This is a genomic window from Roseovarius sp. MMSF_3298 (genome assembly GCF_030733705.1).
Classification (GTDB): domain Bacteria; phylum Pseudomonadota; class Alphaproteobacteria; order Rhodobacterales; family Rhodobacteraceae; genus Roseovarius; species Roseovarius confluentis.
In genome coordinates, this window is sequence record NZ_JASHIN010000002.1 from 220,392 (window position 1) to 335,734 (window position 115,343).

Annotated in this window: 101 protein-coding genes and 1 riboswitch (2 of these 102 cut by a window edge); of the genes, 54 read left to right on the forward strand and 47 right to left on the reverse strand. The window is 63.8% G+C overall.

Annotation, left to right across the window (positions count from 1 at the left end):
- The 6 genes from RBB18_RS03140 to RBB18_RS03165 form a co-directional block, all read left to right on the forward strand.
- Positions 1–1,783: the 3' portion of a xanthine dehydrogenase family protein molybdopterin-binding subunit gene (locus RBB18_RS03140; protein WP_306110574.1), read on the forward strand. It extends 581 nt beyond the left edge of the window; 1,783 of the gene's 2,364 nt are visible here — the last part of the coding sequence; the start codon falls outside the window, past its left edge; its stop codon occupies positions 1,781–1,783.
- An 11-nt stretch (positions 1,784–1,794) separates the two neighbouring features.
- On the forward strand, positions 1,795–2,583 hold the full coding sequence (locus tag RBB18_RS03145) for a xanthine dehydrogenase family protein subunit M (protein ID WP_306110573.1): 789 nt from the start codon (positions 1,795–1,797) through the stop codon (positions 2,581–2,583).
- Positions 2,584–2,789: 206 nt separating this feature from the next.
- Positions 2,790–4,424, forward strand: a complete 1,635-nt coding sequence (locus tag RBB18_RS03150; RefSeq protein ID WP_306110572.1) for a hypothetical protein — start codon at positions 2,790–2,792, stop codon at positions 4,422–4,424.
- 306 nt (positions 4,425–4,730) lie between these two features.
- On the forward strand, positions 4,731–5,315 hold the full coding sequence (locus tag RBB18_RS03155; protein ID WP_103761466.1) for an HNH endonuclease: 585 nt from the start codon (positions 4,731–4,733) through the stop codon (positions 5,313–5,315).
- A 73-nt stretch (positions 5,316–5,388) separates the two neighbouring features.
- Positions 5,389–6,147: a nitrilase-related carbon-nitrogen hydrolase gene (locus tag RBB18_RS03160; protein ID WP_306110571.1), complete on the forward strand. Its 759-nt coding sequence runs from the start codon at positions 5,389–5,391 to the stop codon at positions 6,145–6,147.
- Between the two features lie 9 nt (positions 6,148–6,156).
- Complete coding sequence (locus RBB18_RS03165) at positions 6,157–7,308, forward strand: Xaa-Pro peptidase family protein (protein ID WP_306110570.1); 1,152 nt, start codon at positions 6,157–6,159, stop codon at positions 7,306–7,308.
- A 32-nt stretch (positions 7,309–7,340) separates the two neighbouring features.
- Here the strand turns inward: RBB18_RS03165 and RBB18_RS03170 are convergent, their stop codons facing one another.
- On the reverse strand, positions 7,341–8,618 hold the full coding sequence (locus RBB18_RS03170) for a DEAD/DEAH box helicase (protein WP_274592009.1): 1,278 nt from the start codon (positions 8,616–8,618) through the stop codon (positions 7,341–7,343).
- Positions 8,619–9,073: 455 nt separating this feature from the next.
- Here RBB18_RS03170 and RBB18_RS03175 point away from each other — a divergent pair, with 455 nt between their 5' ends.
- Entirely contained in the window at positions 9,074–9,562 is a 489-nt protein-coding gene (locus RBB18_RS03175; protein ID WP_306110569.1) for a hypothetical protein, read from the forward strand.
- A gap of 139 nt (positions 9,563–9,701) precedes the next feature.
- Here RBB18_RS03175 and RBB18_RS03180 read toward each other — a convergent pair whose 3' ends face one another.
- The 4 genes from RBB18_RS03180 to bcp all read right to left on the reverse strand — a co-directional run bounded on the left by RBB18_RS03180 (position 9,702) and on the right by bcp (position 13,077).
- Positions 9,702–10,244, reverse strand: coding sequence for a polymer-forming cytoskeletal protein (locus RBB18_RS03180; RefSeq protein WP_103761463.1), 543 nt, complete (start codon positions 10,242–10,244; stop codon positions 9,702–9,704).
- Positions 10,234–11,556 (reverse strand): M23 family metallopeptidase, encoded by a 1,323-nt coding sequence (locus RBB18_RS03185; RefSeq protein WP_274592007.1) that lies wholly within the window; start codon positions 11,554–11,556, stop codon positions 10,234–10,236. The genes RBB18_RS03180 and RBB18_RS03185 overlap by 11 nt, the downstream gene beginning before the upstream one ends.
- A gap of 238 nt (positions 11,557–11,794) precedes the next feature.
- A complete protein-coding gene (locus RBB18_RS03190) occupies positions 11,795–12,595 on the reverse strand; it encodes a ferritin-like domain-containing protein (protein ID WP_306110608.1) in 801 nt (266 codons plus the stop codon).
- A gap of 20 nt (positions 12,596–12,615) precedes the next feature.
- Positions 12,616–13,077 carry a thioredoxin-dependent thiol peroxidase gene (gene bcp, locus RBB18_RS03195; protein ID WP_103761461.1) on the reverse strand — a complete coding sequence of 154 codons (462 nt, stop codon included), beginning with the start codon at positions 13,075–13,077 and terminating at the stop codon, positions 12,616–12,618.
- 106 nt (positions 13,078–13,183) lie between these two features.
- Between bcp and RBB18_RS03200 the strand changes: the two genes are divergently transcribed.
- The 9 genes from RBB18_RS03200 (at position 13,184) to RBB18_RS03240 (ending at position 25,733) form a co-directional block, all read left to right on the forward strand.
- Positions 13,184–16,576, forward strand: a complete 3,393-nt coding sequence (locus RBB18_RS03200) for a DUF3971 domain-containing protein (RefSeq protein WP_306110568.1) — start codon at positions 13,184–13,186, stop codon at positions 16,574–16,576.
- Positions 16,573–17,640, forward strand: coding sequence for a tRNA preQ1(34) S-adenosylmethionine ribosyltransferase-isomerase QueA (queA, locus tag RBB18_RS03205; RefSeq protein WP_306110567.1), 1,068 nt, complete (start codon positions 16,573–16,575; stop codon positions 17,638–17,640). The genes RBB18_RS03200 and queA overlap by 4 nt, the downstream gene beginning before the upstream one ends.
- Positions 17,637–17,927, forward strand: coding sequence for a hypothetical protein (locus RBB18_RS03210; protein WP_103761458.1), 291 nt, complete (start codon positions 17,637–17,639; stop codon positions 17,925–17,927). Before queA ends, RBB18_RS03210 begins: the two co-directional genes overlap by 4 nt.
- A 185-nt stretch (positions 17,928–18,112) precedes the next feature.
- Positions 18,113–19,378 (forward strand): MFS transporter, encoded by a 1,266-nt coding sequence (locus RBB18_RS03215; protein ID WP_306110566.1) that lies wholly within the window; start codon positions 18,113–18,115, stop codon positions 19,376–19,378.
- 133 nt (positions 19,379–19,511) lie between these two features.
- Positions 19,512–20,099, forward strand: coding sequence for a DUF924 family protein (locus RBB18_RS03220; protein ID WP_103761456.1), 588 nt, complete (start codon positions 19,512–19,514; stop codon positions 20,097–20,099).
- A 149-nt stretch (positions 20,100–20,248) separates the two neighbouring features.
- Positions 20,249–21,643: a dihydrolipoyl dehydrogenase gene (lpdA, locus tag RBB18_RS03225; RefSeq protein ID WP_306110565.1), complete on the forward strand. Its 1,395-nt coding sequence runs from the start codon at positions 20,249–20,251 to the stop codon at positions 21,641–21,643.
- Positions 21,644–21,817: 174 nt separating this feature from the next.
- A complete protein-coding gene (locus RBB18_RS03230; protein ID WP_274592001.1) occupies positions 21,818–22,375 on the forward strand; it encodes a bifunctional 2-polyprenyl-6-hydroxyphenol methylase/3-demethylubiquinol 3-O-methyltransferase UbiG in 558 nt (185 codons plus the stop codon).
- A gap of 122 nt (positions 22,376–22,497) precedes the next feature.
- The gene (gene uvrA / locus RBB18_RS03235) at positions 22,498–25,368 is read left to right on the forward strand and encodes an excinuclease ABC subunit UvrA (protein WP_306110564.1); all 2,871 of its coding nucleotides are present in this window, start codon (positions 22,498–22,500) and stop codon (positions 25,366–25,368) included.
- On the forward strand, positions 25,365–25,733 hold the full coding sequence (locus RBB18_RS03240) for a hypothetical protein (protein WP_306110563.1): 369 nt from the start codon (positions 25,365–25,367) through the stop codon (positions 25,731–25,733). Before uvrA ends, RBB18_RS03240 begins: the two co-directional genes overlap by 4 nt.
- Before the next feature lie 33 nt (positions 25,734–25,766).
- On the opposite strand, the gene RBB18_RS03245 is transcribed toward RBB18_RS03240, so the two are convergent.
- The 8 genes from RBB18_RS03245 to RBB18_RS03280 all read right to left on the reverse strand — a co-directional run bounded on the left by RBB18_RS03245 (position 25,767) and on the right by RBB18_RS03280 (position 34,160).
- Positions 25,767–26,111, reverse strand: a complete 345-nt coding sequence (locus RBB18_RS03245) for an excinuclease ABC subunit A (protein ID WP_103761451.1) — start codon at positions 26,109–26,111, stop codon at positions 25,767–25,769.
- A 191-nt stretch (positions 26,112–26,302) separates the two neighbouring features.
- Entirely contained in the window at positions 26,303–27,178 is an 876-nt protein-coding gene (gene mmsB / locus RBB18_RS03250) for a 3-hydroxyisobutyrate dehydrogenase (RefSeq protein WP_306110562.1), read from the reverse strand.
- Between the two features lie 16 nt (positions 27,179–27,194).
- The gene (locus tag RBB18_RS03255) at positions 27,195–28,232 is read right to left on the reverse strand and encodes an enoyl-CoA hydratase/isomerase family protein (RefSeq protein ID WP_306110561.1); all 1,038 of its coding nucleotides are present in this window, start codon (positions 28,230–28,232) and stop codon (positions 27,195–27,197) included.
- Entirely contained in the window at positions 28,229–29,371 is a 1,143-nt protein-coding gene (locus tag RBB18_RS03260; protein ID WP_103761448.1) for an acyl-CoA dehydrogenase family protein, read from the reverse strand. The genes RBB18_RS03255 and RBB18_RS03260 overlap by 4 nt, the downstream gene beginning before the upstream one ends.
- A gap of 231 nt (positions 29,372–29,602) precedes the next feature.
- A complete protein-coding gene (locus tag RBB18_RS03265; RefSeq protein ID WP_103761447.1) occupies positions 29,603–30,172 on the reverse strand; it encodes a L,D-transpeptidase in 570 nt (189 codons plus the stop codon).
- Positions 30,173–30,312: 140 nt separating this feature from the next.
- On the reverse strand, positions 30,313–31,446 hold the full coding sequence (locus tag RBB18_RS03270) for a carboxylate-amine ligase (protein WP_306110560.1): 1,134 nt from the start codon (positions 31,444–31,446) through the stop codon (positions 30,313–30,315).
- An 86-nt stretch (positions 31,447–31,532) separates the two neighbouring features.
- On the reverse strand, positions 31,533–32,597 hold the full coding sequence (locus tag RBB18_RS03275) for a nitronate monooxygenase family protein (protein ID WP_306110559.1): 1,065 nt from the start codon (positions 32,595–32,597) through the stop codon (positions 31,533–31,535).
- 63 nt (positions 32,598–32,660) lie between these two features.
- The gene (locus tag RBB18_RS03280) at positions 32,661–34,160 is read right to left on the reverse strand and encodes a CoA-acylating methylmalonate-semialdehyde dehydrogenase (RefSeq protein WP_306110558.1); all 1,500 of its coding nucleotides are present in this window, start codon (positions 34,158–34,160) and stop codon (positions 32,661–32,663) included.
- A 119-nt stretch (positions 34,161–34,279) separates the two neighbouring features.
- On the opposite strand from RBB18_RS03280, the gene RBB18_RS03285 reads away from it, so the two are divergent.
- The 3 genes from RBB18_RS03285 (at position 34,280) to coaD (ending at position 36,326) form a co-directional block, all read left to right on the forward strand.
- Positions 34,280–35,176, forward strand: a complete 897-nt coding sequence (locus RBB18_RS03285) for a LysR family transcriptional regulator (protein WP_306110557.1) — start codon at positions 34,280–34,282, stop codon at positions 35,174–35,176.
- 61 nt (positions 35,177–35,237) lie between these two features.
- Entirely contained in the window at positions 35,238–35,675 is a 438-nt protein-coding gene (locus RBB18_RS03290; RefSeq protein ID WP_103761442.1) for a CBS domain-containing protein, read from the forward strand.
- 156 nt (positions 35,676–35,831) lie between these two features.
- Entirely contained in the window at positions 35,832–36,326 is a 495-nt protein-coding gene (gene coaD / locus RBB18_RS03295; RefSeq protein WP_103761876.1) for a pantetheine-phosphate adenylyltransferase, read from the forward strand.
- 10 nt (positions 36,327–36,336) lie between these two features.
- Here coaD and RBB18_RS03300 read toward each other — a convergent pair whose 3' ends face one another.
- The 5 genes from RBB18_RS03300 to gap form a co-directional block, all read right to left on the reverse strand.
- Positions 36,337–36,480 (reverse strand): glyceraldehyde-3-phosphate dehydrogenase, encoded by a 144-nt coding sequence (locus tag RBB18_RS03300; RefSeq protein ID WP_103761441.1) that lies wholly within the window; start codon positions 36,478–36,480, stop codon positions 36,337–36,339.
- Positions 36,481–36,561: 81 nt separating this feature from the next.
- Positions 36,562–37,086, reverse strand: coding sequence for a helix-turn-helix transcriptional regulator (locus RBB18_RS03305; RefSeq protein WP_306110556.1), 525 nt, complete (start codon positions 37,084–37,086; stop codon positions 36,562–36,564).
- Positions 37,083–37,622 carry a cytochrome b/b6 domain-containing protein gene (locus tag RBB18_RS03310; protein WP_274591992.1) on the reverse strand — a complete coding sequence of 180 codons (540 nt, stop codon included), beginning with the start codon at positions 37,620–37,622 and terminating at the stop codon, positions 37,083–37,085. The genes RBB18_RS03305 and RBB18_RS03310 overlap by 4 nt, the downstream gene beginning before the upstream one ends.
- Before the next feature lie 54 nt (positions 37,623–37,676).
- Complete coding sequence (locus RBB18_RS03315; protein WP_274591991.1) at positions 37,677–37,928, reverse strand: PepSY domain-containing protein; 252 nt, start codon at positions 37,926–37,928, stop codon at positions 37,677–37,679.
- A gap of 207 nt (positions 37,929–38,135) precedes the next feature.
- On the reverse strand, positions 38,136–39,137 hold the full coding sequence (gap, locus tag RBB18_RS03320) for a type I glyceraldehyde-3-phosphate dehydrogenase (protein ID WP_103761437.1): 1,002 nt from the start codon (positions 39,135–39,137) through the stop codon (positions 38,136–38,138).
- Between the two features lie 168 nt (positions 39,138–39,305).
- Between gap and RBB18_RS03325 the strand changes: the two genes are divergently transcribed.
- Complete coding sequence (locus RBB18_RS03325) at positions 39,306–40,277, forward strand: DUF808 domain-containing protein (RefSeq protein ID WP_306110555.1); 972 nt, start codon at positions 39,306–39,308, stop codon at positions 40,275–40,277.
- A gap of 72 nt (positions 40,278–40,349) precedes the next feature.
- Here RBB18_RS03325 and RBB18_RS03330 read toward each other — a convergent pair whose 3' ends face one another.
- Both RBB18_RS03330 and tkt read right to left on the reverse strand, forming a co-directional pair.
- Positions 40,350–41,552, reverse strand: a complete 1,203-nt coding sequence (locus tag RBB18_RS03330) for a PQQ-dependent sugar dehydrogenase (protein WP_103761435.1) — start codon at positions 41,550–41,552, stop codon at positions 40,350–40,352.
- Positions 41,553–41,631: 79 nt separating this feature from the next.
- Entirely contained in the window at positions 41,632–43,647 is a 2,016-nt protein-coding gene (gene tkt / locus RBB18_RS03335; RefSeq protein WP_103761434.1) for a transketolase, read from the reverse strand.
- 141 nt (positions 43,648–43,788) lie between these two features.
- Here tkt and RBB18_RS03340 point away from each other — a divergent pair, with 141 nt between their 5' ends.
- The gene (locus RBB18_RS03340; protein ID WP_371931580.1) at positions 43,789–44,394 is read left to right on the forward strand and encodes a hypothetical protein; all 606 of its coding nucleotides are present in this window, start codon (positions 43,789–43,791) and stop codon (positions 44,392–44,394) included.
- Positions 44,394–44,777, forward strand: coding sequence for a cell division protein ZapA (locus tag RBB18_RS03345; protein WP_103761433.1), 384 nt, complete (start codon positions 44,394–44,396; stop codon positions 44,775–44,777). The genes RBB18_RS03340 and RBB18_RS03345 overlap by 1 nt, the downstream gene beginning before the upstream one ends.
- Before the next feature lie 124 nt (positions 44,778–44,901).
- On the opposite strand, the gene sucD is transcribed toward RBB18_RS03345, so the two are convergent.
- From sucD to RBB18_RS03370, 5 genes are all read right to left on the reverse strand, one after another.
- Complete coding sequence (gene sucD / locus RBB18_RS03350; protein ID WP_103761432.1) at positions 44,902–45,783, reverse strand: succinate--CoA ligase subunit alpha; 882 nt, start codon at positions 45,781–45,783, stop codon at positions 44,902–44,904.
- Entirely contained in the window at positions 45,783–46,973 is a 1,191-nt protein-coding gene (locus RBB18_RS03355; RefSeq protein WP_103761874.1) for a malate--CoA ligase subunit beta, read from the reverse strand. The genes sucD and RBB18_RS03355 overlap by 1 nt, the downstream gene beginning before the upstream one ends.
- 258 nt (positions 46,974–47,231) lie before the next feature.
- Positions 47,232–47,459 (reverse strand): N-(5'-phosphoribosyl)anthranilate isomerase, encoded by a 228-nt coding sequence (locus tag RBB18_RS03360; RefSeq protein WP_103761431.1) that lies wholly within the window; start codon positions 47,457–47,459, stop codon positions 47,232–47,234.
- A 41-nt stretch (positions 47,460–47,500) separates the two neighbouring features.
- Positions 47,501–48,478, reverse strand: a complete 978-nt coding sequence (locus tag RBB18_RS03365; protein ID WP_306110554.1) for a D-glycerate dehydrogenase — start codon at positions 48,476–48,478, stop codon at positions 47,501–47,503.
- Positions 48,479–48,557: 79 nt separating this feature from the next.
- Positions 48,558–49,772: an alanine--glyoxylate aminotransferase family protein gene (locus RBB18_RS03370; protein WP_103761873.1), complete on the reverse strand. Its 1,215-nt coding sequence runs from the start codon at positions 49,770–49,772 to the stop codon at positions 48,558–48,560.
- A 270-nt stretch (positions 49,773–50,042) separates the two neighbouring features.
- On the opposite strand from RBB18_RS03370, the gene RBB18_RS03375 reads away from it, so the two are divergent.
- Together RBB18_RS03375 and RBB18_RS03380 are read left to right on the forward strand one after the other, a co-directional pair.
- Positions 50,043–50,708 (forward strand): response regulator transcription factor, encoded by a 666-nt coding sequence (locus tag RBB18_RS03375; RefSeq protein ID WP_245890369.1) that lies wholly within the window; start codon positions 50,043–50,045, stop codon positions 50,706–50,708.
- A gap of 321 nt (positions 50,709–51,029) precedes the next feature.
- Positions 51,030–52,781, forward strand: coding sequence for an alpha-amylase family glycosyl hydrolase (locus tag RBB18_RS03380; RefSeq protein ID WP_306110553.1), 1,752 nt, complete (start codon positions 51,030–51,032; stop codon positions 52,779–52,781).
- A gap of 109 nt (positions 52,782–52,890) precedes the next feature.
- Here the strand turns inward: RBB18_RS03380 and RBB18_RS03385 are convergent, their stop codons facing one another.
- Positions 52,891–54,111, reverse strand: coding sequence for a glycosyl transferase (locus RBB18_RS03385; protein ID WP_103761427.1), 1,221 nt, complete (start codon positions 54,109–54,111; stop codon positions 52,891–52,893).
- Between the two features lie 4 nt (positions 54,112–54,115).
- Positions 54,116–54,913 carry a mannosyl-3-phosphoglycerate phosphatase gene (locus RBB18_RS03390; RefSeq protein ID WP_306110552.1) on the reverse strand — a complete coding sequence of 266 codons (798 nt, stop codon included), beginning with the start codon at positions 54,911–54,913 and terminating at the stop codon, positions 54,116–54,118.
- A gap of 169 nt (positions 54,914–55,082) precedes the next feature.
- Between RBB18_RS03390 and RBB18_RS03395 the strand changes: the two genes are divergently transcribed.
- A complete protein-coding gene (locus tag RBB18_RS03395) occupies positions 55,083–56,720 on the forward strand; it encodes an FAD/NAD(P)-binding protein (protein ID WP_306110551.1) in 1,638 nt (545 codons plus the stop codon).
- Between the two features lie 148 nt (positions 56,721–56,868).
- The gene (locus tag RBB18_RS03400) at positions 56,869–57,210 is read left to right on the forward strand and encodes a hypothetical protein (RefSeq protein ID WP_103761424.1); all 342 of its coding nucleotides are present in this window, start codon (positions 56,869–56,871) and stop codon (positions 57,208–57,210) included.
- A 150-nt stretch (positions 57,211–57,360) separates the two neighbouring features.
- Here the strand turns inward: RBB18_RS03400 and RBB18_RS03405 are convergent, their stop codons facing one another.
- Both RBB18_RS03405 and RBB18_RS03410 read right to left on the reverse strand, forming a co-directional pair.
- Positions 57,361–58,875 carry a catalase gene (locus tag RBB18_RS03405; RefSeq protein WP_306110550.1) on the reverse strand — a complete coding sequence of 505 codons (1,515 nt, stop codon included), beginning with the start codon at positions 58,873–58,875 and terminating at the stop codon, positions 57,361–57,363.
- A gap of 45 nt (positions 58,876–58,920) precedes the next feature.
- The gene (locus RBB18_RS03410; RefSeq protein ID WP_306110549.1) at positions 58,921–60,294 is read right to left on the reverse strand and encodes an NAD-dependent succinate-semialdehyde dehydrogenase; all 1,374 of its coding nucleotides are present in this window, start codon (positions 60,292–60,294) and stop codon (positions 58,921–58,923) included.
- A gap of 171 nt (positions 60,295–60,465) precedes the next feature.
- Between RBB18_RS03410 and RBB18_RS03415 the strand changes: the two genes are divergently transcribed.
- Positions 60,466–61,695 carry a putative DNA modification/repair radical SAM protein gene (locus tag RBB18_RS03415; protein ID WP_306110548.1) on the forward strand — a complete coding sequence of 410 codons (1,230 nt, stop codon included), beginning with the start codon at positions 60,466–60,468 and terminating at the stop codon, positions 61,693–61,695.
- Positions 61,695–63,146 carry a UdgX family uracil-DNA binding protein gene (locus RBB18_RS03420; protein ID WP_371931581.1) on the forward strand — a complete coding sequence of 484 codons (1,452 nt, stop codon included), beginning with the start codon at positions 61,695–61,697 and terminating at the stop codon, positions 63,144–63,146. Before RBB18_RS03415 ends, RBB18_RS03420 begins: the two co-directional genes overlap by 1 nt.
- 134 nt (positions 63,147–63,280) lie before the next feature.
- On the opposite strand, the gene RBB18_RS03425 is transcribed toward RBB18_RS03420, so the two are convergent.
- The 3 genes from RBB18_RS03425 to RBB18_RS03435 form a co-directional block, all read right to left on the reverse strand.
- Positions 63,281–64,123, reverse strand: a complete 843-nt coding sequence (locus RBB18_RS03425; protein ID WP_306110547.1) for a 3-keto-5-aminohexanoate cleavage protein — start codon at positions 64,121–64,123, stop codon at positions 63,281–63,283.
- A gap of 114 nt (positions 64,124–64,237) precedes the next feature.
- Positions 64,238–64,600, reverse strand: a complete 363-nt coding sequence (locus tag RBB18_RS03430; protein WP_170067100.1) for a cupin domain-containing protein — start codon at positions 64,598–64,600, stop codon at positions 64,238–64,240.
- A gap of 265 nt (positions 64,601–64,865) precedes the next feature.
- Positions 64,866–65,729 carry a MurR/RpiR family transcriptional regulator gene (locus RBB18_RS03435; RefSeq protein ID WP_103761872.1) on the reverse strand — a complete coding sequence of 288 codons (864 nt, stop codon included), beginning with the start codon at positions 65,727–65,729 and terminating at the stop codon, positions 64,866–64,868.
- A gap of 94 nt (positions 65,730–65,823) precedes the next feature.
- Between RBB18_RS03435 and RBB18_RS03440 the strand changes: the two genes are divergently transcribed.
- The 11 genes from RBB18_RS03440 to RBB18_RS03490 all read left to right on the forward strand — a co-directional run bounded on the left by RBB18_RS03440 (position 65,824) and on the right by RBB18_RS03490 (position 77,634).
- On the forward strand, positions 65,824–66,606 hold the full coding sequence (locus tag RBB18_RS03440; RefSeq protein WP_306110546.1) for an N-formylglutamate amidohydrolase: 783 nt from the start codon (positions 65,824–65,826) through the stop codon (positions 66,604–66,606).
- A complete protein-coding gene (locus RBB18_RS03445; RefSeq protein ID WP_306110545.1) occupies positions 66,603–67,181 on the forward strand; it encodes a TRAP transporter small permease subunit in 579 nt (192 codons plus the stop codon). Before RBB18_RS03440 ends, RBB18_RS03445 begins: the two co-directional genes overlap by 4 nt.
- Positions 67,181–68,506 carry a TRAP transporter large permease subunit gene (locus tag RBB18_RS03450; protein WP_274591974.1) on the forward strand — a complete coding sequence of 442 codons (1,326 nt, stop codon included), beginning with the start codon at positions 67,181–67,183 and terminating at the stop codon, positions 68,504–68,506. Before RBB18_RS03445 ends, RBB18_RS03450 begins: the two co-directional genes overlap by 1 nt.
- A gap of 59 nt (positions 68,507–68,565) precedes the next feature.
- Positions 68,566–69,603, forward strand: coding sequence for a TRAP transporter substrate-binding protein (locus RBB18_RS03455; RefSeq protein WP_274591973.1), 1,038 nt, complete (start codon positions 68,566–68,568; stop codon positions 69,601–69,603).
- Between the two features lie 63 nt (positions 69,604–69,666).
- Positions 69,667–71,031, forward strand: a complete 1,365-nt coding sequence (locus tag RBB18_RS03460) for a glutamine synthetase family protein (protein ID WP_306110544.1) — start codon at positions 69,667–69,669, stop codon at positions 71,029–71,031.
- A 2-nt stretch (positions 71,032–71,033) separates the two neighbouring features.
- Positions 71,034–72,413 (forward strand): aldehyde dehydrogenase family protein, encoded by a 1,380-nt coding sequence (locus RBB18_RS03465; protein ID WP_306110543.1) that lies wholly within the window; start codon positions 71,034–71,036, stop codon positions 72,411–72,413.
- Position 72,414: 1 nt separating this feature from the next.
- Positions 72,415–73,560: an iron-containing alcohol dehydrogenase gene (locus RBB18_RS03470; RefSeq protein ID WP_306110542.1), complete on the forward strand. Its 1,146-nt coding sequence runs from the start codon at positions 72,415–72,417 to the stop codon at positions 73,558–73,560.
- 150 nt (positions 73,561–73,710) lie between these two features.
- A complete protein-coding gene (locus RBB18_RS03475) occupies positions 73,711–74,775 on the forward strand; it encodes an extracellular solute-binding protein (protein WP_103761410.1) in 1,065 nt (354 codons plus the stop codon).
- A gap of 58 nt (positions 74,776–74,833) precedes the next feature.
- A complete protein-coding gene (locus RBB18_RS03480; RefSeq protein ID WP_103761409.1) occupies positions 74,834–75,925 on the forward strand; it encodes an ABC transporter ATP-binding protein in 1,092 nt (363 codons plus the stop codon).
- Positions 75,925–76,782, forward strand: a complete 858-nt coding sequence (locus tag RBB18_RS03485) for an ABC transporter permease (protein ID WP_306110541.1) — start codon at positions 75,925–75,927, stop codon at positions 76,780–76,782. Before RBB18_RS03480 ends, RBB18_RS03485 begins: the two co-directional genes overlap by 1 nt.
- A 3-nt stretch (positions 76,783–76,785) precedes the next feature.
- Entirely contained in the window at positions 76,786–77,634 is an 849-nt protein-coding gene (locus RBB18_RS03490) for an ABC transporter permease (protein ID WP_103761407.1), read from the forward strand.
- 5 nt (positions 77,635–77,639) lie between these two features.
- On the opposite strand, the gene RBB18_RS03495 is transcribed toward RBB18_RS03490, so the two are convergent.
- Positions 77,640–79,643 (reverse strand): DEAD/DEAH box helicase, encoded by a 2,004-nt coding sequence (locus RBB18_RS03495; RefSeq protein ID WP_306110540.1) that lies wholly within the window; start codon positions 79,641–79,643, stop codon positions 77,640–77,642.
- Between the two features lie 480 nt (positions 79,644–80,123).
- Here RBB18_RS03495 and RBB18_RS03500 point away from each other — a divergent pair, with 480 nt between their 5' ends.
- On the forward strand, positions 80,124–81,209 hold the full coding sequence (locus tag RBB18_RS03500; RefSeq protein ID WP_306110539.1) for a GSCFA domain-containing protein: 1,086 nt from the start codon (positions 80,124–80,126) through the stop codon (positions 81,207–81,209).
- Entirely contained in the window at positions 81,206–82,003 is a 798-nt protein-coding gene (locus tag RBB18_RS03505; protein ID WP_306110538.1) for a hypothetical protein, read from the forward strand. The genes RBB18_RS03500 and RBB18_RS03505 overlap by 4 nt, the downstream gene beginning before the upstream one ends.
- A 175-nt stretch (positions 82,004–82,178) precedes the next feature.
- Here RBB18_RS03505 and RBB18_RS03510 read toward each other — a convergent pair whose 3' ends face one another.
- On the reverse strand, positions 82,179–82,559 hold the full coding sequence (locus RBB18_RS03510) for a hypothetical protein (RefSeq protein WP_103761403.1): 381 nt from the start codon (positions 82,557–82,559) through the stop codon (positions 82,179–82,181).
- A gap of 854 nt (positions 82,560–83,413) precedes the next feature.
- Here RBB18_RS03510 and RBB18_RS03515 point away from each other — a divergent pair.
- Both RBB18_RS03515 and RBB18_RS03520 read left to right on the forward strand, forming a co-directional pair.
- A complete protein-coding gene (locus tag RBB18_RS03515) occupies positions 83,414–87,406 on the forward strand; it encodes a Hint domain-containing protein (protein ID WP_306110537.1) in 3,993 nt (1,330 codons plus the stop codon).
- 115 nt (positions 87,407–87,521) lie between these two features.
- Positions 87,522–87,662, forward strand: a complete 141-nt coding sequence (locus tag RBB18_RS03520; RefSeq protein WP_306110536.1) for a hypothetical protein — start codon at positions 87,522–87,524, stop codon at positions 87,660–87,662.
- A 110-nt stretch (positions 87,663–87,772) separates the two neighbouring features.
- Here RBB18_RS03520 and RBB18_RS03525 read toward each other — a convergent pair whose 3' ends face one another.
- Positions 87,773–88,372, reverse strand: coding sequence for an NTP transferase domain-containing protein (locus RBB18_RS03525; protein ID WP_306110535.1), 600 nt, complete (start codon positions 88,370–88,372; stop codon positions 87,773–87,775).
- A 31-nt stretch (positions 88,373–88,403) separates the two neighbouring features.
- On the reverse strand, positions 88,404–90,821 hold the full coding sequence (locus tag RBB18_RS03530) for an FAD-dependent oxidoreductase (RefSeq protein ID WP_306110534.1): 2,418 nt from the start codon (positions 90,819–90,821) through the stop codon (positions 88,404–88,406).
- Positions 90,822–91,101: 280 nt separating this feature from the next.
- On the opposite strand from RBB18_RS03530, the gene RBB18_RS03535 reads away from it, so the two are divergent.
- Positions 91,102–93,534 (forward strand): FAD-dependent oxidoreductase, encoded by a 2,433-nt coding sequence (locus RBB18_RS03535; protein WP_306110533.1) that lies wholly within the window; start codon positions 91,102–91,104, stop codon positions 93,532–93,534.
- 249 nt (positions 93,535–93,783) lie between these two features.
- On the opposite strand, the gene RBB18_RS03540 is transcribed toward RBB18_RS03535, so the two are convergent.
- The 4 genes from RBB18_RS03540 to RBB18_RS03555 all read right to left on the reverse strand — a co-directional run bounded on the left by RBB18_RS03540 (position 93,784) and on the right by RBB18_RS03555 (position 98,472).
- The gene (locus RBB18_RS03540) at positions 93,784–94,908 is read right to left on the reverse strand and encodes a mandelate racemase/muconate lactonizing enzyme family protein (RefSeq protein WP_306110532.1); all 1,125 of its coding nucleotides are present in this window, start codon (positions 94,906–94,908) and stop codon (positions 93,784–93,786) included.
- Between the two features lie 137 nt (positions 94,909–95,045).
- Positions 95,046–96,068: a betaine--homocysteine S-methyltransferase gene (gene bmt / locus RBB18_RS03545; protein WP_103761398.1), complete on the reverse strand. Its 1,023-nt coding sequence runs from the start codon at positions 96,066–96,068 to the stop codon at positions 95,046–95,048.
- A 32-nt stretch (positions 96,069–96,100) separates the two neighbouring features.
- On the reverse strand, positions 96,101–98,014 hold the full coding sequence (locus RBB18_RS03550; RefSeq protein ID WP_306110531.1) for a phosphatidylglycerol lysyltransferase domain-containing protein: 1,914 nt from the start codon (positions 98,012–98,014) through the stop codon (positions 96,101–96,103).
- 143 nt (positions 98,015–98,157) lie between these two features.
- The gene (locus tag RBB18_RS03555; RefSeq protein WP_103761396.1) at positions 98,158–98,472 is read right to left on the reverse strand and encodes a DUF1476 domain-containing protein; all 315 of its coding nucleotides are present in this window, start codon (positions 98,470–98,472) and stop codon (positions 98,158–98,160) included.
- A gap of 159 nt (positions 98,473–98,631) precedes the next feature.
- Here RBB18_RS03555 and purC point away from each other — a divergent pair, with 159 nt between their 5' ends.
- From purC to RBB18_RS03590, 7 genes are all read left to right on the forward strand, one after another.
- Positions 98,632–99,393, forward strand: a complete 762-nt coding sequence (gene purC, locus RBB18_RS03560) for a phosphoribosylaminoimidazolesuccinocarboxamide synthase (RefSeq protein ID WP_103761395.1) — start codon at positions 98,632–98,634, stop codon at positions 99,391–99,393.
- 13 nt (positions 99,394–99,406) lie between these two features.
- Positions 99,407–99,646: a phosphoribosylformylglycinamidine synthase subunit PurS gene (gene purS / locus RBB18_RS03565; RefSeq protein WP_274591959.1), complete on the forward strand. Its 240-nt coding sequence runs from the start codon at positions 99,407–99,409 to the stop codon at positions 99,644–99,646.
- A complete protein-coding gene (gene purQ, locus RBB18_RS03570; protein WP_274591958.1) occupies positions 99,646–100,314 on the forward strand; it encodes a phosphoribosylformylglycinamidine synthase subunit PurQ in 669 nt (222 codons plus the stop codon). Before purS ends, purQ begins: the two co-directional genes overlap by 1 nt.
- Positions 100,315–100,393: 79 nt before the next feature.
- The gene (locus tag RBB18_RS03575) at positions 100,394–102,169 is read left to right on the forward strand and encodes an ATP-binding protein (RefSeq protein WP_306110530.1); all 1,776 of its coding nucleotides are present in this window, start codon (positions 100,394–100,396) and stop codon (positions 102,167–102,169) included.
- A gap of 6 nt (positions 102,170–102,175) precedes the next feature.
- Complete coding sequence (locus RBB18_RS03580) at positions 102,176–103,510, forward strand: sigma-54 dependent transcriptional regulator (RefSeq protein WP_103761391.1); 1,335 nt, start codon at positions 102,176–102,178, stop codon at positions 103,508–103,510.
- Between the two features lie 59 nt (positions 103,511–103,569).
- The gene (locus RBB18_RS03585) at positions 103,570–104,325 is read left to right on the forward strand and encodes an SDR family NAD(P)-dependent oxidoreductase (RefSeq protein ID WP_306110529.1); all 756 of its coding nucleotides are present in this window, start codon (positions 103,570–103,572) and stop codon (positions 104,323–104,325) included.
- 472 nt (positions 104,326–104,797) lie between these two features.
- A complete protein-coding gene (locus tag RBB18_RS03590; RefSeq protein WP_306110528.1) occupies positions 104,798–107,497 on the forward strand; it encodes a ribonuclease E/G in 2,700 nt (899 codons plus the stop codon).
- 176 nt (positions 107,498–107,673) lie between these two features.
- Here the strand turns inward: RBB18_RS03590 and thiC are convergent, their stop codons facing one another.
- The 3 genes from thiC to RBB18_RS03605 form a co-directional block, all read right to left on the reverse strand.
- Positions 107,674–109,473 (reverse strand): phosphomethylpyrimidine synthase ThiC, encoded by a 1,800-nt coding sequence (gene thiC, locus RBB18_RS03595; protein ID WP_306110527.1) that lies wholly within the window; start codon positions 109,471–109,473, stop codon positions 107,674–107,676.
- 107 nt (positions 109,474–109,580) lie between these two features.
- A riboswitch (TPP riboswitch) is annotated at positions 109,581–109,701 on the reverse strand.
- Between the two features lie 62 nt (positions 109,702–109,763).
- A complete protein-coding gene (locus tag RBB18_RS03600; protein WP_274591954.1) occupies positions 109,764–110,129 on the reverse strand; it encodes a phasin family protein in 366 nt (121 codons plus the stop codon).
- A gap of 196 nt (positions 110,130–110,325) precedes the next feature.
- Positions 110,326–110,553 (reverse strand): sulfurtransferase TusA family protein, encoded by a 228-nt coding sequence (locus RBB18_RS03605; RefSeq protein ID WP_103761386.1) that lies wholly within the window; start codon positions 110,551–110,553, stop codon positions 110,326–110,328.
- A 104-nt stretch (positions 110,554–110,657) separates the two neighbouring features.
- On the opposite strand from RBB18_RS03605, the gene RBB18_RS03610 reads away from it, so the two are divergent.
- The 3 genes from RBB18_RS03610 (at position 110,658) to RBB18_RS03620 (ending at position 114,101) form a co-directional block, all read left to right on the forward strand.
- Positions 110,658–111,410 carry a cytochrome c biogenesis CcdA family protein gene (locus tag RBB18_RS03610; protein ID WP_103761385.1) on the forward strand — a complete coding sequence of 251 codons (753 nt, stop codon included), beginning with the start codon at positions 110,658–110,660 and terminating at the stop codon, positions 111,408–111,410.
- 64 nt (positions 111,411–111,474) lie between these two features.
- Positions 111,475–112,740, forward strand: a complete 1,266-nt coding sequence (locus RBB18_RS03615) for a hypothetical protein (RefSeq protein WP_274591953.1) — start codon at positions 111,475–111,477, stop codon at positions 112,738–112,740.
- A complete protein-coding gene (locus RBB18_RS03620; protein ID WP_103761383.1) occupies positions 112,737–114,101 on the forward strand; it encodes a cytochrome P450 in 1,365 nt (454 codons plus the stop codon). The genes RBB18_RS03615 and RBB18_RS03620 overlap by 4 nt, the downstream gene beginning before the upstream one ends.
- 60 nt (positions 114,102–114,161) lie before the next feature.
- Here the strand turns inward: RBB18_RS03620 and RBB18_RS03625 are convergent, their stop codons facing one another.
- From RBB18_RS03625 to fumC, 4 genes are all read right to left on the reverse strand, one after another.
- Positions 114,162–114,392: an N-(5'-phosphoribosyl)anthranilate isomerase gene (locus RBB18_RS03625; RefSeq protein ID WP_306110526.1), complete on the reverse strand. Its 231-nt coding sequence runs from the start codon at positions 114,390–114,392 to the stop codon at positions 114,162–114,164.
- Between the two features lie 145 nt (positions 114,393–114,537).
- On the reverse strand, positions 114,538–114,756 hold the full coding sequence (locus tag RBB18_RS03630) for a ribbon-helix-helix domain-containing protein (RefSeq protein WP_103761381.1): 219 nt from the start codon (positions 114,754–114,756) through the stop codon (positions 114,538–114,540).
- Complete coding sequence (locus RBB18_RS03635) at positions 114,753–114,932, reverse strand: DUF4169 family protein (RefSeq protein ID WP_103761380.1); 180 nt, start codon at positions 114,930–114,932, stop codon at positions 114,753–114,755. The genes RBB18_RS03630 and RBB18_RS03635 overlap by 4 nt, the downstream gene beginning before the upstream one ends.
- Positions 114,929–115,343: the 3' portion of a class II fumarate hydratase gene (fumC, locus tag RBB18_RS03640; protein ID WP_306110525.1), read on the reverse strand. It continues 983 nt past the right edge of the window; only the last 415 of its 1,398 coding nucleotides appear in the window; the start codon falls outside the window, past its right edge — the gene reads right to left on this strand; it ends in the stop codon at positions 114,929–114,931. Before fumC ends, RBB18_RS03635 begins: the two co-directional genes overlap by 4 nt.

The window sequence follows — 115,343 nt, forward strand, 5'->3', positions numbered from 1 at the left end:
CAACCGGCTGGTCCCGAACGCGATGGAGCCGCGCGTGGCGGTGGGCGATTACAGCCGTGGCACCGATGACAGCACGCTTTACACCACGTCGCAGAACCCGCACGTGATCCGCCTGCTGATGGGCGCGTTCGTGCTGGGTATTCCCGAGCACAAGCTGCGGGTCGTGGCGCCGGATGTGGGCGGCGGGTTCGGCTCGAAGATCTATCACTACGCCGAGGAAGCCTTCTGCACCTTCGCCGCGAAGAAGCTGAACCGGCCGGTGAAGTGGACCTGCTCGCGATCCGAGGCGTTCATCAGTGACGCCCATGGCCGGGACCACGTGACCAAGATCGAACTGGCACTGGACGCCGACAACAACTTTACAGCCGTGCGCACGGAAACCTATGCCAACATGGGGGCGTATTTGTCGACCTTCGCGCCGTCGATCCCGACTTGGCTGCACGGCACGCTGATGGCGGGCAACTACAAGACGCCCAATATCTATGTGAACGTGAAGGCGGTCTTTACCAACACCGTGCCTGTCGATGCCTATCGCGGCGCAGGTCGGCCCGAGGCGACGTATCAGCTGGAGCGTGTCATCGACAAGGCGGCGCGGGAGCTGGGCGTGGACCCGATCGAGTTGCGGCGGCAGAACTTTGTCACCGAGTTCCCCTATGCGACGCCTGTGGCCGTGGAATATGACACTGGCGATTACAACGCCTGCATGGACAAGCTGCTGGAAATGATCGACATGTCCGGCTTTGACAAGCGGCTGGCGGACAGCAAGGCCAAGGGCAAGCTGCGCGGGCTTGGCGTGAACTGCTATATCGAGGCCTGCGGCATCGCGCCGTCGAACCTGGTGGGGCAGTTGGGCGCGCGTGCGGGTCTCTATGAATCGGCCACCGTGCGGGTGAACGCCACCGGCGGGATCACCGTCATGACCGGCAGCCACAGCCATGGGCAGGGGCATGAAACCTCGTTCGCCCAAGTTGTCGCGGACATGATCGGGATCGACGAGTCGATGATCGAGATCGAACATGGCGACACCGCGAATACGCCGATGGGCATGGGCACCTACGGCTCGCGGTCCATCGCCGTGGGCGGCAGTGCCATGGTCAAGGCGACGGAAAAGATCATCGCCAAGGCCCGCAAGATCGCGGCGCACCTGATGGAGGCCTCTGAGGCCGATATCGAGCTGAAGGACGGCCAATTCAGCGTCGCGGGCACGGACAAATCCGTGGCCTGGGGCGACGTGACGCTGGCGGCCTACGTGCCGCACAATTACCCGCTGGAAGAGATCGAGCCCGGACTGGAGGAGACCGCGTTCTACGACCCGGCGAACTTCACCTACCCGTCGGGCGCCTATGCCTGCGAGGTGGAGGTCGACCCCGAGACCGGCAAGGTCACCATCGAGAGCTTTGCCGCTGCCGACGATTTCGGCAATGTCATCAACCCGATGATCGTTTCGGGGCAAGTGCATGGCGGGCTGGCGCAAGGGATCGGGCAGGCGCTGCTGGAGCAGACCTCCTACGATGCCGACGGCCAGCTGCTGAGCGCGTCCTACATGGATTACGCAATGCCGCGCGCCGATGACGTGCCGTTCTACGATGTCGACCATTCCTGCCAGACGCCCTGCACGCACAACCCGCTGGGTGTGAAGGGCTGTGGCGAGGCCGGGGCGATCGGCAGCCCGCCTTCGGTGGTCAATGCCGTGGTGGATGCGCTGCAACGCGCGGGTCATGACGTGACGCATATCGACATGCCGCTGACGCCCTCGCGCGTCTGGCAGGCGATGCAAGGGTAAGGAGAGAGACAATGTACGCATTCGAAATCGAACGCCCGAGCACCGTGGCAGATGCGGTCGCCCTGCTGAAGCAGAGCGACGAGAACCAGGCGCTGGGGGGCGGGCAGACCCTGATCCCCACGCTGAAGCAACGGCTGGCCGCGCCCGAGGTGCTGGTCTGCCTGAGCGGGATCGACGAGATCAAGGGTGTCTGCACCGATGATGACGGCCGCATCTGCATCGGCGGGGGCACGACCCACGGCGAGGTTGCGGCGGGATCGGGCGCGTATCCGGCGTTGGTCTGGATGGCCGAGAATATCGGCGACCCGGCGGTGCGCAATCGCGGCACGATCGGCGGGAGCCTCGCCAACAACGACCCGTCGGCGTGCTATCCGGCGGCGGTGCTGGCCTCGGGCGCGACGGTGGTGACCAACGAGCGCGAGATCGCGGCCGATGATTTCTTCGACGGCATGTTCGCGACCGCGCTGAACGAGGGCGAGATCATCACCGAGGTCAAGTTCCCGGTGCCGGAGAAAGCCAACTATCAGAAGTTCGAACAACCCGCGTCGCGCTTTGCGCTGGTGGGTGTCTTCGTGGCGAAGTTCGCCGATGGCGTGCGCGTGGCCGTCACCGGCGCGTCGGAAGAAGGCGTGTTCCGCTGGACAGAGGCAGAGGAGGCGCTGAACGGCAACTTCTCGGCCTCCGCGCTGGACGGGCTGTCGGTGTCGGCGGACGGGATGATTTCGGACCTGCACGGCTCGGGTGCCTATCGCGCGCATCTGGTCGCGGTGATGACCCGCCGGGCGGTCGAGGCGGCCTGAGCGCCTTTTAGATCTGGCGCAATGCTATAGCAGCCCGACCTGCCCTTGGCTGGTCGGGCTTTTTTCGGCGTGCCATGTTGGTAAGACGCCGCCGTTCGAGAACAGGCGTTTCGTGCGTTCGACCGCAACTGCTCACGCAAGAGATGTGCGACACGGAGATGTTCCGAAGTTGTGATAATCTCGGGTCTTCAATTGGGAGACTCATCATGTCGGATTATTTTGATTTAGGCGCCTATTCGCGCCCCGTGACATCGGTTCCCGTTGCCCAGACCTGGTTTGATCGTGGCCTTGTCTGGTTGTTTGCCTATAACCACGAGGAAGCCATTGTCTGCTTTGAGAAGGCGATCGAGGCGGACCCGGAGTGCGCGCTGGCGCATTGGGGCATCGCCTATTGCATCGGGCCCAACTACAATAAGGCTTGGGAGGTCTTCACGCCCGAGGAAAAGGCGCCCGCGCTGGAGCGCGCCCACGCCGCGCTGAAGGCGGGGTTGGCGCTAAGGGATGCAAGGCCGCTGGAACGTGCGCTGCTAGAGGCGCTGGCGTCGCGCTATCCGACCGACCCTGAGATTGAGGATTACCAGCCGTTCAACGACGGGTTCGCCGAGGCGATGCGCCCGGTCTACGATGCGCACAAAGACGACCTCGATGTGGCGTGCTTCTTCGCGGAAGCGCTGATGAACCGCACGCCCTGGCAGCTTTGGGATTTCCAGAGCGGCGTGCCCAACCCCGAGGGCTCGACCGTCGAGGCGATGGCGGTGCTGGAGCGCGCCTTTGCCGAGACGCCCGGCGCGTGGGACCATCCGGGCCTATTGCACATGTACATTCACCTGATGGAGATGTCGCCGCATCCCGAAAAGGCGCTGCGCCATGGGGACCGGCTGACCGATCTCGTGCCCGATGCGGGGCACCTCGTGCATATGGGCACCCATATCGACGTGCTATGCGGCGACTACCAGAACGTGCTGACGCGCAACCTTGCCGCGGCAGAGGTGGACGAGCGGTTCAAGGACTATGCGGGGGCGGCGAATTTCTACGCGCTGTACCGCATCCACAACCTGCATTTTGCCGCCTACGGCGCGATGTTCCTGGGCCAGAAGGCGGCAGCGGTGATTGCGGCGGCGCGCCTGCGTGGCGAGGTGCCGGACGAGGTGGTCAGGTCATACCCTGATATTTTCGAGACCTTCGTGGCCGCCGCCCCGCATGTCTATATCCGTTTCGGAATGTGGGAAGAGATCCTGGAGCTGGAACAGCCCGAGGATACAGAGCTATACGTGACCACGAACGCGCTGATTTACTACGCCAAGGCAGTGGCCCTGGCCAATCTGGGTCGACATGCGGAGGCCGAGCAAACGATGGCGGACTTCACGGCGGCCTATGCGCTGGTGCCCGACACGCGGATGCTTTTCAACAACACCGCGCGCGATGTGCTGGCCGTGGGCGAGGCGATGATGCAGGGCGAGGTTGCATTCAAATCCGGCCGGCGGGAAGAGGGGCTGGAGCACCTGCGCCGTGCGGTCGCGCTGGATGATGGACTGGAATATGAAGAGCCGTGGTCGTGGCCACAGCCGACGCGGCACGCGCTGGGCGCGCTTCTGATGGAAGCGGGCAAACTCGAGGAGGCCGAGGCGATTTATCGGGCCGATCTGGGGCTTGATGGACAATTGCCGCGTCCGAGCCAGCACCCGCGCAATGTCTGGGCGTTGCACGGGCTTCACGAATGCCTGCACCGCCGAGGTGAGATGGTGGAAGTGTCGCATGTGAAGCTGCTGCTGGACCAAGCGGTCGCACGAGCGGATATTCCAATTCGCGCAAGTTGTCTGTGCCGCAAGGCCGCGGCCTAACAGGCAGGGGCGAAACATCCTCGGCACATACCCTACGCGCCGCGCGGGGGCTGTGTTGATGCCCTGCCAACCCGGCTGAATGCGTTCGGGCTGTTGGCAGGGCCTACACAGTTCCTTGGCTTATCGTACCCTTGTGGATAAGTGTCACATCCCCGTCACGGAATCGCGCTACCCAAATCGCAAGATGTACCGCCAAATCCAGCACTTGCCAGAGGCGTAACACGATATATAGTGAACTCAATCAAGGGGTGGCTGTCACGCCCCGTACCACAGCATGAGGCGATACGAGCGGGGGTAAGTTAGGCCATGGACGCAGACTTCAGGACGGAATTCGTAAGGGCGCCCTCGGCGCTGAAACATCATCCGGCACTGGTTCTGAACGCCGACTATCGCCCGCTGTCCTATTACCCCTTGTCGCTCTGGCCCTGGCAGGACGCCGTGAAGGCCGTGTTCCTTGACCGGGTCGACATCGTGGCCGAGTACGAAGACACGGTGCGAAGTCCCTCGACCGAGATCAGGATACCCTCGGTCATCGTTCTCAAAGATTATGTCAAACCTCAAAAGCGCGTGGCCTTCACGCGCTTTAATTTGTTTCTGCGGGACGAATTCCAGTGTCAGTACTGCGGAGCGAAGGGGGATCTGACATTCGACCACGTGGTGCCGCGCGCCAAGGGCGGGATCACGTCCTGGGAAAACGTCGTGGCGGCGTGTTCGCCCTGCAACCTGCGCAAGGGCTCCAGAAGCCTGCGGCGCTCGGGGCTGAACCTGCGCAAGCCGCCGCGCGCACCGGCGGCGGAACAGCTGCGCAACCTCGGTCGCAAGTTCCCGCCCAACCACCTGCATGAAAGCTGGATCGACTTCCTTTACTGGGATGCCGAGCTGGAAGCCTAGGGCGCTCTTCTAAAAGATTGACCTGAAACCGATCTGCGTGTTGGCTTTGCCGGACGATACCGGGGAGGGGCACATGCGTCTTGGGATTTATCAATGCGATGCGGGCGGTCTGTCGACAAGTGCGCGGCTGCGCGCGCTGGAGTTGCGGCTGGCGGAGCGCGAGGTCGACCTGATGGTCTGTCCGGAGCTGTTCCTGTCGGGCTACATGGGGGCCGATCACGCCGCGCTGGCCGAACCTGCGACGGGTCCGTTCTTTCAGGATGTGGCAGAGATGGCGAAGCGGCACGAGACGGCCGTGTGTTATGGCTATCCGGAAGTGGCGGATGGTGTCATCTACAACGCCGCGCGGCTGGTCGGTGCCGATGGCGCGGCGCTGGCCAACCACCGCAAGCGGTTGCCGTCGCCGGGCAGTTTCGAGGAAGAGACATTTGCCAACGGGGACAGCCTCACGCTGGTCGATCACGGCGGAATGCGGATCGCGATCATCATCTGCTACGAGGTCGAACTGCCCGAAAGCCTGCGCAAGGCGGCGCAGCACGGCGCCGAACTGGCGCTGGTGCCGACGGCGCTGGTCGATCAATGGGGCGTGGTGGCCGAGAAACTGGTGCCGACGCGGGCCTTCGAGAACGGGCTGTGGCTGGCCTATGCCAACCACGCGGGCGAGGAGGGCGGCGCGCGCTACCTCGGCGGCAGCCGGATCGTTGCGCCGGACGGCGTGGAGGAAGCCGTGGCCGGGGCCGAGGAGACCGTGATTGCCGCCAATGTCGACCCGGAGCGTGTGATGACGGCGCGCAACCGGCTGCCTTATCTGCGCGATGCAGTCAAATTGTGAAGCGCTGACGTGACAGGGCCTGCATTCGACGACGGCGAGTTGGCGGGTCGCGTGGCACGGTCCTGTGCGGTTCTGAAAGCGCAGGGGCTGGACGGGCTGCTGATCTCGGTGCCCGAGAGCATCTACTGGCTGACCGGCCTCGATCATTGGGGGTTCTTTGCGGCACATGTCCTGGTACTGAACGCGGATGGCGAAATGGCGCTCGTCTGCCGCGCCATGGAGGGGATCACGGTCGCCAACCAGGTGCGGAACGCGCGGTTCTATGGCCATGCGGACAACGAGGAATTGTCGGACCACGTGCTGCGGGCGATGGGCGATCTGGGTCTCAAGGGCGGGCGCGTCGGGATCGAGAAACGCAGCCTGTTCCTGACGCCGCGCCACGCGGGACGGATTATGCAGGGCGATGCGGACTGGAGCGACGGCTCGGGCCTGATTGACGACCTGCGGCTGGTGAAATCGCCCGTCGAGATGGCCTATACCCGCAAGGCGGCGCGGGCGGCGGACCTTGGCACGCTGGCCGCGATCGAGGCGGTCACGGATGGCGCAAGCGATTACGAGGTGGCGGCGGAATACCACCGCGCGGCGATCCTGGCCGAAAGCGAGTATCCCGGTTTCGGGCCGTTCTTTCGGCCCACGTCTCGGCTGGGCGAAGAGCACACGACGTGGCGCGGCGATGTTTTTCGCACGGGCGACGCGGTTTTCATGGAGACCTGCGGAGCCTATCGCAAGTACCAGGCGCCGATGGGACGGTTGGTCTATGTCGGCGCGGCGCCGGAAGGCGTGGAGCGGTCCGTCGAGTTGGCCATTGATGGCATGAAGGCGATCTGTGCCGCGCTGAAGCCGGGCGGCGTGGCGGGCGACGCCTATGCCGCGTGGCGCGAGGTGGCGGCGGTCGCGGGGCTGGCCGACTATAACCGACACCATTGCGGCTATCTGGTTGGGATCGGCTTTCCGCCAAGCTGGACCGGCGGGTCGATGGTGACCAGCCTCTTTCCCGGCTCCGAGCGCAGGCTGGAGGCGGGCATGGTCTTTCATGCCCACTCCTGGTTCACCAATACGGACGTCGTGGACTACTTCATATCCAACACGGTGATGCTGACAGAGGCGGGCGCCGAGGTTCTGACCGACCAGACGCCGGAGACGTTGATCGTGAGGGGCTAGGCCGGGGTTGCCCCCGGCCCATGCTATGCGCCTCAGGCCGCGCGGTTGCGGCGGCGCTGGCGGCGGGGTTTTTGCGCCGAAGAGGGGGCCTGACCTTGGCCGCCACCCTGGGCGGGCTTGCCGCCACGACGACGGTTGGACCCGTTGCCGCGTTTCTTTGGGCCGCGGCCCGGCTCGAAAGCAGGCGCTGTGCCGCTGGCGACGGGAACGGTGATCTTCATCACCTTCTCGATGTCGCGCAACAGGTCCGCTTCTTCGGGCGCGCAGAGCGAAATGGCCTCGCCTTCGCGGCCCGCCCGCGCTGTGCGGCCGATGCGGTGGACGTAATTGTCGGCCACTTCGGGCAGGTCGTAGTTGACCACGTAGGCGACGCCCGGAATGTCGATGCCGCGTGCGGCCACGTCGGTCGCCACGAGGATGTTGGTGGTGCCGTCGCGGAACGCCTTGAGCGCGCGGTCGCGCTGGCCCTGGCTCTTGTTGCCGTGGATCGAGGCGGCGTTGAAGCCGTCGGACACCAGCCCCTTCATCAGCCGTTCCGCGCCGTGCTTGGTACGCGAGAAGACGAGGGTCAGGGCGTGCGGGTCGTCGGCCAGGAGTTCACGCAGCTTGGCGGACTTGTCGTTCTTGGCCACGTGGTGCACCGACTGGGTGATCTTGTCGGCGGCCTTGCCCGGGGGCGAGACCTGCACCCGGCGGGGGTTGGTCAGGTAGGCGGCGGAGATCTCCTCCATCTGCTTGGGCATGGTGGCCGAGAACAGCATGGTCTGGCGCGGGCTGCCGAGATGCGGCGCGATCTTGCGCAGGGCGTGGATGAAGCCCATGTCGAGCATCTGGTCGGCCTCGTCCAGCACGAGGTGACGCGCGGTGGACAGGTCGAGCGCGCGGCGCTCCATCAGGTCGATAAGGCGGCCCGGCGTGGCGACGAGGATGTCGGTGCCGCGCGACAGAAGGCTGATCTGCTTGCCGATGGACTGACCGCCGACGACGGTGACGACGCGCAGCTTGGTGCCTTTCGTGAGACCGCGCAGCGACTCGGCGATCTGGTTCACCAGCTCGCGCGTCGGGGCGAGGATGAGGGCCTTGACGGTCTTCTCGGCCGGTTTGCCGGGCGCATCGAGCAGGTGCTGGATGAGCGGCAGGCCGAACGCCAGCGTCTTGCCGGTGCCGGTCTGGGCGAGGCCCATGACGTCGTGGCCTTCGAGGGCCAGGGGAATGGCCTTGTTCTGGATGGGCGTCGGCTCTGTCAGGCCGGCGGTCTTCAGGGCGGTGTTGAGTTCGGGCGCGAGGCCCAGCATGTCGAAATCGTACAAGTCGTATCCTTTGCGGGCCACGCGGCGTCGTGCCGGTGACCAAGAGACATGGCCCGCACGGGATGCGCGGGCGCAAGGGTTGCGCGGACACTTTAAGAAGGAGCGGGCGGATCCCGCGCCATCTGGCGCCGCATCAGAAACCCTGCGTGATGGGGGAACTGGAAAATCAGGCTGGTTGCTGGTTCGGGCGGTTCACCCGGCTCACGCGCAATCGCAGCGATGAGCGACAGATGGGGGATCGGGGGCTAAGTGTCAAGCAATACCTAAAGCGTTTCGCCTTTACCCTGATCCATCAGCGAAAGGCGAAACGCTTTAGAATTTTCGGAATTGCAGCAGTGGGTGATGCGTGGCGGGCGCGGCGAAGTCGGGTGCGAGCCCGTTTCCACCCCCTACACGGCCAGTTTCGTCGTCTACAGTCTTCGTTTGTGATATGAACTGGTCCAAGGATGGTATGAATGCGGAAAACAAAATTCGTTCTTGCTTTCTTCGTGGCCATGCTTGCGCAGCAAGCTGATAGTTTTGGAAAGCGATCAGAACGAGATCAGGCAAGAGAACAGCACGTCTCTCAAGACGGCGCAATGTACGCCACATTCAAAACTCCGACGGGCCAAAGCATCGCATCGAATAATCGGATTTCAGGGAAGTGGTACCATGCGATAAGTTGCCCTGCTTGGTCCGGTCGCTACATCTACCACATACGCCAATACCCTGGCGGGGCACTTCAGGGGTTTTCGGTTGGGATAAGCTTTGGGGCGAAGGGACGCTCGAGCGAGATAATCGCAGGGAAAGCATTGGATGGAAAGTTTGAGTTCATGGAGCGTGCGGATGCGACCTTCATTGCGGTTTACAATGGTATGGTCGGGGAAGACGGCGCGAAACTGTCAGGCACCTATATCAACTCAAGATCAGGGGTACCATGCCACTTTGTAATGAAACGGTTCTAAGGGCGGAAGAACTTTCATTTCATTAGAGGCAAGGATCAATCAGATATCCGCTTCGTCCCGCGTAGCAGACATTGAGTGGCCAATGAAAAAGGCGCCGCGGGATGCCCCCGGGCGCCTTTCTATTGGGTGCGCATCGCGATCAGCTCTTGGCCGGTTCGTTCGCGGGGGCAGGCGCCGGCGAGGCCGCTTGCTGGGCCGGGGCGGCTTGTTTCTTTCCGCCGGCGTTGAGCGGGTCGTCCTGGCGTTGCACCGAACCCTCGAAATGGGCGCCGGATTCGATGGCGATGGTTTTGTGGATGATGTCGCCTTCGACGCGGGCGGTCGAGGTCAGGCGCACTTTCAGGCCACGCACACGGCCGACGATGCGGCCATTGATCACGACGTCATCGGCGATGATTTCGCCCTTGATCGTGGCGCTTTCGCCGATGGTCAGCAGGTGAGCGCGAATGTCGCCCTCGACAGTGCCTTCGACTTGAACGTCGCCGGTGGTCTTGAGGTTGCCGGTGACGTGAAGATCGGGCGACAGGACCGAGGCGGGGGGCTTGGCCTTGGGGGCCGCGGCCTTGAACTCGCCACTGCTGGGTTTCTCGGTGGTGTCCTTGCGCGGCTCGGCCGGCGCGGCGGGTTTGGCCGCAGAATCCGGCTTTGGCGCGGGGTCGTTGATTTTGCTCTTAGAAAACATCTCTTGCAGCCTTGATGTAGATCATGGGGTTGACGGCCTTGCCGCCGACACGGACCTCGTAGTGTAGATGGGTGCCGGTGGAACGTCCAGTGCTCCCCATATCACCAATTCGATCCCCGCGCGAGACCCTTTGGCCCTTCCGCACGTGCAGCTTGGACATGTGGGCGTAGCGCGTCTCGATTCCGAACTCGTGCTGGATCTTCACAAGGCGGCCATATCCCGACTGCCAGCCGGCGTGAACGACCACGCCATCGGCGGTGGAAAAGATCGGAGTACCATGCGGCGCGGCGAAATCAGTGCCGGAATGCATCCGGCCCCAGCGCATGCCGAAGCCAGACGTGAAGCGGAAGGACGACCTGACCGGCATCGCGAAGGGCGCCTTCTGGGCGGCGATGCGATACAGGTTCAGCTTGTCCATGCCCTGAAGGATGCCGTTCGCGCGGCGGGTATCAGCCGAAGGGTCTTCGCCCCGGGTCGAGAAGTTGAGCGGCATCAGGGGGCCGCCCTGGCCGGAATATCCCGAGCGCACGGTGTCCAGGAGCCGATCGGGGTTCATGCCGGCGGCGGTGAACATCTTGTCCAGCGGCTCGACCGAAATCGTCATAGCCTCTTCCAGTTGGCGGAAAATCTGGTCGTTCTGGTCCTGCATCAGCTGGATCTGGGTGGCCATCTCGTCGGCCCGCAACAGCGCATCCTGCGCGTCGGCGGTGACCTGGTCGCGCTCTTGCGCGGTGGCGGCAAGCTGGGACGACAGGAACTCTACCATCGGGTCCTCGCCCGCGCTGCCCGATTGGCCGGGCAGGGGCGTGTCGCCGGAATTGTCGATTGCTTCGGCAAGCTGTGCGGCCTCGTTGCGGGCGCTGTCACGGTCTTTCATGGTGCGGCGCAGGGTCGACTGGATCACCTCGATCCCGGTCTCAAGCTCGCGCCGGCGGGTTTCGGAGGTCAGGAGTTCGGTCTGCATCACCGAAATCTGTTCCAGCGCCGAGTTGAAGCGGTTCTGGGCCGCCAGCGCCTCGTCGGCGCGCTTGTCGCGTTCGTCTTCCAGCGCGTTCAGCCGGGCCTCGTAGGTGCGCTGGTCGCGCTTGGCCTGCTCGCGGAAATTGCCCGATCCGATCGAGTCCATCACCAAAACGGCGGTGGCGATGATCGCCCAGGCCACGATGGCCGAAGCGCCGGTGAAGGCGATAAGCTGTGTCGCGGGCCGCAGCCGGATGAAGCGGGTGTCTGTGTCGGACCGCAGGAAAACGCGGCGTTCCGGAAAGTGTTTTTCCAGGATGTGGTTCAGCTTGATCAAAAATCGTCTGCGCAAGATTGAGTCCGTCCCTTTCAACCTCTCCCAATGTCGATGCTCAAACCTGTGCCGCGTTCTGGGGTGCGACAGTGTCCATTCTAGGCCGGATGGTCCGGTGGCATCGTCCGGGGTTGGGTACACAGGCCTTCACTATTGGGCAAGGATTTTGACCGCCCATCGCGGGCCGATCGGCGATTTGGCCCGGAACTGGCAGAAAATTGCCGATTCTTAAGGGCTTGATGGCATGAATGCGCTATCAAGCCCCGGTTTTGCGCTCTGCCAAGGGCCAGTAAAAGTCGGGGGGAAGGCCCGCTTCGGCGCGTTTTTCCTCGTTGAAGGGCGGCTTCAGGCCCCCGTGGAAATAGCGGCGGACAAGGTCGTGGAAGGCGTCCTTGGGGTCCATTTCGTGTCGGCCGCAGAGGAAGTGAAACCACTTGGAGCCATAGGCGACGTGCCCCACTTCCTCGGCGTAGATCACCTTCAGCGCCTCGACCGTCCGGTCCTCGCCGGCGGTCTCGAACAGGTCAATCATGCCCGGCGTCACGTCGAGACCGCGCGCCTCGAGCACCATGGGCACGACGGCGAGGCGGCCCATGAAATCCTCTGCAGTATCCTCGGCGGCGCGCCACATGCCGGCATGGGCGTCGAGTGCGCCGTAGTGGCTGCCCTTCGCCTCCAGGCAGTCACATACCAGGTTGAAATGCTTGGATTCCTCGTCAGCCGATTTGACCCAGTCGTCGTAGAACCCGAGCGGCATCTTCGTGTCGGTGAAGCGCGCGACGATGTCCCAGTGCAGGTCGACGGCATTGAGTTCGATATGGGCCACCGCGTGAAGAATCGCCAGCCGGCCAGGCGCGGTGCCCGGGCGGCGGCGCGGCACGTCGCGCGGGTCCAGCAGGCGGGGCAAGTCGGGACGCGCGGGCCTTGGCGGCGGCGTGGCGTGACCCACCGGCAAATCCTGTCCGGCCGCGCGGGCGGCGAACCAGGTTTCAGCATGGCGTCGCGACAGCGCGGTCTTTTCGCGCCCGTCGGCGGTGGACAGCACCTCGACGGCCATTGCGGCAAGGCTTTGGGATGTCAAAGCGCGCGCACCGCGTCCAGCACCTCCTCGGCGTGGCCGTCGACCTTCACCTTGGGCCAGATCCGGGCGATCATGCCGTCCTGGTCGATCAGCACGGTCGTGCGCTCGATCCCCATGAAGGTCTTGCCGTACATCTTTTTTTCCTTCCAGACGCCGTAATCCTCGCACACATGCGTATCAGCGTCAGACAGAAGGGGAATGCCCAGCTCATGCTTGTCGCGGAACTTGTCGTGCTTGGCCACGGTATCCTTGGAAATGCCGAAGATCTTTGCGCCGACCGCGTCGAACTCTTCAACGAGGCCGGTGAAGGCAATGGCCTCCTTGGTGCAGCCGGGCGTGTCGTCCTTGGGGTAGAAATACAGGACCACCGGCGCCGGGCGCTGATCGGACAGGGTGACAAGGTCGCCGCCGTCGCGCGGCAGGGCAAAATCGGGGGCCGGTTGACCGGTCTCGAGCATGCGGATTCTCCAATGAGTAAAAAGTGAGTTTCAAATTAACGCGTGAGCGGCAAGAATAAAGACGTGGGAGCAGGCAAAAGCGCGGTCAACGCGCGGCAACGGGAAAATGAGCGACGCAACGCAGAAGAAACCACGTGGCAAACGCCTCAAACGGTTCGGTCTCTGGAGTGCCGGACTGATCCTTGTGCTGTGCCTTGGCCTGAGCGTTGCGGTCATGGCGATGATCGGCACGCGGGTGTCGGCGCCGGAATGGGTGCGCGAGCGCGTGACGCGCGAAGTCAACGCGGCCGTCGATGGCATATCGCTGCATTTCGGCGACATGGCCGTGGTGGTCGAGGAAGGCTGGGTGCCGCGCCTGTCGTTGCAGGATGTGATGGTGCGCGACGAGACCGGCCTGCCCATTGCCAGCCTGTCGGACGTGCAGGGCACGGTCGATCTGCAGGCCCTACTGCAGGGCCAGTTGCAGCCGAGTGCCGTGCATCTGTCGGGGGCGCAGCTTACCTTTCGCCGCGATGACAGTGGCGAAGTGGGCATGACGCTAGGTGATGCCGCTGCGGCTGAACGGGAACCGGTGACCGTGGCCGGACTGGCCGAACGGCTGGACGACGTCCTGAACCGCCCGGCCTTTCACAAGCTGGCGCGGATCGAGGCCACGAACGTCTCGCTGCGCTACGAGGACGAGCGCACCGAGCGGGCCTGGACCGCCGATGGCGGCCGGCTGGATGTCACGCGCGAAGGCGACGACATCCGCCTGCGTGGGGATTTCGCCCTGATCGGCGCACGGGATTACGCCACCACGCTGGCGTTGAACTATACCGGCCGACTGGGCAACGCCGAGTCCGAGGTCGGCCTGAGTTTCGAGGACATGCCGGCACGAGACGTGGCGGGGCAGTCGCCCGCACTGGCCTGGCTCGACGCGATAGACGCGCCGATTTCCGGCGCGTTGCGGGCGTCGGTGGACGCGGAGGGCAAGCTTGGCCCGCTCAGCGCCACGCTGCAGATCGGCGCGGGCGCGGTGAAGCCGAACGCCGCGACCGCGCCCATCGCGTTTTCTTCGGTGCGCAGTTACTTCACCTATGATCCGGCCGAGCACAGGATCCGGTTCAACGAACTGTCCATCGACAGCAAGTGGGTCAAGACCAGCGCCACGGGCCATGCCTACCTGGTTGGCATGGAAAACGGCTGGCCCAGCGAAATCCTGCTGCAGGTCGGTCTGGACGAGGTGGAGGCCAACCCGATGGACCTGTACGCCGAGGCGATCTCGCTGAATGCCGCGCGGATGGACATGCGCCTGCAACTGGATCCGTTCGTGCTGACGCTTGGTGAACTGAGTCTCAGCGATCAGGACGGTGTTCTGCGTTTCAATGGCGAGGCGCGGGCCGAGCCCGACGGCTGGGATGTGACGCTGGACGGTCACATGGACCGGATCGACCCGGACCGCCTGATGCAGCTTTGGCCCGAGCGGCTGGAGGAAAAGACCCGCGATTGGATCACCAAGAACGTCCGCGCGGCTGAACTGAAGAACATTCAGCTTGCCCTGCGCTCGCTGCCCAAGCGCAGCCCGGATTTTTTCCTGGGTTTCGATTTCGAGAAGTTCAGCACTCAGTTCATCAAGAATTTCCCGGTGATCGAGAACGCGCATGGGCACGCGTCGCTGTTGGACAACCGTTTCGTGGTGTCGGCACTGGGGGGATATGTGACTGCGCCACAGGGCGGCCGGGTCGATATCACCGGTACCAGTTTCGACATCCCCGACGTGACGGTGAAACGGACGCCCGCGCAGGTCAATCTGCGCACGCGGAGCACGATCACCGCCGCCTTGTCGCTGCTGGACGAGCCGCCGCTGGAGTTCCTGACCAAGGCGGGGCGCGAGGTCACATTGGCCGACGGTATGGCGGAGCTGCAGGGTGTGCTCGACCTGCGCCTGCTGGACAAGCTGACGGTCGAGGACGTGGAGTTCGACATCGCCGGCACGCTGCGGGACGTGCGCAGCGAGGTGCTGGTGCCCGGGCGGGTGCTGTCCGCGTCGGCGCTGGACGTGGCGCTGGCCGACGACATGCTGAGTGTCGCGGGCGCGGGGCGCATCGGGCAGGTGCCGTTCGACGGTCGATTCGAGACCGACATCAGCCCGGGCGCGAACACCAGCACCGTGCGCGGCTGGATCGAACTGTCGGAGCGGTTCGCCGAGGAGTTCGGCATCGGCCTGCCACCGGGCAGTGTGACGGGGGCGGGCCGGGCCGATATGGAGATTGACTTTGAAAAGGGCGCGCCAGGGGTGTTCCGGTTAAGCTCGACGCTGGCCGGGGTCGGATTGCGCGTGCCGCAGCTTGACTGGGCGGTATCGCAGGGCGGCACTGGTCGGCTGGAGGCATCGGGGCGGCTGGGGGAGCCGCCCTCTATCGACCGGCTGGAGATTTCGGCCGCGGGGCTGAACGCCCGAGGTGCCGTCACCTTGCGCGACAGCGGACAGCTTGACCGGGCCTCGTTTTCGCAGGTTCAGGTCGGGAACTGGCTGAGCGCCCCGGTGGAACTGGTCGGGCGCGGGGCGGGCGTGACCCCGGCGGTGCGCGTGCTGGGCGGCTCCGTGGACCTGCGCCAGACTTCGCTGGGCGGCGATGGCGGCGGCGGACAGCAGCGGGCGCGGCGCGGCGGTCCGGTGTCGCTGGCGCTGGACCGGTTGCAGATTTCGGACGGGATCGCTCTGACGGATTTCCGCGCCGAGCTGGACATGTCGCGCGGCGCGGATGGCAGTTTCACCGGCAGGGTCAATGGCCTGGCGCAGATCACCGGGCGGGTCATCCCGCAAGGTGGGCGCAGCGCCTTTCGTATCCAGGCCGAAGATGCGGCAGGCGTGCTGGTATCGGCGGGGCTGGTCAAGGGTGCCCGCAACGGCAAGCTGGACGTCACGCTGGTGCCGGGCAAGGGGCCGGGCATCTACGAGGGCAAGCTGACGGCCAAGGGCGCGATGCGCCTCAAGGACGCCCCGTCGATGGCGGCCCTGCTGAACGCGCTGACGGTGGTGGGCTTGCTTGAGCAGCTGGGCGGAGACGGCATCCATTTCGAGCTGCTCGAAGCGCGGTTCCAGCTTTCGCCCGATCGCGTCACCCTGTATTCGAGCAGCGCGGTGGGCGCGGCAATGGGCATCACGATGGACGGGTATTACTTCTTGGAAAGCGGGCAGATGGACATGCAGGGCGTGATTTCCCCGGTCTACGTGGTGAATGCCGTGGGCGGGCTCTTTACCCGGCGGGGCGAGGGGCTGTTCGGCTTCAACTACACGCTCAAGGGGCCGGCCCGCAGCCCGCGGGTCAGCGTGAACCCGCTGTCGGCCTTCACGCCGGGCATGTTCCGCGAGTTGTTCCGCCGTCCCGCACCGAGCCTGCCGCAATCGACGCGGCCCGCGCAGGGCGGTCCGGTGAACGAAGGCAGGCCACAGTCGCAAGCACCGCAGAGCAACTCGCGCGTGCGCGACTTCGACAATCGCGAAAACGGCCGATGAAGCTGTCGGATTTCGATTTCGACCTGCCCGAGGCGCTGATTGCGACCCGGCCCGCAAGGCCGAGACCGTCGGCGCGGTTGCTGGTGGCGCAGGGGGACAGGATCACCGATGCGCGGGTCTATGACCTCGGTCAGTACCTTCGGCCCGGCGACCGGTTGATCCTGAACAACACCAAGGTGATCCCGGCGCGGCTGTCCGGAGTGCGGCGGCGCGAGAGTGCCCAGGGAAACACCGAGGCGCGGATCGAGGTGACGCTGCTGGACGCCACGCCCGAGGGTGACTGGCAGGCCATGATCAAGCCGCTCAAGAAGCTGCGGATCGGCGAGACCGTGCGGTTCGACGCGGGGTTGGAGGCGACGCTGCTGGACAAGGACGACGGGCAGGGCGTGCTGCGCTTCAACCTGTTCGGCGACGATTTCGACGTGGCACTGAACGCGGCGGGCGCGATGCCGTTGCCGCCCTACATCGCCAGCAAACGCGCCGCCGATGACCGCGACCGGGACGATTATCAGACCGTCTTCGCCAAGGAGACCGGCGCGGTGGCGGCCCCCACCGCAAGCCTGCATTTCGACGATGACCTTCTGGCCGGGCTGGCAGCGCAAGGTGTGGCGTTCACCGAAGTCACCCTGCATGTCGGCGCGGGAACCTTTTTGCCGGTCAAGGTCGAGGATGTGACGACGCACCGCATGCATGCCGAGTGGGGCGAGGTCAGCGAGGCCGCTGCCGCCGAAATTGCCGCCACCAGAGCGGAGGGCGGGCGGGTCATTCCCGTCGGTACCACGGCACTGCGCCTGATCGAGAGCGCCGCCCGCAATGGGACGATCGCGCCCTGGCGGGGCGAGACCGATATATTCATCTATCCCGGTTTCGAGTTTCAGGTCACCGATGCGCTGATGACAAATTTCCACCTGCCCAAAAGCACGCTGATGATGCTGGTCAGCGCCCTGATGGGGCCGGGCCGGATTAAGGATATATACACTCACGCGATCCAGAATGAGTATCGATTCTTCTCCTACGGGGATTCGTCTCTGCTGGTGCCGCAGGACGGGAGGAGGACAGAATGAAACTCAACAAGGTGCCGGGATTCGTCAGCCGCGTCATGTGGGTGGGGTTGATTACCAGCGCGGCGCTGTTGATCCTGAACTACGTGATCGCGGGGCTTGTCTGTGCATCCATCGTCTTTGCCGCCAACCTTGCTCTCAAGCGCGAGCCGGTCAAGCTATGGGTGTTTCGCGTGCTTACAGGCATGTCGAAGGAAGAGCTGGAGCGCGCGACATTGGCCGACGCTCAGGCCGGAGGATCCGCCTCGGACCGTGGCACGCGCGACCCCGACGACCCGCCCGCCAGCTGAAAACCCGGCCGGGACGCGCCGCCGCGCGGGGTTTCGCGCAGGGGCGTCGTCGGTCGGCGCGGGCGCTGTTGAAACCTCCGGAAAACACTGGCAAGGCCTGCATCAGCGACGGATCGAGTCGCGATTGAGGCAGACCCGTTGTGTAACGCCCCGCTAGACGGGCACAAAGTTATTGGAGCATCCGCATGTTTTCCGTTCTTTCCAGCGCCTGGGCCCTGCTCCTGGGCATGATGCTCTTGCAGGTCGGCAACGGCATGCAAGGCACGCTTCTGGGTGTGCGCGGCCAGATGGAAGGCTTTTCCACGCTGGAAATGTCGCTGGTGATGTCGGGCTATTTCCTGGGCTTCCTGTTCGGGTCGCGCAAGGCGCCGGACATGATCCGGCGGGTGGGGCACGTGCGGGTCTTTGCGGCTCTGGCCTCGATGATTTCGGCTGTGATGATCCTTTATCCGGCCTTCGCCAACCCCTGGGCCTGGGGCGTGGGGCGCGTTCTGATCGGCTTTTGCTTTTCCGGCGTGTACGTGACGGCGGAAAGCTGGCTGAACAACGCTGCCACGAACGACAATCGCGGCAAGGCGCTGTCGCTGTACATGATCGTGCAGATGGTGGGCATCGTCAGCGCACAGGCGCTGATGCTGACCGCGGATCCCGGCGGCTTTGTTTTGTTCATCATCCCGTCGGTACTGATCTCATTGTCCTTCGCGCCCATTCTGCTGTCGATCAGCCCGACGCCGGCCTTCGACACCACCAAGCCCATGACCCTGCGCGAGATCATGAAGATCTCTCCGCTGGGCTGTGTCGGCATGTTCCTTTTGGGCGGGGTCTTTGCCGCGCAGTTCGGCATGGCGGCGGTCTACGGCGCCGAAGCCGGGCTGACCGTGGGGCAGATCTCGACCTTCGTCGCGACGTTTTACGTGGGTGCAATGCTGGTGCAGTACCCGCTGGGCTGGTTGTCGGACAGGATGGACCGGCGGCTGCTGATCCTGATCGCGGCGGCGATTGCGGCGCTTGGCGCGGTGATCGGCATGGCGCTGGGCAGCGTGTTCTGGCTCTTGCTGGTGGCGGCCTTCCTCGTGGGCGGGATGTCGAATCCGCTCTATTCGTTGCTCATTGCCTACACCAACGACTTTCTCGGCTTCGACGACATGGCGGCCGCAGCAGGGGGCATGGTGTTCATCAACGGGCTGGGCGCGGTGTTCGGACCCATCATCACCGGGTGGATCATGGGGGTGATTGGTCCCAGCGGGTATTTCCTGCACATCGCGACCCTGTGCACGATGATGGCGGCCTATGCGGCCTACCGTATGACGCAGCGGGCCGCACCCTCGGCGGACGACACCGAAAGCTATACCGCCGTCATGCCGAGCGCATCACCCATGGCGGTGACCTATGCGCAGGAAGTTGCCATGGAGGCGGCGGAGGAAAACGACGTGGATGGACAGGCCGCGTGAGACTGCACATATGCACGGCACAGGCAGGCGAATGTCACGAAAGGTTGCCATTGTTGCAATTCTTTACTGTCCCTGGGGCCGGGGATGTCGTTAACCTGTTACATATGCGTGCTGCCCACTACGGGAGGATAGGATGACAGCGCCCGAAGATATATTGAGTTTCTGGCTCGACGAGGTCGGGCCGAAGGGCTGGTACGAGGCGTCCGACAAACTAGACAAGAGCGTGCGGGACAGGTTTCTCGATGCCTATCACCGCGCCTGCGACGGCACCAACGGGCTGTGGCTGACCTATCCCAACGGGACGTTGGCCTATATCATCCTGATGGACCAGTTCCCGCGCAACATGTTCCGCGATGACGCGCAGGCCTTTGCGACCGACAAGTTCGGGCTGGCCGCGGCCAAGGCGGCGATCAACAAGGGCTGGGACACGCGTATCGACGAACCGGCGCGGCAGTTCTTCTATCTTCCGTTGATGCATTCGGAAAACCTGTGCGATCAGGATCGTTGCGTGCGCCTGATCTGCGAGCGGATGCCCGAAGGCGGCGACGACAACCTGTTGCATGCGCGCGCGCATCGCGAAGTGATCCGCAGGTTCGGCCGCTTCCCGCACCGAAACGAGGCGCTGGGCCGCACGAGTTCGGACGCCGAGAAGGCCTTCATGAAAAAGGGCGGTTACGGCAGCGTGGTGCGCGAGTTGCAGGACGCTGACGCCGCCGCCTGACGTTCCATACGCGATACCCTGGAAAACATGGACAAACCGCGCTGGCCCGTGGCATCTTGTTGCGGGCAGGCTCTGCCGCGTTGTGGTGGGCCGCAAGATAGTTTAATATCAAACTATATTTTGAAACGGACCGGGAAACGGAGCATCGCATGGCCGCGCAATCCTTTGACATGATCGTAATCGGGGCAGGGCCGGGCGGCTATGTGGCCGCAATCCGCGGCGCGCAGCTGGGCCTGAAGGTGGCCGTGGTCGAGCGCGAGCACCTGGGCGGGATATGCCTGAACTGGGGCTGCATTCCGACCAAGGCGATGCTGCGCTCGTCCGAGGTGTTTCACCTGATGCACCGGGCCAAGGAATTCGGGTTAAAGGCCGAGAAGATCGATTACGATCTTGATGCGGTGGTCAAGCGGTCGCGCGACGTGGCCAAGCAGCTGACCTCGGGCGTGGGCCACCTGATGAAGAAGAACAAGATCACGACGATCATGGGCGAGGCCAGGCTGACGGGTAAGGACAAGGTTTCGGTCAAGACCGAGAAAGGCAGCGAGGAGCTGATCGCCAAGACCATCGTTCTGGCCACCGGTGCGCGGGCGCGTGAACTGCCCGGGCTGGAGGCCGATGGCGACCTCGTGTGGACCTACAAGCACGCGCTGAAGCCGCCCCGGATGCCCAAGAAGCTGCTGGTCATCGGCTCGGGCGCGATCGGGATCGAGTTCGCCAGCTTCTACAACACGCTGGGTGCCGAGACGACCGTGGTCGAGGTGATGGACCGCATCCTGCCGGTCGAAGATGCCGAGATCGCGAAATTCGCGAAAAAGGCGTTCGAAAAGCAGGGCATGAAGATCATGGAGAAATCCACGGTCAAGCAGCTGGACCGCGCCAAGGGCAAGGTCACCGCCCACGTGGAGAAAGGTGGCAAGACCGAGAAGCTGGAGTTCGACACGGTGATTTCCGCCGTGGGGATCGTCGGCAATACCGAGAACCTCGGGCTGGAAGAACTGGGGATCAAGGTGGACCGCACGCACGTGGTGGTGGACGAATACTGCCGCACCGGCGTCGAGGGGGTCTATGCCATCGGCGATCTGGCCGGGGCGCCCTGGCTGGCGCACAAGGCGAGCCACGAGGGCGTGATGGTGGCCGAACTGGCCGCGGGCGGGCACCCGCACCCGGTGCGCCCCGACAGCATTGCGGGCTGTACGTATTGCCACCCGCAGGTGGCCAGCGTGGGCCTGACCGAGGCCAAGGCCAAGGATGCGGGCTACGACGTGAAGATCGGCAACTTCCCATTCATCGGCAACGGCAAGGCCATTGCCCTGGGCGAGGCCGAGGGCATGATCAAGACCATCTTCGACGCCAAGACCGGCGAGCTTTTGGGCGCGCACATGGTCGGCGCGGAAGTCACCGAGCTGATCCAGGGATATGTCGTGGGCCGTCAACTTGAGACCACGGAAGAAGACCTGATGCACACGGTCTTCCCGCACCCGACGCTGAGCGAGATGATGCACGAAAGCGTGCTGGACGCTTACGGGCGGGCGGTGCATTACTGAAACGAGCGCCTGCGGCGCGCTGGTTTGGATCGCGTTCGGGCCACGCAGGCCAGTGGGGGACCAGTCCCCCACACCCCCTGGGATATTTCCGGCCAGAGGAAGCAGTGCAGGGCTTTCCGCATCGGATCGCATCTGAGATGGTGCGCTTGACGGTGACGTTGAAAGTGTAGCGGAATGGCGAGCCTCAATCGTATCGTGATGTATCAAAGTTCCCGGAAATGGTTCGAGGATATGAACCTTTCCGAGATGGAGGCGGCCGAGGTGTCGGGCAAACATGGCCGGCGTTATGAGTTCAAGAGCTATGAACGCTTCCGCTTTCCGGCCTATGACATCTGCAAGGGGCCCTATGCCGACGAGGCGGGCACCGTGCGGCAGTTCGACATCGTGCTGGCCAACCAGGTATGGGAGCATCTGGACCGGCCCTATGCCGCGACGCGCAACGTGTTGGAGATGCTGCGGCCCGGCGGGTATTTCTGGGTCGCGGTGCCGTTTTTCATCCCCTATCACGGCGATCCGGTGGATTGCTCGCGCTGGACGGCGCGGGGGCTGAAGAACCTGTTGATCGAGGCCGGGTTCCCGGAGGACAAGATCCGGTCCGAGCAATGGGGCAACCGGCTGGCCGGACTGCGGAACCTGGGCGAGGATTGGCCGCCGGAATATGACCCGGAGCGCGACAATCTGGACAATGATCCGGCCTTTCCGATCTGTTCCTGGGCGCTGGCGCAAAAATAAACTGTGGATAAAGCAGGCGCTGCTGACAGCGGGTGACCCGTGTTCGCGCTATGTTCCGTTTTTCCCCTTGGAAGAATTGGCGGCGTAAACTATCTGTCAAGGGGTGAGACACCGGGGGCAGTATGGCCGAGTTGAAGAACATCGAAGTACGGGGCGCGCGCGAGCATAACCTCAAGAACATCGACGTGGACATTCCGCGCAACGAACTTGTGGTGATCACCGGCCTGTCGGGGTCGGGCAAGTCGAGCCTGGCCTTTGACACGATCTATGCCGAGGGGCAGCGGCGCTATGTCGAAAGCCTGTCGGCCTATGCGCGGCAGTTCCTGGACATGATGGAAAAGCCGGACGTGGACCATATCGGCGGTCTTTCCCCGGCGATTTCGATTGAACAAAAGACGACGTCCAAGAATCCCCGCTCGACCGTCGGCACGGTCACGGAGATCTATGACTACCTGCGGCTGCTGTTTGCACGGGTCGGCACGCCCTATTCGCCGGCCACCGGCAAGCCGATCGAGGCGCAGCAGGTGCAGGACATGGTTGACCGCGTGCTGGCGATGGAGGAGGGCACACGCGCCTTCCTGCTGGCGCCGATCGTGCGGGACCGCAAGGGCGAGTATCGCAAGGAATTCCTTGAGCTTCGCAAGCAGGGCTTTCAGCGGGTGAAGGTGGACGGCACGTTCTACGACCTCGACGAGCCGCCGACGCTGGACAAGAAGTTCCGCCATGACATCGACGTGGTGGTCGACCGGATCGTGGTGAAGGAAGGGATCGGCACGCGGCTGGCGGACAGTTTCCGCACGGCGCTGGACCTGGCCGACGGGATCGCGATTTTCGAGACGGCGCCGAAGGAAGACGAGCCGGAGCGGACGACGTTTTCCGAGAACTTCGCCTGCCCGGTCAGTGGCTTCACCATCCCCGAGATCGAGCCGCGGCTGTTTTCGTTCAACGCGCCGTTCGGGGCCTGTCCGGACTGCGACGGGTTGGGCATGGAGCTGTTTTTTGACGAGCAACTGGTGGTGCCGGACGCGGCGCTGAAATTATATGACGGGGCGCTGGCCCCGTGGCGGAAGGGCAAGTCGCCCTATTTCCTGCAGACCATCGAGGCCATCGCGCGGCATTACGAGTTCGACGCGAACACGCCTTGGCGCGACCTGCCAGCGCATGTGAAACAGGTGTTCCTGCACGGCTCGGGCGACGAGGAAATCCAGTTCCGCTATGACGAGGGCGGGCGCGTGTACCAGGTGTCGCGCGTGTTCGAGGGCGTGATCCCCAACATGGAGCGGCGCTATCGCGAGACCGACAGCAGCTGGATCCGGGAAGAGTTCGAGCGCTACCAGAACAATCGTCCTTGTGGCACCTGCGGCGGCTATCGCCTGCGGGAAGAGGCGCTGGCGGTGAAGATCGGCAAGCCCGACGACCTGCGCCATATCGGGCAGGTGGTGCAGATGTCGATCCGCGAGGCGTTCGACTGGTGCGAGACAGTGCCCGAGGCGTTGACCGCGCAGAAGAACGAGATCGCGCGGGCGATCCTGAAGGAGATTCGCGAGCGGCTGGGGTTCCTGAATAACGTGGGGTTGGAATACCTGACGCTGAGCCGCAATGCCGGCACGCTGTCGGGCGGGGAAAGCCAGCGGATCCGGCTGGCCAGCCAGATCGGCAGCGGTCTCACCGGCGTGCTGTACGTGCTGGATGAACCCTCGATCGGGCTGCACCAACGCGATAATGGACGGTTGCTGCAAACGCTTCAGAACCTGCGCGACCAGGGCAATACGGTGATCGTCGTGGAACATGACGAAGAGGCCATTCGGACCGCCGACTACGTCTTCGACATCGGCCCCGGGGCGGGCGTGCATGGCGGCGACGTGGTCAGCCACGGCAAGCCCGAGGCGGTGGCGGCGGATAAGAATTCGATCACCGGGCAATACCTGTCGGGTGCGCGCGAAATCGCCGTTCCGGCCGAGCGGCGGAAGGGCAATGGAAAGCAGGTCAAGATCGTCAAGGCGACGGGCAACAACCTGAAGGGCGTGGATGCCGAGTTTCCGCTGGGCAAGTTCGTCTGCGTGACCGGGGTGTCGGGTGGGGGCAAGTCCACCCTGACCATCGAGACGCTGTTCAAGACGGCCTCGATGCGGCTGAACGGGGCGCGGCAGACGCCCGCGCCGTGCGAAACGATCAAGGGGCTGGAGCATCTGGACAAGGTTATCGACATCGACCAGAGGCCCATCGGGCGCACGCCGCGCTCGAACCCGGCCACCTATACCGGGGCGTTCACGCCGATCCGCGACTGGTTCGCCGGTCTGCCCGAGGCCAAGGCGCGCGGCTACAAGCCGGGGCGGTTTTCCTTCAACGTCAAGGGCGGGCGCTGCGAGGCGTGCCAGGGTGACGGTGTGATCAAGATCGAGATGCACTTTCTGCCGGACGTCTACGTCACCTGCGAGACATGCAATGGTGCGCGCTACAATCGCGAGACTCTGGAAATCCAATGGAAAGGCAAAAGCATAGCGGACGTTCTTGATATGACGGTCGAGGACGCGCAGGAGTTCTTCAAGGCGGTGCCGTCGATCCGCGAGAAGATGGATGCGCTGATGCGCGTGGGCCTAGGCTACATCAAGGTGGGCCAGCAGGCGACGACGTTGTCAGGCGGCGAGGCGCAACGCGTGAAGCTTTCAAAGGAACTGGCCAAGCGGTCCACGGGCCGGACGCTTTATATCCTCGACGAGCCGACCACGGGGTTGCATTTCGAGGACGTGAAGAAACTCTTGGAAGTCCTTCATGAACTTGTAGAAAGCGGCAATACGGTCGTGGTGATCGAGCACAACCTGGACGTGGTGAAAACCGCTGACTGGATCGTCGATATCGGCCCCGAAGGCGGCGATGGCGGCGGCGAGATCGTGGCCGTGGGCACGCCCGAGGATGTGGCCGAGGTCGAGCGCAGCCATACCGGACGTTACCTCAAGGACATGTTGGCCGCCCGCAAGGTCGCCGCTGAATGAGGCTTGCCGCTGGTGTCCTGCTTGGGCTGATGCTGCCCTGCGGGGCATGGGCGCAAACCGGACCGGAGTGTGGATTTGCAGAAGAGCCGTGTTTCTGCGGTGGGCTTTTTGCCGTGCTGGAGGTTGGCGACGGCGATGCCGCATTCGAGGCCGACTTGCGGGCCCGGGCCAGCGAAATGCGGGCGCGTGTACAGGCATTTCACGGGGAAACGGCTGGAAATATGCTTTTCGACGGCTGGGTGGCAGCGTGGCGCGACCTGCCTCAGGGCACTGATGGGCAGGTTCTGCTGGCGGAGGGGCTGGCGCGGTCCGAAGGGTATGTCACCGGCGTGAGCCGGCGACCGAGCGTGTCGGTCAGCCCGTAAAAACAAGTCTTCTGAAGGGCTTGATCAACGGTCCTAATTCAGAATACGGGCCGCTGCGCCGATAAGGTCAAGCACTTCCCGGGTGTCTCGGTCGACGCGAAGCACCTGGTCGCCGACCCGGTAATACGTACCGTAGGGGTCCAGCCCGTAGCGGCCCGGATCGCGGATGACGATATAGTCACCGCGGATCACGTCCCCCCGGCGATAACCGTCATAGTAATCGCGGTCCCGGTCATATCCGGAATGCTTCTTAGCCTGGCCCGGCGGCACGCAAGGCACGGCCTTTTTCGCAAGACCGGGAGGGCAGTTGGACTTGGCCGCCACGGGACCGGCCAAAGACACGGCGACGACGGATGCGGTCAGGATGGGTTTCCACATTGGCGTTCTCCTTTTGCTTAGGCTGATAACACATGTGCAGAGGGAGCGTTCCTCACGATCATGTGCGCTGGCGGTTTCGTGCCGGTTGGGCCAGAGCGTAGGCGCCGGGCCGGCGAAAGGGGCGCTGCCGTCGCACCGAAACGAGGTTTCGGCGCTCCCCCGGGATATTTTTGGCCAGAGGAAGAGGCGGCTTAGCCTTCGTGCCCGCGTTTCTCGAACCGGGGCAGCATCGCGCTGAAATCGCGGCCATTGCCGTCTTCGTCCTCGACGAAACGGCGATAGAGGTCGCGGGCGGCCTGGCCGATCGGCGTGTCGGCATCGGCGGTCTCGGCGGCCTGTATGGCCAGCGTCAGGTCCTTCAGCATCAGTTCGGCGGCGAAGCCGGGCTTGTAGTCGTTGTCGGATGGCGATTGCGGACCGATGCCAGGGGCCGGGCAATAGGTGTTCATCGACCACGACGAGCCCGAGGAGGTCGAGACCACGTCGAACATCGCCTGCCGGTCAAGGCCCAGCTTGTCGGCCAGCGCGAAGGCCTCGCAGGTGACGATCATCGTGGCGCCCAAAATCATGTTGTTGCAGATCTTGGCGGCCTGTCCGTTGCCCGAGGGGCCGCAATGCACGGCTTTCTGGCCCATGATGTCGAAGAGCGGCTTGGCGGTGGCAAAGGCGCTCTCGTCTCCGCCCACCATGAAGGTCAGCGTGCCGCCCTGCGCCCCGCCGATCCCGCCCGAGACCGGCGCGTCGAGCGCCCCGAGGCCCGCCGCGTTGGCCTGCTCGGCCACGGCGCGGGCGCTGTCAACGTCGACTGTCGAGCAATCAAGCAGGACCGCGCCGGGTTTCATGGCCGGGATCACCTGGTCGGCGACGGCGCGCAGGATCTGGCCATTGGGCAGCATAGTGATGACCACGTCCGCGTCGCTCGCGGCGTCGGTGGCGGAGGTGGCGACGGACACGCCTTCGGCAGTTGTGCCCGCTGTATCAAAGCCCGCCACGTCATGGCCGGCGGCGGCGAGGTTCGCGGCCATCGGCGCGCCCATGTTGCCCAGCCCGATAAATCCGATCTTCATGTCAGTCCCCCCTGTTTCAGGCGTTGAATGTCATCTTGTGCTCGCCCAAAGGCAAGAGCATCTGCGTGGCCGCCATCGTGGGCGGTTTTTCCAGGTCATGCTGCCAGTTAGGGCTGCGGTCCTTGTCGATCACGGCGGCGCGGATGCCTTCCAGAAAATCGCCTTGTTCCATGGCGCGGAAGGTGAAGCGGTACTCCAATTCCAGCGCGCGGCGGATATCGGCTGCGGGCCCGCGCAAGCGGTGCAGGATTTCCACGGCGCACGCCATGGAGAGGGGCGAGTTGCGGCCCATGGCCTTGAGCGCGTCGGCGGCAAACGCGCTTTCGGACGCCTTGAGCGCATTGACGATGGATTGCAGGTCTTCGCCGGCGAAATGGGCGTCGATATCCGCTTGAAGCTCGCGCATCGCGCCTTGCGGGGGCGTCTCGCTGGCGGTGTCGATCTGGGCCGGATCGCCGGTTTCTTCCAACCGCTCGATGAGGGCAGGCCACGCGTCCTGCGGGATGAAGGTGTCGGCGAACCCTGCATAAATCGCGTCGGCAGGTCCCATGCGGGAGGTGGTCAGGCCAAGATACTCACCAAGCCGGCCCGGCGCGTTTGCCAGGATCAGCGAGCCGCCGACGTCGGGCACGAGGCCGATGCCGCATTCCGGCATGGCGATCTGGCTGCTGTCGCAGACGATCCGGTGCGACCCGTGGCAGGAAATGCCGACGCCGCCACCCATGGTGAAGCCCTGCATGAAGGCGACATAGGGCTTGGGATATTCGGCAACCTTGGCGTTCAGACGGTATTCGTCGCGCCAGAAGGTCTGCCCATAGGCGAAATCACCCGCGCGTCCGGTGTCGTAAAGCTGCTGGATGTCGCCGCCCGCGCAGAAGGCCTTGTCGCCCTCCGCGTCGATGATCACAAGCGCGACGTCGTCATCGGTGGCCCAATCGTCCAGCGCCGCCTCGATGGCCAGGCACATGTCGTAGGACATGGCGTTGAGCGCCTTGGGGCGGGTGAGGGTGATGCGGCCCGCGCGGCCTGTTTTATGGATGGAGATGTCGGTCATTGTTCCGCCAGCATGTGCCGCGCCACGATCAGGCGCATGATCTCGTTGGTGCCTTCGAGGATCTCGTGCACGCGCAGGTCGCGGACCAGTTTCTCGATGCCGTAATCGGCGAGGTAGCCGTAGCCGCCGTGCAGTTGCAGGCACTGGTTCACGATGCGGCTGCCGGCCTCGGTGACGAATTTCTTGGCCATCGCGCAGTATTTCGTCGCGTCGGGCGCCTTGGTGTCCAGCTTCCACGCGGCCTGGCGCAGGAAGACGCGGGCGGCTTGCAACTCGATCTCCAGGTCGGCGAGGCGGAATTGCAGGGCCTGGAACTGGTCGATGCTTTGCCCGAAGGCCTTGCGCTCGCGCATGTAGGCCTTGGTCATGTCGAGCGCCTGTTGTGCAGCCCCCAATGAGCAGGCGGAAATGTTGAGGCGGCCGCCGTCAAGCCCGGCCATGGCATAGCTGAACCCTTTGCCTTCTTCGCCCACGAGGTTCTCGGCTGGGATGGTGCAATCGTCAAACTGCACCTGAGCCGTGGGTTGGCTGCGCCAGCCCATCTTGTCTTCCAGCCCGCCGAAAGAGAGGCCGGGCGTGCCGTCCTCGACATAGACGGTGGAGATGCCCCTGGGCCCATCCTCGCCGGTGCGGACCATGCAGACATAGGCATCAGAATAGCCGCCGCCGGAGATGAACGCCTTGGTGCCGTTGAGCGTGTAGCCATCGTTGGTGCGTGCGGCGCGGGTTTTCAGCGCGGCGGCGTCCGAGCCGGAGCCGGGTTCGGTCAGGCAGTAGGAGAGCACCGTCTTCATCGGGATCACGTCGGGCAGGACGCGGGCCTTGAAGGCGTCGCTGGCGAAATTGTCGATCATCCGGGCGCACATGTTGTGGATCGACAGGAAGGCGGCGACTGAGGGACAGGCCATGCTGAGCGCCTCGAACACCAGCGTCGCGTCGAGGCGGGAGAGGCCCGCGCCGCCGGACTCTTCGCTGACGTAAAGCCCGCCGAAGCCCAGCTCGCCCACCTGCGGCCACAGCTCTTTCGGGATGGTGCCCTGCGTCTCCCAGTCGCGGGCATGAGGCGCGATGGCGTCCTGTCCGAAGGCATGGGCCATGTCGAAAATGGCGGTCTGTTCCTCGCTGAGCGCGAAATCCATCGCGGGGTCCTCCTCGTCGTACCCGGTTGGGTAATTGAACGTGTGTTTAATTAACCTTTTCGCAGCGGCGTCGCAAGCCGCGATGACGGCCCGCACTCAGCTTGAAGAACCAGCGCCACCGATACAAGTGCGGATGCCCGAGGGATGTGCCGGGCAGTCCGCACCGCGAAAAAGAAAAAGGCGCCGCACCTTGGGTGCAGCGCCTTTGCGATTAATCATCGGAGGGCCGGATCAGAGCACCAGCACCTTCGTGCCGACGGCTGTCTTGGCGAACAGCTCGGCAATATGCTCGTTGTACAGGCCGATGCAGCCCGAGGACGACCGGCGGCCGATCTTGCGCGTATCATGCGTGCCGTGGATCAGGTAAGCGGGCCAGGCAAGGTACATTGCGTGCGTGCCCAAAGGGTTGCCCGGTCCGGCATCCATGAAATCGGGCAGGCTTGGGTCGCGCTCCTTCATGCTCTCGGTCGGCGTCCAGGTGGGCCCGACTTTCTTGCGCACGATCTCGGTATAGCCGCGGCGGGTCAGTTCGTCGGTCATCGGCACGGAGGACGGGTAGAGCGAGTAAACGCCATCCGAGTTCCAGTGGTGCACGGCACGGCTGTTGATGTCGCAGACGATACGGCCCGCGCCGAGGCTGTCGAAATAGTCGTTCCAGTCGCGGGTGGTGAAAGACGACGCGTTGCGCTTGACCGAAGACGACAAAGGCGAATTGTCCTGCGCCAGCAGCAGGGACGGGGTGGCAAGGGTGGCGGCGGCGCCCAGAAGCGTGGCGCGGCGCGTGAAGCGTGTCTTTGACATTGGATTGCTCCGTGTACGAGAATTTTCGTTCTATTTAACTGGATCGACAGAAAGGTTAAGGGAAAACCCGCGCGATTTTGCCGCCTCACGCAGGTTTGAAGAGGCGGGCCGGCGATAAGGCGCCGATCCGTGCATTCGGGTCACAGGTCGGCGTGAAATTCTTCGACAAGGTGGCTGACGACGGCGCGAAGGGCGGCGTCCCGTTCGGCGCCGCCGTCCTTTGCCGTGTCGAAGGCCCGGCGCTGGCGAGTCGAGGAGGTGCCGGTGCGCATCACCTCGCGCATGGTCTCGGCCTCCGTAATGCAGGCGAAATAGCGGGCGTCTTCCTCGATCAGTTCCAGCAGTTCCTCGGCCAGTTCCGCGACGGGCACGATCGCGCCGCGGCCGAAATCTATCAACCCTTCGCGCGTGCCGTAGCGTTGCGCGCGCCAGCGGTTTTCGTTCACCAGGAAAGGGTCATAGATGCGCCAGCGCTGGTTGCGCGTGGCCAGCCGCCACAGCATCCGCGTGATGCATTGCGTCAGCGCGGCCAGCATCAGCGTGTGTTCTAGCCGGGGTTGCACGTCGCAGATCCGGGACTCGATGGTGGGAAACTTTGACGACGGGCGCAGATCCCACCAGATCTTGCTGGCATCCTCGATCACGCCCAGATCGGTCAGCGACCCGACCGAGCGTTCGAATTCGGCGAAACTTTCCATGCGCGGGGGCAGGCCGGTGCGCGGCAGGTTGTCGAAGACCGTCAGGCGGTAGCTGTCCAGCCCGGTGTCATGTCCCTGCCAGAAGGGCGACGAGGTGGACAGCGCCAGCATGTGCGGCAGGAAATAGGTCAACTGGTTCATCAGGTCGACGCGGCGGTCGGGGTCCTCGATGCCGACATGGACGTGCATTCCGCAGATCAGCATCCGTTGAACGACGCCCGCGAGGTCGTTGCTCAGCGTGTTGTAGCGGTCCTTGTCGGTGTGCGGCTGGTTGCGCCAGTCGGAAAACGGGTGGCAGGAGGCGGCGATAGGCACCAGATTGTGCGTGGCGGCGTGTTTCGACACGGTACTGCGCAGGCGCTTGAGGTCCTCGCGCGCCTCGGAGACGTCCTTGCAGACCTTGGTGCCGATCTCGATCTGGCATTTCAGGAATTCGGGCGCGACCTGATCCTGCAATTCCTCGGCGCAGGCATCCATCATCTCGGACGGCGCCTCTGCCAGGTCGAGGCTGTCACGGTCCACCAGCAGGTATTCTTCCTCGATGCCGATGGTGAAATCGGGGCCGTCTGGGGTCATGGCTGCCCTCCCTGTGGGATAATACCAGCAGGAATTGGGCCGGTTTGGCAAGCTTTTGCTGCGCGCCGGTGCGGTGTCGGGCCCTGTCAGGCGTTCATCGCCTCCTTGGCCGAGGCAACCAGTGCCTTCAGCCTCGCCCCGGCATCGCCCGACGGCGCCAAGGCCGCGCTTTGACCGTAAAGGGAAAACTGATGTGCCGGGCCGTCCGCCTCCAGCAGCGGGCGGCTGTAATGGTACATCAGCGGGAAGGGCGCGGCGTCCACCTGCGCCATCGCGTCGATCCATTTCGTGCGGTGCGCCCGCGCCGGGCGGCCAGAGCCCGCCCGCGTGACCCGCGTGCTTGCGTCATTTCCCATGTCCACCGCCTCGGGGTGATAGGGCTTTCTGGTGGCCTCGTCCGCCGTGATGAAGGCGGTGCCGATCTGCACGCCCGACGCGCCGAGGGCAAAGGCGGCGGCAATGCCGCGCCCGTCCGCGATGCCGCCGGCCGCGATCACGGGCATGTCCACTGCGTCCACGACCTGCGGCAGCAGTGAGAAAAGTCCCACCTGCGCGTCGTTCTCCAGTTCGAGGAACAGGCCCCGGTGCCCGCCCGATTCCCAGCCTTGCGCGATGATCGCATCCACGCCCCGGTCGGCCAGCCAGCGGGCCTCGGCCACGGTGGTGGCCGAACACAGGATCTTGCAGCCCTTGTCCTTCAGCGCCCTTAGGGCCTCGTCCTCGGGCAGACCGAAGTGAAAGCTGACCACCGCCGGAGGCCGCGCCAACAGGCAGTCCAGCTGCGCTGCGCCGAAGGGCTGGAACGACGGGGTCGGCAAGCCGTCCGGCAGGGTCGCCCCGGTCGCCTCGTAATGCGGGTGCATGGCTTCGATCAGTGCAACGTGATGGTCCTCGGTGATCTCTTCCGGTTCGTGGCAGAAGAAATTCAGGTTCACCGACCGGTTCGTGGCGCCCGCCAACGCCTCCATATCCTCGGTCAGCTTTTCCGGTGACAGCGTCGCACAGCCGTGCGAGCCCAGCCCGCCCGCGTTCGACACCGCCGCCACCATGGCCGGGGTGGTGGTGCCCGCCATCGGGGCCTGGATGATGGGATGCTCTATCCCCAGAAGCTCGCAAAGCCGCGTGTCGGGCCACATCGGTCTATCCTCCATGAACGAAACCGGGCCGCAACGGTGTCCCGCGCGGCCCGGTCATCATCGCCCAAGGCAGATGGATCAGTCCATCGCCTTGAAGTTGAACTCGCCGCCTTCCTTGATGCCGCTCGGCCAGCGGGCCGTGACGGTCTTGGTGCGGGTGTAGAACTTGAAAGCGTCCGGGCCGTGCTGGTTGAGATCGCCAAAGGCCGACTTCTTCCAGCCGCCGAAGGTGTGATAGGCGAGCGGCACCGGGATGGGCACGTTGACGCCCACCATGCCGATGTTGATCCGGTTGGCGAAGTCACGCGCGGCGTCGCCGTCGCGGGTGAAGATCGCCGTGCCGTTGCCCATTTCATGGTCCATGGCAAGGCCAAGGGCCTCGTCGTAGGAGCCGGCGCGGACGGTCGACAGGACCGGGCCGAAAATCTCTTGCCGGTAGATGTCCATGTCCGGCGTTACCTTGTCGAACAGGTGCGGGCCGACGAAGAACCCGTCCTCGTAGCCTTGCAATTGGAAATCGCGCCCGTCGACGACCAGCTCCGCGCCTTGCTCCACGCCGCTTTCGATCAGGCCCAGGATCTTTTCCTTGGCGGCGGCGGTCACGACGGGACCGTAATCCACGTCATCGCCCGCGGTGTAGGGGCCGACCTTCAGCTTCTCGATGCGGGGCACCAGCTTTTCGATCAGGCGATCCGCGGTTTCGTCGCCCACCGGCACGGCGACCGAGATGGCCATGCAGCGTTCACCGGCGGCGCCGTAGCCCGCGCCAATGAGCGCGTCGGCGGCTTGGTCCATGTCGGCGTCGGGCATGACGATCATGTGGTTCTTGGCCCCGCCGAAGCATTGCACGCGCTTGCCGTTGGAGCAGCCGCGGCCATAGATGTACTCGGCGATCGGGGTCGAGCCGACGAAGCCGATGGATTGCACGGTCTCGTTGTCGATCATCGCGTCCACGGCTTCCTTGTCGCCGTTGACCACTTGCAGCAGACCCTTGGGCAATCCGGCCTCTTCCATCAGTTCGGCCAGCATGATCGGCACGGAAGGGTCGCGCTCGGAGGGCTTGAGGATGAAGGCGTTGCCGCAGGCGAGCGCCGGCGCGAACATCCACATCGGGATCATCGCCGGGAAGTTGAACGGCGTGATGCCGCCCGTCACGCCCAGCGGCTGGCGCATCGAATACATGTCGATGCCGGGGCCGGCGCTGTCGGTGAACTCGCCTTTCAGAAGTTGCGGCGCGCCGATGCAGTATTCCACGACCTCAAGCCCGCGCTGGACGTCGCCCTTGGCGTCGGGGAAGGTCTTGCCGTGTTCCGAGCTGAGCGCCTCGGCCAGCTTGTCCATGTCGCGGTTCAGCAGGCGGACGAAATCCATCATCACCCGTGCGCGGCGCTGCGGATTGGTGGCGCCCCATGCGGGCTGCGCCTTGGCGGCGATCTCGACGGCCTGGTCGAACTCTTCCTTGCTGGCCAGCGGGCAGCGGGCCTGAACCTCGCCGGTGGCCGGGTTGTAGACGTCGGAAAAACGGCCCGACTGGCCGGGCACGCGCGCGCCGTCGATATAATGCGTCAGGTCTTTCATGTCGGTACTCCTCGGATTTGCGCGCAGGTTAGCGTTGCGTTTTTGGCGGGAAAAGAGGCAATGTTTCAAAAAGGCTTTGCAGGAATGCAAAGCAACATACCGGATCAGAGGGCAGGGACATGGTATCGAACTGGGACGATCTGCGGGTATTCCTGGCGGTGGCGCGCACCGAAAGCCTGTCCGCCGCGGGCCGGGCGCTGAAACTCGACCCCGCCACTGTCGGCCGCCGCATCGCCCGGCTGGAGGCCGACACCGGCGCGCCGCTTTTTGCCAAGTCGCCCAGCGGCTATGCGTTGACGGATGCGGGACAGCGCCTGATGGGGCATGTGGGACGTGCCGAGATGGCGATGCAGGATGCCGACGAGGAAATGGCCGGCCAGGCGGGAGGCCTCTCGGGGCAGATCCGTATCGGGGCGCCGGATGGGTGCGCCAATTTCATCCTGCCGCAGGTCTGTGCGCAGATGGCCAAGGACAATCCCGACCTCGACCTGCAGATCGTGGCGCTGCCGCGGGTCTTCAACCTCAGCCGGCGCGAGGCGGACATGGTCATCGCGGTCAGTCCGCCCTCGGCGGGACGCCTGAGCGTGCAGAAGATCACCGATTACAAGCTGCACCTTGCCGCGGTGCGCTGGTACCTGCGCCAGTCGCCGGATATCACGTCTTTGGCCGACCTCGCGGCGCATCGCATGGTCGGCTACATTCCCGACATGATCTTCGACAAGGAATTGGACTATCTCGGCGAAACTGGGGCGGAGCGGGTCGCGCTGGCCTCGAACTCGGTATCGGTGCAGGCCCATTGCATCCAGCAGGGCGGCGGCATCGGCATCGTGCACGACTTCGCGCTGCCGTTCTTTCGCCGCCTCGACAAGGTCCTGCCGGGCGAGATCAGCCTGACGCGCAGCTTCTATCTGGTGCGGCATCAGGACGACCGGCGGCTGGACCGCATGAACCGTTTCGCGACCGCGCTTTGCGATGGCATTCGCGCCGAGGTGGCCCGGCTGGAGGCCGGCGCTTGACAGAAAAACGGTTCTGGGGGACGCTGACAGTCCGATTGAACGCCAAAGAACGAGGGTCCGGATGATCGTCCAGCAGATTTTGAAAGCGAAAGACAGTGACAAGTTGATCACCGTGACGCCCGATACGCAGGTATCCGACGCGGCGGCGATGCTGGCCAAGCACCGCATCGGCGGCCTGATCGTGTCGGCCGATGGCACCTCGCCCGATGGCATCCTGTCGGAGCGGGACATCGTGCGCGGCCTCGCCACGTCGGGCTCGGGCTGTCTGAACGACAAGGTCGCGGACCTGATGACGCCGAAACCCGTCTGTTGCACCAAGCAGGACAGCGCCGACACGGTACTGGTGCGCATGACCGATGGACGGTTCCGCCATATGCCCGTGGTCGATGACGAACAGAAACTGGTGGGCATGGTCACCATCGGGGACGTGGTCAAGGCGCGGCTGCAAGAGTTGTCGATGGAAAAGGCGGCGCTCGAAAGCATGGTGATGGGCCACTGATCCTGACCGGCATGAATTGAGATTTTGCGAAACGCCGGAAGCCCAGGCGCTCATTTGGGTTTCATCGTTCGACAAATACTCATATGGGCGCAGTCGCTTGCATTCCTCCAACGTTTGTAGTTGCTTGCAGGTCGTCACGACACGAAGGAAGACCTCATGCGCATCGGACTTTATCCCGGTACTTTCGATCCGATCACCCTGGGTCATACCGACATCATCGCGCGCGCCGCCACCCTGGTCGACCGGCTGGTCATCGGCGTTGCGATCAACCGCGACAAGGGCCCGCTTTTCACGCTGGAAGAGCGCGTGGCCATGGTCGAGGCCGAATGCATCGGCATCAGCGCCGCCACCGGCACCGAGATCGTGGCACATCCGTTCGAAAACCTGCTGATCGACTGCGCCCGCGACGTGGGGGCCAGCGTGATCATCCGCGGTCTGCGCGCCGTGGCGGATTTCGAATACGAGTTCCAGATGGTCGGGATGAACCGTGCCATGGACGACCGGATCGAGACGGTCTTTCTGATGGCCGATGCCCGCCGCCAGGCCATCGCCAGCAAGCTGGTCAAGGAGATCGCCCGCCACGGCGGCGACGTGACACGCTTTGTGACGCCGGCCGTCAAGGAGGCGCTGGAAGACCGGTTCAAGGCCTGACCGGCGCGGCCTAGCGCCAGAAGGCCAGCCACTCGATCAGGTCGACCGTCTTGCGGGCAAGGAAGAACGACGCGTTCATATCGTTGTAAAGATAATCCCAGCCAAGCCCCGCGATGATCAGCAGGGCAAGGAAAACCGCGATCTTGTTTGTCATGTGCTTACTATCGCCTGCCCGTTGTCGCACGTCCGCTTGCCTGCCGGGTATGCCGCAAGACACACGAACGGCGCAAGGAAATCACGAGGCCGCGCGCGTCTCTGGCGGCACCAGTGGCATATCGAGCAGGTCGCCCACCAAAAGGCCCAGCAATGCGCCGCGCCCGGGCACCTCGGCCTTGCGGTAGACCGCGTTCAACTGGGATTTCACGGTGCCTTCGGCGGCACCGCGCAGCTTTGCTGTTTCGGCCACTGAAAAGCCCTTGATCGCGAACATTGCCACGTCGCGTTCCGCCGGTGTGAGGGCCCATTCGTCGAAATGCGCCTCGATGATTTCCGCCATGGCGCCCGCGGCGATTGAAACCTGCGACTCGAGATGCGCCTGCCGCCGCAACAGGGCCATGAGATAGCGTGTCTCGAACAAGATGGCCGACACCAGCGCCAGCGCGGCCAGCGCCTCGATCACGATATGCAGGTTGCTCAGCGCCCGCAGATCCCAGGGGGCAAGATCGACCACCACGTCCCACAAGAAGAACGCGGCGCAAAGGCTCTGCACCGCGATCAGCGCGATGAGCGCGCCGGGTTTGTCCTGTCTGCGCGGGTTCATGACTCCAGTTTAACGTCATCGGGCACGGTCTTGCACCCTGTTATCATCGCGCGGGGCAGGTTGACTCCGGTGCGCAAGCTTTCCAGAACAACGGCCGCGACATGGGCCAGCACCGAAAGCTCGGCCCAGAGAACGAACGCCTCGTGCGCCTCTTCGACCCATTCGACGCCCCAGAAGGCATTGGTGGTCATCAGGTATCCGGTCGCGCCGATCGCCAGCATCGATAGCAGAAGGTTGCCGATCATCAACGCGCCGAGGGGCGAATGCCCCAGATGCGTCCGCCGGCGGCGCAGGGCCATGTCGGTGATCTGCCGTGTCACTCCGCCGGGGCCGGGAATGAAACTGGCGAACCGGGCATGGCGCGGGCCAATGAATCCCCACAGGATGCGCAGCCCGACCAGCGCCATGACGCCATAGCCGACCCATTCATGCAGCTTTGCGTCGTCGTCGATCAGAAAGGCGTTGGCGATGAACCCGGCGGCCAGCGCCCAGTGAAAGACCCGGATGGCCGGGTCCCAGACCTTGTAGCGTGTCATGGTATCTCTCCCGTCTGGGGCGGGGCCGGCGCGAGGACCGGCCCCTGTCACCGGTCAGTCGTCGCGCTTGGACTTGACGATGTTGAGGTCGGAATCAAGGTAGATCTCGTAGCGTTCGCCGTCTTTCATGGCGTAGGCCTCGTATAGGCCGTCTTCCATTTCGACCTTTCGCACCTCGTAGCCTTCAGCCGTCAATTGCGTCTTGATCTGGTCGGCCTTTGCCATGTCCAGCTTGCCGTCGTCGTCCGAGGCAGAGGCGATGCCACCGGCAAAGATGGCGAGGGCGAGTGCGATGATACGTGTCATGTCTGTAGTTCCTTGTTCGTTGGATCAGGGCAGGGGCGTGATGCCGCCTGCCGATCACAGATGCACATTGCGGCGGGCTGACACTATCGACCGAAAGGGGCATTCACCGAGGCCTATAACCAATGTTTATGGCGGAAAGCCGCCGGTAAACGCAAAAACCCCCGCCGCGGTCTGCGACGGGGGCCCTCGAAACGGTGTGGTGTGGGTTTAGCTCAGCCGTGCCATCGCTACGGCCACGTCGGCCATGCGGCACGAAAAGCCCCACTCGTTGTCGTACCACGCCAGCACGCGCACCAGCCGACCGCCGGTCACGCGGGTCTGGTCGGGGGCGAAGATCGAGCTTTCCTCGGTGTGGTTGAAATCGACCGACACCTTGGGCTCGGGATCGTAGCCCAGCACGCCCTTCATCGGACCTGCCGCCGCCTCGGCCATGATCGCGTTCACGTCGTCCGCGGTCACGTCCTTCTTGGCGAGGAAGGTGAGGTCCACCGCTGACACGTTCGGCGTGGGCACGCGAATGGCCGAGCCGTCGAGCTTGCCCTTGAGGTCGGGCAGCACCTCGCCCAATGCCTTGGCGGCGCCGGTGGAGGTTGGGATCATCGACATCGCGGCGGCGCGCGCGCGGTAAAGGTCCTTGTGGCGGCGGTCCAGCGTCGGTTGGTCGCCGGTATAGGCGTGGATCGTGGTCATGATGCCACTCTCGATGCCGATCGCCTCGTGCAGGACCTTGGCCACGGGTGCAAGGCAGTTGGTCGTGCAGGAGCCGTTCGAGATCATGCGTTCGCCGGCCTGCAACTCGCCGTCGTTGACGCCGAAGACCACGGTGCGGTCGACGTTCTTGCCGGGCGCCGAGAGCAGGACCTTGCCCGCACCACGCTCCAGGTGTTTCTTGGCCTTTTCGCCGTCATTGAATTGGCCGGTGCATTCCAGCACCACGTCGACGCCGGACCAGTCCAACTCGTCCATGTCGTAGGTCGAGAACATTTCCATCGGCCCACGGCCCAGATCCATCGTGCCGTCGCCCAGCGTGATGTCGCCCGGGAAGCGGCCATGCACGCTGTCGTATTTCATCAGGTGCGCCGCGGTTTCCAGCGGGCCGGTGGCGTTGACCTTGGCGACCTTGATGTCGTTGCGCGTGCTGGCCGCGATATGCGCCAGGGTGCAGCGGCCGATCCGGCCGAATCCGTTGATGCCGACGGTAACGGTCATTTTGTTCTCCTATTCGGGTGTCGGTGGCGATATAGACCCAAGGGTGCCGCGCTGAAACCCTTAAAACGCAAGGGTTTGACGTGTTAGCGTTAACCGTTTGCGCAAACCTGCTGCGCCGGGGCATGATTGGGCCAATCAAAGCACACCAATGGTAACGAGGGGCAGAGGATGAGCGGATTACTGGCACTGCTGGACGATGTGGCGAGCCTGGTCAAGGTGGCGGCGGCGTCTATCGACGACGTGGCGGGGCAGGCGGCCAAGGCGGGGGCCAAGGCCGCGGGGGCCGCGATCGACGACGCGGCGGTGACACCGAAATACCTGACCGGCTTCGCGCCCGCCCGCGAGTTGCCGATCGTGTGGAAAATCGCGCGGGGGTCGCTGTTCAACAAGCTGGTGTTCCTGCTGCCGGCGGGGCTGGCCCTATCGAACTTCGCGCCGTGGCTGATCCCCCCCTTGCTGATGCTGGGGGGCGCGTATTTATGTTTTGAGGGGGCAGAGAAGGTGGCCCATGCGCTCGGGGTGGGCAAGCATCACGGCGGGCCGGATGGCAGCCACCAGACCAAGGACCCCGCGCATCTGGAAGAGAAACGCGTCGAGGGGGCGATCAAGACGGATTTCATCCTGTCTGCCGAGATCATGACCATCGCGCTTTCGAACATTCCGCCCAGCAATTTCTGGATGGAGGCCGCGACGCTGGCCGTGGTAGCGGTGGGAATCACCGTGGCCGTCTATGGCGCTGTGGCGCTGATCGTGAAGGCGGACGATGCGGGGCTTTTCATGGCGCAGAACGGCAACCTTGGTGTGACGCGCGGCCTGGGCCGAGGGATCGTCAAGGGAATGCCCTATTTCCTGAAACTTCTGATGATCGTCGGCACCGCTGCGATGCTGTGGGTCGGTGGCGCGATCATCCTGCACAGCCTGTCCGAAATGGGCTGGTCCATGCCCTATGACACGATCCACCATTGGGCCGAGGACGCCGCCCATGCGGTCGACCGGTTCCAGGGCTTCGTCGCCTGGGCGGTGCAGGCGGCGGCGGATGGCGTGTTCGGGCTGGTGCTGGGCACGCTGCTTATCCCGTTGGGAACCAAGGTCGTTGCGCCGGTGTGGGCGTCGGTCTTCGGAAAAGGCGCGGCCCATTGAGCCGCGCCTGAAACCTTTGAGCCGTGGTGATGCGGAGGTCCCGGATCAAGTCCGGGACGGGTGGGGTCAGCCTTAGCTGTCGTTGCCGTTTGTCGTGATCCGCACCAGGCGTCCGTCCGAATAATCGGTGATCGCCAGGATCGATCCGTCGCTGTCCACGTCCACGTCGCGTATGCGGCCCAGATCCATCGCCATGCGCTCTTCCGCGGCGACCTTGCCGTCGCCGTCCATTTCCAGCCGGACAATGCCGCCGGGATTCAGCGACCCGATCAGGAAATCCCCGTCCCAATCGCTGAACATATCGCCGTCATAGGTGGTCATGTCGCCGGGCGCGATCACAGGGTCCCAGAAATAGACCGGTTGTTCCATGCCGTCGCGCTGTGCCTCGCCCGACCCGATGGGCGAACCGCCATAGGTCTCGCCGTAGGAAATGACGGGCCAGCCGTAGTTCTTGCCGGGCTCGGGGCGATTCAACTCGTCACCGCCCTTGGGGCCGTGCTCGACCTCCCAAAGCACACCGTCGCGCATGGTCGCGCCCTGAATGTTGCGGTGACCGTAGGACCAGATGCTGTCGATGGCGTTCTCGTCGCCGACGAAGGGATTGTCGTCTGGCACCTCGCCATCGAGGGTCATGCGGACGATGACGCCGTAGGTGTTGGACGTATCCTGAGCATACTCGCGGTACTTCATCGACGAGTGTTCGCCGGTGGTGATGAACACATGCCCCGCGTCGTCAAAGACGATCCGCGAGCCGAAATGCTTGGCCACAGTGGCGCCCGGCTCCTGCACGAAGATGTCCGTCAGGTCGGCGATCTCGGTCATATCCTCGCTCAGCGTGCCGTAGGCGGCGGCCGTTGCCATCAGGCCATCTCCCACCGGCTTGGCGTAGCTGATGTAGATCCGGCGGCTTTCAGCGAAGTCGGGCGACAGCACGACATCGAGCAGCCCGCCCTGGCCCTGCGCCGCCACCTCCGGCATGCCGGCAATCGGTTCGGACAGGGTTCCATCCTCTGCCACGTGGCGCAGGCGGCCCGGGCGTTCGGTCACGAGGTAGCCGTCGTCCTCGGGCAACAGCGCGAATCCCCAGGGATGTTCCAGCCCGGTCGCGATGTCGGTGACCTCAAGGGCCACGTCGCTGGTTTTCAGCGGGGCGCGAAACTGGCCCTCGAAGGCCGGCTCGAGGTCGGTATTGCGCGGCGCGCGCTCGAAATTCTGCCCATAAGCGGGCAGGGCGACGAGCAGGGCTGTTCCGGTCAGGATCGGGCGAAAATTCATTTGGGGTTTCTCCTGTGATGCATCAAAGCAGAAACCCGGTGTCGCGCGCGCGGTTCCCGCGCGCGCGATCACAGATGCGTCAGAGCAGCGACTTGGCTTTCTCGGCCACGGCCTCGGCGGTGATGCCGAACTGCTCGTAGAGGACCTCGGCCGGGGCCGATGCACCGAAGCCGTGCATGCCGATAAAGCCCGATTTCTCGCGCTTGCCGCGCTCGCCGTAAAGCCAGCGGTCCCAGCCGAAGCGTATCGCCGCCTCGACCGCCACGCGCACGGGGCCCGCGGGCAGGACCTTGCGGCGGTAGGCCTCGTCCTGTTCCTCGAAAAGCTCCCAGCAGGGCATAGAGACGACGCGCGTCCCGATACCTTCGGCCTGCAGCAGATCCCGCGCGGCCATGGCAATCGCCACTTCCGAGCCGGTCGCCATCAACAGCGCCTGGCGCTTGCCCTCGGCATCGGCCAGCACGTAGGCGCCCTGCGCGGTCAGGTTCTTCTGCTTGTGCTCGGTGCGCAGCGTCGGCACGCCCTGGCGGGTCAAAGACAGGACCGACGGCGTGGATTTCGAGGTCAGCGCCAGTTCCCACGCCTCGGCGGTTTCCACCGTGTCGCAAGGGCGGAAAACGTTGGTGTTGGGCGTGGCACGGCTGATCGCCAGGTGCTCGATCGGCTGGTGCGTCGGGCCATCCTCGCCCAGGCCGATGCTGTCATGGGTCATCACGAAAACGCTGGGCACCTTCATCAGCGCCGCAAGGCGCATCGCGGGACGGGCATAGTCGGTGAAGCACATGAACGTGCCGCCATAGGGCCGAATGCCGCCATGCAGGGCCATGCCGTTCATCGCCGCGGCCATGCCGTGCTCGCGGATGCCGTAATGGATGTAGCGGCCCTTGCGGTTGCCCTCGTCGAAGACGCTCATGTCGCCGGACTTGGTGTTGTTCGAGCCCGACAGGTCGGCCGAGCCGCCGATGGTTTCCTGCATGACCGGGTTCACGACCTCCAGCACCATCTCGCTCGACTTGCGGGTGGCGACCTTGGGGCATTCCTCGGAAATCTGCTTTTTCAGCGCCCGGATGCGCGAGGCCAGCGATTTCGGCACGTCGCCGTCCATGACGCGGGTGAACTCGGCCTGGCGGCGGTCGCTCAGCTCGCCCATGCGGGTCTTCCATTCGGCATGGGCGTCGGCGCCGCGTTTGCCGATGGCTTCCCAGGCCTTCTTGATGTCTGCGGGCACTTCGAACGGGCCAGTGGTCCAGCCATAGGCTTCTTTCGCCGCCGCCATCTGGTCGGCGTCGGTCAACGCGCCGTGACCTTTCGAGGTGTCCTGCGCCGCGTGGCCCAAAGCGATATGGGTCTTGCAGGCGATCATGGTCGGGCGGCGGCCGGTCTTGGCCTTGGTCAGCGCCGCGTCGATCTCTTCCGGGTCGTGCCCGTCGATCTCGATCACCTGCCAGCCTTCGGCGCGGAAACGCTTCACCTGGTCGGTGCGGCTGGCCAGATCGACCTTGCCGTCGATGGTGATGTTGTTGTTGTCCCAAAGCACGATCAACTTGCCCAGGCCCAGCCGCCCGGCAAGGCCGATCGCCTCGTGGCTGACGCCCTCCATCAGGCAGCCGTCACCGGCGATGACATACGTGTGGTGATCCACTGCCTTTTTGCCGAACCGCGCACGCAGCGCCTCTTCTGCAATCGCGAAGCCGACAGCGTTCGAGATGCCCTGACCCAGCGGGCCGGTGGTGGTTTCGATCCCGTCATGCAGGAAGTTTTCCGGGTGGCCCGCGGTGATCGCGCCCCATTGGCGGAAATTCTTGATCTGGTCGAGCGTCATGCCCTCGTAGCCCGTCAGGTAAAGCAGGGAGTAAAGCAGCATCGAGCCGTGGCCCGCGGACAGGATGAACCGGTCCCGGTCGGGCCAGTTGGGGGCGCTCGCGTCGAATTTCAGGTGCTTTTCGTAAAGCACCGTGGCCACGTCGGCCATGCCCATGGGCATGCCGGAATGGCCCGAATTGGCCGCGTGCACCGCGTCGAGCGTCAGCGCGCGAATGGCGGCGGCCTTGTTCCAGTGATCGGGATGAGCAGAGCGCAGGGCAGCGATATCCACGGGGCAGCGTCCTTTTGGAAATGGCGTTCGGGGCCGTGCATACCAGCCCCGAAGCAAAGATCAAGCGCCCCTGCGCCGGCCTAGTTGCAGTATCACGTTAATGGAAGCAATTTGTACAACCATTGGGTAGAGTTGCAGCACATGCTTAACGCAGGCGATTCGCGGGCCGCCCGGTACAGGAATGCAGTGGGCCGGATCGGATCGCACCACGATGACGACAGGCAACGCGAGACGGGGACCGAGGACATGAGCGAAATAGAGGAACTGCAGCGGCGCATCAACGCCGCGCTGGACCGCATCGGCAGCGGGCTGGAAGCGGGCACTGGTGCGGTCGCGGACCCGGCCGAACTGGCCGAGGCCAAGCAGGCGCTGGAAGACGAGAAGCTGGCCAACGAACAGCTCGAAGAGCGGGTGAAGACCCTGCGCGACAAGCGCAACGCGCTGGAAGAGGAACTGGAGGCGCTGCGCGAGCAGAACTCGCAATCCCTGTCGCGGCTGGATGGTGAGTTGCAGTCCCTGCGCCGCGCCAACCAGCAGCTGCGCGACAACAACGTCGCCCTGCGCGAGGCCAATGCCGCCGGCGTGGGCGAGGCGCACCTGATCAACAAGTCGATGATGGCCGAACTGGAAAGCCTGCGCGCCAACCGCGCCGCCGACCGCGCCGAAACCAGCGCGATCCTGTCAGAGCTGACCGCAGTGCTGGAAGGCGCGGAGACACCTGATACCCCCAAATCGGAGGACGCCTGATGCCCGAAGTCGAGATCGAGATCGGTGGCCGCACCTTCGAGGTCGCCTGCCAGGAAGGCGAGGAACACTACCTGCATGCCGCCGCGAAGATGCTGGACGAAGAGGCCAGCGTATTGTCGGCCCAGATCGGCCGCATCCCCGAGTCCCGCATGTTGCTCATGGCTGGCCTTATGTTGGCCGACAAGACCGCCGGCGTGCAGGACAAGCTGCGCGAGGCGGAGGACAAGATGGCCGAGAAAGAGGCCGAGCTGGACCAGTTGCGCAATGCGCCCCAGCCCGAACCGGAGAGGGTCGAGGTGGCGGTGATACCCGACCGGGTCACGGAATCGCTGGCCGAGATCGCCGCGCGCGCCGAAAGCCTTGCCGACCAGATCGAACGCTGACGCTGACGAGCTTTGGCTTGTAAGCTGTTGAAAAGACGAAGCCCCGGCATGTGACATGCCGGGGCTTCTTGATGGCCCAGGTTCGGCGCAACGCTTGGGAGAGTGCGCGCCGCCCTGACGTGGGTCAGGCCACCATTTTCTCGACCACCTCGCCAAAGGACGAGGGCGTGGGCACGATGGTCACGCCGGCCTGCTTGAGAATGTCGACCTTTTCCTGCGCCGACTCGCCGAAGGCCGATACGATGGCGCCCGCGTGGCCCATGCGCCGTCCCTTGGGGGCCGACAGGCCCGCGATATAGGCCGCCACCGGCTTGGTCATGTGATCGCGGATATACTCCGCCGCCTCGGCTTCCTGCGGGCCGCCGATCTCGCCCACCAGAACCACGGCATCGGTGTCCGGGTCGGCCTCAAACAGCTCCAGGATGTCTTTGAAGCTGGATCCGTTGATCGGATCGCCGCCGATCCCGATCGAGGAACTGACGCCGATGCCATGCGCGCTCATCTGGCTGGCGGCTTCATAGCCCAGCGTGCCCGAGCGCCCGACGATGCCCACGCGCCCCGGCTTGTAGATCGACGGCGGCATCAGCCCGGCAAAGGCCTGACCTGGCGTGATTATCCCCGCACAGTTCGGGCCGATAAGGCGCATGCGTTTGTCGGCCTTGTACCGGCGCATATAGCGTTTGACGTCGATCATGTCCTGCGCGGGCACACCGTCGGCGATGCAGACGCAGGTCTTGATGCCCGCATCCGCCGCTTCCATGATCGAATCGGCGGCAAACGGCGGCGGGACGAAGCTGACGACCAGCTCGGCATCGGTTTCCGCGACTGCACCCTTGACCGTGTTGAAGACCGGCAGGCCAAGATGCTTGGTGCCGCCTTTGCCGGGGGTGACGCCGCCCACCACGTTCGTGCCGTGGCTGATCATGTCCTGGGCGTGAAAACTGCCGATCCGGCCGGTGATCCCGGTGACCAGAACGCGGGTATCCTTGTCGATGATGATCGCCATCAGCTTGCCTCCGCATATGCGCTGTCGGTGGAGCGCCACGCGGCCACCACTTTTTCCGCCGCTTCCGCAAGGGAAGAGGCCGTTTCGATTTCCAGCCCGCTGTCGGCCAGAAGTTTCATGCCTTCGTCCACGTTCGTTCCCGACAGGCGCACCACCAGCGGGATCTTCAGGTCCAGCTCCTTGACCGCAAGGATGACGCCCTCGGCGATCCAGTCGCAGCGATTGATGCCGGCGAAGATGTTGACGAGGATGGCCTCGACATTGGGATCGTTCAGCACCGACTTGAAGGATTGCAGCACCCGTTCGGGGCTGGCCCCGCCGCCCACGTCGAGAAAGTTGGCAGGCTCGCCACCGGCCATCTTGATCATGTCCAGCGTGGCCATGGCCAGGCCCGCGCCGTTGACGATACAGCCGATCTTGCCGTCCAGGCCGATGTAGTTCAGTCCGCGGTCGCCCGCGTATGTCTCGCGTGGGTCTTCCTGGCTCTTGTCGCGCAGTTCCGAGATGTGGGGGTGCCGGAACAGCGCGTTCTCGTCAAAGCTGACCTTGGCGTCCAGCGCGACGATCTCGTTCGAGGCGGTCACCACCAGCGGGTTGATCTCGACCATGTTCGCGTCGGTTTCCCACATCATGCGGTAGCAGCCCATGATCGTCTTGGCCGCCTGGTTGATCAGTGCGGGATCAAGGCCCAGCGAGAACGCGATCTCGCGCGCCTGGAAGTTCTGCATGCCCACGGCGGGGTCCACCACCGAGCGGATGATCGAGTCGGGTTCGCTTTCCGAGATCTCCTCGATCTCCATCCCGCCCTGGGCCGAGGCCACGACCACGACGCGCTCCAGCTTGCGGTCCATCACGAAGCCCAGGTAGATCTCCTGTGCTATGTCGGTGGCTTCCTCGACATAAAGCCGGCCCACGAGCTTGCCCTGCGGGCCGGTCTGGTGGGTCACCAGCTTGCGGCCCAGCATCCATGAGGCCGCATCCCAGACCTCCTCCTCGGACTTGCAGACGCGGACGCCGCCGGCCTTGCCGCGTGCGCCGGAATGGATCTGCGCCTTGACGACCCAGCTTTTGCCCGAAAGTTCCGAACAGCGATAGACTGCCTGCTCGGGGCTGTAGGCGATGCCGCCGCGCGGTATGTTCACGCCAAAGCCGCTCAACAACTCCTTGGCCTGGAATTCATGGATGTCCATGCACATGCCCTCCTCGCATCATGTTGTCTCATCCTGTCCGGAATGCGGTCTGCGCGATACTTTCGCCCGGGTAGCAATGCACGCCCCGGGTTGGGGTTCGGGCCGGAACGGGTAGCCGATCCTACCCGTGGCGGGCGCTGCGGAATGCGGCGGGATGCCGTCAGGGCGCACGTGCGAGGGTCACGGTGACCGGAATTTTCGAAAATTCCGGTCTGGAAAATTGCAAATTTCCATTCCGATTTCTTGCAAGAAATCGGCTCAGAGCACCCGGCGAAGCGGTTCTCTGTTGCAGAAGATCACAAGCTGCCCGGCGTTTTCCACCGCCTGGAAACCTCGTCTTTCGAGTTCGGAAAGAAATGCCGCGCGACCTACATATCGGTCGATATCGCGCAGACGCCGGCGGATGATGCATCCGTCTCTGGCGGCTTTTGCGCGAAAGACATCCGCCATCCACGCATCGGGGGTGATCGGGCCATTCTGACTCATGGCCCGATCCTTGGCGCAGCTTGGTTAAGACCCGGTGAACATCACTTCGGCGTCACGAGGTCGCCCGGTGTTTTGCCCTTGAGGAAGGCCTCGAGGTTGTCGATCGCGCGGAAACCCATGGCCTCGCGCGTGCCGTCGGTCGCGCTGCCCAGGTGCGGAGCCAGAACAATATTCTCGTAGGCCAGGAACCGCGGGTCGAGTGCCGGCTCGTTGTGATAAACGTCCAGCCCAGCCGCGCTCAGCTGGCCCGAATCGAGCGCGTCAAAGAGCGCGTCCTCGTCCACCACGTCACCGCGGGCCGAGTTCACAAGGATCGCGCCGGGTTTCATGGCGTTGAAGATAATGGCGTTGATCATCTTGTAGGTGTCTGCGCCACCGGGGCAATGCAGCGACAGGAAGTCGGCCTCTGCTGCGACCTCGACCATGCTCGGCAGTTGTTCGGCATTGCCGTTGGCGGCCTTGATGTCCTCGGGCACCTCCCAGGCGTCCTGGAACACCACGCGCATGCCGAACCCGTTATGGGCCCGGCGCGCCATCGCCTGACCGATGCGGCCAAAGCCGATGATTCCCAGCGTCGCGCCCGAGACTTTCTTGCCGATCATGTGGGTGGGCCGCCAGCCTTCCCAGCCGCCCGCGCGGGTTTCGCGCTCGCCTTCGCCGATGCGGCGCGCCGCGGCCAGCAAGAGGCCCATCGCCAGGTCGGCGGTGCAATCGGTCAGCACGTCCGGCGTGTTCGTCACGGTGATGTCGTTGGCCGCCGCCGCGTCGATGTCGATATGGTTGAAGCCGACGCCATAGTTGGCGAAGATCTTCACCTTGCCCTTGGCCGCCGGGTAAAACTCGGCCGGGATCTTGTCCGACACGGTGGGCATGATGACGTCGTAGGTCTTGGCCGCGTCCATCCACTCGTCATGGCTCATCGGTGTGTCGGGATGGCGCAGCGTCACGTCGCCCAGCCCGGCATTGGTCAAACGGTCCTCGGTCGCCTTCGGCCAGGCGCGCGTTACCAGAATTTTCATGATGTCTCTTCCCTTGTCGTGATCCGCCCTCGGCGCAGAATGCGCCAAGGGCGGGGCACTTGCAATCAACCCGTTGGGATCAGGCCGCCTTGGCGGTGCTGCCCTTGGCGTTGTCGGGTGTCGTGTCGCGGTAATGGGCCTGTGCGGCGGCCACGCCAGAGCCCGGTTCGATCTTGGCCCCGGCATCCACCAGCGCCATTTCCGCGGCCGAAATCGCGCCACACAGCATCACCGGGTTCAGCGAGCCCAGGTGCCCGATGCGGAACGCCTTGCCCGCCAGCTTGTTCAGACCGGTGCCAAGCGAGGTCTGGTATTTGTTGTAGGCGGTCGAGATCACGTCGCGGGCATCCACGCCCTCGGGCGAATAGATGGCCGACACCGTGTCGGATTCCCATTCCGGCCCGCGCGCCACCAGTTCGCAGCCGTCCCACGCCTCGACCGCGGCGCGCACACCCTGGGCCAGCCGCTTGTGACGCGCCCAGATGCTTTCCATCCCGGTGTCCAGGATCATGTCCAGCGAACAGCGCAGCCCGCGCAGAAGCTGGGTGGCAGGCGTGTAGGGGAAATACCCGGTGTCGTTCAGCTTGATCATGTCCTCGAAGCTGAAATAGCAGCGCGACATGCCGGAATTGGCCAGCCGCTTGTTGGCCTCCAGCGCCTTGTCGCTGACGCCGAGGAAACCAAGTCCCGCAGGCAGCATGAAGCCCTTCTGCGAGCCGGACACGGCCAGATCGACACGCCATTTCTCCATCTCGAACTCGATCGACGCGATGGAACTGACCCCGTCGACGAAGAGCATCGCGGGATGGCCCGCATCGTCCAGGATCTTGCGCACGCCCTCGATATCCGACGTCACGCCTGTCGCGGTTTCGTTCTGCGTGGCGAAAACTGCCTTGATCTCGTGGTTGGTGTCGGCCTTCAGGTGCTTGGCGTAGTCCTCCAGCGGCACGCCCTTGCCCCATTCGACCTCACACAGCACCACGTCGAGGCCCAGTCGCTCGGCCATGTCGACCCAGAGCAGCGAAAACTGCCCGAAGCGCGACATCAGAACCTTGTCACCGGGTTGCAGCGTGTTCTGGATGGCGCTTTCCCATGCTCCGGTGCCGGAGGACGGGAAAATGAAGACCCGACCGTTCTCCAACCGATAGGCTTTCTTCATGTCGGCCAGCAGGCCGGTCACCAGATCGGGGAAATCCGGGGCGCGCATGTCCTCCATGGGGACGTTCATGGCCTGACGCACGGGTTCCGGCACATTGGTGGGGCCGGGGATGTAAAGATGCTGGTAACCATTCATGATGTTCTCGCTCCCTGTCACATGACTTGACGCAGGGTCCTAGCACGCAAATCGGCCCTGTGAAGCCTTGTTCGCGGCAAAACCGGGGTGAAACCGCCCGATGGGTGGGTAATTCCTACCCGCCCGGGTGACATATCGCGTCCCAACCCGCCTCGGCATACACAGGCATACAGAAAATTCCTTTGATTTCAGTCATTTCTGCTGGTGTTATGGCTGAACGAGAGCCGTCTGTTGGGGAGCTGACGGTGAGGAGGAACAAGGAGCCGGCGCATGAAAGCTGCCCCCGGAACGATCATGACATCAGCTGAAAAAACGAGTGGTAGCACGGGCTTGCCGCAGGTCATCGTGGCCGACCGGCAGTTGATTGTCTGCCAGGGAATCGGCTCGCTGGTGACGCAGATTCCCGAGGTCGAACTCGGCCATTACGCCACCGACAAGGCCAGCCTGCGCAAGCACCTGGCCCATGCGAGGGGCAAAACCATCCTGATCCTCGGGGTGCGCCTGGCCGATGGCGATTTGACGCAGGTCCTGTCGATCGTGCGCAAGGATTACCCCGATGTGATGGTCGTCGTCGTGGCCGAGGAAACAGAGTTCGCCTTCATCCGCACGGCGATCAAGGCCGGGGCCAACTCGGTTTGCATGATGGGTCAGATCCTGACCAGCCTGCCGCGGATACTGGGCAAGCTGATCGAGGGCCATTCCATTGTCCCGACCGAGATCCTGCGGCGTCTGACGTCCGAGAATACCGACGCGCTGTCTCGACGCGAACACGAGATCCTCGCACTTCTGGGCGACGGGCTGACCAATTTCCAGATCTCCGCCCGGCTGGGGCTGAGCGAGAACACTGTGAAATATTACCTGAAAGCCATCTATCAGAAACTGTCAGTGAATTCCCGCGGGGCGGCCATCGCCAAGTACGTGGCCGGCAATTACTGAGGCCGACCCTGATGAAACCTTGCGAGCCTCCGCGCGAGGTATGATCTGGGCGTGTCGCAGATGATCCGCGACCGGGGACATTGGGCCGCATCGCCGGGGATCCAACACGGCGATCAAGGCGGTCTGTCGCTCAGGCGCTCGCAGCCGCGGTCACCAACTGCCCAAAATCCGGGCTAACAGGGCTTCCGGCTTGAACAAACTGCGTTGTCCGGCTTTCATCGTACCGACTGATATGGTCAATACGGGGCGGATCGGGTCCGATATCGCCGGGCCCGCGGGACAAGGTCAGGGGAACATCCGCTCGTGCACCAGGAACACAAATTGCTGAACGCGCGCCTGCGCGAACTGCTCTCCCGGATCTATCCCGACGAATCCGCGTCCGATCTTGCCCGCGCGATCATCGCGGCGTTCTGGCCCGAAGGCTCGGTGCCCCGCAAACGTGCCCGCACGCCCAGCAACCGGCTCTGGTCGGAAAAGGATGCCTTTCTCATCACCTATGGCGACACCATCCTCGACGGGGTGCACAAGCCGCTGGACCTGCTCGAGGACTTCCTGTCGCGCTACATGGGTGGCGTGGTGGACGGCGTGCATGTCCTGCCGTTCTTCCCGTTCAGCTCGGATGACGGATTTGCCGTGACGGATTACTGCGCCGTCAACCCCCGTCTGGGCGAATGGAGCGACATCAGCCGCATCGCCTCGAACTTCCATCTCGTGTCGGACCTCGTGCTGAACCACGTGTCCAGCCAGGGCAACTGGTTCAACCAGTACCGGCAGGGCAAGGCGCCCTATGACAGGTTCTTCTACGAGGCCGACCCCGACCAAGACCTCAGCGCGGTCGTGCGCCCGCGCACCACGCCGCTTTTGCAAAAGATCGAGACGCGGAACGGCGACCGCCACGTCTGGTGCACTTTCAGCCATGACCAGATCGATCTGAATTTTTCCAATCCCGAGGTGCTGCTGGAGATGCTGCGCATCATCCGGATGCATATCGACAAGGGTGTGCGGACCCTGCGGCTGGATGCCGTGGCCTTCATCTGGAAGGAACCGGGCACGTCCTGCATCCACCTGCCGCAGACCCACGCCATCGTGCAGCTGATCCGCCTGCTGGTAGATTACACGTTCGAGACCGTGGTGCTGCTGACCGAGACCAACGTGCCGCGCAGCGAGAATCTCAGCTATTTCGGCAACCGCAACGAGGCGCACGCGGTCTACAACTTTCCGCTGCCGCCGCTGATCCTGCACGCGATGCAGTCGGGCTCGGCCGAATATCTCAACCGCTGGCAGGCCACCATGCCGCCCGCGCAGCTGGGCTGCGCCTACCTCAACTTTACCGCCAGCCATGACGGGATCGGAATGCGCCCCGCCGAGGGCGTGCTGCCCCCTGACGAGAAAAACCGCATGATCGAGACGGCGCAGCAGGCCGGCGCGCTGGTGTCGATGCGCACCATGCCCGACGGCACCGAACAGGCCTACGAGCTGAACTGTTCTCTGTTCGACGTGATGCGCACGACCTTCAAGGGCGAGGACGACCACCACTTCGACCGCTTCATCTGTTCCCAGACCATTCCGATGTCGCTCGAGGGCATTCCGGCCTTCTACATCCATTCCTTCCTCGCCACGCCCAGCGATCACGAGGCGGTGGAACGCCGCGGGATGAACCGGGCGATCAACCGTCACCGCTGGCACTACCCGGACTTGTTGGAGCGGATGGAGGACGAAGGCTCGGACCAGGCGCGCGTGATGAAGACCTTGTCTGAACGCCTGCGCATTCGTGCCCGCCAGCCGGGGTTTCATCCAAACGCCACGCAGTTCACCCTGCGCCTCGATCCGCGGCTTTTCGGGGTCTGGCGCCAGAGCCTCGATCGCTACCAGTCGATCTTTGCCATCCACAATGTCAGCGACCAGACGGTCACCGTGTCGCCCGATCAACTGAACATGATCGAGGACGACAACTGGCGCGACTTGCTGTCGGGCGAAGAGATCGACGCGGCGGCAGAGGCGATTACGCTGGCCCCGTACCAGAGCCGCTGGATCGCCAATCGCGAAAGCGCGGCACCCGGCGACCGGCCTTAAGCGTTTTGCCTTTAACCTGAACCAACAGCTAAAGGCGAAACGCGTGCAACGACTGGGTATTGCACCGCGTTTCACGATAAGCTGTGATACAGGTTTATCGCGAAACGCTTTAGCTGAACTCCTCGGCGTCCTTCAGCGCCGCCGATTTCAAATCCGACAGGAACTCCGGGTCGGCGGCATGTACGCGGCTCCACGTGGGGATGAAGGGCGTCGCTTGCGGGTTTTCCAGGAAAACCGTGCCCGCGCGAATGATGTTCTCGGCGAAAAGCTCGACCGACTTTTCCTCCTTGTGGCGGTCAACGGTCAGCCCGTTCATCTTGGCATCCGCGTAATAGCTTTCCAGCAGGTCCAGCGCGATCCGGTAATATGTGGCCTTCAGCGAGCGGAAGAGGTTGGGCGTGAACACCGTGCCGTCCGACGCGAGCTTGCGGAAGATCGCCTTGCAGATATCCGTGGACATCCGGCTGAGGCCCTGGCTGGCGTCCTCGGGTGACAGGTCCTGGTGCTTGTGGTCGTAGGCGTCGGAAATCTCGACCTGGCAGACCGATTGCGGCGCCAGATTGCGCCACGCCTCGGACAGCACGCCGATTTCCAGCCCCCAGTCAGAGGGCACGCGCAGGTCGGGCAGCATCGGTGTGCGCATGGCGAACTCGCCCGACAGCGGATAGCGAAAGCTGCGCAGGTAATCGAGGTAGTCGCGATCCCCGATCACCCGTTTCAGCGCGATCAGCAGCGGACTGACCAGCAATCGCGTGACCCGGCCATTCAGCTTGGTGCCGTCGACGCGTGGGTAGTATCCTTTGACCATCTGGTAGCGAAAGCCGGGATGCGCCGCCGGGTAGATCAGCCGCGCCAGCAATTCGCGGTCATAGGTCAGGATATCGCAATCATGCAGCGCCATGACGGACGTGTCGGCACAGGCGATGAGATACCCCATGCAGGTCCAGACGTTCTTGCCCTTGCCCGGCTCCTCGGGGGCGATGCCCTTTTCCTCCAGCCGGGCGCCGAGGGCCTTCATCCGGGGGCTGTCGTTCCACAGCACCATGTGCTGCTGCGGCAGGCGGCTGAAGAATTCGATGGCGTGCCGGTATTGCGCCTCGTCGGCCTGATCCAGGCCGATGATGATCCGGTGCAGGTAGGGCACCTGGGTCAGCTCGTCGACGATGTGTTCCAGCGCGGGGCCTTCCAGTTCGGAATACAGGCTGGGCAGGATCAGCGAAATCTTCCGCGTCTCGGCAAAGGCCGTCAATTCGTAGGTCAGGTCGTCCAGGCTGCGGGTGCGCAGGTTGTGCAGCGTCGTGATATTTCCGTTCTGGTGAAAATCGGCCATGTGCTCAGGGGTCTTTCGTCGTTGCTAAATCGTCCAGGATCGCGTTCACCGCCTCGGCCCATCCGGCGGGGCCTTCCGCATGTGTCCGAATGATGCGTCCGCGCGTCTTGCCATAACTGTTCTCGCCCGCAAGCGGCGGGATACCGGGCGAGGCGGAATTGGCCACCACCACGCCGATCTCGGCCCGTTCCAGCATGGCCACGTCGTTCGGCGCATCGCCCAACGCCAGCGTATGCTCGGGGCGGTAGCGGTCGATCACTTCGTCCATGCGGTCCGCCTTGGTGCCGCCAAAGGACAGGGTCAGAAACCGCCCGCCCTCCTGAACCGTCAGCCCGGCGCCTTGTGCGGCGGCGACAAAGGCATCTCGCTCCGCCCCCGGTCCGGTCCAGAGACCGGGTTCGCTGAATTGCCGCGCCTGCGCGCTTATCGCGTCATCAGGCGACAGGCCGGTATGCTCTGCGATATCCTGATGCGTCATGTCGCCAAACCCGGTAAAACCTTTTGGCAAACGTGCGATTGCAGCGCGAAGTTCCCGGTAGGTCTGCGCGCCTTCGGTGCCGTCCGCGCCCGGCTCCAGCAGGCCGCCGCCATTTTCGACGATGGCGGGCCAGTCAGACAGCCCCATCGCGTCTCGCAGGGGCGCGATCTCGGCGGCGGTCTTGCTGCTGGCCAGCACCACACCGCAGCCCGCCAGTCTCAGCCGTTCCAACGCCGGCGCGGCAGGCTGCCACGCATATGTGCGGTGGTCCAGCAACGTGCCGTCAAGATCGGAAAACACAAGGAGGCGCGGGCCAAGGGTCATATGTCGACACTAGACGACAAGTTGCGGCAAGGCGACCGGGGAACGCACCTTGCGGCCCGCAAAATCTTGCCGCGCCCCATTTCCGGGCGCCACGGCACGGCCCTTCTATTGAAGCGGCGGAGATTGCGCTACAACATCCGGGAAAGACGGAAAAAAACGAAGGCTGACCATGGCGGGCGAAAACACAGTGAAAATCGCCGTTGTCGGCTTTGGCCCACGGGGGCTCGGCGCACTCGAGGCGCTGGCCGAGCGGGCAGGCGCCGCCGCAAGGGCGCTGCATGTCGATCTGTTCGAGCCCTCCAGCACCCCCGGCGCCGGCCCCAATTTCGACCCTGGCGAAAGCCCGGTCTGTCAGTTGAACACCCCGATGCGCGATATCGACATTCGTCCTCCGCGCGGTTCGCGCTGCGGCGCCTTCGCCGATTGGCAGGATGCCGGGTTGGCGCACGATGCGTTCCCCCGCCGCCGCGATCTTGGGCGCTATCTCGAAACGCGCTATGCCGAGCTGCGCCGCCATGGTGGCCTTTCCCTGCGCCATGACACCGCCGTGATCGACGGGCTGGAACATGGTGACGGCGGCTGGATGCTGCGCGCGGGTCCGGGCACCTTGCACGGCCCCTATTCAGAGGTCCTGCTGACCCTTGGCCAGCCCGAGGTCAGCCCCGATGAGCAGCTTGACGACTGGCAGACCCACGCCGCCAATACCGGCGCGGTGCTGCGCCAGGCTTATCCTGCCTGGAAACTGCAACGCGACGCCGACCGCTGGACCGGACAGACCGTTGCGATCCGGGGTCTCGCGCTGTCGGCCTTCGACGTGATCCGGGTGCTGACACTGGGGCAGGGCGGGCGGTTCGAGAACGGGCGTTATGTCCCCTCGGGCACCGAGCCGGGCCTGCTGGTGCCGTTCTCACTGGACGGCTTGCCACCCTTCCCCAAGCCAGAGACGGCGGCGCTCGATGCACGGTTCGACCCGACCGAGGCGGAAACGCAAGGCTTCGCCGCTGCCATATCCTCCGCGGCCGAAGCGCCGCCAGACGTGGCGCGCAGGCAGGTGTCTGACGCCCTCCTGGCCGCCGTCTGCCGCGTGCTGGATCAGCTGGACGGAGCCTCCGGGGATGCCGCCAATTGGCTGGCCCGGGAATGGCAGAACCCCGGATCGCAGGAAAGCGGCCCCGCCATCTCTGCTCTCCAGGCCGGGATTTCCATGGCCGATGGCAGCCTCGCGCCCTCGACGGGCTTCGTCTTTGGGCAGGTCTGGCGTAAGTGGCAGGACACGTTGCGCCGGGGCTACAACCCCGCGACCACACCGCCCGAAACGGCCAGCCTGCTGGTAGGGTTCGACGAGGGGCTGAAACGCTATTCCTATGGCCCTCCCGTTTCGGCCTGCCGGGAAGTTGCGGCCCTGGTCGCAGCCGGTTTGGTGACGCTCGACCTGACGGCAGATCCCGACATCACGCTCACCGGGGCGGGCTGGACGCTGGCATCGGAGGATCACCGGGCCGAAGCCACCGTCATGGTCGACGGTGTCCTGCCGTCGCCCGACCTGTCAAAACTGCGCGCGCCGCTCGTCACCGCGCTCACCCGGCAAGGCAGGCTCTGCGCCATGGCCGAAGGCCTTGCGGCAAACGTGGCCGCGGACGGGCAGATGCTGGACCGTCACGGTGCCATCGTTCCGGGCCTGGCATTTCTGGGCCGCTTGGCACTGGGCAGCGTGATCGCCGCGGATTCAATCCACGATTGTTTCGGCCAGGCCTCGGTCCGCTGGGCGAGAGGGGTGCTTGCACGAAACATACCGCGCCCGAAATAAAGGCATAAGCACCAGCATCACTGGCGGATCGCTGCTTATCCTGTTAGGATCGGTTGATCATGGTGTGTGGCACCCTACGCTTCACATGCATGGGTGTGTTTGCAAAAGTGCTTGCGCACAGAGGTGAACAATTAACTAGGCGAATGATATGAAGAAATTCCTAGCAACGACCTGCGCGGTCGCCTTCGGGGCGATCATGCCGATCCAGGCAGCGGCACAGGCGGCACAGACCTTGCCGGTTCAAGACGGTCCGCCGGTTGCCGCGGGCGAAACCGCGGAAGCTTACGCAATGCGCGTGAACGCTTGTGGCGGAGCGACCCTGGTGGGCGCGACGTTCACCCCTGGCGGTGACCTGGTTCAGGCACGCTGTGCCAGCGCCGGTCTCGGCATGGGGACGGGCCCGGCCGCAGCGGCTGCCGCCGCTGCCGGTGCAGGTGCACTGCTGATTATCGGCCTTGACGGGTCGAGCAGCACCACGACCTCGAACTAAGGCGATCTTATGCAATGCAAAGGCCGGCACCTCTGCCCGAGGTGCCGGCCTTTTTTAATCAATTGTACTGCGATGATGGCTTTTCGTTGACAGAATGCGACGCGGCGGGTGGTGACAGGCACATATGCGGCCTGTCACCGCCGTTTCTTGCTACTCGGCCGCTTCGACCGGCGTGTCGTCCGTCACCGGCAGCGACGGCTCGCCATGGTTGCCGCTCTCCAGCGCCGTTCTTACACCCGCCTCGTAGTCGGGATGCACCTTTTTCAAAACCGCGAGCCAGCGTTCCTTAACATCCTCCGACACAGGTGCCATGCCGCCCGCCATGTTCTTGTGCAGGCGGTCGCGCTCGGCATCGTTCAGCACCTCGGCATAAAGCTTTCGAGGCTGCACGTAGTCGACGTCGCTTTCTTCCTGCTTGAACCGGCCCACGACGGCCTCGGGGTCGATCCGCAGGGGCGGCTCCTCGGCGCTTTGGTCGGCCACGGGGCCGTCATACTGGTTCGGCTCGTAATAGGCGTTCGGATTGCCGAAATCGTTGGTGAAGAACCGCATCGCGCCGTCCTTGTGATAATGCCGCACCTCGGCATTTTTCGGCGCGTTCGCAGGCAGCGCCTCGTAATGCGTGCCAAGGCGATAGCGGTGCGCATCGGCGTAGGCAAAGAGCCGCGCCTGCAACATCTTGTCAGGCGAAAAGCCGATACCGCGCACAACGTTGTTCGGGCTGTAGGCGGCGTTCTCGACCAGCTGGAAATAGTTCTCCGGAAAGGTGTGCATTTCCAACTCGCCCACCTCGATCAGCGGAAAGTCGTCATGCGGCCAGACCTTGGTCAGGTCGAACGGGTTGAACTCCGTTTCCAGCGCCTGTTCTTCGGTCATGACCTGGATGAACAGCGTCCACTTGGGATGGTTGCCGTCCTCGATCATGTGCCACAGTTCTTCCTGGTAGCTTTCGCGCGTGTGACCGATGATCTCGGCCGCCTTGTCGTCGGACAGCGTCTCGTGGCCCTGGTGGGTGCGGAAATGGAACTTCACCCAATGCCGCTCGCCCTTGTCATTCCACATCGAGAACGTGTGGCTGCCATAGCCGTTCATGTGTGCCGGGCTGCGCGGGATACCACGATCCGACATCAGGATCGTCACCTGGTGCACGCTTTCGGGCTGGGCCGACCAGAAGTCGAACATCGCCTCGGGCGAGCGCAGGTTGGTCTTGGGGTGGCGTTTCTGGGTGCGGATGAAGTCGGGAAACTTGTAGCCGTCGCGGATAAAGAAAATGGGGGTGTTGTTGCCCACCATGTCCCAGTTTCCATCCTCGGTATAGAACTTCAGCGAGAATCCCCGCACGTCACGCTCGGCATCCGCAGCGCCACTTTCGCCCGCCACGGTGGACCAGCGCGACAGCACCTCGGTCTGCTTGCCGACCTCGGAAAAGAGCTTGGCGCACGTGTATTCGGAAATATCCTTGGTCACGGTGAACGTGCCCTGAAGGCCCCAGCCCTTGGCGTGCACGACCCGCTCTGGGATGCGTTCACGGTTCTGGTGCGCCAGCTTTTCAATTAGCTGATGGTCCTCCAGCATAACGGGACCCCGCGCACCGGCGGTGCGTGAGGTCTCGTTCGTTGTGTACGGGCTGCCTGACGTGGTGGTCAGTGTTTTTCGCTTGGTCATCGTTACTCTCCTTTTCTCATTCCGGCAGGCGCGAGGGCGGCTGGATCAATCCAGCCAGATGCCCTTGATGTTCACGAACTCCCGCACGCCAAAGCCGCCATGTTCGCGGCCATAGCCCGAGTCCTTGACGCCGCCGAAGGGCATGTTCGGGTGTGCCGCGCCAAAGCTGTTGATCCGCACCATGCCGGTGTCGAAATACTTCTTCGCCATCTCCGCCGCGCGCTCGGTGTCTTTCGAAAAGATGCCACCGCCCAGGCCGTACCGGCTGTCATTGGCGATGCGCATCGCGTCCTCGTCGTCCTTGGCGCGGATGACCGAGGCCACGGGGCCGAAGATCTCGTCGTCATAGGCCGGCATGCCGGGGGTGACGTCCCCCAGCACGGTCGCGGGGTAATAGGCACCGTCCCGATCCAGTTTCTTGCCACCGGCGAGGATCTTCGCGCCTTTCTTCACGCTCTCTTCGACCTGCTCCATGACGGTCTCAAGCTGTTCCTGGCTGCTCAGCGGGCCAAGCTCGGTCTCGTCGTCATCGGGAGCGCCCACCTTGATCTTGGACATCGCATCGGCATAGGCATCGACGAATTGATCATAGACCTTGTCGGTCACGATGAACCGCTTCGCGTTCACGCAGGTCTGACCGTTGTTGTAAAGCCGACCCTGAACCGACAGTTTCACAGCCAATTCCACGTCCGCATCTTCCAGTACGAGGAACGCGTCGTTCGACCCCAGCTCTAGCACGGTCTTCTTCAGTGCCTTGCTGGCTGTTGCGCCGATATGGCTGCCTGCGGCATCCGAACCCGTCATGGTCACGCCGCGCACCTTGTCATGCGCGATCACCTTGTCGGACGTGTCGTGGTCAATCAGCAGGACCCGGAAGATATCGTTGGGCAACCCTGCCTTGATGCAGATCTCGCGCAGGCGGAGGGCGCTGCCGGTGCAGATTTCGGCGTGTTTCAGGACACAGCCATTGCCCGCCATCAGGGCAGCGGCCAGCACGCGCACCGGCTGGTACATCGGAAAGTTCCACGGCTGGATCGAGTAGACCACGCCGATCGGCTGATACGTTACAAGCCCCTTGTTGCCGTCGCCCAGGTCCCGGGTTTCGTCCTTCAGCTGGCCCGGCCCTTGTTCGGCGGTGTACTCGAAAATCTGCGCGCACAGCTCGATTTCGTCCTTGCCGTCCTTCAGCAACTTGCCCATCTCGCGGGTCATCAGCTGCGACAGCTCGGCGGTGTTTTCGCGCAGCTCCTTGGCAATCGCTTTCAGCACTGCGCCGCGCTCTTCATGGGTCTTTTCACGCCACTCGATGAAGGCGGCATGGCACGCCTCGACCGCTTCGATGGCCTCGGCTTCGCTCATGGTCTGGTAGTCGGCGATCTTCTCCGCCGTCGCGGGGTTGATGGTCTCGATCTTGGACATGCTGACCTCTCTCTCGTTACGTCATGAACTTGTTGGCTCAACCCGAGCCGGACGCCACATGTTCCGACCCCTGTGCGCGGATGCCGCGCCCGAAGCGGACACGCGCCGAATGCACCGCGCTCGTGCATTAACGTTCTTGCATTTCCGCCTGCATGTTCTACTTTCGTTCACATGCGTAAAACCCTTTCAGACAAACTGGCGATCCTGGCCGACGCCGCGAAATACGACGCCTCCTGCGCGTCGTCGGGCACCACCCGCCGCGACAGCCGCAATGGCGGCATCGGCAGCGCGGGCGGCAGCGGGATCTGTCACGCCTACACGCCCGACGGGCGCTGCATCAGCCTGCTCAAGATCCTGATGACGAATTTCTGCATCTACGACTGCGCCTATTGTATCAACCGCGTCAGCAGCGGCGTGGAGCGGGCACGATTTACCCCCGAAGAGGTCGTGACCTTGACGCTGGAATTCTACCGCCGCAACTACATCGAGGGTCTGTTCCTCAGTTCCGGGATCATCAAGAGCCCGGACGACACCATGGCCGACATCACCCGCATCGCCCGGATGCTGCGCGAGGATCACGGCTTCAAGGGCTATATCCACCTCAAAACCATCCCCGAGGCCAGCCAGGAGCTGATCGACGAGGCAGGGCGCTATGCAGACCGCCTGTCGGTCAATATCGAACTGCCCAAGGATGACAGCACCCGCACCCTCGCACCGCAAAAGCGCCCCGAGACGATCCGCGCCGCCATGGCGTCGGTGCGCCTGAAACAGCAGGCCAGCAAGGAACGGTCCCACACCGGGAAACGCGCGCCGAAATTCGCCCCCGCCGGACAGTCCACCCAAATGATCGTCGGTGCCGACGGCTCGAACGACAAGGCGATCCTGACGACCTCATCGCGGCTCTACACAGGCTACAAGCTGCGCCGTGTCTATTACTCGGCCTTTTCCCCCATCCCGGACAGTTCCGCGATGCTGCCGCTGATCAAGCCGCCCCTGGTGCGCGAACACCGGCTCTACCAGGCCGACTGGCTCTTGCGTTTCTACGGCTTCGACGTGGACGAGATCACCGATGTGGCCCCCTCGGGCAATCTCGACCTCGACATTGACCCCAAGCTTGCGTGGGCGCTGGCGCATCGCGGGCAGTTCCCCGTCGACGTGAACCGCGCCGGGCGCGACGTGCTGCTGCGCGTCCCCGGCTTCGGCACCAAGACCGTCAATCGCATCCTGACCGCCCGCCGCTCGGGCGTCCTGCGCTATGCCGACCTTCTGCGCATCGGTGCGCGGATGGGCATGGCGAAATCCTTTGTTACCACGCCAGACTGGTCCCCAGCCGGACTGACCGACAGCGTTGACTTGCGCGCCCGCTTCGCGCCCGCGCCGGAACAGCTGAGCCTCTTCTGATGTACCGCGTATCCCTGCCGGACCTCGGATTTTTCGAGGCATGGCGCGACGCCGCCCGCCGCCTTCTGAGCCATGCCATCCCGCCGGAGCAGGTCGAATGGGGCAGGGGAGAGGACACCAGCCTGTTCCCTGCCGACCCGCTGCCCGAGGCGGACGGCCCCCACGCGGTGACCACGACCAAACAGTTCCTGTCGCTGGCCAAGACCGCCCTTTGCCACTCCGGCACCGAGGCGCCGACGCTGCTGTACCAGGCGCTTCATCGCCACCAGAGCACCCGCCGCGCGCTCGCCAACCCCGCCGATCCGATCGCGCGCAAGCTGTCGGTCCTGCAAAAGGCCGTGCGCCGCGACATTCACAAGATGCACGCGTTCGTCCGTTTCCGCGAACTGCCCACCGAGGGCAATCGCCGCAGCTTTGGCGCTTGGTTCGAGCCCGATCACCACATCCTGGAAACCGGCACGCCCTTTTTCGCCAAGCGCTTTGCCGATATGGACTGGATGATCGCCACGCCGCAGGGCGTCGCCCGGTTCGAGGATGGCAAACTTACCTTCCATCCCCCGGCGGACCGCCCCGACCTGCCCGAAGACGCCTCCGAGGCGCTGTGGGGCACCTATTTCGCCAACATCTTCAATCCCGCGCGCCTGCATCTTCAGGCCATGCGCTCGGAGATGCCGCTGAAATACTGGAAGAACCTGCCCGAGACCGACCTCATCCCCGGGATGCTCGCCGACGCCGAGGCGCGGGTGGAAAAGATGCGCGCCGCCATGCCGACCGAGACGCCCGCTCATGCCGAACGCATCCTCAGTCGACTGCCGCAACCCAAGATGACGGACATGCCCGACAGCATGGAAGAGGCCCGCGCCGCCGCCATGCAGTGCCAGCGCTGCGGTCTGTGCGAGGCCGCCACGCAGACCGTTTGGGGCAGGGGGCACGCACAGGCCGACCTGATGATCGTCGGCGAGCAGCCCGGCGATGCAGAGGATCTCGCCGGCAAACCCTTCGTGGGGCCGGCGGGTCAATTGCTGACCACGCTCTTGCAAGAGGCCGAGGTCGGCGACAGCTGGATGACCAATGCGGTCAAGCACTTCAAATTCCGCGCCACCGGCAAACGCCGGATGCACCAGAACCCCGACCGGCACGAGATCGACCATTGCCGCTGGTGGCTCGACCTCGAACGCCGGTTCGTGCAGCCGACGCTGACGGTCGCGCTTGGCGGCTCGGCGGCCTATGCCCTGACCGGCAACGATGCGCCAATGAAAGCCCGCCGTGGCCAGGTTGAGACCGCCCATGACGGCGGCGCGGTGCTGGTGACATGGCACCCCAGCTATGTCCTGCGCCTCGATGGCCCTGCGGCGACGGCGGCGCGCACGGAATTGCGGCACGACCTTGCCGCCGCCGCCAAGGTGCTTCAATCAGACGTTACGGAACACGTGCCCGGCGCGGTGCAATAGCTATCGGCGAGGGCGCTGATCTCAACCAGCCTCACCGCTCCAAGCGACAGCGCGAAGCATTCGTTCCGACGTCGCAAGGCGTCGCCCTGCGCCAGCTCGGATCGACGCCTTCCAGGAGCGACTCGCATCTGAGTTTATGCCGGGCGCAGCCCCAGCATGTCGCGGGTCTGGGCGATGCTCGCCACCGGGCGATCGTATTTCGCGCAAATCTCGGCGGCCCGCGCGATCAACGCCGCGTTGGACGGGGCCAGCGTGTCGCGATCCAGACGCACGTTGTCTTCCAGTCCCGCGCGGGTATGTCCGCCCGCGGCAATGGCCCACTCGTTGACCACCACCTGGTTGGCGCCGATCCCTGCGGCGCACCACGCGGCATCGGGCGCACACTCCCGCATCGTTTTCACGTAGAAGTCGAACACCTCGCGATCCGCGGGCATGGCGTTCTTCACGCCCATGACGAACTGCACGTATAGCTGGCCCGGCACAATGCCCGCGTCATGCATGGCGATGGCCTGCAGGATATGCGACAGGTCGAACGCCTCGATCTCGGGCGTGATCTCAAAGCGGGTCATCTCCCCCGCGAGCCACGCCACAAGGTCCGGCGGGTTTTCGTAGACCCGCGTGGGGAAGTTGTTCGACCCCACCGACAGCGACGCCATGTCGGGCCGCAGCGAAAGCATCCCGCCACGCGCCTTGCCCGCGCCCGAGCGTCCGCCGGTCGAGAACTGGATCACCACGCCGGGACAGTGCTTTTCGAGCCCTTCCTTCAGCGCCGCGAACCGGTCGGGGTCCGAGGAGGGCGTCTCGTCCTCGTTGCGCACATGCGCGTGGATGATGCTCGCCCCCGCCTCGACGGCGGCGTGGCTGCTTTCGACCTGCTCGGTCACGCTGATCGGGACCGCCGGATTGTCGGCCTTGCGCGGCACCGACCCGGTGATCGCGCAACACAGGATGCAAGGCTTGCCAGCTACGTCAGACATCGAAGAATACCTTTTCCTTATTGTCCTGAGAGTGGATAACATGGCGCAGTACGAAACGGGCGCCGCGCTGACCTGTTTTCCTTGGATGCGCGTCTGAAAGCGAACGAAGGTCCTTCAACCGGGCGAGAACTTCAGCAGCACCAGCGCGCCGGACTTGCTGCCTGCGGTGTGCATGGCACCCGGTGCGCGGATGATGAGGTCGCCCGGCTCATAGCTGTTCTCGTCGTCGAAGAAAGACCCCTCCAGCACGTAGATTTCCTCGACCGTTTCATGTGCGTGGGCCTCGGAAAACGCCCCGGGCGCGATCTTCATCAGCATGGTCATCTCGCCCGATGCCGCCTCGTATAGAGGTTTCGTCTCGAAGCCCGGGATACCCGTATCCTGCCAGTCCACGGCAGACTGGTTCAGATGGACCGTCCCGGACGCAGGGCGGGCCAGTGTCGCGGTTTCCCGAGTCGGCTGAAATTGGTCTGCCATGCGCATATCCTCTTGCCTGTCTTTTAGTGAACGGTATTGAAACGTGTTCGGAACATCAATGTCGCGGTAGGTTTCCGCCTGTCTTGACCCAGCTTCAGCTGGCCTGTGCGAGCTGTGCATCTCATGGGCAAAATGTTGTTTTCGTTCGTCTGGCGCCGCCGGTGATATGGAAAAACCAACGTTGTTCGACGCAACTTCTTTGGAGGATCACGCCCCCAGGACCAACATCTTCGAACCAATTACCGGGTCGTAGACCTGGGCAGCGTCACTTTCTGAATATCCGTGTCGAGCGGAACATGCCCTCGAGTTCCTCGATCCGGTCGCGCGCCTTTTCAAGGCGTTGGGTCTGGATGGCGGCGATAAGCGCCTCGACGATCAGGTTGATCCCAAGGGTCGAGTCCCAGCTCGAGGGCACCTCGACCAGCGCGTTGATGACGTGATCGGCCGTTTGCGAGATCGGCGAGCCCCATTGATCGGTGAAAAGCACGATGACCACGCCGCGTTCCTTGGCCAGGCTTGCGAGCCGGGCCAGATCCGCCTCGTAGCGGCGAATGTCGAAAATCACGAGGACGGAGCGCGGCCCCATGTCGATCAGGTATTGCGGCCAGACGTTGGGGGATTGCGACAACAGCGTCACGCCGGGGCGGACGATCTGGAGGTGGTTGAAGAAATAATCCGCGTTCGAGCGCGTGATGCGCCCGCCCAGCAGAAAGATGTTGCGCCGTGTATCGGCCAGAACCTTGGCCAGCGCGTCGAACGTGGCGGGGTCGAGCCGCTCGATCGTCTGGTTGAGATTTTCGAACACGGCTTCCGCGAAATTGCGGAAGGCGGGGGAATCCTTGCGGCCCTGCGGCCAGCCCTCGCTCTTGAGGATCGGCTTCTTTATCTGGGCCGACGCTTCTTCGCGCAGGGCGGCCTGCATTTCCGGGAACCCGTCAAAACCCAGCTTTCGCGCCAGACGGATCACCGTCGGTGTCGACACGCCCGCGGCCTCAGCCAGCTTGGTGATCGATTGCAGCCCGGACATGGGGTAATCCCGCAAAAGGACGTCCGACAAAAGGCGCTCGGCCGGGGTCAACGCGCCGGCCTTGTCCTTCAGCTTGTCCTTTACGATGCCGGTCCGTGTCACCTGCGACGCCTTTTGAAGCAATTGCTACAAGATAATATATGGCCGTAGTTTCGTCTACGAAAAATTCTTGACAGTTTTCGGGTCCCTCCCACTAATGGGCCGTGTGAATGGATCGAACACATACCGGATTCTTTCGCCCGAAGACGGGCACCCGTCGCAGGTTGTCAACCGCGGTGGGCAGGCGCCCGTCTGCCTTGTCTGTGAACATGCCAGCGCGGTGATCCCTGCCACGCTCGGCACGCTTGGCCTGGCCGAGGAGGACCGGTTTTCCCATGCGGTGTGGGATATCGGTGCCGAGGCGCTGGCCCGCGAGTTGTCGGCACGGCTCGATGCGCCGCTGGTCCTCGCCCGGGTGTCGCGGCTGGTCTATGATCTGAACCGTCCGCCCCAGGCGCCCGACGCGATGCCCGTCCAGAGCGGTGATGTCCCGGTGCCGGGAAATCGCGACCTGACCCAGGATGAAAAGGACGCGCGCACGGCGGAGGTCTATGACCCCTTCCATGCAACATTGTCCGAGGTGCTCGATGGCTTTGACGCGCCGCCGGCCCTGGTCACGATCCACAGTTTCGCACCTATCTGGGACGGCAAGCCGCGCCTGACGCAGTTGGGCCTCTTGCACGACGCGGATGCTGGACTTGCGACGACAATGCTTCAGATCGCGGACACCACGCTGGTGACCCATCTGAACGAGCCCTATTCGGCGCGTGACGGGGTGACCCATACGCTTGAACGACACGCAATCGCACGCGGGCTGAAAAACGTGATGATCGAAGTGCGCAACGACTTGCTGACCGCAGAGGCGGACGTGGCCCGGATCGCAACAGAACTGGCGGGTATGCTGATCGCTGCGCTGGATCTGCAGGGCGCGCCGGCATGACCGCGGTAATGCTGAAATACGTCGCGGTCATCGACCGCTTGAACCGCTGGATCGGGCGGATCGTGATGTACGGGATCTTCGTGATGATGGCGATCCTGCTGTGGTCGTCCTTTACCAAGCTGGGCAGCGATATCGGGCTCGATATCAACCCATCGCTCTGGACGCTGGAAATGGCACAGTTCGCGATGGTCGCCTATTACATCCTCGGCGGACCGTACTCGATCCAGATGGGCTCGAACGTGCGCATGGACCTGCTCTATGGCGAGTGGAGCGACCGGCGCAAGGCGCAGGTCGATGCCTTCACCGTGCTCTTCCTGATCGTCTACCTGGGGTTTTTGCTTTGGGGCGGCTGGGACAGCCTGATGTATTCCTTCCAGTATGGCGGCGAGCGCAGCAACAGTGTCTGGCGGCCTTACCTCTGGCCGATCAAGCTGATCATGGTCGTGGGCATCTTCCTGATGCTGCTTCAGGCCATCAGCGAATTCTTCAAGGATATCCTGCGTCTGAAGGGGCACGACATGGGTCCCAAGGACCAAGACAGTTCTGACGCCCGGCCCGAGGGGACCCGCACCTGATGCCGTATGAAGCCATCGCCGCGCTGATGTTCGCCTCCATGATGCTGATGCTGCTGACCGGCCAGCGGGTCTTCGGCGCTATCGGGTTCGTGGCCGTCGTCGCGGCGTTCTTCCTGTGGGGCGACCGGGGCGGCTATGACCTCGGCTTTGCCGCCGCGATCAAGCTGATGAAATGGTATCCGCTGCTGACGCTGCCGATGTTCATCTTCATGGGCTACGTCCTGTCGGAAAGCCGCATCGCGGATGATCTATACCGCATGTTCCACGTCTGGATGGGCGGGCTGTCGGGCGGGTTGGCCGTGGGCACGATCGGGCTGATGGTGCTGATCTCGGCCATGAACGGGCTTTCGGTGGCGGGCATGGCCATTGGCGCCACCATCGCGCTGCCCGAGCTGTTGAAGCGAGGGTACGACAAGCGGATGGTCACCGGGGTGATACAGGCAGGCTCATCGCTGGGCATCCTTGTACCACCGTCGGTGGTACTGGTGCTTTACGCCATGATCGCCCGTCAGCCGGTGGGGCAGTTGTGGCTGGCAGGCGTGTTGCCGGGGCTGATGATGGCAGGGATGTTTGTCCTTTACATCGTGATCCGCTGCCGCCTGAACCCGACGCTTGGCCCGATCCTGCCCAAGGAAGAGCGCAACATCCCGATGGCCGAGAAAATCCGCCTGCTGGGCGCGGGCCTGCTGCCGCTTTTCATCTTCTTCACCATGATGGTGCCCTTCGTGAACGGCTGGACCAGCCTCGTGGAATCCTCGGCCATTGGCGCCATCGCCGCCTTCCTGGCCGCCGTGGTCAAGGGCCGCATGACGCGGCAGGTGTTCGAGACCTCGGTGCGCAAGACGCTTGGCATCTCCTGCATGTTCATGTGGATCATCCTGGCCGCGCTGGCCTTCGGCTCGGTCTTCGACGGGCTGGGCGCGGTCAAGGCGATCGAGAGCCTCTTCACCGAACAGCTGGGCCTCAGCCCCTGGATGATCCTGATCCTGATGCAGCTGTCGTTCATCGTGATGGGCACGTTCCTCGACGACACCGCGATGCTGGTGATCGTGGCTCCGCTCTACGTGCCGCTGGTCGGCGCGCTCGGCTTCGACCTGATCTGGTACGGCGTGCTCTACACGATCACCACGCAAATCGCCTACATGACGCCGCCCTTCGGCTATAACCTGTTCCTGATGCGCGCGATGGCGCCGCCCCAGATCACGCTGAAGGACATCTACACCTCCATCCTGCCCTTCGTGCTGGTGATGGTGGTGGCGCTGTCGACGATCATGATCTTCCCCGAAATCGCGCTTTGGCTGCCGGGGTATGTGTATGGGAATTAAACAAAAGACCTTGGTCACAAGGCGTTCGAGCAACTGAACCTAACAGAGAGGGTATAACAATGACGACAAGACGTAATTTCCTGAGAGCGGCCGGTGCGGCCGTACCGGCGACGCTTGCAACCCCTGCGATCGTCAAGGCGCAATCCGCGATCAAGTGGCGCTTCCAGACCTATGCCGGCAGCGCGCTTGGCGAGCAGGTGACCAAACCGGCCATCGACTACATCAACGCGAACGCCAATGGCGAGCTGGAGATCGAGCTGTTCTATGCCGACCAGATCGTGCCCACCGGCGAGCTTTTCCAGGCGCTTCAGCGCGGCACGATCGACGGTGTTCATTCGGACGACGACTCGATGGCCTCGCCCACGCCGCTGCGCATGTTCGGCGGGTATTTCCCGTTTGCGACCAAGCATATCCTCGACGTGCCGGTGCTCTTCAACCAGTACGGTCTCGCCGATATCTGGCGCGAGGAATACGGCAAGGTCGGCGTGCAATGGCTGTCTGCGGCGGGGCAGGACCCGTGCAACTTCAACACCAAGAAGGAAATCACCTCGGTCGACGACCTTGACGGGCTGAAGCTCTATACCTTCCCCACGGCGGGCCGGTTCCTGGCCAAGTTCGGCGTCGTGCCGGTGAACATCCCCTACGAGGATGCCGAGGTTGCCGTGCAAACGGGCGAGCTCGACGGCATGGCCTGGTCGGGCATCACCGAGGACTACACCGTGGGCTGGGCCGACGTGACCGACTACTTCCTGACCAACAACATCTCGGGCGCGTGGATCGGCTCTTGGTTCGCCAACCAGGAACGCTGGGCCGAATTGCCCGATCACCTGAAATCGGTCGTCATGGCCGGGGTCGAGGCCGGGCACACCTATCGCAACCAGTGGTATTGGGGCGGCGAGGCTGCGCTGCGCGCCAATGGAGACAAGTTGGAACTGCGCTCTGTGCCCGCGTCCGAATGGGCCGAGGTCGAGAACGCCGCCAAGGAGTTCTGGGACGAAGTCGCCCAGGAAGGCGAGGTTCACGAGAAGATCGTCGGCATCTTCCGCGAGTACAACTCGGTCATCAACCAGGCCGGCGCGCCCTACAACTTCGAGTAAGCCAGCCCAAAGACCCGGAGCGCCTTTTCCCAAGGCGCTCCGTTCATTTCAAGGAGAACACACATGACCGCCAATCTCAGCTTCGACGCGCTAAAGAAGCTTGCCTCGAAAGGCGAGATCGACACGATCCTCGTCTGCCTTGTGGACATGCAGGGGCGGCTCATGGGCAAACGGTTCCATGTCTCGAACTTCCTCGACTCCGCGTACGAGGAAACCCATTGCTGCAATTACCTGCTGGCCACGGACCTCGAGATGGCCACGCCCGAGGGCTACGAGGCGACCTCGTGGGAGAAGGGCTATGGCGATTACGTGATGAAGCCGGACCTCGGGACGCTGCGCCGGCTGCCGTGGCTTGAGGGCACCGCGCTGGTGCTGTGCGATATCATCGACCACCACACGCACGAGCCTGTCCCGCATACCCCGCGCCAGATCCTCAAGGCCCAGATCGCGCGGGCCGAGGCGATGGGCTTTACCCCGATGATGGCGACCGAACTGGAGTTCTTCCTGTTCGAGAAATCCTTTGACGAGATCCGCAAGGAGGGCTTCCGCAGCCTGACTCCGATCAGCGGCTACAACGAGGACTACAATATCTTCCAGACCACGAAGGAAGAGCATGTCATGCGCCCGATCCGCAACCTGCTGTTCGAGGCGGGCGTGCCGGTCGAGAACACCAAGGGCGAGGCCGAGACCGGGCAAGAGGAACTGAACATCCGCTATGCCGAGGCCATGCTCTGTGCCGATCACCACACGATCGCCAAGCAGGCCGTGAAGGAGATCGCGAACCAGCACGGCCACGCCGCCAGTTTCCTGCCCAAGTGGCACGCCGACAAGGTGGGTTCCGCCGCGCATATCCACCAGTCGCTGTTCAAAGGCGACACGCCGGCGTTTTACGATGCGGATGCGGAGCTGACCATGTCCGACACGCTGAAAAGCTATGTTGCGGGCCTGCTGAAATATTCCACCGACATCACCTATTTCCTCGCGCCCTACATCAACAGCTACAAACGCCTGATGCCGGGCACCTTCGCCCCCACCAAGATCGCGTGGAGCATCGACAACCGCACCGCCTGTTACCGGCTGGTGGGCGACGGCACGAAAGGCGTGCGCATCGAATGCCGGACGCCGGGTTCGGACATCAACCCGTACCTGGCCTGTGCCGCGCAACTGGCCGCCGGGCTGTGCGGGATCGAAGAGGGGCTGGAGCTGTCGCCGCCCGTCACCGGTGACGTCTACAAGATGGACGATGTGCCGATGCTGCCCCACACCCTGCGGGCAGCGACGGAAACCCTGCGCAGCTCCGACATGCTGCGCCGGGTGATGGGCGACGCCGTGGTCGATCACTACTCCCGCGCCGCAGAGGTCGAGCAGGAAACGTTCGACGCCGTCGTGACCGACTGGGAAATCGCGCGCGGATTTGAAAGGGCATGAGCATGAGCAAGACGGTTGACCTGATTTCGCCGATTGATGGATCGGTTTATATCACGCGCGATGTGCTGCCGCGCGACGCGGCGGTGGCGGCCACCGACAAGGCCCGCGCGGCGCAGGCGGGCTGGGCCGCAAAACCATTGGCCGAGCGTGTCGCCGCCCTGCGCAAATCTGATGAGATCATCGGGGTCGACACCGATCGCATGGCGCTTGAACTGGCGCATCAAATGGGGCGTCCGGTACGCTATGGCGGCGAATATGGCGGCTTCAGCGAACGCCTGAGTTACATGGCCGAGGTCGCCGCCGAGGGGCTGGCCGAGGACGTGATCGAGGACAGCGACACCGCCCGCCGCGTCATCAAGCGCGTGCCATGGGGTGTCGTCCTGGTCGTGGCGCCGTGGAACTATCCCTACATGACGGCGATCAACACGGTCGCACCTGCGCTGATCGCGGGCAACTCCGTCATCCTCAAACATGCCAGCCAGACCTTGCAGGTGGGTGAGCACCTGGCCGAGGCGCTGCACGCGGCCGGTGTGCCAAAGGACGTGTTCCAGAACGTGGTCATCGACCACGACACGACCGACGCCCTGATCGCGGGCCGCCACGTGGATTTCGTGAATTTCACCGGCTCCGTCGGGGGCGGGCAGGCGATGGAACGGGCCGCCGCGGGGACGTTCACGCCGGTCTCGACCGAACTTGGTGGCAAGGATCCCGGCTACGTGCGCGCCGACGCGGATCTCGACGCGGCCGTCGACGGGCTGATGGACGGTGCGATGTTCAACGCGGGCCAATGCTGCTGCGGGATCGAGCGGATTTACGTCGCCGAACCCCTGTTCGACGCCTTTGTCGAAAAGGCCGTCGCCTGGGTCAAGGCGCAGAAACTGGGTAACCCGCTTGAGGCCGAGACGACGCTTGGCCCGATGGCCAATGTCCGCTTTGCCAAGGAAGTCCGCGCACAGATTGCCGAGGCGCTGGAGGACGGGGCCACCGCCCATATCGACCGGATGCAGGCGGATGACGGCGCCAACACCTATGTCACCCCGCAGGTCCTGACCAATATCACTCACGACATGCGGGTGATGCGCGACGAATCCTTCGGCCCCGTGGTCGGCATCATGCCCGTGGCCGATGATGACACCGCGATCCGCCTGATGAACGACAGCCGCTTTGGCCTGACCGCCTCGGTCTGGACACGCGACATTGCGGCGGCGGAACGCATCGGCGACCGGATCGAGACCGGCACCGTCTTCATGAACCGCTGCGACTACCTCGACCCCGCCTTGTGCTGGACCGGCTGCAAGGATACCGGCCACGGCGCGGGGCTGTCGAAACTCGCCTACCAGGCCCTGACGCGGCCCAAATCCTATCACTTGAGAAAGATCTGACATGGCTCTTACCGGAAACTGGTCCTATCCCACGAACATGCGCTTCGGCGCCGGACGCATTGCCGAGATCGGCGAGGCGTGCCGCGCCGCGGGCATGAGCAAACCGCTTCTGGTCACCGACCGGGGGCTGAAATCCATGGATATCACCACCAAGACGCTCGAGCTGATGGACGCCGCCGGGCTGGGTCGCGCGATCTTTGCCGAGGTCGATCCCAACCCCTCGGACGCGAATGTCGAGGAAGGGCTGAAATTCTACCGCGAGGGCGGCTTCGACGGCGTCATCGCCTTTGGCGGCGGCTCCGGCCTTGATCTCGCCAAGACGCTGGCCTTCATGGCCGGACAGACGCGCCCGGTCTGGGATTTCGAGGATATCGGCGACTGGTGGACCCGCGCCGACCCCGACGGCATCCACCCCATCGTCGCCGTGCCCACAACCGCCGGGACCGGCTCGGAAGTGGGGCGCGCATCGGTCATCACCAATTCGGCCACGCATGAGAAAAAGATCATCTTCCACCCCAAGATGCTGCCGGCAATCGTCATCTGCGACCCCGAACTGACGGTGGGCATGCCCAAGCACATCACGGCGGGCACCGGCCTCGATGCCTTCGCCCATTGCGTCGAAGCCTATTCCAGCCCGCACTACCACCCGATGAGCCAGGGCATCGCGCTCGAAGGGATGCGGCTGGTCAAGGACTACCTGCCGCGCGCCTATGCCGACGGCACCGATATCGAGGCACGCGCCAACATGATGAGTGCCGCCGCCATGGGCGCCACGGCCTTTCAAAAGGGCCTTGGCGCGATCCATGCGCTCAGCCACCCCATCGGCGCGCATCACCATACCCATCACGGCACGACCAACGCCGTCTGCATGCCCGCCGTCCTGCAATTCAACGAACCCGCGATCCGCGAGCGTTTCGGTCCGGCGGCGGCCTATCTTGGCATCGAGGGCGGCTTTGACGGGTTCTGCGCCTTCGTGGACCAGCTGAACGACAGCCTTGGCATCCCCAAGACGCTGACCGAACTGGGCGTTGCCGACCCCGACCTCGACACGCTTGTGGATGCGGCGCTGAGGGATCCGTCGACAGGCGGCAACCCGATCGAGATGACGGCCGAGAATACGCGAAAGCTTTTCGAGGCTTGTCTCTGACGCAAAAGGAAAAAAGTGACCGGGCAGGGGGCCTGACAAGAAACTGTCAAGAAACTCAGGCAAAAGGCACGGACTCGTCAAAGAGTTTGACCAAATGGTCAATGCTGATCATCCTGCACGTAAATAATCATCCACCAGAGGGGGACACCCATGAAAAAGACACTGCTCACGACAACCTGCCTGGCCGTGTTCGGCCTGTCGCAGGCCGCCACCGCCGATACGCTGCGCCTGCTGACCTGGGGCGGCTACGCGCCCGACGAGGTCGTCGAGATGTTCGAGGAACAGACCGGCCACACCGTCGAGGTCACCAAGTCCAACAACGAGGAAATGATCGCCAAGCTGCGCGCCACGGGCGGCGGCGGCTTCGACCTCGCCCAGCCCTCGCAGGACCGCATCATGGGCCCGCAGATGGAATTCGGCATCTACAAACCCATGGACCTGTCGAAGATCGACGAGTCGCTCTTCATCCCCTCCATGCTGGAAGCGACCAAGGGCAACACCACCGTGAACGGCGAAGTCTACGGCGTGCCGCATGTCTGGGGCACCTCCGGCCTGGTGATGAACACCGCCGAGGCGGGCGACGTGGTCAAGGACTACACCGACCTCTGCGATCCCGCGCTGGAAGGCAAGGTCTCTTACCGCCTGAAGCGCCCCACCCTGATCGGCTTTGCCTTCGCCATGGGCGAGGACCCGTTCGCCGCCTATGGCGACGAGGCCAAGTACAAAGAGATCATGGAAAAGGTCGAAGCCAAGCTGACCGAGTGCAAGTCCAACGTGAAAGCCTATTGGAGCGGCGGCGACGAGCTGATGAACCTGCTGCGCTCGGGCGAGGTCACGGCGTCGATGGCGTGGGATACCGGCGGCTGGAAGCTGAACGAGGACAATTCCGACATCACCTTCGTCGCCCCGGCCTCGGGTGCGCTTGGCTGGATCGACACGTTCGTTCTGCCCGCCAAGGGACAGGCCGACGATGTGGCCTACGAGTGGATCAACTTCGTGATGCAGCCCGAGGTTTCGGCCAAGATCACCGCGGCGGCGGGCAATTTCACCGCGTCTGCCGGGGCTGATGAGTATGCCGAGGACGCGCTCAAGGCCAAGTACCAGGACAGCTTCCCGCCGGAAGCGGTCGACAACATCAAGTGGTACCCGCCGGTTCCCGCCGGTCTGGAGGCCATCGAAGGCGAAGTCCTGGACCGCGTTCAGGCTGCCAACTGATCGCCCATGAAAACGCGGCACCCTTTCGCAGGGTGCCGCCCTGTGAACGGCCCCCTGCATGACCCCTGATCTTGAATGCGTCGACCTGGTAAAGCGTTTCGGCGACACGACCGCCGTCGACAACGTGTCGTTTTCCGTGCCGCCGGGCAGTTTCTTTTCCATCCTCGGCCCGTCGGGCTGTGGCAAGACGACGATCATGCGCATGATCGCGGGGTTTCTGGAACCCACGTCGGGTGACATCCGCATCAAGGGTGGCACGGTTCTGGACACGCCACCCAACAAGCGCCCGGTGAACATGGTGTTTCAGCACCTCGCGCTGTTCCCGATGATGACCATCGCCGACAATATCGGCTACGGTCTGCGGCGGCAGGGCATGGCCAAGGCCCAGATCGCCCGTAAGGTGGACGAGGCGCTGGACCGCATTGGCCTGCCCGGCATCGGCGCGCGCAAGGTCGACGAGCTGTCAGGCGGGCAAAAGCAACGCGTGGCCATCGCCCGCTGCATGGTGCTGGAACCCGATGTGCTGCTCTTGGACGAGCCCCTGGGGGCGCTTGACCTCAAGCTGCGCGAGCACATGAAGATCGAGCTGAAGGCGCTTCAGGCGGCCTTCGACACCACCTTCGTCTACATCACCCACGACCAGTCCGAGGCGCTGGTCATGTCTGACCAGATCGCCGTCATGAACGCCGGGCGGTTCGAGCAGGTCGGCACGGGCCAGGACCTCTATTACAGGCCCGACACGCCCTTCGTTGCCGGCTTCATCGGTGAGGCCAACCGCTGGATAGGGCGCATCGACCGCGTCGAAGGCTCAATGCTGGAGATGCGGACGGATTCCGGCCTTGCCATGCGCGCGACGGCGGCCCAGGCGCTGGCCAAGGGCGACGCCGCGGAAATCTTTGTCCGGCCCGAGTCAGTCCACCTCGCCGCCAGTGCCGAGGCGTTGTCGCAATTCGACAACCGTTTGCAGGGAACCGTGACAAGCATTTTGTTCAACGGCGCCGCCTCGCGTGTGCTGGTCGAAGATGACGCCGGCGAAACGCTCGAAGTCACGCTGCCCCAGACCGGGGAATTCGCCAGCCTGAAACGTGGTGACATGGTGCATATCGGCTGGGGCGCGGCACAGGCGACCTGCTTTGCCGGGGCCGCCTGATGCGTGCCGAGGCCCGGATCGGGTTCATCCTGCTGCTGACGCCGCTTTTGTTGTGGCTGGGGCTGCTGATCGTCATCCCGCATATCGACATGCTGATGATCTCGCTGCGCGAACGCATCAGTTTCGGCGTCTACGAGCCCAGCCTGACGCAATACGACAAGGCCCTGACCGAACCGCTTTACCTGCGCACCTTCTGGCGCACGGCGGTGATGTCGGTGCTGGCCACGGCCATCACCCTGCTGATCGCCTTTCCGGTGGCCTACTACATCGCCAAGATGGCACGGGGTCGGTTGCAGCAAGTGCTGTTCATGCTTTGCCTGATCCCGTTCTACGTCTCGGAACTGGTGCGCACCTTCGGCTGGATGATCCTGCTGCGGGAAACCGGCCTCGTGTCCAACCTGCTGCAATGGGCGGGGCTGGCCGATCAACCGGTCGAGATGCTCTACAACGACGCGGCCATGATGGTGGGCCTCGTCTATACCTCGATGCTGTTCATGGTGGTCCCGCTGGTCACAACGCTGGAAAGCCTCGACGACAGCGTGGTCGAGGCGGGCTACGACCTCGGCGGCAGCGGCCTGTCGGTCCTGCGCGAGATCATCATCCCGCACGCCATGCCGGGGATCGTCTCGGGCTGCATCGTGGTGTTCATGCTCAGCTTGGGCAACTACCTCACGCCGACCATGCTGGGCGGCAAGGACAGCCTGTGGTTCACCGAGATGATCTATAACCAGTTCATCGTCCGCTCCAACTGGGAGCTTGGCGCGGCCTTCGGCTTCATGCTGCTGGTGCTGTCATCGGTGATCGTCTGGGGCATGCTGCGCCTGACGGGCCGCACCCTGCAGGAAACGATGGGGTAGCCCATGATCCCGACCATTCCACGTTCCCGCAGCTTTCGCGTCCTTTACGGCGGTTATGTCCTGCTGTTCTTCCTCTATCTCGCGCTGCCCCTGACCGTCGTCGCCGTCTTCGCCTTCAACGACAGCCAGTTTCCGTCGCTGCCGTGGGAAGGCTTCACCTGGAACTGGTTCTTCGGAGAGGACCGTCCCCAGATCGGCGTCTTCCACGAACGCGGCATCCTGCGCGCGGTGGGTACCTCGGCCTTCGTCGCCACCTGCGTCGCGGTCCTGTCGGTGAGTGTCGGGACCACGAACGCCTTCCTGTTCAACCGCTACGAATTCCGCGGCAAGGGCGCGCTTTATGTCCTGATGCTGCTGCCGCTGGTCATTCCCGGGATCGTGCTCGGTATCTCTATCCTCGTCTTCTCCTCGACGCTGGCGAACGGGATCTGGAACGCGGCGGAAGTGGATATCCAGGCGCTGCGCCCCGGCTTGCTGCTGGTGATCCTTGGGCAGTTCTCCTTTATCACCACCATCGCGACGCTGGTCATCACCGCCCGGCTGCAGAAATTCGACCGCACGCTGGAAGAGGCCGCGCTGAACCTCGGCGCCACGCGCCTGACGGCCGTGCGCACGATCACCATCCCGTTCCTGATGCCGGCGATGATCGGCGCGCTGGTGGTGGCGTTCCTGATGAGTTTCGAGAACTTCAACACCACGCTCATGCTGGTCGGCTCCGACGCGCCCCTGACCATCGCCATGTTCGACCGCCTGAAAGAAGGTTCGACGCCGCTTCTGAACGCGGTTTCCCTTCTATTGATGCTGGGTTCGTCGCTCCTGGCGCTTCTCGTGATCCTGTTCCAGCGCCGATAGGGATCCTACCGCCGCGGCGTCCCCGGCTTCTCGGACGACGCTCTCTTCTGCGCCGCGCGCGCCCGGTTCTTCTTGCTGTTGGGCTTGCCCTTCGGCGGTGGCGGCCCCTTGCCAGCCCGCTTGGAGGCAGGTTTTCCACCGGCTTTGGCCTTACCGGCCTTACCGGCCTTGCCTGCGTCTTTCGGCATGTCATCGTCGCCCCGCGCCCCGTGCCGGGGTTTGCCCAAGGGGGCATGCAGCGCCGGATCGGGCGCCTTCGTCTCGCGCTGTCGCGCCGGGGGTGTCGCGTCCCTGCGGTCCTCGGGCTTGGGCTTGCGGCGGCGCGGCGCGGGCGTGTCATTCCAATCGACGGGCGTCGTGTCCCCCTTGGACGACCCCGGTTTTGCCTTGGGGCCGCGCTCTGGTTTGCCGGGCCGGAAGGGCGGCAGGTCCGGTGCCGCGTCAAGGCGGCGAAGCTTCTTGCTGCCCTCGATCGTCATCCCCGGGCCAATCTCCTCCAGGAAACCGGGCACGCTGGCCTCGCGGATCTCGATATAGGACAGGTCATCGGCCACGCGGATCGCGCCGATATCGTCCTTGCTCAGCCCGCCCGCCTTGCAAACCATCGGCAGCAGGTGTCGGGGCGAGGCCGCCTGGTTGCGCCCTTCGGACAGCGAGAACCAGACGCTGGGGCCGAACGCGGCGCGCGGTTTCGGCTTGTCGGGCTTGCCCGGTTTGACGGGGCTCAAATCCTCGGGCGCGGAATGGCGCAGCTTGTACTGACGCAGGTAGGCGGCGGCGATCTGCTCAGGCGTGAAGCGTTCCAGCAGTTGGTCCACCGACGCGCGCTCGCCTTCGGTGATCTCCGCCTGCCAGTCATCGGCATCCAGCATGCGCACCTGATCCTGCGCATCTACCTCCGCCGCCGACGGCGCGGCGGTCCATTCCGCTGTCAGCTTGGCGAACTTCAGGATGCGCTCCGCCTTCTTGCGGGCCGAGGGCACGACGATCAGCGCGCTGACCCCCTTGCGTCCCGCGCGGCCGGTGCGGCCCGATCTGTGCAAAAGTGTCTCTTGGCTGCTGGGCAGTTCGGCATGCACCACAAGGTCCAGCTTGGGCAGGTCGATGCCGCGTGCGGCCACATCGGTCGCCACGCAAACCCGCGCCCGCCCGTCGCGCATGGATTGCAGCGCGTTGGAGCGTTCGCTCTGCGTCAACTCCCCCGACAAGGCCACGACCGAAAATCCCCGGTTCGACAGCCGCGTCGTCAGCCGCGCGACCATGGCCCGCGTGTTGCAAAAGACGATGGCATTCGGCGCCTCGTAATAGCGCAGTACGTTGATGACCGCGTTCTCGTTGTCATGCGCTGCAACCGACATCGCGCGATAGGCGATATCCGAGTGCTGCGCCTCTTCGCCAACGGTCGAGATGCGCTCGGCATCCCGCTGATAGCTTTGCGCCAGCCTGGCAATGGCGGTGGGAACCGTGGCCGAGAACAACAGCGTCTGACGCGCCTCCGGCGTCTGCTCCAGGATGAACTCCAGATCCTCGCGAAACCCGAGGTCCAGCATCTCGTCCGCCTCGTCCAGCACCGCTGCCCGTACCGCCGACAGGTCGATGGACCCGCGCATGATATGGTCCCGCAACCGCCCGGGCGTGGCCACGACGATATGGGCGCCGCGCGCCAGCGCCCGCCGTTCATCCCGCATGTCCATGCCGCCGACGCAAGAGGCCAGCACCGCGCCCGCATCGGCATAAAGCCAGCCAAGCTCGCGTTTGACCTGCATCGCAAGCTCGCGGGTCGGTGCCACGATCATCGCCAGCGGCGCGTCAGCCTGCTCGAAGGTATCCGCGTCGCCCAGCAGCGTGGAGGCGATCGCCAGCCCGAAACCGATCGTCTTGCCGGATCCTGTCTGCGCCGAGACCAACAGGTCACGGCCCTCCAGTTCAGGTTGGGTGACAGCCTGCTGGACAGGGGTCAGGACGTCATAGCCTTTACGGGCCAGCGCATTCGCAAGGGTGTGTTTCAAGGGCCTGGTGCTTTTCTTGGGAAAGACGTGTCAGCCGGGCGGCGCTTGGACCGCCGGCAAGTGCCGGGCAATACCCCCTCGGGCCGTCTTTGTATAGGCACTAATCTACTATTGATGAATAGCTCTGCTCAATGACGCACCGGTAGACCTACGTGGCGCATCCCGCCATTCAAATTCGCCGAAACACGCAGGTTCTTGTGGGGGGCAAAGGGCCGACATATGGCTTTCCATGAATTCGATAGGGGCAAAATCCCCGCCTTGAAGGGCATGCCGGATCGGGTCCGACCTTGGGTGCCAGGTACCTCGGTGGGCAGGTCAGACGCGGAACCGCCGATGGCTTCATTGGCGAGGCGGATTATCCCTTGGTCCGAACAAATCGCGCAGGTCCCACATAAGAACTATGCCTTGGTTTCATTGGAAAGAATCGACTAGTCTCTTGTCGTATTAACGTTTCCGAAAACCCGTGGACTGAAAGCTGGTATGGCAAACTCACCCTATTCCAAGTTGCCTCCCCAAGCGTTTTGGCGACAAGGTGTCGTTCAAAGGCATGAGAATGCCATTCATGAGCTGTACACGCCCAAATTTCCAATCCGAAAGAGTGACCGGTTCGTAACGGCCGGGTCCTGCTTTGCGCAGCACATCGGACGATCGCTCAAAGAAGAAGGGTTCAATGTCATAGACGAAGAGCCTTTTCCACAGCGAGGATTGAAAGCTATTCCTGTGGAAACCCGCAGAGCTTTGGGTTTTGACCTGTATTCTGCCCGGTATGGCAACATTTACACCTCTCGACAGTTGTTACAGCTTGATAAAGAGGCGCATGGCGATCTGGAGCTGACTGATCCCATCTGGGAGAAAGATGGTACGTATTTCGATAGTCAAAGGCCGAATATCGACATAGCGGGTTTCGAGCTGGCAGAAACCGTCAGAGAAAATCGGAAACATCATCTGGATTGTGTCCGGCGAGCATTCTCAAAAGCAGATATTTTTGTTTTCACGTTTGGATTAACAGAGACTTGGGTACATCGAGCGTCTGGAGACGTTTATCCCGTCGCGCCAGGAGTGATCGCCGGTACCCACGATGATGAAACATACACTTTCAAAAACCTGGGTTATTCGGACGTTCTTTCTGATTTCCTCGAATTCCGTGAAAGGATGATGTCCAGAAATCCAGAGGTGAGGTTCCTAGTCACGGTCTCGCCCGTTCCGTTGACGGCAACCATGTCGGGCCAGCATGTCGAAATCGCGACTGTACGCTCAAAGTCGATTTTGCGCGCAGTCTGTGCGGAGCTTTATGACTCGTTCGAGAACGTGGACTACTTCCCCTCTTACGAAATGACGACATCACAAAAGAACCAAGGTGGTGCGTTCGCTTCCAACCTGAGAACCGTGAAACCCTCGGCCGTTGAATTGGTCATGAATTCTTTTCTGAAGGCGCATGGATATAACAGTGAATTGACGATCGAGGGCGGTGTCTCAAGCCCCGGGCTTGCAGAGGATCACGACATGGATTCAGAGGACGATCTGGTTTGTGAGGAGATGTTTCTGGACGGTTTTGGAAGCCAATGAAGATACTTGTAATTGGAAATTCTCACGCGGCGTCTCTGAAGCAGGGGTTTGACAGGGTAAGAAATCTCCCAGAACAGATTGAACTGACTTGGTTCACATGTGCGGGACGAGAGTTTTACAAGTTGACTTGTGACAAGCACAGCTTTGGCCTTCAGAATGCCACGCGGAAACCTGAAATAGAACGGAAATTGATCAAGAGAAATGGAGCGGCGCGCATATCGATAGAGGCCTTTGATCGGATATTGATCGCCGGGCACACGAACGGCTTTCTTGAGATCATAACGTTATTGGCTCAATTCGGCGTTGAAGCCGTCCATGCCAAGCCAAGTACGCCAATATTGACGAAAGATGGCTTTACGCAGTGCCTGGACCACATATTGCAGTCAAGAATTCCGAACTGGGGATCTTCCGTCACGGGAATTCCGGTCGATATGATTCCTGCGCCTCGCCTTACCGATGATGTCGAGCCATTCCTGGGCAGCGCACCGAAGTTTAGATTTTGCAGAGATCTGCGGAAAGAGAATGAGCGACTGTTTGAAATTCTTTCGTTCGCGGAACAACGGTACGCAGCTTTTGCGTCAGATGCCGGTATTCATGTTCTTCCTCAGCCGGACAAAACAATTTCGAAGATCACCGGACTGACATTACCAATTTTCAATCGCCAGATAGAAAGTATCTTCGGTCAGCCGAAGGCCCCTGATGGCGCTCATGTCAACTGGGAGTACGGTCTATTGGCCGTCGAAGACTATTTGAATTACATCAATGCGGCTCTGCCGCAAAGGGTTCGGCATTAAATTCGGTTGCCTTGAATGCTACCAAATTCCCCGCCTTGACGGGCGTGCCGGATCGGGTCCGGCCTTGGGGTGCCAATGATTTCGTGGATTGATGTGTGGTCAGCCGTCCCGGCCTGCAATGAGACCGGGAACGTGGCGGCCCAATCTCAAGGGCCGCCAATTTGACTCGGGTCGCTTACTTCGACTCGTCTTCGTCGCGGAACATGTCAGCCATGTCCATCTCGGGGTTGTTCTCGCACTCTTCCTTCAGCACGACCATCAGTTCCTCGTCCGACCCGGTCGCAGCAGCGCGCGCGGCAGCGCGGCCGCCGATGTCATCGTCAGGGTCGCCGAGTTCGTCCGTGGCGCTCGACGCGTCCGTGTCGGCTCCTTCGTCTGCACCGACCGCTTCGTCACGAATGTTCTCACGGCCGCCCATGGTCTCGAATGCCTCCATTTGACCAGCGTCGTCCATCTCGCTGAATTCGGCGCAAGTCACCGCGTAGGCGGGCTGCGAAAGGGCAATGAAAAGGCCGAGGACGGAGGTGGTTTTCAGAAACGTGTTGCTCAAAGTCATGTAAAACTCCCGTTCTTAGGTTTAACCGCCCCATGCACCATGCACTCAAAACGTAAACCTTCAGCCTGAAAACGCGCCCAGGTGGGAACATGTTCCGGCCACGTGCCGCCGAATTCCGAATGTGCGATCCGTCCTGTCGCGGCTCGTGCGGCGTCTTGAACGATTCGACCGCCTCATTTGAATTAAATTTTGTGTCGATTCGCTCAAATTGTGGCGTCACCGTTTCCGGATCGTGGATATTCGTCGTTTCTGAAGGCGATTGACGCTAGGTCAACAAACAGCCACGCGTTTGTTTCACCCAAGTCTCGACACAATCCGACCATGGTTGCCTTTCGTCCGATTTGGAAACGGCAATCTACCTTTGATTGTTTTTCGCGTCGGCGGAAAAAGGCCGAGCCCTTGTTTTTAGGGCTGCTGCGCGGATACCCGCCGAAGGGTGCGCGGAAACAATAACTAGAACGTGTTTTGCAGGCTGCCTTAATTCGCCGCTTCGTCGTGGTTTTTTGCAAATTGCTCGGACAGTTTTCTGACAAATTTCACTTTGTGGCGCACATCACATCTCGTAAAACGAACTCAGCCCAACTGGGGGGCGATGTCTGTAGGTCACGGGGGCGACCGCACGAAACGCATCATATTAGGTGCGGAAAGGTGCGATCGTCGGGCTGCTTTGGCAGCAGACTGGTAGCGAATGTATGCGGAGTGCGAACTCCACGACGTTCCCGCGTGATATGCGGGTCTTTCCCTCCTGATAATCGAGGTCCGTGCAGGTTGCCCCTGGCCGTCACGTCGCTGGCTTTGGGAATGGTTTTGGTCTGGCGTCGCCGCATGTGCGGTGATGCCGAATGGAGAAGACGATGTCGAATTTTGATCCAAGCTCGGTCACTGGCCTGATTGGCCTGTGGGATTTTAAAAGCGGTGCTGAAAAGAAAGATACCGGCCTGGACGACGGTGTTGCCCAGAACGCGACACACGGCGATGGCAACGCCATCAACGTCAGCTTTTCCAACGACCAGCTGATCGTGGGCGCGGGGAGCAACTCGCACCCCACCGTGCTCGATGTCAAAGCCGACCCGTACTCCTCTGCGGATGACGAACAGTTCAACCTGGATCGCGGCACCATCGAGACGCAGTTCACGCAGTTCTCGCACTCGGGCAGCTCGGAAGACGTGATCCTGTCGCGCGGCGAAAAGAACATCGACAATCATGACGAGGGCTTCTTCGAAATCCGCGTCACCAACGATGGCAAGGTTCAGACCTACCACAACACCAACGACGGCGACGCGGTCGCCACCCTGTCCACCTCGAAGGACTTTTTCGAACCGGGCGACCTGGTCAACGTGAAATATTCCTTCGATGTCGATACCGGCGCCACTCTGACGGTCGAGAACCTGACAACCGGCAAGACCGAGACAATCGAGAGCGACGAGAAGGGCCTGACCTTCGACCTGACCGACAATGACGACGAGGAATTCAGCTTCGGCGCGCGCGAAGTGGACGACGGACATTACGACAAGGAATTCCAGGGCGCGATCGACTACGTGGCGCTCTACGAGGAATCCAAGGCAAGCCCCGATGGCGCTGTCGACGGCGAGGAGTTCGGCGAGGACATGGACCTCGGCTATGACGACTCCAACGCGCCCACCGACCAGGGCGGCGACAAGATCACCGATGGCGCCGACCTGATCTATGGCAATGGCGGCGACGACACGATCAACGGTGCTGGCGGCGATGACACCATCTATGGCGGCACCGGCGGCGAGAAGGGCTTCAACGGACCGCGCGAAAGCTTCAACTGGGACAAGGTCTCGGGCGCTCAGGCGGACAGCACCGTCACCCAGGACACCGGCAGTGTGGATGTGACCTATACCCGCATCGCGGATACGGGGAACCACGTAAGCGATGTCGACAACCACACCAACCTGAACACCGCCGGCATCGACACGGGCGGCGAGTCGATCGACACCGACAGCTCGCTGCTCTCGGAAACCGGCGGCAAGGGCAATACCGGCAAGTTCCAATGGGAGTTTTCGGAAGTTGTCGGAAACGTTGAATTCAACATCAATGACCTCGACGGTGACGGCCTTGTGACCGTGAAAGCCTACGACGCCGACAACAACCCGATCGAGGTTGTCCTGACCGGTGGCAAGGACATCAATATCACCGGCAACGTCGCCGACGCGGATGGCCCGTACCAGAACGTCAACGACCCCGACACGACCGTCAATGTCTCGATCGCGGGGCCGGTATCGCGCGTGGTGGTCGAGCATACACAGAACGGCTACGACAATTCCGGCATCCACATCACCGACATGTATTTCGACACCGGCTATAGCCTGGGTGACGATGGCAACGACGTGATCACCGGCGGCGCCGGCGCGGACGAGATGTACGGCGAGGGCGGCGACGACACCTTCATCGTCTCCAGCGGTGCGGACGGCGACGGCGACAAGGTGGTCGGCGGCAACGGCCCGGATGACACCAAGGACAACGACACGCTGGACCTGCGCGGCGCGGGCCAGGTGACGATCGTCGACTCTGCCGACTCCAGCGATGCCGGCGCCCGGAAAGGCACCGTGACCTTCGAGGACGGCTCGGTGATGGAATTCAGCCAGATCGAGACGATCCTGACTGATCCGCAGCGCGACGGTGTCGTCGACGGCGAGGAAACCGGCGAGGTCATGAACCCCGGCTATGACGACAGCAACGGCCCGACCGACGGCGGCGGCGATATCATCGACGGTCCCGACGGGCTGGAGGACGTCATCGAGGGCAATGGCGGCGACGACACGATCAATGCCGGCCTGGGCGACGACACGGTCGACGGCGGCACCGGCGCGGACGTGATAGTCGGCGGTGCGGGTACAGACTCGATCACCGGCGGCCAGGGCGATGACGACATCTCCGTGGGCGGCAATGACAGCGCCTGGGGCGGCACCGGCGACGACGAGTTCACCGTCGACGCCACCGATCCGGCGGCAGAAATCGACGCCACCATCGACGGCGGCTCGGACGGCACCGACGGCAACCCCGACGGCCCGGAAAACGGCAACGAGGGCGACATCCTGAACCTCGGCGACCAGACCGACGATCTGACCGTCACCCTGGAAGACGCCGATCCCGAGAACGGCACGGTCAACGGCCTGGATGCCGACGACACGCCCGACATCACCTTCGAAGAGATCGAGCGGATCATCACCGGCAGCGGAAATGACACCATCGACGCCGAGGATGCCGACGGCCCGATCGACGTGGAAACCGGCGCAGGCGACGACAGCGTCGACGGCGGCAACGGCGACGACAAGATAGATACCGGCGACGGCAACGACACGGTCTATTCCGGCGACGGTTCGGACACGGTCGATGGCGGCCACGGGGACAACTACATCGACACGTCGCTCAACAGCGGTCTGCCTCTGCCCGATGACGGCTTCCCGTCCTACGGTCCGTTCCCGGCCGTCCCGGCGGATGCCGATCCCAACGACGACCGCGATCTGGTCAATACCGGCAACGGCAACGACACGATCTATACCGGCGATGATAACGACACGATCAATGCCGGCGCGGGCGACAACTATGTCGACGGCGGCCTTGACGACGACGAGATCACCACGCTCTGGGGCGCCGACACCATCGTCGGCGGCGAAGGCGACGACACGATCTCGTCCGGCGCGGGCGACGACCTCATCTATGGCGGTCTCGACCCCAATGTCGTGCCCTTCGACCAGGTCAACATCCCCGACGCGCCCGATGGCGGCAGCTACGGCCCCGACCCGGATGAAAACAACGGCAGGGATTGGATCGACGCAGGCGCCGGCAACGACACCGTCTATGGTCAGGACGATGACGACACCATCTTCGGTGGCGGCGGCAGCGACCTGCTCTATGGTGGTATCGACGACGACCTGATCTATGGCGAAAACGGCCGGGACACCATCTACGGTGGCCAGGGCGCAGACACCATGTACGGTGACGCCGGCTCGGACGAGTTCCGCTTCGATGCCCGCGAGGAAGCCTTCGGCGACGAAATCGACGGCGGCACCGAGGATGGCGACAACGACCCGACGACAGACAACGAGAACGACCAGCTTTACCTGCAAGGGATGGGCCGGTTTGAGATCGTCCAGAGCGACGGCGTCACCCCGCTGGACCTCACCACCCCGAACGACCCGGACGGCAACAGCTTTACCGGCCAGGTCAACTTCCTCGATGCCAGCGGCAATGTCGAAGGCACGCTGAAGTTCACCGAGATCGAGGACATCATTCCCTGCTTCACGCCGGGAACGGTCATCGCAACGCCGAAAGGTGAGCGTCTGGTCGAAGACCTGCGCGAAGGCGACAAGATCATCACCCGCGACAACGGTCTGCAAGAGATCCGTTGGGTGGGCCGCCGCGATCTGTCGGGGCAGGAGCTGGTCAGCGCGCCGCACCTGCAGCCGGTCCTGATCCGTGCCGGTTCGCTGGGCCACGGCCTGCCGGAACGTGACATGATGGTCTCGCCGCAGCACCGCCTGCTGATCAACAACGAGAAGTCGGCGCTCTACTTCGAGGACCGCGAGGTTCTGGCAGCCGCCAAGCACCTCACCGGCATGGAAGGTGTGACCTCGGTCGAGGCCAGCTCGGTCAGCTACATCCACTTCATGTTCGACCAACACGAGGTGGTGCTGTCCAATGGCGCCTGGACCGAAAGCTTCCAGCCCGGCGACACGGTGCTCGACGCGATGGGCAACGACCAGCGCAACGAGATCTTCGAGCTCTTCCCCGAATTGTCGGAGGCAGAGGGCCTGAAGGCCTACACCGCCGCACGCCGGTCGCTGAAAAAGCACGAAGCCCGGCTTCTGGTCAAGTAACAGCTTTGCAGCCGACCGGTCCTTTCGGGGGCCGGTCACATGGAATCGGTTGCGGGGGCTGACTCGAGTTCCAGTAAACAATCCCGGCCATTGGTCGGGATTGTTTCGTTATGGCGTGGCACAGGAAAGCCGGGACAAAATCCTGGCGCTCTTTCCCGAAGTCGCCATGCCGGCGGGACTGGAAAGCTACCAGGCGGCCCGCCTGTCGCTCGAGGCGCACGAGGCGAAGCTGCTGGTCGAACAGTCCCTGCGCTAAAGCGTTTCGCGGTGAACCTGACGTGCAGCTTATCGCGAAATGCAGCAGAACAGCCAATCGTTGCACGCGTTTCGCCTTTCGCGGATGGCTCGGGTCAAAGGCGAAACGCTTTAGCCTTTCGCCGCCCGCCAGTCCGCCCAGGCTTCGGGCGTATCCAGATCCAGCGTGGCCCTGGTCCCGCCAATGGGACAGGGCCGTATCTTTTCCGGCCCGATCACTTCCCGCGCGCCGGTATCGCCGCTCAATGTGACCAGCGCCGGCAATAGCCGGGCGGGCAGGAGGGTCGGATGCCCGAAACGCCCCTCCGCGTCCGTGGCGCGGATCACGTCGCCGGGATGGTCCGCGTGCAGTGCCGCCACCGCGCGCATGTCATCCGCATCCAGGTCGGGCATGTCGGGCAGTACGATCATCAGCCCGCTCATGTCCCGTTCCATGGCCCAGCCCGCTGCCACGCGCAGCGACGCACTGAGGCCGCTGGCAGCATCGGGGACTGGCCGTCTCTCCAGTCCCGCGTTCGCCGCGACGTCAAGGCTGGTAGCGCGCGCCCCGGAGACGGTGGGCAGGGTAACAAGAACAGGTAAACCGAGGCTTAAGGCCCGCCGGGTTTGCCGCAGCAAAATCGGCACAGCGTCGACTTCCTCCAACAGCTTGTCGCGCCCCCGCATCCGCGAGGAAGCGCCCGCTGCGGGCAGAACGATCCCCAGTGTCACCGCTGCCAAACCCCAAGCAATTGATCCCGTCTTACCCTCGCATCCGGGTCATGTCGGGGTCAAACAGATGCTCTGTCAACAGCTTTGCGGCGCACATCTCGCCCAGGATCTCGATCTCGGCCTCCAGCCCCGGCTTGGCGTTTTCCGCCGGGATCAGCGCCAGGGCGATGGATTTCTCTGCGTGGTGCGAATAGCCGCCCGAGGTGCAGAACCCCTGAACACTGCCTTCGATCCAGACAGGCTCGTAGCCGTTCACATCCGCATCCGTCGCATCCACCTCGAACGCCACCAGCGCCCGCTTCGCGCCTTCGGCCCGCTCTGTCTCGGCCGCCGCACGCCCGATGAAATCGGCGTTTTTCCTGAAGCTGATGAAGCGGTCCATGCCCGTCTCGCCCGGCGTGTAATCCGGCGAAAACTCCGACAGCCAGGACCCAAAGAACCGATCGAGCCGCAGCGACATCATCGCGCGCATTCCGAAAGGCTTCAGGCCAAGGTCCTGACCCTTGCTCCACAACTCGTCCCAAAGCGCCCGTTGCGCCATCGGATCGCAATAGATCTCGAAACCGAGGTCGCCGGTATAGCTGACCCGCTGCACCAGGCAGTCGACCATGCCCACGGAAATATGCCGCAGATCCATGAACGCCATGTCGGAAATATCCGCCCGCGTGCAGGCCGCAAGCAGATCCCGCGATTTCGGGCCCGCGATCTGAAACCCGTTCAGGCGGTCCGAGATATTCTCGACCGTCACGCCCATTTCCGCGTTCTGCTCGAACCAGCGCATGTGATAGGCCTGTGCGCCGTAGGACGCGGTCAGCTGGAACGCCTCGTCCGACAGGCAGGACACCGTGAAATCCCCGATCAACCGCCCCGCATGCGACAGCATCGGCGTCAGGCTGATGCGTCCCGGCTTCGGGATGCGCCCCGCCATGATACGGTCCAGCCAGTCACGCGCGCCGGGGCCGGTCACCAGGTATTTGCCAAAGTTGTGAACCTCATTGATTCCAACGCCTTGCCGGACGGCCTTCACCTCGCGCGCCGTGGCGTCCCATGCGTTCGAGCGGCGGAAACTGGGCGTCTCGAATCGAGGCTCGTCGCCTTGGGCGAAATAGTTCACGACCTCCAGCCCGAACTGGTGCCCCCAGACCGCGCCCATACCGTCAAAGATGTCGTACATCGGCGTCGTGCGGAAGGGGCGCGCGGCGGGCAGTTCCTCGTTCGGATAACTGACGGAAAACCGCTTCTGATAGTTCTCGATCACCTTGGGCAGGGTATAACCGGGCGTGATCCAGTCGCCATATCGGGCCACGTCCATCGCGCTCACGTCGCGCTCGCATTCCCCCTCGACCATCCACTGCGCCAGCATCAGGCCCACACCGCCGCCCTGGCTGAACCCGGCCATCACGCCACAGGCCGACCAGTAGTTGCGCAGGCCCGGCACAGGCCCCACCAGCGGGTTGCCATCGGGGGCAAAGGTGAACGGCCCGTGAATGACCGACTTCACCCCGGCGCGCTCCAGCGCGGGGAATCGTTTGTAAGCAAAATCAATGGATTGCTCGATCTTGTCAAAGTCATCGGGCAGCAGCTCGTGCCCGAATTCCCAAGGCGTTCCATCCACGGCCCAGGCGCGGCAGGGCTGCTCGTAGAACCCGATGCACAGGCCACGCCCCTCCTGCCGCAGGTAGCTTTCACCGGCCGGGTCCATGACATGCGGATGCTCGCCCCCCGCGTCGATGATCGCGGCAATCTCGGGCACTTCCTCGGTCACGAGGTACTGATGCTCCATCGGGAAGGTCGGCACGAATACTCCGGCCATCGCCCCCACCTCGCGCGCCCAGAGGCCTGCCGCGTTGACCACATGCTCGGCCAAAATGGTTCCTTTGTCCGTTACCACTTCCCACGACCCATCCGGTTTCGGGTTCGTTTCCAACACCTTGCAATGCGTCTCTATCGTGGCGCCGCCCATCCGCGCGGCCTTGGCATAGGCATGGGTCGTGCCCGACGGGTCCAGATGGCCGTCCAAAGGGTCGTAAAGCGCGCCGATGATGCCGTCGGTATTCGTGATGGGTGCAATTTTGCGCACCTCCTCGGGGCCGACGATCTCGGTCTCAAGCCCCATGTAGCGGTGCTTGGCCCGCTCAGCGAGCAGCATGTCGAACCGATCCTTGTTGTCCGCGAGCGTCACGCCGCCGACGTGGTGCAACCCGCAGGACATGCCGGTGATTCCCTCCAACTCCTTGTAAAGCTTGATCGTATAGCCCTGAAGCGCCGCCATGTTGGTGTCGCCGTTCAGCGTGTGAAACCCCCCCGCGGCGTGCCAGGTCGACCCCGAGGTCAGGTCCGACCGCTCGATCAGCATCACGTCCGACCAGCCCAGTTTCGTCAGGTGGTAAAGCACGCTGCATCCGACAACGCCGCCGCCGATCACGGCCACTCGGGTGGTGGTTTTCATGGGGTGTTCCTTTCGGTCTGCCGTTGCGTCCAGACTGTCTGGTTGCGGACGGGCGGCATGTCCGTTTGCGACAGGTATTGTCGCTAAAGACGGGTCGGGCGATTGTGCGAAGCAGGGTGAATGCGTCACCGCGCATTTCCGCCCCCTGCCGCAAACCGTAACCCCTTGTCGGAAACGGCATGACAAAAAGCCATCACACGACCGATGATGTCGGGAACCGACAAACGCGGGCCGTCCCGGTGGGGCAGTGTGCCGCCAAACAGTCAGATAGGAAGACGAGATGAAGACTCATGCACAGGCCGTTGTCATCGGAGGGGGCGTCATCGGATGCTCGGTGCTCTACCACCTGACAAAGCTTGGATGGACAGACGTGGTGCTGCTGGAGCGCGACGAGCTGACCTCCGGCTCCACCTGGCACGCGGCGGCCAACATCCACGGCCTTCACGACAGCGCCAATATCAGCCGGCTTCAGCACTACACGATGAACCTCTACAACAGTCTGGAGGAGGAAACCGGCCAAAGCTGCGGCGTCTTCCAGCCCGGCTCGCTCTACCTCGCGCAGACCGAAAACCGCGAGCACCAGCTGAAGCTTCAGGCCGCCAAGGCCGAACTCTACGGCATGAACTTCCACGAGATCACCCGCGAAGAGGCCGAGGAAAAGCACCCGCTGGTCAATTTCGACGGCATCCGCTGCATCATGTGGGAGCCCGATGGCGGCAACGTGGACCCATCCGGCGTGACCAACGCCTATGCCGTGGGCGCCCGCCAGCGCGGCGCGGAAATCCACCGTTTCACGCCGGTCACCGCGACCACGCAGAAGCCCGACGGCACCTGGATCGTCGAGACCCCCAAGGGCAATATCGAAACCGAATGGGTCATCAACTGCGCCGGTCTCTGGGGCCGCGAAGTGGCCAAGATGGCGGGCATCGAGGTGCCGCTACAACCGACCGAGCACCAGTATTTCGTGACTGAAACCATCGCGGATATCGACGGCATGGACCGCCGCCTGCCGTCGGTCGCCGACCGCGACGGCGAATACTACCTGCGGCAAGAGGGCAAGGGCCTGCTGATCGGCGCTTACGAGCGTGACATGCGCTTCTGGGCCGAGGACGGCACTCCGCTCGATTTTGCGCATGACCTTTTCCCCGACGACCTGGAACGCATCATGGAAAACGTGATGCGCGCGATGGACCGCGTGCCGGTCGCCGCCGAGGCCGGGATCAAGCGGGTCATCAACGGCCCGATGATCTGGTCGCCCGACAGCAACGTGATCCTCGGCCCCGTGCCGGAGCTCAAGAACTACTTCATGGTCGGCGGCATCATTCCCGGGTTCAGCCAATCCGCCGGCATGGGCCTGATGGTCAGCCAGTGGATCGTCGAGGGCGAGATGAAATACGACATGTTCGCCTGGGACATCGCGCGCTTCGGCCTCTGGGCCAACGACCGCAAGTTCGTCAAGGCGAAGGTCGAGGATGTCTATGCCCACCGCTTCGCCATCCATTACCCCAACGAGGAACGCGCCGCGGGCCGCCCCCTGCGCACGCGCCCCGTCTATGAAATGCAGAAAGAAATGGGCGCGGTCTTTGGCCTGAACTACGGCTGGGAACACCCGCAATGGTTCGCCGATGAACCCGGCACGAAAGACACCAACGGTTTCATCCGCCAGAACTGGTGGGCACCCGTGGGCGAGGAATGCAAGATGCTGCGGGACCGGGCGGGTATCATCGATATCTCCAACTTCGCCAAGTACCACGTCAAGGGGCCGGGGGCCGAGGATTGGCTGAATGCCGTGTTCGCCAACCGGATGCCCAAATCCGTGGGCCGGTCGTGCCTGACGCCGCTGATCGGCGTGCGCGGCGGCATCGCGGGCGACGCCACGGTGACGCGCGTGGCCGAGGATGAATTCTGGGTCGTCTCCTCGGGCATGGCCGAACGCTATCACAAGCGGTTCTTCGACATGGTCCCGCTGCCCGAGGGCACCACCTTCGAGACCAAAACCGAGGCCATGTGCGGCTTCAACGTCGCCGGGCCGAAATCGCGCGAGATACTGCAACGCCTGACTAACGAAAGCCTCGCTACCGAGGATTTCCCCTTCATGCGCTCCAAGATGATCGACATCGCGGGCGTCGAATGCCTCGCCCTGCGGGTCAGTTTCACCGGCGATCTGGGGTGGGAGCTGCACTGCAAGACCGAGGACCAGGAGAAGCTCTACAAGGCCCTTCTGGAAGCGGGCAAGGAATTCGGCGCAGGCCCCGTGGGCGCGCGCGCGCTCATGTCCATGCGGGTCGAAAAGGGCTATGGCTCGTGGAGCCGCGAATACTCGCCCGAATACTTCCCGCACGAGGTCGGCTTTGCGCCGCTCTGCAAAATGGACAAGGACTTCCTCAACAAGGCCGCGGCGGAAAAGGCGATGGCCGAGCCCACGCGCGAGGAACTGGTGCTGATCCATATCGACGAGGAAGACGTCACCGCCTCCAACGCCGACGCCACGGGTGGCGAGCCAATCCGCGATGCCAATGGCACCCCCGTTGGCCGCGTCACCTCGGGCACCTATGGCTACACCGTCGGCATGAGCCTCGCCCTGGGTTACGTCAAGTCCGGCACGGTCAAACCCGGCGATGACGTTCAGGTCATGGTGCTGGGCCGCCCGCACAAGGCGCGCATCCTGCACGAGCCGCCCTTCGATCCCCAGGGCGAAAAGCTGCGCGCCTGAGTCAAGCCTTGTCTGCGCCGGTCAGGGTAATGAAAACCCGACTGTGCGCAGGCGGAGGCGGTCGATATCCCGGTCCCGAAAGGATCGGCGCGGGCGTCATGCGTAACGGTTTGACGGTTATCCTGAATGCGCCCCGGTCGGTTCTTTCCGCACCGGGGCCGGCATTGCGCAGCGTCGTCATGCCGTGCCTCGTGCGACCTTAAGGGGCGGTTGACCTGCCGCGTAGGACAGCGTGGGTTTTCACCCACCCTACGCCTGCGAGGCCTCGAACCGCTCATGCGCCCGGGCAACCACGTCCCGATCCAGGCTCAGGCCCAGTCCCGGTTTGCCCTCCAGCGCCAGCCGTCCCTTGACGGGGGCCACGTCCGGGCCCTCCAGCACGTTATCTTCCAGCAACTGCCACATGATCTGGTTGCCGTCGTCGAGGTTCGGGATCGCGCGGCCCACGTGATGCTCGGCCACCGTGGTGATGCCGGTGGTCATCGAGGAATGGATGCAGATCTTCAGCCCCGCCGCCTCGGCAATCGCGGCGGCCTGCATCATCGGGCGCAAGCCGCCGATCTCGCGTGGGCCGACCGCGATCATGTGCGCATGTCCGCCGCTGATCGCACGGTACACCTCGTTCAGCGTGAAAACCGACTGGTCCGCGCCGATGGCGATCGGGCTTTGCCGCGCGACCTGTCCCAGCGCCTCCAGCGCGGTCGAGGGCGTGGGCTGCTCGATATACTCGATGTCGAACTCGGCAAGCCGGGTAATCATCCGCAGCGCCAGCGCCGGATCCCACGCCTCGTTCGCGTCCAGCCGCAGGCGCGTGTCGCCGATGGCCGCGCGCACCGCCCGCGTGGCGGCGATATCGCGCTCCGGCTCGATCCCGACCTTGAGATAGATCACCGGGTGGCCCGCCGCCACCGCGGCCCGGGCATCGGCGGCCAGCTCCTCGACCGTCTCGCCCTGCAGGAAATGGAAGTACCCCACGTCGGCGCGCACCGCGCCGCCCAGCAGGTCCCACACCGGGCGGTCCGTGGCCTGTCCCTGCAAGTCCAGCGCGGCCATGTCGAACCCGCTCATCAGCTGGTTGGTGTAGCGGGGCATGTTGCCGCCAAAGGCCAGGAAATTGGCGCGGTACGCCTCGGCCATGATCTGCCGGGTCTCGAAAACCGTGCGGCCGATGAAATGCCGCGCCAGCTTGCGCAAGACCATCGCCTGTGCCGCGGCATCGGGCGCGGTCGTGGTCTCGCCCACGCCAACCGCGCCGTCCTCTCCGATCAGTTCGACAAGGTTGACGTGAAACCGCGTCTCGACGCCCTGCGACCAGACATAAAGGCGCTTCAGCGGCAGCGCCAACGGGGTGACGCGGATATCCGTGATCAGCATGTCGTGTCCTTACGGCAGGGCAGGTGCGGCGCAGTCTTGCCCACCTATCTGTCGGCTGTCCAGTGCCCGAGACCGGGCGCCGCCAGCATTCCCGACCGCCGTTGCCGGGTCTCAGACGCGAGGGCAGGGTCCGCGCGTCAGCCGCGCCGCCGCCGGTTGCGTCGCGTTGGCTGGGGCGTGTCGCCGCTGTTGTCCTCGGTGCCGTCCACCGCCGAGGAAAACGGCCCCAGCGCATTGGTGATCTGGTCCAGCGTCGGGCGGTCGCCACGCGGCCGCGTCTCAAGCGCCTCGCGCATTTTCGACAGGTGTTCGGGCATGGTGCCGCAGCAGCCGCCGATAATCGTCGCACCGGCATCACGCGCCAGCACGGCGTAGTCGGCCATCAGGTCGGGCGTGCCATTGTAATGGATATGCCCGTCCACGTATTTCGGGATGCCCGCGTTGCCCTTGGCCACGATCGCACGCTCGGTGCCTTGTGCCACGAATCCCAGCACGGTGCGCATCAGGTCCGACGCGCCGACGCCGCAATTCGCGCCAAAGGCCAGCGGTTTGTGATCCAGTTTTTCCACCATCACCGCCATGTCGGCCGAGGTCAGGCCCATCATGGTGCGCCCGGCGGTGTCGAAACTCATCGTGCCGCACCACGGCATGTCGGCCAGCTTGAACGCCTCGGCGGCGGCCTTGTATTCCTCGGGGGCGCTGATCGTCTCCAGCCACAGCACGTCCGCGCCGCCTTCCTTCAGCCCCTCGGCCTGCTCGTGAAAGATTTCCACCGCCAGCTCGTGGGTCAGGCTGCCCATCGGTGCCATGATCTCGCCGGTGGGGCCGACGGACCCGGCCACAACCACGGGGCGGTCGCGACGGTCGGCCACCTCGCGCCCTATCTCCGCCGAGATCCGGCTCAGTTCACGCGCCCGCTTCTGCGCGCCGTGCAGCTTCAGCCGCGCGGCATTACCGCCGAACGAGTTCGTCAGGAACAGGTCGCTGCCCGCGTCCACGGCCATGGCGTACAGCTTCTCGATCCGGTCCGGATGCTCGACATTCCACATTTCCGGTGCGTCGCCCGAACTCAGCCCCATGTTGAAGAGGTTGGTGCCCGTGGCTCCGTCCGCGAGGATCCAGTCCCGCTCGGCCATCATTTTGCTCAATGCGTTGGTCATGCGCAGCCCTTTGCGATGTTGGTCAGGAAATCTCATACATTCCGCGCGCGCGCAAACCCATAATCGTCATCATCTTCCTGAACCGGGGTATCATCCGCCGCCGTGGCACCGCGCTCACCTGCGCGTGCGGCGGGGCGGCGGATCGCCAGCCACAGGTCCAGCAGGCCCAGCCACAGCCCAATCCGGCTTCGGGCCAGCGCATAGCGGGGCACACGCCGGGCGGCAAAGCTGCTCTTGAATTGCGCCAGGCCCGACGCGGGCGCGAAGCGCTCCGCCAGCTGTGCCAGTGGGCCGTGCGCCGGGGGCAGGGCGGCCAGCGACAACTGAGCGATCCCCGCCTGTCGGGCCTCGGCCACGGCCGTGGCGACCAGGGCATGCATCGTTCCTTCCGGTGCGCCATCGCCCGCCCGCATCAGATCGAGGCACCAGTCGCGTCGCCCGATGTGAAAGCTGGCGAACCCGACGACGCGGTCGTCGAGGCGGGCCAGAAACACCGCCTGGTGGCTCAGGTACCCGGGGCAGAACCGGCCCATGGTCATGCCCCGCGCCGTGCCTTGCCGGGCCTGCCACGTGGCATCTATGTCACGCAGAGCGCCCCAGGGCAGGATTGTTTCCCGCGCCACCGTCACGCCGGACTGCGCAGCGCGGCGCAGCTTGCGCCTGAGCTGGCGAAAGGCGCTGCCCTCGGTGCTGAAATCGGCAGGGTGCAGGACCATGTCGTCGGCCACGTGCAGCGCATGCCAGCACTGCCGTCGCGCGGTCGCGGCGAGCCGCGCATCGGCCTTGTAGACCAGCGGGATCAGCGATTCGCGCGTGGCATGGCCTTGCATCAGCGCCAGCGCGTTGCGCGGCCCCGCCGCGCCGGGCGCGGACAGTGGGCCGAACAACATGCACAGCGTCTGCCCGGGCCGGATCACCGGCAGGCGCAGCGTGCCCAGCGCCAGCACTTCCGCGCCGCTCTGGCGGCACAGACCCGCTTCGGCCTGCGCCGGCCCGGCAAGGTCGCTTTCATGCAGTGCCCGCTTGATCGTGCCGGGGCGCATGCCGTCGGGCAGGGGCCGGATCAGCAAGATCCCGGCCAGCACCGCGGGCAGGGCGTAATAGACCAGCCGGAACGCCACGATGGCGCATAAAAGCTCTGTATCGGGCACCTGCGGCAACAAGGCGACCAGCACCAGCTCGAACGGCCCCAGCCCGCCCGGCGTCCCGCTAAGAAGCGCCGCGCCAAGCGCGATCATGTAAACGGGCACGAGCGCGCCCGCAGACATCGCGACCGTCTCGGGCAGCAGGCACCACAGCGCGATCCCTGCAAAAACCGTGTCGATCAGCGTCAGCCCCGCGATGGCTCCCAGCGCACAAAGGCTCGGCATCCGCAAGGTGAGGGCCCGCAGGTGGATGCGGGGGTGAAGGAATACGAGTATCGCGCTGACACCAAACAGCAAAAGCAGAAACAGGGGCAGGACGGCCGGCAGCAGGTCCGACGGCGACAGCAGCGTGGCAAGGCCCAGCGCGAAACTCAGCCCGATCAGGAAGGTCACCGCCACGCCGGTGGCCAGTTTCAAAGCCTGCACGAGGCTCAGTCCCGGCAGCAATCGCCAGCGCACCAGCGCGCCCGAGATCACGCCCATCCCCACGGTCTGCCCGATCGCGATGGCCGCCGCTCCGCTCAGCCGCGCCTGTCGCGCGGGGATGTCGGTGCGCAGGTGCTTGTGCAGGATCACGTCGTACTGGCCCAGCGCGGCAAAGCTGACGGCAGTGGCCAGTACCGCGCCCGCCCATTGCCAGGCCGACAGCTGCGCCATGACCTCGCCCAACCCGGCAAAAGCGCCCTCGTCGACCTGCCGCATCAGCACCCAGATGCAAACCAAGCCAAAACATAACGGCAGTGCAAGACGCACCCAGCCCGCCGCGCCCGGCCACGCGACGCGCAACACCCGTGATGACATGCAGCACCGTCCTTCCCTAGACCATATCGGCCCAAGGCTATCGGCACGGCGTTACCGGCGGCTTAACAGATCAAATTGTCGAAAGATTACCGGGGGCAAATCGCCCCCGCGCACCTGTAGGGTGGGTGAAAACCCACGCGTCCTCAGGTTTCCTTCATCAGCTGTTCCTGCGCCACGCGCAGCAACTCGTCCATCTTCGAGCGGATCGTGTCCGCGTCCGCCATGTCGCCCAGGTCGCCCGCGACCTTGCGCACAACGTCTTCGTGGCCGGCTTCCTCGAAATCCGACAGCACGACCTCTTTCGCATAGGCGTCCGCATCTTCACCGGTCTTGCCCAGGATCTCCGCCGCCCACAGGCCCAACAGCTTGTTGCGCCGCGCCTCGGCCTTGAATTTCATTTCCTCGTCGTGGGCATACTTGTTCTCAAATGCGGTTTCACGATCGTCGAAGGTGCTCATCAGGCTCTCCCCGGGCAGGTATTTCGGTCTTCCCAGATATGGCCGCAAGCCCGCGAGGACGCAAGTCCATAAGGCCGCCTTGCCCCATTTCGCCGCATAGACTATGAGAACGCCACACGCCGCGAGTCCCTTACCGCGGCCCCAGATGAAAGAGAGCCCATGGCGCGGCGCAAGAAAATATACGAAGGCAAGGCGAAAACCCTGTTCGAGGGCCCCGAACCGGGCACCATCGTGCAGTATTTCAAGGACGACGCCACCGCTTTCAACGCGGAAAAGAAGGACGTCATCGAAGGCAAGGGTGTGCTGAACAACATGCTCAGCGAATACTTCATGACGGGCCTCACGAATGTCGGCATCCCCAACCACTTCATGAAGCGGATCAACATGCGCGAACAACTTGTCCGCGCCTGCGAGATCATTCCGCTGGAAGTGATCGTGCGCAACTATGCCGCCGGGTCGATGGCCAAGCGGCTGGGCATGGACGAGGGCACGCAGCTGCCGCGCCCGATCGTGGAATACTGCCTGAAGGACGACGCCCTGGGTGATCCGCTGGTCACCGAGGAGCATATCGCCGCCTTCGGCTGGGCCACGCAGCAGGACATGGACGACATCCTGTCGCTCGCCCTGCGCGTCAACGACTTCCTCGCCGGGGTCATGTACGGCGTCGGCATCAAGCTGGTGGATTTCAAGATCGAGATCGGCCGCGTCTATGACGGTGATTTCATGCGCCTGATCGTGGCCGACGAGATCTCGCCCGACAGCTGCCGCCTGTGGGACATCGAAACCGGCCAGAAGCTCGACAAGGACGTGTTCCGCCGCGACCTTGGCAGCCTCACCGACGCCTATACCGAGGTCGCCAAGCGCCTGGGCGTCATGCCCAAAACCAACCCACCGGTGACCAAACCGACGCTGATCAACTAGGGGATCCGATCACATGAAAGCACGCGTACACGTCATGCTGAAAAACGGGGTGCTCGACCCGCAGGGCGAGGCCGTGCGTCACGCGCTGGGGTCGCTGGGCTTCGACGGGGTCGAGGGCGTGCGCCAGGGGAAGATCATCGAGCTGGACCTGACCGAGACCGATCCGGGCAAGGCCAGGGAGACCGTCACGGCCATGTGCGAAAAGCTGCTGGCGAACACCGTGATCGAATCCTATTCGGTGGAGATCGCCTGATGCACGCCGCCGTCATCGTCTTTCCCGGCTCCAACTGCGACCGTGACATGAAGGTCGCGTTCGAGAACGCGGGCGCAAAGGTCTCGATGGTCTGGCACAAGGACACCGAGATGCCGGCCGGGGTCGACGTGATCGGCGTACCGGGCGGCTTTTCCTTCGGCGACTACCTGCGCTGCGGCGCGATTGCCGCCAACTCGCCCATCTGCCAGTCGGTCAAGGCTCACGCGGACAAGGGCGGTTACGTGCTGGGCATCTGCAACGGCTTCCAGGTGCTTACGGAAACCGGCCTTCTGCCGGGCGTACTGCTGCGTAACTCGGGCCTGAAATATGTCTGCAAAGCCCTTGATCTGAAAGTGGAAACCTCGAATTCTGCCTACACGTCGGGCTACAACGCGGGCACCACGATCACGATTCCCATCGCGCATCACGACGGCAACTACTACGCCGATGACGACACGCTTGCGCGGCTCAATGACGAAGACCGCGTTGCCTTCCGCTACGTGGAAAACCCGAACGGCTCGCAGCAGGACATCGCCGGCATCCTGTCGGAAAACCGCCGCGTGCTGGGCATGATGCCCCATCCCGAGCGCATGGCCGAGGAAACCCACGGCAATACCGAAGGCGCGACGCTCTTCACCAGCCTTGTCGGCAGCCTGGAAACCGCCTGATCCGCGCCCCGGCGGCAAACCGCCGGGGGCCACTATGGGCGGCTCTTGTTCCGCCCCCGGCGACGGCGTAATCTGAAGCATGGCCAGGGGGTTCTTCTCAAGCGAGGACAGGAACGGGCGCACGCTGGGCTGGCGGGCGCGGCTGGCGCTTTTGACGCTGGTGGCGCTGGCCATCGGGGTCGTCGCCGTCACCAACAGCCTTCTGACCGACCGCTTTACCGAAAACACCCGCAACCGGGCCGAACTGCGCTTGGCGCTCTATTCCGGCAACCTGCTGTCCGAATTGCGCCAGAACGCCATCGTGCCACAACTTCTGGCGCGCGACCCCGCGCTGATCAGCGCTCTTGACGCGGGTAATTTCACCCAGTCTTCCCAACGCCTTATCACCTTCAACGAAGAGATCGAGGCTGCCTCGCTCACGCTTCTGGACGCCGACGGGCGGGTCGTGGCCGCCACCGACCGCGCCCGCATCGGACAGACCGCCCGCGACGCGCCCTATTTCGTCGACACCCTGCGCAGCCGGGATAACGTCTTCACCATCGTGCAGGACGAAACCGGCGCCTTCCGCTTCTTCTATTCGCGCCGCGTGGACAGCAACCAGACGCTGGCCGGCATGATCGTCGTCGAGATCAACCTGCAGAAATTCGAACGCGCCTGGGCCGGCATTTCCGACGCCGTGCTGGTCACCGACTCGCAGGGCCGCATCATCCTGGCGACAGAGCCGCGCTGGCGCGGCCTGACCGAGGAGGCCGCGCTCACCCGCGAGCCGCCCAGTTCCGCCATCTTCCGCGCCATCCAGGCCACCACCGACTGGTCCAGCCTGCCGCCCGACGCCTATGTCGAAGGCGAGGCGGTGATGCGGGTGCAGGGCAGGGTGGCCTTCCGCGGCTGGCGCATCGCGTCCTTCACCACCTACGCCTCGGTGCGCGACAAGGTGAACGGCGTCTTGGCGCTGGAAATCATGATCTTCGCCATCCTGCTGGCGCTGGCCTTCTATTTCCTCAACCGCAAGACGGCGGCGCGGGCCTCCCTCTTCCAGCGCGAGTCGGCGGAGCTTCGCGCATTGAACGCCAGGCTGCAGCGGGAAATTGCCGAACGCCAAAGGGTGCAAGAGAACCTCGCGGTGGCCGAACAGACGCTTCAGCAAAGCTCCAAGCTGGCCGTCCTGGGCGAGATGTCGGCGGCCGTCAGCCACGAGCTGAACCAGCCACTTGCGGCGATGAAAACCTACCTTGCCGGCGCTCGCCTTCTGCTGTCGCGCAACCGCCCAGACGAGGCCGTCAGCTCGTTCCAGCGCATCGACGACCTGATCGAGCGGATGGGCGCGATCACCAAGCAGCTGAAATCCTACGCGCGCCAGGACGGCAACCGCTTTCAGCCTGTAAACATGGGCGATGCGATCTATTCGGCGCTCGCGTTGATGGAACCACAGCTGCGCGAGCGGAAGGTCGACATCACCCGCACCTTGCCCGAGGATGCGGTCTGGGTGATGGGCGACCGGGTGCGCATCGAACAGGTCATCATCAACCTTCTGCGCAACGCCATGGACGCCACGCAAAACGAGACCGAGGCGCGTATCGACATACTTCTGGCCGCGGGCGAGACGGCCGTTCTCACCGTGCGCGACAACGGCTCGGGCATCGCCGATATCGACAACCTGTTCGAGCCTTTCTATACCACCAAGCAGCCCGGCGACGGTGTCGGCTTGGGACTTGCCATTTCCTCGGGTATCGTTAACGACCTCGGCGGCCGTCTGACGGCGCGCAACGCCGCCAACGGGGGGGCTGTATTCGAAATGCAGCTGCCCATATTGACCGAAGACGCCCAACCGGACGCGACAAGAGCAGCGGAGTAAAAGGACATGCCGACCGCCATGAAAATCGCCATCATCGACGACGAAAAGGATATGCGCCAGTCGATCAGCCAATGGCTGGCCCTGTCGGGATACGACACCGAGGCGTTCCCCTCCGCGGAAGAGGCGCTCAAGGTGCTGGGGCCGGATTATCCCGGCATCGTCGTCACCGACATAAAGATGCCCGGCATGGACGGGATGCAGTTCCTGAAGAAGCTGATGGGCAGCGACAGCTCTCTGCCCGTGATCATGATCACCGGCCACGGCGACGTGCCCATGGCGGTCGAGGCGATGCGAGTCGGGGCTTATGACTTCCTAGAAAAGCCATTCAATCCCGACCGGATGAACGAGCTGGCCAAACGCGCCACCAACGCCCGCCGCATGGTGCTAGACAGCCGCGCGTTGCGGCGCGAGCTTTCCGATGGCGGTCAGCTGATGAAGAAACTCATCGGCGCCTCGCCGGTGATGGAGCGCCTCAAGGAAGACATCCTCGACCTCGGGCAGGCCGACGGCCATGTCCTGATCGAGGGCGAGACCGGCACCGGCAAGACCCTCGTGGCCCACGCCCTGCACGCCGTTGGCGCCCGCGCGGGCAAGAAATTCGTGCTGATCTCCTGCTCGGGCATCGAGGAAGACGCCCTGATGAAGCGCCTCTTCGGCCCGATGCAGCCCGAGGACACGCGCCTGCCTGCCGTGGAAGAGGCTCGCGGCGGTACGCTCGTTCTGGAAGATATCGAGAAACTCAGCGATGCCGCGCAGGCCAAGCTGCTGTCCTTCGTCAACGAGGAAGGCACCCCGCCGGAAACCCGCGTCGTGGCGATCTCCAACATGCAGGAACAGGACCGCACCTGCGAGGATGCGCTGCGCTCGGACCTGTTCTATCGCCTCGGCGCGCTGCGTATCACGGTGCCGCCCCTGCGCCAGCGCGGTGAGGATATCCTGACGCTCTTCACCCGCTTCTCGGATGCCTTCGCCGATGATTACGGCTGCGAGGCGCCACAGGTCTCCGCCCAGGAAGCCGCGCAACTCTTGCAGGCCCCGTGGCCCGGCAACGTGCGCCAGCTGATCAACATCGCCGAACGCGCCGTGCTGCAATCGCGCCGCGGCTCGGGCACCATCGCCTCGCTGCTGATGTCCGACCATCAGGACATGCAGCCGGTGATGACGACCGAGGGCAAGCCGCTCAAGGAATATGTCGAGGCGTTCGAGCGCATGCTGATCGACAACACCATGCGCCGCCACAAGGGCTCGATCGCCTCGGTGATGGACGAGCTTTGCTTGCCGCGCCGCACCCTGAACGAGAAGATGGCAAAATACGGCCTGCAACGCTCGGACTACCTCTAACCGGCTGGAACCGGGTCAAAGTCCGCGCGTTTCTCCTGCGACACACAAAGGAGAGCAGCATGACCCGTACAGCAATCATCACCGGCGCCGGCTCGGGCATCGGCGCCGCCACCGCCAAACGCTTTGCCGATGACGGCTGGAATGTCGTCCTGAACGGCCGCACCCGAGACAAGCTTGACGCCGTCGCGGCCGAACTGCCGGAAATGGGCGTCCGGGTCGTCGACGGCGACGTCTCCAAACCCGACGATGCCGAGCGGCTGGTCACCGAAGCCGTCGAAAGCTTCGGCGGCCTCACCTGCGTCGTCAACAACGCCGGCATCGCGCGTGGCGGGGCGCCCGGCGACCTCAGCTTCGAGGATTTCAACGCCCAGATGAACATCAATGCCGGCGGCGTCTTCAACTGCGTGACCGCGGCCCTGCCGGAACTGAAAAAGGCCGATGGCGCGTGCATCGTCAACACGTCCTCGGTGTCCGGCCTTGGCGGCGACTGGACGATGTTCGGGTACAATGCCTCCAAGGGCGCGGTCAGCAACATGACCCGCGCCATGGCGCTGGACCTCGCGCCGGACATCCGCGTCAACGCCGTGGCCCCGTCGCTGACCCGCACGGAGATGTCCTCGGGCATCCGCGACGACGAGAGTCTCATGGCGCGCTTCAAGGACCGCATCCCGATGGGCCGCGCCGCCGAACCCGAAGATGTCGCAAGCGTCATCGCTTTTCTGGCCTCGCATGATGCGCGGTTCGTGAACGGCGTGGTGCTGCCCGTGGATGGCGGGCTCTCGGCCTCGAACGGTCAGCCGAACTTCGCTGCCTGACCGACTACCACCCACGCGCCCCGTGCGCCGCGTGGGTGGTGTTTTCCTGTGGATGCTTTCCTCCCGCGCGCCGTAGCGCCGGCCCGAATTGCAACGCAGGCACGATTACCCATTGTCTTTTACCGTCTTCCGCCCTTAATTAGGAGATATGCTCCACCAATTGTGGACCATTTCAGAGTTTCGCTGCTTCAGGCCCAGGAACGGGTGGTGAGGCAACCGATTGGGTCCCCCGAGGGACCACGAGACGCCGGCACATCCCAAGGGATGATGCGGCACATGAACGGGGGCAGGGGGCCGAGGTCCCGCAGCCCTGGAGAAGAACCGCGATGACGCGCGCGAGAACATCGACGTTCCAGTGCAAGACCCGATCCGGTCGGGCCTTCCGCGCGTTGCATATCGCTCGAAAAAGACACGACCAACGCACGCTCGCTCCCCCCGGGGGCTGGCGGCCTTTGTCGTGCAACGGACATACATGGCCAAGAAAATGCTTATCGATGCCACCCACGCGGAGGAAACCCGCGTCGTGGTGGTTGACGGAAACAAGGTCGAGGAATTCGACTTTGAATCGGAAAACAAGCGCCAGCTAGCTGGCAACATCTATCTCGCAAAGGTCACAAGGGTCGAACCGTCGCTTCAGGCGGCCTTCGTCGATTACGGCGGCAACCGCCACGGTTTCCTCGCCTTTTCGGAGATACACCCCGATTACTACCAGATCCCCGTGGCCGACCGCGAGGCGCTGCTGGAAGAGGAGCGCGCCTACGCCGAGGCGATGAAGGCGCGTGACGAGGAAGAGGACAAACCCAAGCCCAAGCGCAGCCGCCGGCGGCGCTCGTCCAAGGCGGCCGAGGCCGACAACGGCGATTCCGTCGCCAAGTCGGATATCGACGGCATGGAAACCATCGACCTCGACGACGAGGCGGCGAATGACGACGAAGGTCTGTCGCCGATGGAAACCGTGGCCGAAACCCCGGTCGAGGAACCGCAGGACGACGACACCACCGAGGCCGCCACGAAAGAGGCGGACGAGGGCAAGGACGACGCTGACGACCACGGCGAGGATGACGACGACACGTCCAAACGCTCCGATGCGTCCTCAAAGGACGAGTCCATCGAGTCGGTCGCCGATGACGACGACCACGAGGATATCCGCCCGCCGCGCAAACCGCGCCCGCGCCGCTACAAGATCCAGGAAGTCATCAAGGTCCGCCAGATCCTGCTGGTGCAGGTCGTCAAGGAAGAGCGCGGCAACAAGGGCGCGGCGCTGACCACGTATCTCTCGCTCGCCGGCCGCTACTGCGTGTTGATGCCCAACACCGCCCGTGGCGGCGGCATCAGCCGCAAGATCACCAACGCCACGGACCGCAAGAAACTGAAAGAGATCGCCAACGAGATCGACGTGCCCCAGGGCGCGGGCCTGATCGTGCGCACGGCGGGCGCCAAGCGCACCAAGTCCGAGATCAAGCGCGACTACGAGTACCTGCAACGCCTGTGGGAGCAGATCCGCGAACTGACGCTGAAATCCATTGCGCCGGCCAAGATCTACGAAGAGGGCGACCTGATCAAACGCTCGATCCGCGACCTCTACAATCGCGAGATCGATGAGGTCCATGTCGAGGGCGATCGCGGCTACCGCATCGCCAAGGACTTCATGAAGATGATCATGCCGTCCCACGCCAAGAACGTGAAGCAGTACACCGATACCCTGCCGCTCTTCGCGCGCTACCAGGTGGAATCGTACCTCGCGGGCATGTTCAACCCCACGGTCCAGCTGAAATCCGGCGGCTACATCGTGATCGGCGTGACCGAGGCGCTGGTGGCCATCGACGTCAACTCCGGCCGCGCCACCAAGGAAGGCTCGATCGAGGACACCGCGCTCAAGACCAACCTGGAGGCCGCCGACGAAGTCGCCCGCCAGCTGCGCCTGCGCGACCTTGCGGGCCTGATCGTGATCGACTTCATCGACATGGACGAGCGCAAGAACAACGCCGCCGTCGAGAAGCGCATGAAGGACCGGCTCAAGACCGACCGCGCCCGCATCCAGGTGGGCCGCATCTCGGGCTTCGGGCTGATGGAAATGTCGCGCCAGCGCCTGCGCCCCGGCATGCTCGAGGCCACGACCCAGCCGTGCCCCTCCTGCCACGGAACCGGCCTGATCCGCTCGGACGACAGCATGGCGCTCTCCATCCTGCGCCAGATCGAAGAGGAGGGCACCCGCGGACGCTCCCGCGAGGTGCTGGTGAAATGCCCCGTGGCCATCGCCAACTTCCTGATCAACCAGAAACGCGAGCACGTCGCACAGATCGAGGGCCGCTACGGTTTGTCGGTGCGGATCGAGGGCGACCCGACGCTGGTCAGCCCCGACTTCACGCTCGAAAAGTTCAAGACAGCCTCCCGCGTGGTGAAACAGACCTCCGCCGCCGTGGTGTCGGTCGACAGCTCGCTGATGGACGATATCGACGACGCTGCCGACGCCGAGACGCCCGATCCCGCCGAGGCCCCGCCCGCGCCCGAGAACGAGGGCAATGACGGGGGCAACAACGGCGGCAATGACGGGGGCGACGGCCAACCCAAGAAAAAGCGCCGCCGCCGGCGTCGCCGCTCGCGCTCGAAATCCGGGAATGGCGAGAACGGCCAGAACCAGAACGGCGATCAGCAGGAGAACGGTCAGCCCTCCGGCGACGGCCCGTCCGACCAAAAGAACGAGACGCCGAAGGACGACACACCGGCAGAACCCGTTGCAGCAGAGTCCCAAAACGTCTCCGAAGAGGCGCCGAAAGAGGACAAGCCCAAGCGCGTCAGCCGCTCGCGCAAGAAAAAGACCGACGACGCGCCCAAGGAAGAGGCAGCCGCCGAGGCCCCGTCCGAGACGGCCGAGGCCACGCCGGAGGACAAACCTGCGGAGAAGCCGAAGCCCAAGCCGCGCTCGCGCAAGAAAAAGGAAGAGCCCGCGCCAGAGGCGGCCGCAGAGGCAGCGCCCGAACCCGCGGCGGAGCCCGCACCCGAGGCTGCCGAAGCCGCACCCGAGCCAGAGGCCAAACCGGCCCGCAAACGCGCTCCGCGCAAGAAGCCCGAGCCGGTCGCCGCCGAGGCCACCGACACGGCCGAGACCGCTACGCCCGAGCCGGCCGAGGACAAGCCCAAGCGCAAGGGCTGGTGGTCGTTCGGCAGCTAGGTCGCTCTGACAGAAACATGAAACGCCGGGGCAGGACCCCGGCGTTTTTGGTTTCATTCTCACGCATCCAGTAGCGATCACGCGACTTTGCACACGCTGTCCCGGGCTTGACCCGGGACCTCGAACCGTAGAGATCCCGGATCAGGTCCGGGATGCGCGCCGGCAGATCCCGGCGCTCACTCCTCCGCCTCATCCACCGGCACGTACAAATCCCCGCCTTCGCGGAACTTGGCGGCCATCTTTTCCATCCCTTCCTTCTGCGCCTCGGCGCGGATGTCGTGGCTGATCCGCATCGAGCAGAATTTCGGCCCGCACATCGAACAGAAATGCGCCACCTTGTGCGCTTCCTTGGGCAAGGTCTGGTCGTGGAACTCCCGCGCGGTTTCCGGGTCCAGCGACAGGTTGAACTGATCTTCCCAGCGGAACTCGAACCGCGCGCGGCTCAGCGCATCGTCGCGCCGCTGCGCGCCGGGCAGGCCCTTGGCCAGGTCGGCGGCATGGGCCGCGATCTTGTAGGTGATCACCCCTGTTTTCACGTCGTCCCGGTCGGGCAGGCCCAGGTGCTCCTTGGGCGTCACGTAGCACAGCATCGCGCAGCCGAACCACCCGATCATCGCCGCCCCGATCCCGCTGGTGATATGGTCATACCCCGGCGCGATATCCGTGGTCAGCGGTCCAAGCGTATAGAACGGCGCCTCGTGGCAGCACTCCAATTGCTTGTCCATGTTCTCCTTGATCTTGTGCATGGCCACGTGGCCCGGCCCCTCGATCATCACCTGGCAATCCTTGGCCCAGGCGATCTTGGTCAGTTCCCCCAGCGTCTCCAGCTCGGCGAACTGCGCCGCGTCATTGGCATCCGCGATGGACCCGGGCCGCAGCCCGTCACCAAGGCTGAACGACACGTCATAGGCCCGGCAAATGTCGCAGATCTCCTCGAAATGCTCATACAGGAACGACTCGCGGTGATGATGCAGGCACCACTTGGCCATGATCGACCCGCCGCGCGACACGATGCCTGTCACCCGGTCCACCGTCATCGGCACCATGTGCAGGCGCACGCCGGCGTGGATGGTGAAATAATCCACGCCCTGTTCCGCCTGTTCGATCAATGTGTCGCGGAACACCTCCCAGGTCAGGTCCTCGGCGATGCCGTTCACCTTCTCCAGCGCCTGGTAAATCGGCACGGTCCCGATCGGCACGGGGGAATTGCGGATGATCCATTCGCGCGTGTTGTGGATGTTGCGCCCCGTGGAAAGGTCCATGACCGTGTCCGCGCCCCAGCGGATCGCCCAGACCAGCTTGTCCACTTCCTCTTCCATCGAGGAGGTCACGGCGGAGGTGCCCATGTTGGCGTTGATCTTCACCAGGAAATTGCGCCCGATGATCATCGGCTCGGATTCGGGGTGGTTGATGTTGGCCGGGATGATCGCCCGGCCCGCCGCCACCTCGTCGCGCACGAATTCCGGCGTCACGTAGTCGGGAATATTGGCGCCCCAGTCATTGCCGTCGCGCGCCTCGGCCACGGCCTCGCGCATCTGGTTCTCGCGAATAGCGATGAACTCCATCTCCGGCGTCACCACGCCCGCCCGCGCATAGGCCAGCTGCGTGACCGCCTTGCCATCTTTCGCCCGCATCGGTGCGGCGATATTGGGAAATTCCGGCGTCAGGCGGTCGCCTTCGACGAAACCGTTATCCTCGGGCTTTACATGACGGCCCTCGTATTCCTCGACATCGCCGCGCGCCTCGATCCACTCGCGGCGCAGGCGGGGCAGGCCCTCGCGGATATCGGTCAACACGTTCGGGTCGGTATAGGCTCCTGAACTGTCATAGACGGGCAGGGGCTCTTCGCCGGACGTGGGATGCACGGAAATCTCGCGCATCGGCACGCGGATATCGGGGTGTTGCGTGCCTTTCACGTAGATCTTGCGTGACGCGGGCAGCTCGCCCGTGGTGATCTTGGGATTGGGTACGTTCATTTTGGCGCTCCTCAAGCGGTTACTCGAAAAGACACCAGATGAGGCGTGGCTTGAGGGAAACGCGGGGGCGATGCGCCCCGTCTTCGGAAAACAGTGCCCGGACGTCCGGGAATGCGATCCTAGCTTCCTACGCCAGTGTCAACTGGGTCAGGTTCAAAGGGTCGCGTCACCGGGCATATGCCCTGTCAGCCTCTCAGTCCCCTGGGCGGGACCCCCCTGCGTAAGCGCAGGCTAGCGAAGCGCCGCCGTCATTTCAACGGCCAATCGGGAAAAGTCTCGGGCGGTGCGGATCAGACCGGCACATCGTCGTAATTGCGCCGGGTCGTCGGGGCGGTGTCCTTGATATCCACCTTCATCGCAACGCCCATCATCTCCATCATCCGCCGCGTTTCTTCGGTATAGTCCGTGAACGCCTTCTTCATGAAATCGCTTTGAACCTGCATCAGCTCCTGCGGCGTCTTGCAGGCCAGCATCGCGCGTTGCGCCTCCAGATCCTTCTCCAGCCGTTCGGACATGAAGCGCATGCTTTCCTGAACCATGTCGAACCATGCTGTCATCGCCACCGGGCTGAACGCCGCCATCGCGGCCACCATGCCGGCATTGGCCTGGTAAGTCGTGTCCGGGGTTTCGGTTGTTTTCTTCGTAGATCTGGCCATCTGCGCCACTCCTTACGAGCTTCGGCAAAGCCCGCGGCGGGGCGGTCTTTGCGGGAACGTCTTCCGATCTGGCACAACACACCGAAACACGCGCCTTGCGCCATTCGGGACGGTAATAATTATATGACGTGGCTCATCCGAGGTACAGCGCAACCGGCCTGCTGTCCCTCGCGCCGTTGTCGCACCCCCGTGCGCCTCAGCCCTTGCGCACCCGGTAAAGCGTCACCACCCCGTCCTCGACCGTCTCGATCAGTTCGTGCCCCGCCTCGGCACAGAAATGCGGCACGTCGATCACCGCCGCCGGGTCATCCGCCCGCAGCACGATCACATCACCACTGGCCAGCGGCTTCATCCGTTTGCGCAGCTTCAGCACGGGCAGGGGGCACAAGAGCCCCACGGCGTCGATGGTCTCAGGTTCGCTCATGCGACCGGAGGTAGTCCAACCGTTACAGCCTGTCCACCGAGATGTGACCGCGCTGTGACGCCGCGCCGCGTGACGCCCTCCGCGTTTTGCACTAGACGAAAGGCATGTTCGGAATCGATCTCATAGACGCCACCCTGATCCCCGCCATGGCCATCGCGCTCGTGGCCGGCGTTTTCTCGTTTCTCAGCCCCTGCGTGCTGCCCATAGTGCCGCCCTACCTGGCCTACATGAGCGGCGTCACCGTGACCGACCTCCAGTCCGAGCGCCGCACGCGCAATAAGGCGATCCTGCCCGCGCTTTTCTTCGTGCTGGGCCTGTCGACCGTTTTCCTGTTCCTCGGTTTTGCGGCCTCGACCTTTGGCCGCGCCTTTCTGCAATACCAGGATTACTTCAACACCGCCGCCGGCCTCATCGTCATGATCTTCGGCCTGCATTTCCTCGGCATCTTCCGCATCGGCATCATGGACCGCGAGGCGCGCCTCGACGTGGGCGACAAGGGCGGCACCACGTTCGGGGCCTATATCCTCGGCCTCGCCTTCGCCTTCGGCTGGACGCCCTGCATCGGGCCGCAGCTGGGCGCGATCCTGTCTCTGGCGGCGTCCGAAGCCTCCGTCACGCGCGGGACGCTGCTGCTCGCGGTCTATGCCGCGGGGCTCGGCATCCCCTTCCTTCTGGTCGCCGCGTTCCTGCCGCGCCTGACCGGGCTGATGAACTGGATGAAACGCCACATGGACCAGATCGAGCGGATCATGGGCCTGCTCCTCTGGACCATCGGCCTGCTGATGCTGACGGGTGGCTTCGCCGCCTTCTCCTACTGGCTGCTCGAGATGTTCCCGGCCCTCGCGCTGGTCGGCTAAAGTCTTACTCTCGCCCCAATAATGGGCTACGCTCTTGCAAAGAAGAGGCCAAGACAGGTCTGGCATGAGCAGCCCCACCCACGCCCCCGTCACCCGTCGCCGGGTGTTCTACATTCCGGGATACGATCCCATTCATCCCCGCCGCTACCGCGAGCTCTACCGCAAGGAGGGCGCGGAGCAGGCGGGCCTCTCGGGCTATGACCTCGCCCTGTCGGCCCGCAAAACTCAAGGCCGCTACGGCTGGCAGGTAGACGCGACCATAGAGGGCCAGGCAGTCCATACCGAGTTCGACGTGCTGGTCTGGTCCGACATCGTCCGCGACAGCATGGAGCGCGGCATCGCCGGCACCTACCTGCAACTCATCCGCACCGCCTGGACCTATATCGCCTCGGGCGCGCTGTTCCGCCTGATGCGCCTGCGCAAGGGGCCGGTCATTGCCGCGCTCTACCCGGTGGGCTTCCTGGTCGTGCAACTGGTGCTGGCCCTCGCGCTGGCCTTTGGCCTGTGGTCCGCCATCGTCTGGACATGGGAAACGCTCTTTCGGCCTCCGGACCAGTTGTTCTCCGATGCCTTCGTCTATGTCCTTTACGGCAGCATTCCGGTCGCGCTTCTGGCAGGCTACGCGCTGCTGCGCTGGTTCAAGGCCCGCGACAACAAGCTTTTCGCCTATTACCTCATGCACGACTACGCCTATTCGGCCCAGTCCAAGGGCGCCAACCCGCCCAAGTTGGAGGCGCGGATGGCCCAGTTCACCGACGAGATCGCCGCCGCATTGACCCGCGACGTGGACGAGGTACTCGTCGTCGGCCACTCCTCCGGCGCCCATCTCGGCGTCTCCATCCTCGCAGATCTCATCCGGGCAGGCCGCGTGCCGGAAAACGGCCCGACACTCTCGTTCCTCACGCTGGGGCAGGTCGTCCCGATGGTGTCCTTTCTCAAGGAGGCCCACCGCCTCCGCGCCGACCTGCACTACCTCTCGACCCGCGAGGAACTCGCCTGGGTCGACGTCACCGCCCCCGGCGACGGCTGCGCCTTCGCGCTTTGCGATCCGGTCGCCGTCTCCGGCGTCGCCCCCAAGAATCAGCGCTGGCCCCTGATCCTCTCGGCCGCCTTCACCCAAACCCTCAGCCCGGCACGTTGGAAGGCCCTGCGCTGGCGCTTCTTTCGGCTGCATTTCCAGTATCTCTGCGCCTTCGACCGCCCCGGCGACTACGACTATTTCCAGATCACCGCCGGCCCGCAGACCTTGGGCCACCGCTACACCGACCGCGCCCCGTCGCCCAGCCGCATCACCCGCGCCACCTCCCGCTTCACGAGCATGGCGGCATGAGCCAACCGCCCAAGCCGCCCGCGCGCGAGGGCCGCGTTTCGCTCTGGCGCTACATGCGGCTTTTCCGGGCCGACATCCTCTCGGCCCAGCCCGCGCGGCTTTACCGCGCCTGGATGGCCGAATTCCGCACGCCGTTCTTCCGCTCCTACCTCTGCAACCAGCCCGAGCTTGTCGACCTTGTGCTCAAGGAACGCCCCGACGATTTCCCGAAATCCGACCGCGTGCGCGAAGGCCTCACGCCGCTCCTGGGCAATTCCGTCTTCGTCACCAACGGCGAGACATGGAAACGCCAGCGCCGCATCATCGACCCGGCCTTTGAGGGCGGGCGCCTGCGTGACACGTTCCCGGCCATGCTGGCGGCGGGGCAGGGCGCCGTGGCGCGCCTCGCCGATCACGCCACCGGCCAGCCCGTCGAGATCGAGGCCGAGACCAGCCACGTCGCTGCCGACGTGATCTTCCGCACGCTCTTCTCGATCCCGATCGAGGATGAGATCGCCACCCGCGTCTTCAACGAGTTCCGCGAACACCAGCGCACCCAGCCGATGCTGAACCTGGCCGCCTTCCTGCCACTGCCGCGCTGGTTCCCGCGCTTTCACCGCCGCCGGACCAAGGCGACGGCGCGCACGATCCGCGACCTGATCACCCGCCTGACAAGCCGCCGGATGGACGAGATTGCGGCGGGCACCGCGCCCGACGATCTTGCCACCAAGATCATGACCACCACCGACCCCGAAACCGGCGGCCGCTTCGACACGCCCGAAATGGTCGACCAGGTGGCGATCTTCTTTCTCGCCGGGCACGAGACGTCGGCCTCGGCCCTTGCCTGGGCGCTCTATCTATTGGCAATGCACCCCGACTGGCAGGAACGTCTGGCGTCGGAGGCGCAAGAGGTTCTGACCGAGGGCAGCATGGCGTTCTCGGACATGGGCAAACTGCGCCTCTCGCGCGATGTCTTTCGCGAAACCCTGCGCCTGTATCCGCCCGTGCCGATGATGGTCCGTGAGGCCGCCTGTCCTGAAACCTTCCGCGACCGGCAGGTCCCGAAAGGCAGCCAGATCGTCCTCAGCCCGTGGCACCAGCACCGCCACGAACGGCTCTGGGACCGCCCGGACGACTTCGACCCTGCGCGCTTTGGCACCGAGAACGGACGGGCCTGTCTGCGCAACGCCTACATGCCGTTCTCTGCCGGACAGCGCGTCTGCACCGGCGCCGGGTTCGCCATGATCGAGGGGCCGCTGCTCCTGTCGATGATGGTTGCCGTTTACCGGTTCGAACTCGTTCCGGAGCGTCCCGCCATGCCGGTGGCGCACCTGACGGTGCGCGGCAAGGACGGCATCTGGCTCAAGGTCACGCCGCGCTAGGGGCCGGGGCAAATCTTTTCAAAAAAGATTTGCCAAAAGCTTTCTCAAAGCTTTTGGCGCTCAACACCAAACCGACACCCGCTCGTTATTGCAGAAGATGACAACCTGTCCCGCGTTCTCGACCGCATGGTATCCCCGCCGCCCGATCTCGCGCCGAAACCGGTCTCTGTCCACGATCCTCTCGATGTCGCGAACGCTGCGCCGGACGACACCGCCCTCCCGAGCGGCTTTCGCGTCGAAAATCTTGCGCATCCAAATGTCGGCGGGCAGGAGAAGGCGACGCTCTGACATGGGCTCATGCTGGCCCAAACATAGTTAATACCGGGTAAAAAGCGCGCGGTCTCTTGTTCCGGTCTCTTGCAAGAAACGACACCGACGCGATGCCACCCGGATACCGACGCAATACCGACGCGCCATTTTGGGCTGCGCATTCGGGTTAACTTTTGTCCCGGTAATGCCGCAGCACGTATAGCCGGATCGCAGAGGCCAGCCCCATGTCCACGCCCCGTGCCTCGTCGATCCGCGCGGCCAACACGTTGACGGGCACATCTTCCTTCGCCGCTATCTCTTTGAAACACTTCCAGAATTCGTCTTCCAGCGAGACGCTGGTCCGATGCCCGCGCAGCGTGAGCGACCGTTTGACCGGCCGGCTCACTCTTCGTCCAGGCGATGCTGCCGCAGCGCCTCCCGCGCCTTTTCCGCCCGCGCTTCGTCGATCTCTCTCTCGACCTTCGTGCGTCCGAATTTCACAGCGTTTTCATCAGCTTGTGATCGCTTCTTCGCGTTATTCTTCGCCTTCCGAATGCGGTTGAGATTGACGATCTCGCTCATGCGTCTTTAGGGCCGATCATGTCCTCGGGCCGAACCACCTCGTCAAAGGTCTTCTCATCCACGAAACCAAGGGAAATTGCCTCTTCTTTCAAGGTGGTACCGTTCTTGTGCGCCGTCTTGGCGACCTTGGTGGCGTTGTCATATCCAATGGTCGGCGCCAGCGCGGTCACGAGCATCAGGCTTTCCTTCATCAGTTTGTCGATCCGAGGCTCATTGGCCTCGATGCCCAGCAGCATACGTTCCGTGAAGCTGTCCGCGGCGTCACCCAAAAGCTGTATGGATTGCAAGAGGTTATAGGACATCATCGGGTTGTAGACATTGAGCTCGAAATGCCCCTGGCTCCCGGCGAACTTGATCGCGGCGTCGTTGCCCATCACGTGGGCCGCCACCTGCGTCAACGCCTCGGCCTGT

Bases quoted from the DNA above. Each gene is read 5' to 3' on its own strand.
- RBB18_RS03145 (WP_306110573.1), top strand. From the start codon at position 1,795: ATGTACGCATTCGAAATCGAACGCCCGAGCACCGTGGCAGATGCGGTC.
- RBB18_RS03150 (WP_306110572.1), top strand. From the start codon at position 2,790: ATGTCGGATTATTTTGATTTAGGCGCCTATTCGCGCCCCGTGACATCG.
- RBB18_RS03155 (WP_103761466.1), top strand. From the start codon at position 4,731: ATGGACGCAGACTTCAGGACGGAATTCGTAAGGGCGCCCTCGGCGCTG.
- RBB18_RS03160 (WP_306110571.1), top strand. From the start codon at position 5,389: ATGCGTCTTGGGATTTATCAATGCGATGCGGGCGGTCTGTCGACAAGT.
- RBB18_RS03175 (WP_306110569.1), top strand. From the start codon at position 9,074: ATGCGGAAAACAAAATTCGTTCTTGCTTTCTTCGTGGCCATGCTTGCG.
- RBB18_RS03180 (WP_103761463.1), bottom strand. From the start codon at position 10,244: ATGTTTTCTAAGAGCAAAATCAACGACCCCGCGCCAAAGCCGGATTCT.
- RBB18_RS03190 (WP_306110608.1), bottom strand. From the start codon at position 12,595: ATGGCCGTCGAGGTGCTGTCCACCGCCGACGGGCGCGAAAAGACCGCG.
- bcp (WP_103761461.1), bottom strand. From the start codon at position 13,077: ATGCTCGAGACCGGTCAACCGGCCCCCGATTTTGCCCTGCCGCGCGAC.
- RBB18_RS03200 (WP_306110568.1), top strand. From the start codon at position 13,184: ATGAGCGACGCAACGCAGAAGAAACCACGTGGCAAACGCCTCAAACGG.
- queA (WP_306110567.1), top strand. From the start codon at position 16,573: ATGAAGCTGTCGGATTTCGATTTCGACCTGCCCGAGGCGCTGATTGCG.
- RBB18_RS03210 (WP_103761458.1), top strand. From the start codon at position 17,637: ATGAAACTCAACAAGGTGCCGGGATTCGTCAGCCGCGTCATGTGGGTG.
- RBB18_RS03215 (WP_306110566.1), top strand. From the start codon at position 18,113: ATGTTTTCCGTTCTTTCCAGCGCCTGGGCCCTGCTCCTGGGCATGATG.
- RBB18_RS03220 (WP_103761456.1), top strand. From the start codon at position 19,512: ATGACAGCGCCCGAAGATATATTGAGTTTCTGGCTCGACGAGGTCGGG.
- lpdA (WP_306110565.1), top strand. From the start codon at position 20,249: ATGGCCGCGCAATCCTTTGACATGATCGTAATCGGGGCAGGGCCGGGC.
- RBB18_RS03230 (WP_274592001.1), top strand. From the start codon at position 21,818: ATGGCGAGCCTCAATCGTATCGTGATGTATCAAAGTTCCCGGAAATGG.
- uvrA (WP_306110564.1), top strand. From the start codon at position 22,498: ATGGCCGAGTTGAAGAACATCGAAGTACGGGGCGCGCGCGAGCATAAC.
- RBB18_RS03240 (WP_306110563.1), top strand. From the start codon at position 25,365: ATGAGGCTTGCCGCTGGTGTCCTGCTTGGGCTGATGCTGCCCTGCGGG.
- RBB18_RS03245 (WP_103761451.1), bottom strand. From the start codon at position 26,111: ATGTGGAAACCCATCCTGACCGCATCCGTCGTCGCCGTGTCTTTGGCC.
- mmsB (WP_306110562.1), bottom strand. From the start codon at position 27,178: ATGAAGATCGGATTTATCGGGCTGGGCAACATGGGCGCGCCGATGGCC.
- RBB18_RS03255 (WP_306110561.1), bottom strand. From the start codon at position 28,232: ATGACCGACATCTCCATCCATAAAACAGGCCGCGCGGGCCGCATCACC.
- RBB18_RS03260 (WP_103761448.1), bottom strand. From the start codon at position 29,371: ATGGATTTCGCGCTCAGCGAGGAACAGACCGCCATTTTCGACATGGCC.
- RBB18_RS03265 (WP_103761447.1), bottom strand. From the start codon at position 30,172: ATGTCAAAGACACGCTTCACGCGCCGCGCCACGCTTCTGGGCGCCGCC.
- RBB18_RS03270 (WP_306110560.1), bottom strand. From the start codon at position 31,446: ATGACCCCAGACGGCCCCGATTTCACCATCGGCATCGAGGAAGAATAC.
- RBB18_RS03275 (WP_306110559.1), bottom strand. From the start codon at position 32,597: ATGGAGGATAGACCGATGTGGCCCGACACGCGGCTTTGCGAGCTTCTG.
- RBB18_RS03280 (WP_306110558.1), bottom strand. From the start codon at position 34,160: ATGAAAGACCTGACGCATTATATCGACGGCGCGCGCGTGCCCGGCCAG.
- RBB18_RS03285 (WP_306110557.1), top strand. From the start codon at position 34,280: ATGGTATCGAACTGGGACGATCTGCGGGTATTCCTGGCGGTGGCGCGC.
- RBB18_RS03290 (WP_103761442.1), top strand. From the start codon at position 35,238: ATGATCGTCCAGCAGATTTTGAAAGCGAAAGACAGTGACAAGTTGATC.
- coaD (WP_103761876.1), top strand. From the start codon at position 35,832: ATGCGCATCGGACTTTATCCCGGTACTTTCGATCCGATCACCCTGGGT.
- RBB18_RS03300 (WP_103761441.1), bottom strand. From the start codon at position 36,480: ATGACAAACAAGATCGCGGTTTTCCTTGCCCTGCTGATCATCGCGGGG.
- RBB18_RS03305 (WP_306110556.1), bottom strand. From the start codon at position 37,086: ATGAACCCGCGCAGACAGGACAAACCCGGCGCGCTCATCGCGCTGATC.
- RBB18_RS03310 (WP_274591992.1), bottom strand. From the start codon at position 37,622: ATGACACGCTACAAGGTCTGGGACCCGGCCATCCGGGTCTTTCACTGG.
- RBB18_RS03315 (WP_274591991.1), bottom strand. From the start codon at position 37,928: ATGACACGTATCATCGCACTCGCCCTCGCCATCTTTGCCGGTGGCATC.
- gap (WP_103761437.1), bottom strand. From the start codon at position 39,137: ATGACCGTTACCGTCGGCATCAACGGATTCGGCCGGATCGGCCGCTGC.
- RBB18_RS03325 (WP_306110555.1), top strand. From the start codon at position 39,306: ATGAGCGGATTACTGGCACTGCTGGACGATGTGGCGAGCCTGGTCAAG.
- RBB18_RS03330 (WP_103761435.1), bottom strand. From the start codon at position 41,552: ATGAATTTTCGCCCGATCCTGACCGGAACAGCCCTGCTCGTCGCCCTG.
- RBB18_RS03340 (WP_371931580.1), top strand. From the start codon at position 43,789: ATGCTTAACGCAGGCGATTCGCGGGCCGCCCGGTACAGGAATGCAGTG.
- RBB18_RS03345 (WP_103761433.1), top strand. From the start codon at position 44,394: ATGCCCGAAGTCGAGATCGAGATCGGTGGCCGCACCTTCGAGGTCGCC.
- sucD (WP_103761432.1), bottom strand. From the start codon at position 45,783: ATGGCGATCATCATCGACAAGGATACCCGCGTTCTGGTCACCGGGATC.
- RBB18_RS03355 (WP_103761874.1), bottom strand. From the start codon at position 46,973: ATGGACATCCATGAATTCCAGGCCAAGGAGTTGTTGAGCGGCTTTGGC.
- RBB18_RS03360 (WP_103761431.1), bottom strand. From the start codon at position 47,459: ATGAGTCAGAATGGCCCGATCACCCCCGATGCGTGGATGGCGGATGTC.
- RBB18_RS03365 (WP_306110554.1), bottom strand. From the start codon at position 48,478: ATGAAAATTCTGGTAACGCGCGCCTGGCCGAAGGCGACCGAGGACCGT.
- RBB18_RS03370 (WP_103761873.1), bottom strand. From the start codon at position 49,772: ATGAATGGTTACCAGCATCTTTACATCCCCGGCCCCACCAATGTGCCG.
- RBB18_RS03375 (WP_245890369.1), top strand. From the start codon at position 50,043: ATGAAAGCTGCCCCCGGAACGATCATGACATCAGCTGAAAAAACGAGT.
- RBB18_RS03385 (WP_103761427.1), bottom strand. From the start codon at position 54,111: ATGGCCGATTTTCACCAGAACGGAAATATCACGACGCTGCACAACCTG.
- RBB18_RS03390 (WP_306110552.1), bottom strand. From the start codon at position 54,913: ATGACCCTTGGCCCGCGCCTCCTTGTGTTTTCCGATCTTGACGGCACG.
- RBB18_RS03395 (WP_306110551.1), top strand. From the start codon at position 55,083: ATGGCGGGCGAAAACACAGTGAAAATCGCCGTTGTCGGCTTTGGCCCA.
- RBB18_RS03400 (WP_103761424.1), top strand. From the start codon at position 56,869: ATGAAGAAATTCCTAGCAACGACCTGCGCGGTCGCCTTCGGGGCGATC.
- RBB18_RS03405 (WP_306110550.1), bottom strand. From the start codon at position 58,875: ATGACCAAGCGAAAAACACTGACCACCACGTCAGGCAGCCCGTACACA.
- RBB18_RS03410 (WP_306110549.1), bottom strand. From the start codon at position 60,294: ATGTCCAAGATCGAGACCATCAACCCCGCGACGGCGGAGAAGATCGCC.
- RBB18_RS03415 (WP_306110548.1), top strand. From the start codon at position 60,466: ATGCGTAAAACCCTTTCAGACAAACTGGCGATCCTGGCCGACGCCGCG.
- RBB18_RS03420 (WP_371931581.1), top strand. From the start codon at position 61,695: ATGTACCGCGTATCCCTGCCGGACCTCGGATTTTTCGAGGCATGGCGC.
- RBB18_RS03425 (WP_306110547.1), bottom strand. From the start codon at position 64,123: ATGTCTGACGTAGCTGGCAAGCCTTGCATCCTGTGTTGCGCGATCACC.
- RBB18_RS03430 (WP_170067100.1), bottom strand. From the start codon at position 64,600: ATGGCAGACCAATTTCAGCCGACTCGGGAAACCGCGACACTGGCCCGC.
- RBB18_RS03440 (WP_306110546.1), top strand. From the start codon at position 65,824: ATGGGCCGTGTGAATGGATCGAACACATACCGGATTCTTTCGCCCGAA.
- RBB18_RS03445 (WP_306110545.1), top strand. From the start codon at position 66,603: ATGACCGCGGTAATGCTGAAATACGTCGCGGTCATCGACCGCTTGAAC.
- RBB18_RS03450 (WP_274591974.1), top strand. From the start codon at position 67,181: ATGCCGTATGAAGCCATCGCCGCGCTGATGTTCGCCTCCATGATGCTG.
- RBB18_RS03455 (WP_274591973.1), top strand. From the start codon at position 68,566: ATGACGACAAGACGTAATTTCCTGAGAGCGGCCGGTGCGGCCGTACCG.
- RBB18_RS03460 (WP_306110544.1), top strand. From the start codon at position 69,667: ATGACCGCCAATCTCAGCTTCGACGCGCTAAAGAAGCTTGCCTCGAAA.
- RBB18_RS03465 (WP_306110543.1), top strand. From the start codon at position 71,034: ATGAGCAAGACGGTTGACCTGATTTCGCCGATTGATGGATCGGTTTAT.
- RBB18_RS03470 (WP_306110542.1), top strand. From the start codon at position 72,415: ATGGCTCTTACCGGAAACTGGTCCTATCCCACGAACATGCGCTTCGGC.
- RBB18_RS03475 (WP_103761410.1), top strand. From the start codon at position 73,711: ATGAAAAAGACACTGCTCACGACAACCTGCCTGGCCGTGTTCGGCCTG.
- RBB18_RS03480 (WP_103761409.1), top strand. From the start codon at position 74,834: ATGACCCCTGATCTTGAATGCGTCGACCTGGTAAAGCGTTTCGGCGAC.
- RBB18_RS03485 (WP_306110541.1), top strand. From the start codon at position 75,925: ATGCGTGCCGAGGCCCGGATCGGGTTCATCCTGCTGCTGACGCCGCTT.
- RBB18_RS03490 (WP_103761407.1), top strand. From the start codon at position 76,786: ATGATCCCGACCATTCCACGTTCCCGCAGCTTTCGCGTCCTTTACGGC.
- RBB18_RS03500 (WP_306110539.1), top strand. From the start codon at position 80,124: ATGGCAAACTCACCCTATTCCAAGTTGCCTCCCCAAGCGTTTTGGCGA.
- RBB18_RS03505 (WP_306110538.1), top strand. From the start codon at position 81,206: ATGAAGATACTTGTAATTGGAAATTCTCACGCGGCGTCTCTGAAGCAG.
- RBB18_RS03510 (WP_103761403.1), bottom strand. From the start codon at position 82,559: ATGACTTTGAGCAACACGTTTCTGAAAACCACCTCCGTCCTCGGCCTT.
- RBB18_RS03515 (WP_306110537.1), top strand. From the start codon at position 83,414: ATGTCGAATTTTGATCCAAGCTCGGTCACTGGCCTGATTGGCCTGTGG.
- RBB18_RS03530 (WP_306110534.1), bottom strand. From the start codon at position 90,821: ATGAAAACCACCACCCGAGTGGCCGTGATCGGCGGCGGCGTTGTCGGA.
- RBB18_RS03535 (WP_306110533.1), top strand. From the start codon at position 91,102: ATGAAGACTCATGCACAGGCCGTTGTCATCGGAGGGGGCGTCATCGGA.
- RBB18_RS03540 (WP_306110532.1), bottom strand. From the start codon at position 94,908: ATGCTGATCACGGATATCCGCGTCACCCCGTTGGCGCTGCCGCTGAAG.
- bmt (WP_103761398.1), bottom strand. From the start codon at position 96,068: ATGACCAACGCATTGAGCAAAATGATGGCCGAGCGGGACTGGATCCTC.
- RBB18_RS03550 (WP_306110531.1), bottom strand. From the start codon at position 98,014: ATGTCATCACGGGTGTTGCGCGTCGCGTGGCCGGGCGCGGCGGGCTGG.
- RBB18_RS03555 (WP_103761396.1), bottom strand. From the start codon at position 98,472: ATGAGCACCTTCGACGATCGTGAAACCGCATTTGAGAACAAGTATGCC.
- purC (WP_103761395.1), top strand. From the start codon at position 98,632: ATGGCGCGGCGCAAGAAAATATACGAAGGCAAGGCGAAAACCCTGTTC.
- purS (WP_274591959.1), top strand. From the start codon at position 99,407: ATGAAAGCACGCGTACACGTCATGCTGAAAAACGGGGTGCTCGACCCG.
- purQ (WP_274591958.1), top strand. From the start codon at position 99,646: ATGCACGCCGCCGTCATCGTCTTTCCCGGCTCCAACTGCGACCGTGAC.
- RBB18_RS03575 (WP_306110530.1), top strand. From the start codon at position 100,394: ATGGCCAGGGGGTTCTTCTCAAGCGAGGACAGGAACGGGCGCACGCTG.
- RBB18_RS03580 (WP_103761391.1), top strand. From the start codon at position 102,176: ATGCCGACCGCCATGAAAATCGCCATCATCGACGACGAAAAGGATATG.
- RBB18_RS03585 (WP_306110529.1), top strand. From the start codon at position 103,570: ATGACCCGTACAGCAATCATCACCGGCGCCGGCTCGGGCATCGGCGCC.
- RBB18_RS03590 (WP_306110528.1), top strand. From the start codon at position 104,798: ATGGCCAAGAAAATGCTTATCGATGCCACCCACGCGGAGGAAACCCGC.
- thiC (WP_306110527.1), bottom strand. From the start codon at position 109,473: ATGAACGTACCCAATCCCAAGATCACCACGGGCGAGCTGCCCGCGTCA.
- RBB18_RS03600 (WP_274591954.1), bottom strand. From the start codon at position 110,129: ATGGCCAGATCTACGAAGAAAACAACCGAAACCCCGGACACGACTTAC.
- RBB18_RS03605 (WP_103761386.1), bottom strand. From the start codon at position 110,553: ATGAGCGAACCTGAGACCATCGACGCCGTGGGGCTCTTGTGCCCCCTG.
- RBB18_RS03610 (WP_103761385.1), top strand. From the start codon at position 110,658: ATGTTCGGAATCGATCTCATAGACGCCACCCTGATCCCCGCCATGGCC.
- RBB18_RS03615 (WP_274591953.1), top strand. From the start codon at position 111,475: ATGAGCAGCCCCACCCACGCCCCCGTCACCCGTCGCCGGGTGTTCTAC.
- RBB18_RS03620 (WP_103761383.1), top strand. From the start codon at position 112,737: ATGAGCCAACCGCCCAAGCCGCCCGCGCGCGAGGGCCGCGTTTCGCTC.
- RBB18_RS03625 (WP_306110526.1), bottom strand. From the start codon at position 114,392: ATGTCAGAGCGTCGCCTTCTCCTGCCCGCCGACATTTGGATGCGCAAG.
- RBB18_RS03635 (WP_103761380.1), bottom strand. From the start codon at position 114,932: ATGAGCGAGATCGTCAATCTCAACCGCATTCGGAAGGCGAAGAATAAC.